Source organism: Pseudoalteromonas sp. S2755 (genome assembly GCF_005886535.1).
Classification (GTDB): domain Bacteria; phylum Pseudomonadota; class Gammaproteobacteria; order Enterobacterales; family Alteromonadaceae; genus Pseudoalteromonas.
Window position 1 is genome coordinate 1 of sequence record NZ_PNDS01000055.1, and the last position, 113,348, is coordinate 113,348.

Consider the following 113,348-nt stretch of genomic DNA (forward strand, 5'->3'; position numbering starts at 1 on the left):
CTTCTACTTTTCAAAGAAGTGACATCTTAAAAATGCCATTTGAATGAGCGATATATTGCCCATGCTTAGAGCCAATTATACTGAAAAACGAAAGTTTCAGTCCGACTGACTAAATATGCTGCGTATTATAAAGACAGTATGCCTAGATAGCAACCTTGATTTAGAACTATCTTCTGACGTTTCAGCTCGTTGCTGAGATGTAATCAGGTATTTTACTTTTCACATACAATACCGTGACGCCCGACTCATCGGTCCAGTTTAGTTCCCTTCTATTTTTTGTAACAAAAAAGAAATATTTGATCCATAATTGGGGACAATAAAATCACCAAATTAAGGAAGACCAAATGAGAACGGTTATAAAATCAAGCAAATTGACAGCGCTGTCTATATTTAGCTTCGAAGCGTTTGCAGCGCAATGTGAATCAGCAGGGCCACAAACACCGAGAGATATTGATAGTTTGCAGGGTCACAACAAACGGGTTTTTGCTATGGCCCCCCCAAAAGAAAAACTCAATCTATGTAACATCCATTTTCATAAAAATGCAGAACATAAAGCCAAAGACTTCTCTGTCGTTTCCAATGATCCGAAATATGGCGGATTCCAATGTAATGCAACTGCAAGCCTCACCCCAGCGGAACTAGCTCCTGTAGAAGAGAAAGTATGTAACAACGTAAAGCCCGGCGATACAATTGAAGTACACTGGGTTCATAGCTCTTGTAATGTAAAACCAGGGCCAACACTTGGCGCTTGTTTAAGTGACAGCTGCGCCAACCCCGATCTACGCGTCGAAACTCAAGTGTTTTTAGTGGTAAATGATAAGAATGCGCAAGACTTCACTGAGCTTGATTATCAAGGCCAAGTTGGCGGCTATCATCAAGCCGGTGCTCTACCAAGCAATACAGGCACACCTGTCGAGTTTTTAGGTTCGACCACAGGACCTAGTTATAACAATCAACAGTGCTCCCCCCTGCAAGTAAGCTGGAGTGTACGCCCAAGCTGTGCCAAAGTTGATATAGATAGTCTCGCGCGTTGGTGTAAAGACAATGCGTTTGAAGAGGACCATGCGCATGGCATTCGTAAACTTGTGACAGATCCACAGTTACTTTCTCCAATTGAGCACTAATATTTTTAAATAAATGTGGGCCGTCGCTCAATATCGGCCTACTATAGCTAGATTCAGCATATTGAAATTCAATTAATTATTGCAATGTAAGAAAAATCCTACAAAAAAATATTAAAAAGTCTCGCATTTAAAAAAAACAGCTATACTCTAACTTAGGCTATTTGTTTTTGAGCAAAGGATCCGCTCTTCATCAGTTTGAAGAGGCGTCTATGAGCATTACTCCCTATCAATATCAACTTTTAACTCAAACGCTTGCGAGTATTCGTCCGAATTTTCATGGCTTTTGTACTTCTTGGTACAACCAAATTCAACATTACGATTTGCGCATGCAAATTCCAACAAATGTGGGACAACTCATAATCTGGGAGCATCAAATATTTGATTTTGTACAAAATTGTGTGATGAGAATTCCACAACAGTCAAACCTGTTACATTACCTGCAAAAGCAACGCGGTACGCTGTTGTTTATGGGGACGTCAGAAAAAGATATCAGTGTCTTGTTATTTACTTTTACGGCAACGCTAAAAAGTCATCTTGGCAGGCATTTTACCACTGCAGCAAAAAATGCTTGGAACAAGGCACTGTTACTCATCGAAAATATGCTGCGCTTTGAGTTATTCAAGAAAACGAATATTGTTGGTCTAGAGGAGTTCAAAAGAGCGCAGCAACAAGCAAACTAACTTGAGCTACTGAACAAAGAAACAGCTCCAGCCACTAAACATCACTCTAAACCAAAGTCACGTTGAGCTTTCAAAATTAAACTCTGCGTGACTTCTGGCGCTTAGCTATTTAGACTTTCACAAAATCTTTATATAGGAAGTGATAAAATGCTAAGAGCGATTGCCTTTGCGTCTACTATGGTCGTTTCACTTACCGCATGCGATATGCTGGAAGACTCTAAAGCCCAAATCGAGGCACAATATTTATCTGAACACCAAGAGCTACAACAAGTGGTTGAGCAGATCCGTGATAAAGGAATTGAGTCAGTGCAGGCATCAGCAGAGGCTGGTAGTGTTGCAGCTTGCGTTGCAAATAATCTAGATGCCGATCCGATGGGCGCGCTTATTGCGGTTGAAGGCGCATTGCAAGACAGTGCAAATCTAAGCGACCTACTCAACTCTATTTCTCGCCTCAGTCAGCAGGAAATTTCCATCGAACAATTTCCTGATTTACTTCAGCAAGGTGCTGATACCGTTAGATACTTAAGAACTTTGCTTGAACAGTACGATTTGGCTGAGCTAAAACAGCAAGCGAGCAACTTACTTGAACAAAGCCAAACCAAAACACAAGACGTTGGTGCTCACTTGCGGACACTTATTGAATCTTGCCAAACTAACTGAGCAATTTAGCTGATTGTTACGTATAGAGTCTTATTCGTTCATGACTGTTAAGAATACACGTGAAAGTAGGACTCTATTTATTTGAAAACGACTGTCGCCTTAGTGATAATCCCGCACTTACAAAGCTGACGTCTTTAGTCGACACACTTATCTGTATTTATCTACCCACTGCGAACCTATGGACGGCTCGCAAAGCGCAGTGCTCAACTTCTTTTGCTGTCGAATGTTATCGCAATCAGACGCTCAACGCCTTGCATCAATCACTAACGTCACAACAACAGAAGCTGTATATGCTACGTGACACAACTCACCTCAAAGCACTGACCGAGATTATTCATACACAGCAGATAACTCATATTGGCCGCGCAGCTCATCCAGGATTCGATGAACAAAAGCTTTGGTTAAAGTTACAAGACAAGTTTCCGCATATTCAATACATTAGCGCCTATTCTAACACCCTTTTTGAGCCAGACTCACTACCAATCAGCGTCAGTGAATTGCCACCTAGCTTTACACCATTTAGAAAAGCTGTAGAGGACATTGAACCTAATTCACCTATTGCAACCGCTAAGCTGCCCCCAAGACCGAAGCGAGTTTCAGATTTAGCTGAATTTAAAGCAAACTCTTTATACAGTATCAAAGTAGCCGTCGGTGAAGCGCAAGCTCAGCAGCAGCTACAACAATATTTTCAAACGGATGCGGCTCTCACATACAAAGAAACCAGAAACGCTTTGCTCGGTGAGCATTTTTCCACTCGCTTTAGCCCAATACTCGCCTCTGGCGCTATCAGCCCTAAACAGATCAAGCAAGCACTTACTCAATTTGAGCAGCAAAGAGGCGCAAATGAATCAACCTACTGGATTTGGTTTGAGCTTCTGTGGCGTGAGTACTTTCATTGGTATGCATTCAAACATCAACAGAAGCTATTTTACTTTTCAGGCGTCAAAGCCAAAACACCAAAAACCAGTTTCTATCCAGAGCGCTTTTTAAAGTGGTGCCAAGGTGAAACGCCCTGCGCGCTAGTCAATGCCATTATGCACGAATTAACTAAAACCGGCTGGATTTCCAACAGAGCGAGACAAATCGCTGCGAGCTACTTTATAAATGAGCTACAATTAGACTGGCGCTATGGTGCTGCTTTTTTTGAGCAACATCTTATCGATTATGACGTCGCGGCAAATTGGGGAAATTGGCAGTATATCGCGGGAGTAGGGGCTGATCCTCGAGGTGGTCGTCATTTTAATATCGCAAAACAACAAGAGCTATTTGATCCTGACGGCGAATATATAAAATTATGGCAAGGGGAAGCATCTTCACAACTCGACAGCCAAGATCATGTTGGTTGGCCTTTGGAGGATAACTAATGGCACAACAAAAATCCCAATATAAAGGCCTCAGATTGATTCTTGGCGACCAACTCAACGCCAAACACAGTTGGTTTTCTGACGAGAAAGCCGAGTATCTTTATTTGATAGCAGAGCTCAAGCAAGAGACCGACTACACCAAACATCACATACAAAAGGTATGCGCATTCTTCAAAGCCATGGAGAATTTTGCTATCGCGCTGGATAAAGCAGGATTCCATGTGCTACACCTCACCCTCGATGAAACTCAGAAGTATTCGGATCTCCCCGCTTTAATTGCGCATTTATGTGATGAATATCAGGTCTCTAGTTTTGACTATCAACGGCCTGATGAATACCGCTTACTCAAGCAAATGACGGAGTTGAGATTAGATCATTTACAAGTTCGCTACTTTGATACTGAGCATTTTCTAGTTCCATATGAAGAGCTGGATGACTATTTAACCCCAGGCAAACACACCACAATGGAGTTTTTCTATCGCAAACTCAGGCGCCGCTTTAATATATTGATAGAAGATGGAGAACCCGTTGGCAAACAATGGAACTTCGACGGCCAAAACCGTAACAAGCTAAAGCCAAAAGATATCGACGCTATTCCACAACCACTTTGTTTTGCCAACGATGTTAGTGATATTTTAAAGCGGATTGAACGCCATAAAGTGAAGACTATTGGTAACACTGAAAATGAACTGCTTTGGCCGACTACACGCGCTCAAGCCGAAGAACTTTTATGCTATTTTTGTGAGCACCTACTGCCTTCATTCGGTCAATTTCAAGATTCAATGACCTGTAAAAGTGACGATAAATGGTCGCTATATCACTCACGGCTCTCTTTTGCGCTCAACACAAAGATGCTTCACCCTAAACATGTTATTGATAGCGCGATCGCAGCTTACGAAGACAACTCACAAATTGATATCGCCCAGGTTGAGGGGTTTGTTCGGCAAATATTGGGCTGGCGAGAATATATTCGAGCCGTTTACTGGCTCAATATGCCTGACTACCGCCATAAAAATTACTTGCTCGCTCAGCGCAACTTGCCAAGTTACTTTTGGCACGGAAAAACGAAGATGCGTTGCCTAAGTGAAGCCATCACTCAAAGCCTAGATTATGCCTACGCCCATCATATTCAAAGGTTAATGGTCACAGGAAACTTTTGCCTGTTGACAGGAATTCACCCTGATCAAGTGGATGAATGGTATTTGGGTATATACATCGACGCCATTGAATGGGTAGAAATGCCGAACACGAGAGGTATGACACAATTTGCTGATCACGGCATAGTAGCAACCAAACCTTATGCTGCAAGTGGTAACTACATGCAAAAGATGAGTGATTATTGTCAGCATTGCCACTACAACGTCAAACAAAAATCGGGGGACGATGCTTGCCCGCTTAACAGCCTTTATTGGCATTTTATGCATCGCCATGAGGATAAGTTTGCCAATAACCACCGTATTGGCATGATCTATCGAAATTGGCAAAAACAAGATGAGAAAACACGGCAGGAAGTGCTCACCAGAGCTCAATGGTGCTTAGATAACATTGAGCAACTTTAGGCTACGCTTGCACGTAGCCTAAACATTAAAAGAGGCGCCAACGCCTTTTTTTGGTTTTTACTTTGTGAACCCAATTCACCTCAATCGTGGTCACTGCTAGTACATCTCGAGACTGCTTTGAAATAAGTTCATAACTTAAACTTTCATCAGAGCTAAAGTCTAACTCATATTTAAATGTATCCGCTTTTGCCCAACACTGGAGGATCTTTTTCGACAAGCTTTCTCGAATGCAATAGTCTCCCTCCGTCGGTGCATTTACCGTTACTTTGACGTCCGCATAGCAAGTCCTCCCCTGGTTCAGGGCAACACACTTGCTCGGTACAGCATGCAGTATTCCCACTGAGTTAGTTTCTTCGGCGCGGAGCTGGTGGCTCAACAAAACCCCAAGAAACAACACTGTCCATGTGATTAATTTAGAATACATATTTCACCCCAGTAAAGAATACTCTGGCGTGGCGAGAGCGAACTAAGGGGCTATCTAAGGTATCTTGAGAACCAACTAACCACGATGCGCCTGCACTAAACACCCAATCTTCTGCAATGGGATAATTTAGCTGCATTTGTACGAACGCCGAGGCCGAAGCACCGGGTTTATAGGGAGTCAAGTAGCCATTGGCTTCATCCTCTGAAACACCATAGAAGTAATTATGAAAATTACTAGAATAATAGTTAGCGCCAAAGTTAAGCCATAAATCCCAGTTCCTTAATTCAAAGTTGCGTGTCGCTTCGAGGTGAAAAACCCAACCGTTTGTGTCACCAAAAACATCGTAGACTATTTCAGCAACGGCAAGAAATTCACCGACATGGCGATAATAGGAAAAGCCTAAAGAATTATCTTGATCGCGTTTACGTATGCCCCTTAGCTCAGGTACCACATCGTCGGTATCGTAGTAACCACGTTCAGAAAAAGGCAACATATAACTGCCATAAATGGCATCAATTCCCCATTCACCATTATTGATAATTTGGTAGCCAACATCCGAGCCACCAAAGAAATCTCCTGAGTGGGTATTCAAGTAAAAACTTTTATATTCTATTTTTGCATCAACTAGAAAAGTACCATGTTTGAATGTCGAATCCGTCCCAATCAAAGCTGGCATTGTCATGTCAACATAAAAGGCACCAACACTCAGCTGCCAAGCAAACTCGTCGTCAAGTTCGTCACTGTGTTCTTCGCAAATTCCATAAAACGGTAACAATAAACTGATTATTATAAGTAGTTTTTTCATAGTTCCATTCGTTTAGCGCAGGTGTGCCTAAATTCTCCCCGAGATCATACCTGACCCATTTGTGACCAACAAGCATCTTCTCCAATTTTTAACCCAAACATAATTTAACTTTATTTTAATAAATATTTCACATAAATTATTTTAAATAGCGCACTTTGCTTTAAGCAGAGAAATTCGCGTTCACATAAATTAAAATCAATAGAGGCAATTCATGCAAAAATATTTACTCCCTTTGGCGCTAGTAGCCGCAGCAGGTCAAAGCCACGCATTTAGTCAAGAAACACATAAGCGTATCGTAATCGACGCGGTGGACTACATGGCGCAAAACCCGACAACAACACAGTATGCGAAACTACAAGCCTATGCTCAAGCTAACGGCATGTCCGTATCCCAGCTCGCCAATGTACTAGGTCAGGCAGCTTATGATGTCGATGACTTTGAAGATACGTTTTTTTGTGGTGCCATTACGGGTGACTGTGTACAGGCACCTCTTTGGGGTGCTGCTGAAAGCATCGTGAAATATACCAGTTACTGGCACTTCCAAAACCATACTCAAGGAGCTGATACTCACGGCAATGACTTCGGTGGTTATAACTATCAAAAGTTAACCGTGTGGGGCTCCGTTGATACGATGGCGGCGACCTGGCTAAAAGGCGATTATTTAGACGATGGTCATGGCGGCGAAACCGGATGGTTTAGTGCTGATGACACTGAATACGATAGTTATGGGATAACAGAAAAGCACTATCGTATTGACAGCCACTCAACGTACAGCATGTATGATGACTTTGAGGAAATGCCTTTTCAACCGATTGACAACTTAGGTCAGTATTGGTACCAAAGTTATGTGCAAAGCGGGAACCCACAAGTACTCGGTTTTGTATTTCACACCACAGATTTACTGCAACCACACCATACTTGGACAACATCAGCTCTGAATCATGCTGGCTGGGAGTCCTGGGTAAAAGACTATTATGATCAAGAATCATTAAATGACTTTACTTTGGTCAAGCAAGCAATGAATAGTTTTAGTGCAGTTGATACTAACTCAACAGACATCCGCCCACTACTAACCCAAGGTGGCGCTTTCTCCTATTCGCAAGGTGGTATCGTATTGAATTCTGAGGATCATTACGACCGCGTAAACACAGGAAAACAAGTGATCCCACATGCGATAGCTATGGTGGTTCACTTACTTAATCACGCGATGGACGTGAGATAATGCGATTTGTTTTACTTCTCTTGGTAAGTAGTTTTTGCTTACCAAGCTTTGCCTCACCGAGTATACCTAAAGCCCTGACGCCTTTGGTTCACCAACTCTATCTTGAGCAAGGTCGAAAGCTATCTAAAAAGCAAACCGCGGCGCAATTGCTTGAAAACCAATTTTTACTATTCCAAGCGAGGCAACTTAACCCAAGTATTTTGGAGCGCCAGTCTAACGTTGGTTTCAGCACCGAATATCACGTCGATAAGTTTCTCGCAAGCTCACTCTTGCATTGGTTCCCAGCACTTTCTCAGCTTGAAAAAAAACACTACCCCTTGGTATTTGATAAGGATAAAATGCTGTCTTTACTGGGCCAGTACCCCACTGACGGGCAATATACTGCTGAGCAATTACTCAAATGGCAACAGCAGCAGCTAACAAAATCAGCGTCACTAACACTTGCTCAAGTATTAGACAGTCAATCGATGCAAAACCGCTTTAAACTTCACCAGGGAGAACTCGCGTTACTGCAAGCTATTGTCAATCAACACCTCAATCAACAGGCGCTATTTACCGCCGCAAAACCTTATGTTGCTAAGCAAGGCCTGACAATAGAACAGTTACGACAAGTGGTAACCGCAGAACTATTGAGGCCGAGCATGTTGGCATTTCTTGGTGTTAAGGAAGAGATGCATGGTGCAACGAGCCAGTATGTTGATACCCTGAGAAGTGAAATTCCAGAAAGTGCTATCGCGAAGTATTATGAGCGTCATAAGAAAAGGTTTAAATATATCAAGCAAGTCAGTGCGAGCGCAGCGAAATTTCCCGAACAAAAAGCCGCACAGCAATTTAACGAATATGCAAATGCACACTCGTGGCAACAAGCCGTCGCTAAATATACCCCGATATTAATATGGCAAGCCCAACTCACTCCGCTGACGCGCCAAAGCACACCGAAATGGGAAACACAGCTGGCGTTTAGTAATCAACAAGGCAAGATAACACCTAGTATTCGCACGCCAAGTGGCGAATGGCTGGTATTGTATAGTCAGTCACCGGTATATGATTACTACGATGTGAAAAGTGAAACAGTACGCTACCAAGCACTGCGAGCACTAACCCAAGAGTTTGCTCAGCACAAGTTCGAGCAAAATTATATGGCTTGGAAAGCGGCAAACAGCGGAGCGGTAATATGAAGTATTGGCAAGCATTGATTGTCATATTCCTTGGGACAGTGATCGCTGTATTCACACTGCGTTTTGCCAGCATAGGTTGGCAAAACCCTACATATAATCCCCCCTCGCAGACAAAGCCCGAGCAGGAGAAAAGAACTGAAATGTTAATCAATACTTATGCTCCGATGAACTCAAATGTCGAGACCTCACGCAAAGCTGTTAAGTCGATCACGGATCCCGAATATGTGCCGCCAATAAGCCGAGTCGAAAAGCAAAAGGATAATTTTCAGGGCGACTTGTCGGATACTGATGCCTACCAAACGTATTTGGATCAAAAAGACGCCAAGTTAAAGCAACAGTATATTGCGGCCGTCGATGTCAAAGTAGCGCAAATAGAAGTACTACTAGCGCGTGGGATTAAAGAGGGATTACCACAGCAGCAGTTACAAGAGGCAAGAGATAAAATCACGGCGCTTAAAGACATGCAAAGTAAATTGCGTTTTGAATTGAGTGAACGTGATAGCAAATAAAGTTAGACTGAACCTTCTCTCGTGTCTCCCCTACGCTCAGTCAACGAACAAAACAATTAACGTACTTGAAGCTGAATGTTGCCACTCGCCACATTAGGGTTTTTCATCACCGCATTGAGAACTACATCTTGTTGTCCTCCATGATAATAGCTAATAATTTCTTCTAGCACTTTTTTGGGGGTACTTGGATTTGTGGCAAGTGCTAAGTGCGTAGCAAAGTCTCGTTTTAGACTCAAATAAGTTAGCGTGTTTGGTGCCGTCGCGGGATTTTGTGCAACCGCAAGATCTATCACATCACCACTTTCAGGAAAATAAGAAACCAACGCTTCAAGTTGCTGAACTGAAGTTTGGCTGTCTTTGGCTTGCTTTAACACTACAACATGTTGATTCATGTGTAATAAGATATAAATCGCAGTGCTGACAACACCTCCCCAAAGCACTAAGTGTGTATATTTGATGCTGAGAACTAGGCCATCGACATGCATATCATGACGGGCAGCATGCATTTTCAAAAAGAAATAGCTAAAAATGGCACTAAATAGAAAAACCAAGAAGCCATAAATCAGCATAGCGTTTAGGCCAGTATCTTGCGAAAAGGGCGAAAATTGCACTTGGTGATAAAATTGTGCAGACATGTGAAACAACAAAGTATAAAACCCACCCGCAATGAGTAAGGATAACCCACCTGATTTCAACAACAATATCAGCTTATCTTTTAGTTCCATTCTTCATCTCAACGCAATATTTTCTTCTACCATACAAGTAACTAGCTAAAAACACTACACAGATAACCTAAACAGTACTAAATTCACTGCCAATAACCCAGCTTAGCCCTCTTAATGTAAGTGGATGAAATACAAAACATGCAGTGTAAAATCAGCGAGTAGGCAAAAAAAAGCCGCCTTGCGGCGGCGAGTTGGAAATCAATAAACTAGATCGATATTACTTACTTTCAAGCAAGTTGCCTGAACCAATTTCTATTTTTCTTGGCTTCAGTGCTTCTGGGATCTCGCGCTCAAGGTCAATAACCAGTAAGCCGTGCGCTAAGTCTGCGCCTAATACTTTGACGTGATCACCAAGCTGAAATTTGCGCTCGAATCCGCGTTCGGCGATCCCTTGATGAATAAATTTACGCTCGCTGGCTTCTTCAGTCGCTTGCTTTTGTCCCTTTACGGTCAAGGTATTGTTTTCTGATTCCAGTGTTAGCTCTTGCTCAGTAAATCCCGCAACAGCCATAGTAATTTGGTACTTGTCTTTACCTAACGCTTCGATGTTGTATGGTGGATAGCTCGGTTGTTTATCTGTTCTTGCGGCAGCATCCATCATGGAAGCTAAATGATCAAAACCGATAAATGAACGGTATAATGGTGACAAATCTACTGTACGCATAATTTTGTATCCTCTTAAAGCTATACATGGGTGCTTACTCTTCAAAAAGAACCAATAAGCACTTTTAAAACAAATAGTTATTCAATTTACGAGGCCCTATCGGCGTCCTCATAAAGCTATTTATGGTCAGCAAATTTATTTTCAAGAAAATTCTTTTAAAAATTTTCAATTTTTTTAAAAAACTTATTTAAAACAGATAAATATATTTTTTCTATCGCATGTAAATCACTGAGGGATAGGTGTTCATTCACTTGATGAATTGAATCATTCTTTACCCCGCATTCGATCACTTGCGTTTTTCCAGTCGCAAAGAAGCGACCATCGGAGGTGCCGCCTGCAGTACTTAAGCTCGGATATTGCCCCGTTGTTTCTTGGATTGCTTGTTCTACTTGCGTTAAGAAACAGTTTTCTTGCTTCGCGCCGGTATAAAACGACTCACAAGGCCGCTCCCAACTGAGCGCTAACATGGCACCGGATTTAGCCAGTGACTCCTGGATGTACTGCACAACTTCTTGGCTCTTATAAGCATGGCTGTAACGAATATTAAAGGTGATTTCACACTCTGCTGGCACCAAATTATCTACGATATTTGGCACTGTGATCCCAGTGACTTGCTGCGTGGTTTGCGATCCCGCTTCATCTTTCCACCAAGGTAAAAGCGCGAGTTGACTAACCAACTGCCCTGCGATGTGAGCTGCATTAACCGTTTGCTCTGGATAAGCCACATGCCCAGCTCTCCCTTTAACCTGAATACGCCCAGAAATCGCTCCGCGACGACCATTTTTGACCGTATCTCCCACCACTTGGTGTGAAGTCGGCTCCCCTACCAAACAAGCATCTAACTCGATGCCATTTTCCGCTAATCTTTCCGCAATCAATTTAGAACCAAACTCCGCTTCCCCTTCCTCGTCGGAAGTGAGCAACCAGTAAAAACTTCCTCGTAATTTTTCACGATACTCTAGTAAGGTTTTGGTTGCTGCAAGCATTGCCGCAATGCCACCTTTCATATCTGCAGCGCCACGTCCATACATCACGCCATCAATGATTTGCGCACTAAATGGTGGCACAATCCAGCCTTTATTATTTGCAGGCACAACATCCACATGACCAGAAAAAGCAAAAATTGGTCCCTGAGAAAAACGATAACTTGCAATTAAGTTTTTTACTCCCCGCATCTCAAACTGCTCAATAGTAAAGCCCAGCGCGGCGAGTTGCTCTGCCATGAAAGCGATAGTGCCAGCATCACACGGCGTAATCGAAGGGGCTTGGATCAAACGCGTTAATATCTCTGTGGCGTATGAAATACTGGGATTTTTATACTGTGTTGCTAGTGACATAACTAAGAATGATTTGTAGGTGAAATCTAGCAATTATTTAAAGATGAAACTTTGACCACAGCATTGCAGTTTTAATGCAAATTAATGACATCGAGAAAACTTAATCTAAATCAAACTTTCAAAAATTTCTGAAATCTTACAATTTAAAAATTGATCTAGAACAGTTTTTCATTTTTTGAACCCTTTTAAGATGGCTTCATTGAAAACACACACTGTTTCACAGTTTAAAAAATGTCCTCACATAGGGTTAGGAGAAGAAAATGAAAACTTTAAGCGCTGCACTTTTATCTACTCTGCTAGTTGCTGCTCCCTTCGCACACGCAAATTTCAGTGTTAATGTTGGTGCTATTAACGTAAACCCTGACAATTCGGCTTCTGCAATTGATCAAGATAACTCTCTTGGTCTAGTTGCTGACTCAAATACTCAGCTAGGTATCACGCTTGACTACCACTACAGCGATAACATCGTATTTGAACTGGTTGCAGCAACACCATTTTCTCACACAGTTGATGGTGCTGGTGGCTTAGCTGGAGCTGAAATCGCAGACATTAAACACTTACCACCAACATTACTTGCACAGTATCACTTCTTTGATGCAAGCGCTAAATTCCGCCCATTTATCGGCGCGGGTCTGAACTACACAGTATTCTTCGATGAAGAGCCAAGTGCAGCACTAAAAGCAACGCTAAAAACTAACGACGTAGAAGTTGATTTGGACAGCTCTTTTGGTATTGCATTACAAGTCGGCTTTAACTACGACTTAAATAAAAAATGGGGTCTGCACGGCATGATCTCTAAAATTGACATCAATACCGATGCAACAGTTTACGCTAACGGAGTAAAGACACTGACATCTGATGTTGAACTAGACCCTGTTGTGGCTATGTTCGGTGTGAAATATAAGTTCTAACACCTAAATGGTTTAGATCACAGATTTACTGTTACTTTCTCAATCCCCAAGGCCACTGATGTGGCCTTTATAGTTTATAGGTTGCTGTTTTTCTTTGCCTCTAACATGGCTTTCCAATGCATAATCTCAGGAGATAAAATAGGTGCTTCACCGTCAAATCCTGTCACTTCCAACATTTCCTCAACTGTCACCACACCGCCTTTACGCTTGAATACTCCACGCACATACGCAATCGCATGCAGCCCACGCTTAGAATGAAAGCGCTGTTCAATGTAAAAGTATTTATGATCCCATCCCACTACCTTAGTGGTTATGGTAAATTTTTGCAGTGGTTTGATATCACGAATGTAAGTAATTGCTGTTGCGTTAACAATTGGAAACCAGCGGCGTTTCATCACAGCTGCAAATAACCCAACTCGCTCTGTCATCCAAGTGCGCGCCAAATCCATAAATGCTAGGTATCGTGAATTGGTCAAGTGCATATTGATATCGCAATCACTTGGCAGGGCGCGGTATTCAATATCAATCGGAGACAAAATGGAGTCTGCTATTTGTTTATTCTGTCTTATTCTCCAAAACAACAGTAGCAAACGGAAATATAAATTCATAAAAATGGTCTTACCAGTTAATAATTTTTCGATTCTAGCATAGCAATTCATATTCTAAAGTGATTATTTTGCTACGCTTACTTCTATAACCGATGCATTGCTTTGACCCTTAGTTGCGGTAATGCTCTTGGTAAACTAGATTAATACCCTGAGCTTCAAAAAATGAACGCCTTTCTAGCATGGCAAAAAAGGTACATAACATGAGCTTAAAAACAATGAGTTCGGTCCTACATACGCGAGCCTCAAATTAAGTAAAATAACTGAAGTGAAGTCGATGAAAAAATTATCCTTTGTTACCTGTTCCACCTTATTTGCCTTTTCCAGTATGTGCTACGCAGACTTTGACTTTAAAGGGGAAGGCACACTAACCTACCCAACCGGTGTCGAGAAAGCGTTTGAGTTTGGTTTTGCTTGGAACAAACAGGCTGAACAGTTTCGTATCGGTGCGAATCTCTATGACATGTCTGAACTACCAGAGTCATACTCTGTTGCCATTACACTGAGTAAAGACGATACCCGAGTGTGGATCCAAGAGTTTAATCAAGGTTTTATTTCTGAGTTTAAGTGGCAAATTGCAGATCATCACATCTCTCTTGCAAAAAAAGAATTTAGTGACTCCGTAAAGGGTAATTACGTCTTAACGGTAAATGGTATAGATTACTTCTTTGCGCGAGATAACGTTAGCATCACACTTTCTTTTGAAGAAGATGGCATTAAGAATATTAAGGTCGATGGCGTGACAAAAGACATGGGAACTAAATCATAAAGGCCACACAAATTGCATGGCCTTTAAATTATACTTTGACTGTTTTTCTGTTTATTCCATATTCACGCAGCTTATTGGCAACGGCTGTGTGACTTAATCCCAAGCGTTTCGCCAGCTGTCTTGAGCTTGGATACGCGGGGTAGAGCTTGCGCAACAAAGTTGCTTCAAACCGCTTCACGGCTTGATCTAACGTCCCTTCAAAATCAGACTCCAAATAACCTAGGTCATGCGTAAAGGTCGGTAGGTTTAGATGCTCAGTACGAAGCTCTTTATCATCAAGCAACGAAACCGCTCGATAAATGGCGTTTTCTAGCTGCCTCACATTACCGGGCCAAGGGTAATTCTCTAAAAATTCAATACATTCTTTGGCCAGTGTTGGCGCTGGATGACCATTTTGCTGAGCATATTTTTGTACAAAATGCTCAGCCAAAGGCCCGATATCTGCTTTTCTATCCCTCAGCGGTGAAATTTCAAGTGTTAACACGTTAATGCGATAGTAAAGGTCTTCTCTAAATACGCCCTCTTGAACCATTGCGGGCAAGTCTTTTTGCGTTGCAGCTATGATGCGAACATTGACCTTAACTTCATTCTCGTCACCGACTTTACGGAATGTGCCATCTTGTAAGAAACGCAATAACTTAGTCTGTAACTGGGTTGACATTTCACCCACTTCGTCGAGGAATACCGTGCCACCATCAGCTTGCTCTAGTACACCACGTTTTGGCGCTGCATTTTCTTCATATCCAGCATAACCAAACAGCTCGGACTCAGCAACGTCATCAGGCAGCGAAGCACAAGAAAGTGCGATAAAAGGCTTTAACGACCGATTGGAAGCATAATGACACGCTCTAGCCAATAGCTCCTTACCCGTACCAGTTTCACCTGTGATAAGAATTGGCGCTTCTAGCTGTGCCATTTTTCTAGCTTCACGCACAACTCTGCGCATGGCTGTGCTGTGATTATGAATAGTCGCAAAACTTTCCTGGCCATAACGACGAAATGCACTGACTTGCTGTCCTAATCGAGACTGCGATTTAATGTTAATCACAGCACCGGCTAATACATCGCCTTCGATCCCTTGGGGCACCGAAATTGGCAAAATATCAGCAATAAAATCTTCCCCGCCCACTTCTACACGGGTTGTCTGGCCTAACACCTCTTTACCTTCTAACCAACGGGTAAAGTTAAACCCTTTCAAAAGGTTGTTAATGTTGGCACCGATCACTTCCTTTTCAACCATGTTAAGGTCGCGACAAGCTGCGTCATTACAGTGGCGTACCCAGCCTTTAGCGTCAATAGAAATTACACCATCAGGCAAAGCGCTAAGCAAGGTATTCAGCTCATTATGCTCGCGTTCTGACGGTAAAAATGCTGTAGTACGGACATCTTCAACGCCATCGATTAAGCGGATCTCAGGCATAATCTTCTGAAACTGTTCAAATTCGATGGGTGGAAAGCTCACGTACATTCGACAATTTACTGAATCGACCTCTATACCTTTCAAGTCGACACGGTAACTCACCAAGATATTGAGAATTTCTTGGGCAATACCAATACGGTCAGCGCAATGTATCTCTAGACGCATTTGTTCCTCAAAGCGGGTTTACACAATTGACGAGATCATACTCTAAGAATAGCTGGCCGACTAGAAAAACGTAAAGAATATTGAACAGAATTTTAGCTATCTTCGTAAATTCTTGTTCTATACTAATTAAGAACTGAAAAAAGTTGTTTTTTAAGACGTTTTTCAGCGCTTGTTAAGCTTTTGATTTGGAAACTTACATTCCTTTTCAAAGGATTGCAACGCATAAAGAGTTACAGATATAATACTAAAGAATTGGATAATGTATCTTTTTTGAAAGCAGGCTGGTCACAATGAAAAAAATCTTAATTTTAGTATTACTATTTGCGCTCACGGCCTGCTCAGTCGAGGATCCAAACGAAACAGGGCCTTCACAAATAGATAAGGATGAAGATAAAAGCCAACAAGATAGGGATAACGAGACGCCCAATTTAAGCGTGTTACTGCAAAACACAGAAGCGATGCCCATCGCCAATGCTAGCCTCACGATAAATGCTTTGTCATTTACCTCAAATAGCGATGGTATCTTTGACCTGTCGGCTCTGGAGTACGGCGCTTATGTTGCAGAAATATCTCACCCGGATTATTTACCCTTGGTTTTTACCTTAACGAATCAAAGTAGTAATGAACAACAGCTCACTCTTGAGTTAAAGGATAAGTCGAGCACGGTAAAAACCTTACTTTTTGCGGGTGATACCATGTTTGGTCGTCGTTATTTCAACCCTGACCTCATTACCATGGGGAACTCATTGCCCAGCACCCCTGACGGACTTATCCAGCCCCAAAGCGCGGGCCCTGATGCTCAAGCTCTAGTGCAGTTTATGCATCCATTATTTAAACATGTCGATTTTGCTTCGGTTAACTTGGAATCTCCAATTCTAAAAAACCCAACAACGGTCCACCCAAGTAAAGAGTTTGCATTTTTTAGTCTGCCAGAGTCATTAGTTGCCCTCAATGATTTGGGTATCGACTATGTCGCACTTGGCAATAACCACGTTTATGACTATCGAGCTCCAGGGCTTAACGATACCTTGAAGTATGTTGAGCAAGCAGGGTTTAAACACAGTGGCGCCGGCATAAATGCGACCGAGGCATTCAAGCCCTATAGTTTAAGCATTGGTGAAGCAACCATAGATTTTGTCTCGGCGACTTCTATCACAGGTGACCAACATACTGTTACATACGTGGCATCAGACGCTAAAGGGGGCGCAGCCGATCTGACTGACACCAGCGGTATTAGAGAAACAGTGGCTCAGGCCAGTAACAACGGTCGCTTTGTTGTAGCTCAACTACATGGTGGTGACGAGTATGCTTACGCGCCAACAGCATACATTTCAAATCGCTTTGATTTACTCTCCAAAAATGGCGCGAACTTAATGATCGCGCATCACCCCCACGTTGCACAAGGGTTTGGACTATACAATGGCGTACCAACCATACTTGGGCTAGGCAACTTTGTGTTTGAGCAAAATCGTCTTGAGACCTTTTTAGGGCTAATTACAGTTGTCGAATTAGAAACCGCAGGTACTCCTAAAATCAATGCATTAAAAGCCTATCCCGTTTATCTAGAAGACTATGTTCCTAAGTTTGTAAGTGGCGATCTTGCCAATACCCTACTAAAACGCATCGCTGAATTTTCTTCACCGGAAATTGGTATTTCATTGCGCTCTGGATTTGCAGAAGTCACCTTTGACAAACCTATTCAAGCAAAAGAAGTCGAGCAGAAAGTCATTACCTTGGAAGCCGGTGAGCACATTGTTGATTTACGCCAATATTCAAACAGTGCTGAGTTTCTTAGCAAACTCACTTCTAGTAATGCGCAAGTAGAGCTTGTGCTTGGTCGCGACTTATTGTTCTTTGGCGATTTTGAAGACTGGGACAGCGATGACGAAAAAGGAGAAGTCTCTCGTTGGTTAATTGAGGCCGACGATATCGCGCCCTGTTTAGTCGGCAAATATCGTGGCGTACGAGGACTTTGTCTACAACGAACACAGTTTAACGAAACACCAACGCGTGTGCCGTTCAAACATACAATTCGTACCATGCCTATTACGCCAGCGCCGAGCACAGCACAGGCCTACCATGAACTCTCGCTCTTTGGTTATGCCAAAGGAGAGAACGCTGGTGAGTTGAAAGCTGATATTCGTATCTTAACATCAGAAGATAGCCTTATCTTTTCTGAGTCAACGCCCCAATTAAAGCCAGCAGGTAGCTATGAGTGGCAAACGTTTAGACAAGACATTACCTTACCTGACGATTCCGTTGTGCTTGGCGATGAGGGACTGCCTGCTCGTGGAGTCCAGTTTGGCCTCTCCATGGCACCACCAAGTAGTGGTGAAAGTGCCTTATTCTTGGATGATATTGCGATGATCTCATGGCAGCGCCCTGTTCAGCTTCAAAGCGGTCAGTGGCAAAGCGCACAAATCCATGGCCTAGAATTTATTAAAATAAAAGTAGCGAAGACGACTGAGCTGACACTCACTTTTAGCCAGCAATAAGAGAATAAATAAAGCATGTCGGTTTTTAGTCAATTAAATTTTATAAAACGCCAGCGTGAGTTTTGGCTATTTATGAGCTTATTCGCTATTTTGTTGATCGCCTCGGCATCCGGCTTATATAAACAGGTAAACCTAATTGGGTTAAAGTGGTTTTCTAAGCTCAACACCACACAAGCAACGCAAGTAGTCGTGATTGAAGCGGAAAACTTACAGCAACAACATCAGCAGTTGGCAAAAATACTCTCTGACTATCAACCAAAAGCCGTTGTATTCTTTGCAAATACCGAGCTTTCGCCACAACAAAACGACGGCCCGATTTACTATCCATTCAATACGCAATCGGTTTGTCTGTTGGAAACGGAAAATTGGTATGGCAGCGCAATCAGTCTCGCACCACCAGCTAATACTTGTAACATACTGTGGGATAAAATATTTCCCCAGCATGGTGAATACCTCAACAAAATTATAGACTACTCGCTGCCTTATTATTCGCTACCAAAATTTAGCGCGCAGAGAGTGCTTGATGGCGACCTATTCACAGCACAACTTAGTGAGAAAGTCATCTTAGTTGCTCAACATTCAAAATTTTCACGCTTGAATAGTAACGCTTATTTTGGCGCGCAAGAACTTCCGCCTGTTTACCTGCAAGCATTTATCGCCAATAGCTTTGCATCCGACAGCTTTATTCAACCTTTAAATAAAGTGACGATAGCCGCACTCATGGTACTAGCATCAATATTTTTCTTAGTGTGGTACCAAAGAAATGCGACAAAGACCAATGTCGTCATTGCGGTATTCACCAGCATATTACTTATTATAAGTGGCCTTGCTGCGCATCATTGGTACTCCGTGTTATTGCCGCTTGGTGAGTTGTTATCTTTGATATGGCTGACGCTACTTTGGGTGTTTATCTCACTGAAATGGTCAGAAGAAGAAAACTTAAAGTCTCTCATAGCCCTGATCCAGCAACGTATGTTAGGTCGATATCTTCCACGTCACTTCCTAGAGCAAAACGAGCCTTGGGATGCGATCATCCAACTGGTTAATCAACAGCTAAACCTGAAAAGAAGCATCTTTCTCACCCGCTTAGAGGGTGACCACAGAGTAACTGAAATACGTGCGATACACTGTCAGCTCAGTGATATCTTAGAAATGCGACGAGATTATGAGCGAGTACCTTATTCAGATGCAATCAAAGCGTTTGGTGCTATCAAAATTACCCGCCCTTTCTTCCAACAACTAGCGGAGGATGAGCAGCAGTATATCGCGCCTTTGATGTACGCAGGAGATGTTCGGGGGTTTTGGGCGCTAACTGTCACTCCTCAAAACAACTTTGATGAGCAAGCGTTTATTAAAAATGTGAATCTCTTTGCACATCAAATTGGTGAATTACTATTTCACTATAAAGTCTTTTCTGCTGAGCAAAAAAACCTCAAAAGCACACTAACTCGGGCGCTGACTTTTTCTCTGAAGGAGCCATTAAGTCATAAAATCAAAAATGCAATTAATGAGATGGATCAAAAACTCACCTCACTGGAGCATGTCTTCAACCAGCTTCACAGTGCCAGTATTTTATATAACTTATTTGGCCAAATTGTGCAGGTAAATGAATCTCTTGAGCGCTTTGCTAGAGAACATAAGCTGTCTATTTTCGACATGTCCGCCCTAGACTTACTTTGCCGCTGTACCGAGATGGATAGTGAACAGGCCAAAGGAAAGCTGCGCTATTTAACTCTAAAACGTGGCAAGATCGTATTACCTGTATATTTAGACAATCGAACTTATTTACTAAGCATTCGCGCCTTACTCAAACAGTCAACCAGTCTTAACGCCAGCACACCATTTGAGACTAGTGGGGTATTGTTTGAGTTTATAGACCTTGGCGAGCAGTTATCTCAGCTAAATGATAAAGAAGCCTTTTTAACACACTTGTCAGAGCAGCTTGCGGTTAACGAGCAGCTTTTACCTGAAGAGTGGGATGACGAATAGATGGACTGGACGCTGATGCTATTTCCAAGTGCGGGCGGACTTGGGCAGTCCGTTATCACGTGTGTTTGGATAGGCATCGCGGTTGTCGCATTTTTCAACCTTAGGTTTGGCTTCCCGTTAACTGGTTTAGTGGTTCCAGGCTATCTAGTCCCTCTATTTATAGTGAGCCCAACATCGGCTTGGGTGATCATTGTTGAGGCCATTGTCGTTTATGGCTTGATGCGGTTTTTTGCCAAAACACTGGTTGAGCGACTGGGCTATGCTGAAATGTTCGGTCGTGACCGGTTTTTTGCCATCGTTTTGTTAAGTATTATTGTTCGAGTTACCATGGATGTGCTGTTTTGGCCTGTGGTCGCTACGCACCTAACACAATGGGACATCACTTTTGATTACGCCGCACAGCTTTATAGTCTCGGACTCATTATCATCGCCTTGACTGCCAATGTAATGTGGAATGGCGGCTTTAAATACGGCATAAAAGTCACTGCTATTCAGTTGGTTGTTACCTATGTCATCATTCGTTTTGGATTGATGACGTTCACCAACTTTAGCATTGCTAATCTTGCCGTTATGTACGAAGCAGTTGCGGCCTCAATTATTGCAGCTCCTAAAGCTTACATTATCTTGGTGATCACCGCTTTTATCGCATCAAGGGCTAATTTAAAGTACGGCTGGGAATTTAATGGCATTATGCTGCCAGCGCTGCTGGCACTGCAACTGATGCAACCCACTAAGCTGCTTACATCATTCGTAGAAACAGCGATTATTTTAGTCTTTGGATATGTAGTTTTAAACTTTACGCGGTTAAAACATGCCAATATCGAAGGCGCGCGTCTCATGTTGCTGTTTTTTAATATTGGCTTTGTCTACAAGCTTATTTTGAACTATGTCGTCGTCGGTTACTTCCCAGCCTTAAAAGTGACTGATACCTTTGCTTTTGGCTACATGCTATCGACCTTACTTGCCCTTAAAATTTACCAAAAAAATGCGCTTGGACTTGTGATCCGTGCAACTTTTCAAACTTCAATTGTTGGTGGCTTCATCGCCATCTGTATCGGTTTTGCAATTATGGTTATTCCAAGCCTATTCGTAAAAAGTAATACCTTAGCGGTAAATGAAACAGTCAGCGATTTAACACTCAGCCAAGTGATCAGTAATTATAAGAGCCAGCTGTATACTCAAAATACGGCTAACGTCAATGTCAGCCAATATGTGACCGAGCAGCAACGTAGTCACTTTAAACAAGCGGTTAGGCTGCTTAAACAGAATAGTAATTCACGCTATGCCGAGGCCGCCGACTTACTTCGTCAAGCTGATTTTTCTTTGCAGCGTACGACACAATTTTTAGTTATAAAAGACAATCAACAAGATCACAAGCGCGGCCTGTTTATCATTAATTTAGCAGCTCAAAAAGCTCATATAATCAGTGTGCCTTATCCCACCGCTGAGCGGCTTGCCAGCGAAGCTGCCGGGATATTGTTTTCCTACTGGCAAAGTAAGGCTATGGCGTTTGGCAATGCGCGACCTAACCAAAGTGGCGATAGGAACGGCAAACAAAGCGAGTTTTATAGTGACTTTTTTATGGCGATGGAGATTCCAGAAGTCGTCCAACTCAGAGAAATTAATCGGCAAGTAAGCCAATTGATGCATCAACACAGCTTGAAAGAAAACGCACAGATGTGGATATTTAACAGTGTACCAAGCTCAGTGCAACAATCTGAACTTGCTACCTTGTTTAACATCAACGATGCACACTTTGGTCTCGCGGCAAATGCGCCTTTACCTTACAGCCAGTTCCATGGCCAAATGATTGAGGCGTATTTAAGCTCGGATAGCTACTCGTCGTTGCTAAGCGCATATGGCCTGCAACGTATAGACAAAGACATGGATAAGATAAGCACAAGCGATGACAGCATACAGGCACTTATTGAAAAATTTTCAACTCACATTAGTGCCAAAGGCAGCGGGGCATATAGTGCTCTGAGCGATACCAGTGCTGCACTATGGGAGTATGAAGTGTTGCGACCGCTATTTGCTATCACCCAAAACCTTGAAATAGTAACAGCGCCAGAAACACTTGAAGTAAGGCTGAGTCAAATAAATCGCGTAGCAAATCTATTACAGTACCAATTAACATTAATTGAAAATAACCAAGGACAATTCGTTGCGATTTCTCCGTTGGATACCAAATCTGCCTATGACTTAGGTCAAGGTGTGTATTTTATTGCGTTGTTGGCTAAACCCTCCCTCACCATTGCTGTGCCTAGACCACTCTTTGAAAGTAACACGTTGGAGTTCTCTGGCCGGCTGTTTACAGCTACTCACGCAAAGTTACTAGCAATCGCTGGTGCTCACCCATATACCAGCATAGATGCCAATGTAATGGCAGCCGACAACGTACGCTCATTGTTTAATGTGGTGTATCAAAGTGCACAGCGCTACTTTTATGACAACCCCTTACTTAACTTACAGATCCGTAGTCATAGCGCACCTGCAAGCATAAGACCTTCAGCGCTTGCGTACCAATTCACTACGCCTAACTCTATTCATAATGACACCATTGCTAAACTACAAAGGGTACTCACTGATCTTGGTGTTAATACTCAAACCGTATTAGGACAAGAAGCAACAAGAGGCTTGGAGCTCGGTACCACACCGCAGTCTGGATATCAGCTGTTCGCACCAAAAAGTGAGTTAGCGGCACTGTGGTTGGCATCAGATTTTAAATCGCACTTTGCCATTACCAGCGATGCATTATTGCAGCGCCTTTTAGCCGTTGCACACACACCTAAGCTCAAGGTGATCGACTTGCTTACCCTCTCTCCAAATGATTGGCATGAGGCCAGTACCCCCTTTATTGATGCACTTCACGTCGCCACAGGTCGCTATGCAACCACCCAACACTTACCGGTGTTCCGAGCACTTTGTCAATTCGAAAGCCAATGTAAAATAAGTGCCTTCATCACGCATAGAAATGGTGAGCTGGGATTAATGTTTACCCGTGACAACACACTGCTCGCGCTATACTTACCAAGAAGAAATCGCATTATTGATTTAGCCACTTATGCAAAAGCGGTTCATGAGGGGCGTTATGTACTGGATTAAGCAGATATTACGATTTGTTATTTTTACGACTTTGCTATTACTTTTTGTTTGGTTCGCCGTCACTTTATTTGTGTGGGTAAAATCGGCAGAGCCCTCAAATACCTCGACTCTATTTAATATCCGTTCCAATGTTCATTGGCTAAAGACCGACAGTGCACTGAAGTTTTCCTTTTCCCCATCCCGGACTATGTCTGTTCGTGTGTTGTCCAATGGGATTTTCGAATCTCAGCCGCTGGATGAGCAGCCTGTCAACTATGCTATTGAATATCAGTTACTTGATGCAAAGGGAACGGTTATTTATAAAGGTACTTATCACCATGCGGCTAAAGCTGCCTCAAACGACTTTCAGCAACAGGTAAAACAGATTATTGAAAACCGTGAAGCATTAGCCGTGGCGTCAGGGCAATCCTTCTATTTAAATCGTGAAGAGTTACAACAGGCTACAACTATCACCTTAAAGTTGATACCAGAAAATGCTCAGCTTAAAGGCGTAGTGGTACGCGTCCATGCCCAAACTAGTAACAGTATTACCGATCCCGCCAAAGCATGGCTTAAAAGACCAACTGAGTGGCGCGAACGCATGACGAATTACCACACTATAGGTGAAAACGCCTTAACCAACGAAGAAAAATACAATTCGGTCATGTTGGATTGGCAAAAGCTAGCGCCACAGGGCGTGCCTAACATAGACTTTCGTGCTGACTTGTTATACGAGTCACTGCCCTACAATGTACTTAATCATGATTTTTCGACCCAGCTAGATTTAGATAGTTTGTTTATTTCTGAGCAGCTGAATGCCAGTTTTCGTGTCTATGAACACACGGAATATTTAGTAAGCCATCCCGAAAAAGCAAACCTCACACTTGTTTGGCATGATTTACGCCAACTCGACGCACCAAGGCGACTAACACCTGAGATGCTATCCAATACCCAATCCAAATTGAGCAACTTACCAGCTGGCCTTGTTACCATTAGTGCAAACGCACCTACCAGCATTCAGGTGTATAGCAATGGCGTCGACCCAATAATCCCGCTGCATAGTTATTATTATATACTCAACGCCCAAACGTCGGTGTACTATCAAGTCTCTCCTAAAAGTGATATCGCTTTGGAGTGGCGCGCGCCTGCTGGCAGCACTGTCTCTGTGAGCCTCTATAGCAATAATCAGCGGATCAAGGACTATGTTTTTACCGCAACGGCTGAGCTAGCTCTGTATGATAGGCTGATAACTGAAACCACAGAGCGTCAAGCCTTACCTGCCGCAGAGAGGCGTTATTTAGCAATACCAGGTAACGTGAATCAAATCAAAATTGCAGCCGAAGACGCGATGGTGAAGCTGCAAGCACGCAGCCCAACATTTAATTACCTGAGCCATCGTTGCGACCCCGTGTGTGACCCTGAAAGTCCAATCTATCAGGGAATTGACGCATGGTTTAGCCAAAAGGCCGACAACCATTACCTCTTTCATACTCAAAAGCAAATAGCCTCAGTGCGCTTATTTGAAGCGCCACCCGAAGTACCTGATTTGCTCCCTCAGTACCGATCCAAAGACTTAGACCAACTTTTAGCTGTATCGGATATCGCGCTGGTACCCATTGAGCAAGCTTACTTTGATACCTCAGTACCGCAAATGGAGTTCGAATATCGTCAGGTAGCTAAATCTGAACTCTTTAAGCTCGGTGAAGCAACAAACTACCCAAGCAGTGTGATTGTGAAGCAAAAGCGTAAACCGACACTATTTGAGGTGCCACTAAACACTTTACAAATAGAGGAATTAACGAATACTCAGGCACTTTTCATCAATCAAGGGATCCCAAGAACCATGCGGAAGATCCGCCTGTACAAAGTAGCGAAATCAACACCTCTCACTGTTGCTGTAAGTGATAATAACTTGCAACCTAACGCGTTGGTCGTCAAAGTGTTTAGTGCCGACCCTCAAGATAAAATCACGGTTGCAACCACTCTGGATAGCACTAAGGTACTCACCCCAAGCGATGAGTACACCATTTTAGCTAAACACTTTGTCCTACATCCAAACACAGCACAAATGAGGATGTTTTTTAACCCTAGTCACACTGAGCTGTACGAGTATCCAAGTATTACTTTGCCACTGTTTCAAGACTTAACATCGCCTAACACCATAACGCTTCGCTTTTCACATGATGTTTGGATAAGTGTACTGGAGGAACATGAACAGCCTGATGCAACATTAAACTGGTGGCAAAATGAGACGCCTTAGTAGCTACGCGCTTTACATAACATTCAGCCTGGCATTAAATGTCAACGCTGCGGTTCCCAACAGCAGCACAATGGCGCGCTGGTTTAACCAACCTGTGACGCTCGACGGCTGGCAATTAACGCATCAAGCAGAGCAATTTACATTGACGCCAAAGCCTCAAAGTGATGCGCATGGCGAAGTCATTTATGCGCCAACGCATCGACCTTGTGTGGTATCTGTTCCACATCGTTTTCACGATAAGCATACACTGACCATCGGTGAGCATATTTTCCAACACAGTTGCCAAGTACTCGTGAGCAACACAAAGCACAGGTACAAGAGCAATGACACAGCAAAAACCTATGATTACGCCAAGCAAATAAACAATATTCACGCTTCAGCGGTTGTAGGTTTTACATCTTTACACCCAAAGGCAAAAGTGTTCCAAATACATGGGTTCAGTCAGAAAAAGCGAAAGTCCGACGCAGGTAAACTAAGTGAGATAATATTAAGCCAAGGCCAAAGTAATAATGACACACTCTGGAAGTTGAAATCTTGTCTTGTTAAACAAGGTTATCGGACGCTGATTTATCCGCAAGAGGTGCGAGAATTAGGCGGGACGAAAAATGTCCTACATCAACTTACGCTCCCAGAATATAGTTTTATCCATATTGAACTAAGCTATCAAATAAGAAAGCAATTAATTAATAACAATCAACAACTAGAGCAGTTTACTCAATGCGTGCAATCACTTTTATAATGACACTATTGCTGTTTGCGACGATATCCCGAGCCAATGAGGTAGGGATACAAACGGCTGCCCAATGGGTTGATTTGCCACGTATGCAACTTACTCAAGCCAGTGCCAACAAGTATTTCGCACCGCAGCAAAAAGCGTGGTTGTTTTTGCCAAGCCGTGCTTGGTTAGTCACAACACCAAATTCCCTTGAGACATTTGAGTTTTTTGCAGGTGAAACGCCAGAGCTACAACGTGCTATTCCAACGTCCGACTGGTTATGTGCTCAATCCCGCTGCCAATTGAGTGCAACGGAACAAAATCGATTAATTCAGGTTGCATACCAAGGTGATAGTGATCAATCTCTCGCACTTTGGCAGGGCAGCATGCACAGCCACAGAGATCCCTATCGAAGAGCCCTTAGACTGCCGGGGCTTGACGACCAAACACTACAATTAGCGCAAGATACAGAGCGCTGGTTCCATCTACAGCCTACTCAAGTGACAAGCGTGTTCTTTGAACACGCCAAAAAGCTCAAACTAGAGGTTAGAAAAGATCTGCATGCGATTGCACAAAATGGTACTGTCACGATTAAAGTCAATGGTGAGGTTATCAGCACCATTGCGATATCAGATATCCAAGCGGACGAGTACCTTGAGCCTAAAGTAGGCTTGTCTAATCAAGATTACATTGCCGTCCCAAAAGGTAGTTACCTCACCATCACAGCTACCGTGCCTACCTATGTCAACTTACTACAAATGCATCGTGGTATATACGATGACAATGCAGGAATAAAGCAGCAAGAGCGGTTGTTTAACCCATACTGGAGCAAACAGCTAAACGAACAGCTCAGCACCCTCTACATAGATGGTGATACTTCATCACTCGCTTTTAACGTTGAAGACACAGCCATAGCTTTTAAGCGTAAGCAAATGCTTAATGATATTGCCTCTACGGTTTATTTTTTAACGCCAAGCTCTTCTCAATCGCTCACTCATCATGTTGCCCTAAGCGGAGTGACACTTGGCAGTCGCACAGTCTCAGGTCATGTACTGCTCACCTCAAGCGCGCAGCGAGTGAATTACATAACGTCATCTCAGCCACTTAATTATAACCTTGAGAACATATCAAGGATTGATAACGAGATTACTCTATATATTCGAGCAAGAACGAAAGAGCGCTTAACCCTCACCAGCGAGCATGATCAACACTCGCTGCTGGTTACACCTAGCAGTCACTTTCAAAGGCTTACCCTAAAGGTAACCCCAGCATCGACAAATATAACGATAAAAGGTGCTAAGCAAGCGCTTGATATCGCTGCAGCAGTGAATCGCTTACAACCATTTCCCGACTTCTTACCTATGACGCAGGAAGCATTATCCAAAGGGTCACTTATCCAAGACCTGCTGGCAAGAAGCAAACAAAATAGAGCAGATACTTACAATTTATCTCTCAGCGGACTGAGCGCACCAGAGCGAAGTGTTAAGACTGACAGCCATAGCCAGTTTACTGCCACCAAAGTACTTGCAGAATTGCAAATCGTAGCAAAGACTAAACCCCTCATTGCACTTGCAAAACTGAAGCCTTATTTGAACGGCCATAGCGAGCAAGTTATGCTAATGGCTTGGCAACTTAATATTGCTATTTTGACGCAACTAGAGCGCAGTGGAAACGCCGAGGTACTACTAAAATCTCTACTTAAAAGCAGCGCTCAATCTTTAAGAGAATACGCTGCCAATGAGCTGCTCACGAGATACTTAGTACTGAGTGAATATGTTCAAGCTAGCCTGTTGTGCGCCGCCTATGGAACGGATATTACACAATATCAATGCGATGACATCCTGTTGACATATCTGCTTGATTCAAGAATTGTGCAAGAGGCGCTTTGGACAAGCGAACAAATGATGTTAACACCTAAACAAGCCGAGCAAGTAGCTGTAATTCAAACAAATGAACTTACTCAGCCTCAGTACAGCCTTAACCACTATGGTTTACAAGCCGTGGAGTCAATGGATACTCAAACTGAGCTACACTCACTAAGCCCTGATAGGCCCATCAAACTTGTCGCAAAAACCCCATTGACGGTAAATTTGAGTGCACGAGCAGCTTACCAAGGACAACAATATAAGAATACTCAATGGCTGCTATATGAACACAACGGCGAAACTAAGCTATTACCTATATTTAGCGATATCGCCGCAAACTTACAATTGCAGCCACAAGCCACTCGGTTATCTATTGCATCACAGCAATATATCCACTTAGCGGCAAATGAAAGTCTCACACTTTTCAGCGAAAACGATTTGTTTGTGGATATCAAGGTGCAACCAGAGGCCTCGAATATTCTCGCAAGTGCAGAGCGGTCTGCACACTTGATTAGTGGCACTGATTTGCTTCTTACAAATGAGCTCAGCGCTAAAGAAATTGCAGTAAATACTTTGTATCAACTGAGCCAGCAAGCACTAACAAATGAAGACTACAATAGAGTCCTTCAACGTCTGCACCCAAGCTTATCGGGTGATGCCATCTTAACCGATTTGTATGCTCGTCTAATGCGCTATGGTCAATGGCAAGCTGCCGAGCAATATACAAGTTATGTGGGTACACAAAAGGTCGAGGTTGATACGCTTAAAGCACGAAGCTTTGGTGATCAAATAACTGCACACCTGACAGAAATCCAGCTGTCTGGTCTGCCGCTTAGAGCAAATGAAATACTAACTATTGATTTTTCTGAGTACCAACACGTCCAAGTAAGAGTAAAGTTTGCTTACTCTTCCGCTAAGCAAGTTGTAGCACCGCCTGCTAATGTAGAGCTAGTAGGGCCAAATCAAGGTGATGTCATCTCTTTGCAACCTACGCAACCGCTCTATTACGGCATTAAACAAATCGAAACGCGCCAAGGGTTACTGCAATTGCGCTGGCTCAATCCCCTATCTGGACAAAGTGTGAGTGTACGCCCGCAATACTTCGATCAAGGCCAATGGCATGATATTCCATTGGATACTAGGCAGATTTTTTATCGCTCTGACAAAATAACCCCTATCACGGCAAAATTAACTCAAGATAGCCTGATTAAAATTGAGACCTTTGCTGACGGTATTAGAAGTGAGGCCACCTATTTCCACCCAGCGGGACAAGTTTCACTCACCGCTCAACAACAGCAAACGTTAGCACGCATGTTTATCTGGACGTTAAGCCCAACATTGCATCGCGTTAACCTAGTACCTGAAGTGCCACTGTTTTTAAAAGCCAAACTACCGTTGGCTCCAACAAGTGCTGAGCCGGTATTTCAGCACGCTCGCATTGAAACTGATGAAAGTCGCACTGGCATCGAAGGCTTTTTGAATATTGATAGCGATGACATTGTACAAACAACAGAGCCTAGCCCGAGCCGAACCACTCTCGATTTAGGCTTGTCATTAAGAATGAAAGATGAAAATAACTGGTATCGTATCGATACTTTCTACACGATGGACAATCATCATCAAGACACCTTCTCCATTAACGGACAATATGATTGGCTTTCACAACAGTCGAGTTGGTTTGCAGAAGCAAGAATACGTAATCGCTGGCAAGATGCAACAGCCATCAGTGAAACCCATTTAAGCTCAAGTGTTTCGGCAAAGCTTGGCCAAATTCACCGCTATAATACTGGTTTTAGAAGCATTTGGTGGTGGCAGCCTTTTTACACTTACACCAGTATCAGCAAGGAAGAGTTTATTGCAGACGAGCAAATTGGTCCTGATATGTACACCTTTTACCGTAATAACCATAAGCATGGCTGGCAAGCGCATGCTGGGCTGCGCTATCAACCTTGGGTTGATAGCTACTTCAGCTCAAGCGTTACTCTGACGTCTAATCAGGATTGGCAAACGCTCGACAATGCACTGTTTTCATTTGATTGGAATCAATTTTATCAAGGCCATATTTTCCGCGCAGGATTAACATCAAGCTATGTATTTGCTGATCAGAACCGCCCCAATCCGACATGGCAATACTTAACTCAATTAGGTTGGCAAACGGGTTTTGACTTTAGTCATAACACCGCTGGTTGGTTGAGCGTAACATGGACTCAAGACTGGTTTAACAATACACACCAAATCGGACTCCAAGTACGCTTAGGTAACTTACAGCAAACTGCTTTTGCCCCCTATGCGCATGACGAAATCATTTTTGAGTCGTTACAGCTAAGTCATTTATTAGAGCAAGATTTACATGAGCGCTAAAGCCTTAAAGAGTCAATTAGAAGCCCTATTTTTTGCCGAAACTGAAAAGTTTTGGCTGAACTTGTACCAACATAAATACAGTGCGTTGATCGACGAATTGTGCGCATGGGAACTCATTTACAATCGCCCTGAAAACGAGGATGAAACCGACTGGCTGGTACTTCAATCTATCGCCTTCTTAAGGCATAAGATTGAAACCCTACATGAACAAATTTTACTACTAGAGGCATCCCACACTGGATTTGTACAACGTATTGCAAAGTCTGAATTTGCCAGCGAAAAAGAGCTACATATTATCGCCTATGCTCAAGAACTTGGCACCACTAAAGCTGCGTTAGAGCAAGATAAAAAAGCATTTTCACGATGGTTTGACGAAGGTGCTGTGGTTGCTCGATATCAACATCAAGTTGCCGCTATTGAGCAACAGGTTAAGTTTTTAATCGCCAAACTTGGTGCTTTAACGAATCGATATTTACGAGCTCACCACGATACGCTCGAAAATGCATGGCAACGCTTGGATTTACAGCCATTTTGCTTAAATTTACTCGCCCATAGCCAAAATCAACATATTCGTCATGGCTTGATCCGTTCACTGGTTAATATGGTCGCAACCTTAAACAACTATGAGGTCGACTCGGAGTTGGACGCGGAGCTTATCGCCAAGCTTATTGAGCTGCTTGAGTCTGACAATATGCCCTATCAGGCAACCGTCGATATTTTAGAGATCTTAATACATCAACGCCCCACTTTTATTCGTGCCTATATGTGGGCCTTGCTAGAGGAAGCGAACAACGACGATAGCCAGCAAGTAGACGCGGAAATACTTTATATTTTAAGTGTTTTCCCAAAAATTATTGTCAGCCAGCCGAGGCTTACAGAAAAAGATCTCAATATGCTTCGTGCGCTGAGTGAGCACACATTGCCAAGAGTGCGACAAGTCACTTTAGAGCTTGTTGAGTTTTACCCCATATCGTTTGCCCAAGAGCTAATAACCAAACGGTTTGAGCAAGAGAGTGAAAATGCCGTGCGTTTCACCTTGATAAAACAGCTATCCGCAGACCGATTTTGTCAACACGACTTCGCATTTTTATTGTGGCAACGCGTATTACAAAGCGATTTTAGTATGCAACTTAAGCGCTTAGCGCTTGAGCAAAGCGCGCGTATCATGCTGAATATGCAACTTGAATCAAATCAAGTCGATCTCTGCTTCAAACGGTTTATTGACACCTTAAATGACTGTTTATCAAACGAAAAAAACATCGCCGTTTGTCGTTATATCACCAGAGCCAGAGAGCAGCTAGGTAGTTTCTATCATCAAGCCATCATCGCGCAGCTCAATGCATCCCTAGAAGCCAACGAACAAAGTGACGCACTGGCAAATTGGCCTCAAGATGAACTGGGCCGCTCACTTTCTTATATTGCGCAGCGTGGTCAAAGCCTCAATGCCTCAAAAATGAAAACAGGCTGGCGCATTCAACAAGGCTACCGTCAAGCAAGAAGGTTATGGCGAGTATTACACGAAATAAGACACCCAAGTACCGATAAACGCCAAAGCTATTCCCATACCAAAGCGAAAAAGCCCAGCGTGTTGATCCATGCCCCCAGCTGCACTACCGCAGAAATTAGCGAAACAACAGTGCCTGGGGAGTTACTCTTTAACCTCGCGGAGCAAACCAGCAGACCACATTTGCCATTACTCGACTTTCTGCTAAGCGTGCTTACCAATGACCATAGTAAAGAAGATGCCAAAACCTATACGCCAGATGGTATTTTAACGGTCATTCCGCCACCAACTTTATGGCGACGCTTAAAAGCCTACTGGACTATAACATGGCAATTTGCTGAGCTTGACCATCTACGAAAAGGCAACGAATTAGAGCAACGTAAGTATTTAGACACACTTAACACACTAGGGTTTTCGTTGCACTTCAGTGCCTATGGTGACATCGCAAAAGCACCATTTCCTGTCGCGACAGACATTCAGCGACTTTATACGCGCTCAGGTGCAACTTCAGCGCTGCTCACCATTTGGAGCAGTTTTAAAGAATACGTCGATGCTATTTATCAAAATAGTATTTCGCAGCTGGTTTTCTTTGTGCTTGCATTTATTAGCTACTTTTGGACTCGACATATTTATGTCAGTAAAAGAATAAAACAAAATCGCAAACACATTCCAGTGTCCATTGGCGGTTGGGGAACACGAGGAAAATCAGGAACCGAGAGGCTTAAGTCGGCTTTATTTAGCAGCTTGGCCCTGAGGGTTGTGAGCAAAACCACAGGCTGTGAAGCGATGCTTATCTATTCAAAAATTTCTGGTGAACAATATGAAATTCCACTATTTCGGCCTTTCGACAAAGCAAGTATTTGGGAGCAAGCTGATGTGCTGCATTTTGCAAAGCAGGTAAAAGCTGACATTTTCCTTTGGGAGTGTATGGGTCTGACCCCTAGATATGTAAAAATTCTAGTGCGCTGGATGAAAGATAACTTCGCCACCATTACTAATGCCTACCCAGATCATGAAGATATTTTGGGCCCAACAGGCTTAGATGTGGCAAAAGAGATGTCTGCTTTTTTAGGCTACAACACCCAAGTGTTCACCGCCGAGCAGAATATGGCCTCCGTGCTCAACTTGGCGGCGGAGCAAAAAAACACCTCACTTATTCAAATTCATTGGGGAGATGGATATCAGATCACACCTGACATCCTCGCAAAATACCCCTATGCCGAGCACCCAGATAACATCGCTTTGGTCTGCAAGATGGCACAATACATTGGCATCAATAAGGACTATGTCTATAAAGAGACGGCATCTAGAGTTATTCCAGATGTTGGGGTGCTACAACAGTTTGCAACCGCAAAGATTGGTGCAATTAGCCAAAGTTTTATCAATAGCATGTCTGCCAATGAGCGCTTGGCAACGATTGAAAACTGGAAACGTCTAAACATTATTGAACAGGGAAAGCAGGGGCAAATTGTTGCACTGATCAACAACCGCAACGACCGTGTAGCGCGATCGCAAGTATTTGCTAACATTTTGGCCAATGATCTGCATTTTGATGCCGTTGTGGTGATCGGCACCAATATTGATGGTTTCTTTAAGTACTTTATGGTTGCACTGGAAAACCTCTTACACAGTATCTTCAGCAATAACGACCACAATGCACTGCGTGATTTACTTGGGCGCTTTAAACTTTTACCATCGAAAGAGACGCTGATCGCATCGTTAAACTCCCCGACAGCCACGCTGCCTGAATCTGCATTTTCAAGTATCAACTCGCTACAATCACACCTTAACAGTGAAGATGAAACACATCAGCTAATTCTAAAACGTTTTGAAGCGTGGACAATTGCCCATGCGATTTTGGAAGTTGAAGATCTGAACACTAAGCTTTCGCAAACAGCAGCGCTTGCAGAGCAACTTGCCACTCTCAAATGTACGTTAGTGCATGATAGCGACATTAAGCCTGATGCCCTAAATCAAGTCATTGCCAAACAAGCACTGCCAAATGAACATCAAATTATCGTCGGAATGCAAAATATCAAAGGCGCGGGATTAGGCTATGTGTACATGTGGCAAAAGTGGCAGTTATTTAATCAGCATTGTGAGCGTCTGAGCCGCCGCAGCGTGACACAGACGGAGTTTAGAAATGGCTTAAGTAGAATTTTACAACAAGAGGAACTCAGCGCGATTGAATGCCAATATTTAGCTGACAAGCTCGACTTGTTTGCAACTTTGCCCAATGCTCAAAGTGAATTTAGTCAAGCCGAATTAACGCAAATTAAGCGCAAACTCGAGCAACAAATACAACGTTTAGAGAGTACAGGTAATACCCGAGCTCGCTCACCCATAACACGCTTTTTGAATAAATTGGTCGAGTCATTTTTAGACGCTGGCGCGGCGGTAAAAAGAAAGAAGATCGCAGTTCAGGTATATAAAGATATCGCCGACTTTAGGATCACAATAGAAAAGGCAACCCTTATTTTAAGTGAATTAAATCGTTCACAAAAACCAGGATGGCTGAAACTACAAAGTGGTAAGCGCCGCAAAAAATAGCTCGGCGCTCGTTACCCAACAACCAAAACGTAGATAAGTTTAATGATCAGCGTGACCATTAATAAAGGCAGTACATATTTGGCATATTTTTGCATTTTATCTAGCCCTAATCGTTGCTGATACTTTTCCAACAGCGGTATCAAAACGACCAAAGCAACGACTAAACTCACTAATAATATAACTACGTTCATCTTAGCTCCTCTTTCTAAGCAGGTATCTTACAACCAGTGTTCACTTCAAGCAAAATTCCAGCTATGCTCATACACACATCTGACCAGTAGAATAACAATGATGAAAACTTCTATCACCGAATTATTTGGCATCGAAAAACCCATTATACTACCCGGTATGAGCTGGATTTCTGTACCTGAGCTTGTTGCAGCAGTAAGTAATGCTGGTGGCTTAGGCATTTTAGCCACGGGCCCTCTCAGTAAGAACGAAACACGTGAAGCAATACGAAAAATTCGTGAACTCACTGACAAACCTTTTGGCATTGGTGTGACGTTAATGATGCCTGGCGCCAAAGAAAATGCCAAAGTCGCATTAGAAGAGCAAGTGCCTGTTATTAATTTTTCTTTAGGAAAAGGCGACTGGCTGATAGAAGCGGCTAAAGCCTACGGCGGGAAAGTTATTGCGACTGTGGTGACGCAAAAGCATGCGTTAGCAGCACAAAAATCTGGTGTTGATGCACTTTTGGTTACTGGACATGAGGCTGCAGCCCATGGTGGAGAGGTAACTTCACTGTGTTTGGTGCCGAGCATTGTTGATATTGTTGATATACCTGTGATTGCCGCAGGGGGATTTGCCGATGGTAGAGGACTTATCGCCGCGCTAGCACTTGGCGCAGAGGGGGTTGCGATGGGTTCTCGCTTTGCAACATCCAAAGAAAGTCCTTTGCATCAACATGTCAAAGATGCCGTAGTAGAAAAAGACGTTGAACAGACGATTTATTCCAAAAACTTCGATGGCCTTTATGCTCGAGTAATGAAAACTCCTATGGCTGAAAAGGCAACGCGCCGCCCTATGAACTTTTTCATGGCCACCATAAAATCATTCAAGGCCGCTAAAATGGTCGACATGCCTTTATGGAAGCTACTACTAGGACTGTTTTCTCAATTCGATAAAATTAAGATGCTGTCGCTCTTTGGTGCCGCCACCGAAAAGCTCGAAGCCGCCACTATCCACGGCGATTTAGACCATGGCGTACAGTTTATTGGTCAATCTCAAGGCTTAATTCAAGAAATCGAGTCAGTACAAACCTTAATGGATAACATGATAGCTCAAGCCACTGAGGTGCATTCACGTATCAGCAACATTACCACCGATTAACGGATGTTTGGTATTGACGCGGTAAAAGCGGTATTATCTTGCTTAATATCGCTCAGGCCCTATTTGCGCCAATCAAGTGCTGGCCATAAATTCTGATTTTATAAGTGACTTTCAATGCCTAAACATTATCTTTTCTACATTGAGCAGCCATATAGCTTTGCCATTCTGAGGCCTCTCCAAAACGCTATCCGTGCTAACGGTGACGTGGTGAAGTGGTTTTTAAAGGGTAAAGATGTGAATTCAAGTTCACTTGCACCTGACGAAGTAGAATTACTGAGTGTAGAGGACGTCAAGGCGTTTAACCCCAGAGCTGTGTTTGTACCTGGAAACGTTGTTCCTGACTTTTTTCCAGGCGCCAAAGTGCAAGTGTTTCACGGATTGGAATATAAAAAGAAAGGTCACTTTGGGATCCGCGGTTTCTTCGATTTGTATTGTACTCACGGCCCAATTACCACAGCGCCATTTAAGCAACTAGCACAAAAGCATGGTTATTTCTCGGTGATTGAAACTGGCTGGCCAAAGCTCGACCCTTACTTTGATTACACCAAGCAAGAGAATGAAAAGCCAGTCATACTGTACGCTCCTACTTTTTCACCGAATCTCACGTCGCTTGAAGCATTACATGCACAAATCAAACTGCTCGCAGAATCAGGAAAATACAAAGTCCAGCTTAAGTTTCATCCTAAGACGAAACAACAGTGGCAACAGATGTACATAGAACTTGAAACCATCAGCGACTTTGAAATTGCCGGAAATGACAATCTCATTCCACTCATTCAGCAAGCCGATGTGGTGATTTCTGATACATCTAGCGCCGTTGATGAGTCACTACTAATTGGTAAACCAGTTATCACTTTTAATAATCACCAACCTCAAGATGCGTTAATCAATATTACCGAAGCAAGCCAATTATCTGAAGCGGTTGAACAAGCACTCAATCTGTCCGACGTACAAAGTGAACGTATTGAACAATATATTCAGCAAGTGCATCCTTACCGAGATGGTAAAAGCGCCGAGCGTATACTTGCAGCAACAGAGGCTGTAATTGCTGCTGGATTAAAACGTAAGCCGCTTAATTTATTGAGACGTTATAAAATACGTAAAGCATTGAAATATATGAAGATAAATTAAAATGATAACTTTTTTGACATAAAAAAGCTCACTTTACTGTGAGCTTATGGACGTTAATTTATCACTAACCTTAACAATCGCACTGCCAGTATTGATTTCCCGTTTCCGTTAAAGGCGGACGACAAGGAATACGGCTATTTGCGCCGCCAGCGATGTTTGGTGTTTGCTCTTGAGGCAAGCTTTGTTGTTTATCTAATTGTTTTAATGCTGTTTTTTTAAATTTCAATTTCATTTTCTTATCCTTGAGTTATTTTAATTAATTTATAAGTAGTATTGTTGAAGGTTGATAGTCCTGAGAATAAGATTCTCCACATCATCAGACTAGCCTAAAACACGGTCAAATTAGCACTGCCAGCTACTTGAGGCGTTTGCTGTAAAGATAGGTTTTGATTTTTTATCTAGTTGCTGAAACGCTGGTTTTTTTAATTTTAGTTTCATTATCATTTCCTTGAAATAGTTGTTTAGCGATCAAAACTTCCTAATAACTAATTCTTAAGCTGCCATGAAAAAATTAAAAATTCAACATTATTAACAATTAAATTAAATTTGAAATTCATTCCGCCTTAGGAATATCCCTTAACCATATGTTAAATAATGCCTTTTAACCAAAACCCAAAAAACACATCGTCAAAAACAAACAAAAAACGACACTAGATTAATAAACATGCAACCTAATGGCACAAACTTACCTCGGCTAGGCATCTTGTTGCTTATCCATAAAATCAGCCATTCGTGCAAGTAATTCGGTTTCTGTGAGATCTTCTTTATGCGTGCCAATCGTCCAGACATGACCAAATGGGTCTCGTAGCGTTCCTGCCCTATCACCATAAAACTGATCACAAACGGGCGTGACTTGTTGCGCACCCATTTCAATTGCCCCTGCAAACACAGTGTCCACATCGTCAACATACAACATCAAGCTAACTGGCGTGCCACCAAGCTCTTTGGGATCTTTAAAGTGTACATCAGGGCACATATCTGAAAGCATCACATAAGAGTTACCAATCAGCAGCTCCGCATGTGCTACTCCTCCATCTGGCATAGGTAACTGAAGCTTTACGCTAGCACCAAAAGCGGCTCGGTAGAACTCGATGGCTTTTGCTGCACCAGCCACAATGAGGTAAGGCGTGAGTGAATGATAACCGGGAGGAATTGAAGAAGTCGCCATGATATGGATCCTATAAAGTCCGTTAAATTCCCTCTAAACCTAGCCGATTATTTGAAATATGCGAATTAAAATTACGATACTCATGTTGTTACGACGATAAGACATACTCACTACTAGCATGTTGATTAACGAATTATTTACCTATATGCTAATTTTGTTTTGTTCATAAAACACACAACAACATGTAAGGGATCAGTATGAAACCAACTTCTATATTACGATTGGCTTGGACGAGCGGTGCTCTCATCCTCGCAAGCCAAGCAAACGCCTACGACTGTAGTAATTTAAGCCCTTGGTCTGAACAACAAGTCTACAGACAAGGGGATGTTACACAGTCCCAAAACCAAGCATATGAAGCTAAGTGGTACAGTCAAAACAACAACCCAGCAGGACACTCCGGCCCTTATGATGTCTGGCGGTCACTGGGAGCTTGCGCAACGGGCTCAGGTCAAGCCCCGAGTGTCGTACTCACCAACCCAAATGATGGCGCTGTGCTGGGCGAAAATGACAGCGCTGTTTTTTCAGCTAATGCCAATGATGTCGATGGTGATCTGGCTTATGTCGAATTCTTAGTGAATGGGCAAGTCATCGCAACGGACAATACCGCGCCATTTCAAACCACTTGGAACGCTGTACTTGGCGAATATAATATCAGTGCAATTGCCACTGATGCCCAAGGGCTAACCGGAAGTTCGCAATCAGCACGGATCACAGTAAAATCGAGCGGGGAAAATTTACCACCGAACGTATCCATTGTAACACCAGCCAACGGCCAGCAGTTCTATCAAGGGGATATGGTAGGGATCAGCATCACAGCCGAAGATAGCGACGGTACCATTGCGGACGTAGAAATTAGCCTGAACAACCAGCTTGTCGCGGATCTAACCACCCCGCCTTTTCAGTTTGAGTTTAAAGCGGGGAAAATTGGCGTAAACCAAATAAATGTAAAAGCGACAGACAACCAAGGCTTAGTGAGCGAGGCAAACCTTGCCATCGACGTGTTAACAAAGGTAGGCGGTGGCTGCCAAGGCCTTAGAGCATACAGCGTTGGACAAAATTATCAGGTCGGTGAACTGGTCGCTCATAATAATCATAAATATCGCTGTGATATTGCTGGTTGGTGTAGCTCAAACGCGCAATGGGCATACGAGCCAGGTGCAGGCCAATATTGGACAGATGCATGGAGCGATTTAGGGATCTGCGCAATCGCGCCAACCGTAACGTTCGAAAGCCCGTCCAACAATGGTACTGTTTTGGTCAATACGCCCACCACTATCTCTGTCAGTGCTCAAGATACAGACGGCAGTATTGCTACACTGTCACTCTATGCCGACAGCACACTGCTTGCCACAGCCAATCAAGGAACGCTTAGTCACAGCTGGACACCGACAACCCTCAAACCTGTGAGCTTAAAAGCCGTTGCGGTCGATAACGAAAGTAATCAAAGCGAGCAAACAATTACAGTGAATGTAACTGATAAACCGATTGCCGTTGATTTACTTGCCCCCACTAGTGGCAGCCAAATTACCCTGGGTAATTCCACTCAATTGATTGCACAGGCATCCTCTTTTGTTGGACAAATCACACAAGTACAGTTTTATGCTGATGGCGTGTTACTCAATACAGACACAACGCCACCCTACGAATATAGTTATGCACCGGCCTCAATCGGTACAAAAACACTTTATGCCACGGCCTTCAACGACAATAATGATCAGGTATCCAGCAACGGCGTGACAGTTCAAGTCATCGACAAACCCATCGGTAAAAAGCACAAACTGATTGGCTATTGGCATAACTTTGTCAATCCAGCAGGTTGCCCTATTCCACTTGATCAGATGTCTACTGCTTGGGACATCATCGATATTGCCTTTGCTGAAAATGATAGAAATTCGAATGGTACAGTGCACTTCACACCATTTGAAAAAGACATTCGCTCTAACTGCCCGCCTATCGACCCAGTAAAATTCAAATCCGACATGCAGGCACTACAAGCGCAAGGTAAAGTTTTTGTGCTAAGCCTTGGTGGTGCAGAAGGCACAATTACCCTCAATACGGATTCCGATGAAGCCGCATTTGTCAGCAGCCTCACCGATATTATTCAACAATGGGGATTTGACGGGCTCGATATTGATTTAGAGAGTGGCTCGAACCTTGTGCATGGCTCTCAGATCCAAGCTCGGCTGCCTAGAGCATTAAAGCAAATTGAACAAAATATTGGTGGCAATATGGTACTTACCATGGCCCCTGAGCATCCCTATGTGCATGGTGGCATGATTGCCTATTCAGGTATTTGGGGCGCTTATATTCCACTTATAAATGAGCTACGTGATACATTAGATTTACTTCACGTACAGCTATACAACAATGGGGGCCTACCTAATCCATATGAACCGGGAAGTGCTCCTGAGGGTTCAGTAAACATGATGGTTGCCCATGCAAAAATGTTGATTGAGGGATTTGATCTTGCTGATGGCACCCGCTTCCAGCCACTTAGGGATGACCAAGTAGCCATCGGTCTACCTTCTGGTCCACAGTCGGCAAATTCAGGCCAAGCGCCTATCGGCAATATCATCAATGCCTTAGATTGTTTAACCAAAGGTACAGGATGTGGCACTATCCAGCCTAGCAAGGCTTATCCGAACTTTGGTGGCGTGATGACATGGTCGATTAACTGGGATAAGTACGATGGCTATAACTTCTCTCAACCCATTGGCGATAAATTAACGCAGATGAATCAAGGAAATTAAAACTACATTGGCCTGAGCTTGGTAAGTATGGCAAACGTTATTCTGAGCTCAGGTTGATTAATCAATAAAATACAAAAAATAAAGGCAGGTACAGCCCAGATCCTGCTTACTTGATTGCTAACAATTTTCAGTCGTGTAGTTGTCACATCTAGCGCTTGTACAAAGTGCCGTGGTAATTAAATCACACTCTCTAGTCGTGGTTTCACAACCAATCGTGCCAGGCCTCGTTGTATAGCCACCTGCCACATTAGGCGTCGCAGCATAATCAAGTGTTTGGCTGTTTTTAGATAAAGACTTTAATTTTTTAACCGTTAATTTCATTGGTAATCCTTTTTTGTTTTATTGATAAACTCAGGAACTAGTGCGTAATAATTTAGTCCTGAATTTAAGTTGTATCAACTGAACAAAAAACACTCAACCCAAATAAAGCAACAATTCAATCATTCGCGTGTTATCACTGTATTTTTGCCAGAACCACACTGAATAACCCTATAACTTAGGCTATGTCGTAATCAGCCAACGACATAAGAAAACACGGTTGATAAACAGCCAACAGCTTTTTGCTTGGAAATAAACTATTTCTCCCCTACTATTAGAGCGTTACACGCAAATTCATAATGAATCCCAAGGTCGATATGAAATCTTTTCCATCGCTTTATTTAACGAATCTATTCTTAGTCGGTGGGACAGGCCTGCTGACCACTTACTTAGCGCTTTATTTAGGCCAGCACGGCGTCAGCACGTTTTGGATCGGCTTGCTTACCTCATTTTATTACTTGGGTTTGTTGCTCGGTGCCAAATTAGGCTACCACCTGATCAAATCCGTTGGCCATATTCGCGCGTTTGCGGCAAGCACAGCAGCAGTGACGGCCTGCGTAGCAATACATGGGGTGAGTGACAATATCTATCTTTGGCTTGGACTACGACTTGTGGTGGGTCTGGGCATGATGTGTAACTTTATGGTGCTCGAAAGCTGGCTGAATGAACAAGCGGCACCTGAGCAGCGCGGACGGGTATTCTCTTTTTACATGCTCACCTCCTACCTTGGTATGGTAACAGGGCAGTTTGCGCTATCTAACTTTCCAGAGCTTGGCTATGCCCCGCTGTTTTTAATTGTTGTTGCCTTATCCTTTGGAATTATCCCCATTTCAACGACGAGGCGGATCCACCCGAAGCCACTTAAGCCCATTCAAGTCAGTTTGTTTACCTACTTCAAAAAAGTGCCTCAGTCTCTCACCGCGGTCTGTTTTGCCGGAGTGATTAATGGTAGTTTTTATGGCCTTGCCCCGACTTTTGCCAGCCAATCAGGATTTAATGCCGAAGAAATTGCCATGTATATGTCGGTAACGATTTTTGCAGGTTTGCTTGCACAGTGGCCGATGGGCATTATCTCTGACCGAGTTCGCAGAAGTATCTTACTGCGCAGTAATGCTGTTTTTATCGGTTTGATTTCTCTTTGTATATTTTTACTGCCACTGAGCCCAAGCTACAGTCTTTGGCTGACTTTTGGCTTTGGGTTATTTGCATTTACCATGTATCCACTTTCTTCGGCACTAGCAAACTCCCGTGTTGATGATGAAGACCGTGTTGGCGTTTCTTCTGCACTGCTGGTGGCGTTTGGGGGAGGTGCCTGTGTTGGCTCGGCCGCTATTGCACAGATCATGTCCCATTTTGGTCATCAAGCCCTATACGCTTCGTTAAGCGCACTAACCGTTGTTATGTTCTTACTCCTTCACTTTATCAACGCTAGACAAAAAGCCGAGCAGCCAGAGCCTAGCGACTATGTGGCTGCGACTTCTGATATTACCAGCTCACCGCTCGCTGCCACCATGGACCCGCGTATCGAGGAAAAAACAGCACATGAGCAGCTACTTGTCATTGACGAAGACGCACCTCGCGATAACGACGATGAACTCGACGACTATGAGCAAAATAGTGAGCCAACCGAGGAGCTGGACGAAACGACTAACAAACCTCAGCCATAGTCCGGCTAATAAATGCTCGTAACCAACGAAGTGCAGGATATTGATGCTGCACTTCGTGCCACACCATAGCGACGTCAAAAGCACAGTCAGGTATCGGATTTTCAACGAGGGTAAAATCTGCTCCGAGCTTTGACGCCTGACGAGCCGGAATAAGTGCAACCAACTCGGTATTTTTCACCAGTTCCGGCACCAATAAGAATGAAGGAACTGACGTCATCACCTGCCTCGATACACCATATTGCTGCAAGATTGAATCAATGAATGTTGAGGTGCTATTTCCTTCAAAAGACACCACAATATGCTCAAGCTTCACATAATCTGCAATTGTCATTTCTGACATTAGCTGTGGATGGTGCTTTCTGCCAATCAAGACATACTTCTCTTGATATAAGGTTTTAAATCTTAACGAATCAGGTCCGCATTCCGGCGACATTAATGCCAAGTCAAGTTCTGAGTGTTGTAGCTGGGCTGCAAGCGTTGCTATTTTTAAGTGGCAAAGCACCACCTTGATATTGGGCGCAGCGATTTTTAAACGCCGTATCACCTCTGTCATCACCACTAACTGTAAATAGTCGGTACATGCCACTTTAAAGGTTAAATTGGCCGTTTCAGGGATAAAGTCTTGATGCTCTACTAACACATTACTCACTAACTTCATCGCAGCGCGAAGTTCCGGCAGCAAAGCAAGCACTATAGCAGTTGGTAGCATGCCTTTATGAATAGGGACTAATAACTGATCATCAAATAGTCCACGCAGCCGACTTAGCTGAGTACTTACCGCTGGCTGAGGTTCAGCCTATCTGCCGCTTTGGTCACATTGCACTCTTCCAGTAACACCACCAAAGTCTGAAGCAGGTTTAAGTCCACCTTTTTGCTATCCATTTAATTTATACCTAGGGTAAAAATATTAAATTTCATTTATAACAAGATTACAGAGATAGTAACAACTCCTTTTCGTTACAGAGCACTTATCATGACCAAATCCGCACTAGTGGTATCGGCACATCCAGAGCCGACTTCCTTAACCCAGACACTCGCCAAAACAAGTGTCGAAGCCTTAACACGTATGGGCTTGCAAGTTCAAACTTCAGATCTATACCAAATGGACTGGAAGGCTGTGGTTGACGCAACCGACTTCCCGCAAGATGACTCACAAGCACCACTTGCGATTATTGCAGCGTCTGGCAAGGCATATCACTCAAACACCCTAACCGAAGATGTTATTCAAGAGCAGCAAAAATTGCTGGCTGCCGATTTGGTTATTTTTCATTTTCCGCTTTGGTGGTACAGCGTGCCTGCCATACTTAAAGGCTGGTTCGATAGAGTCTATGCCTATGGCTTTGCTTACGGCTATCAAAACAAAGGGAACCAATTGCGCTACGGCGAGGGAGTTTTACAGGGAAAACGAGCGTTAATTTGTGTAACCACAGGTGGTGGATACGAGGATTACTCTCCTTTAGGGATAAACGGCACAATGGACGAATTACTATTTCCGATCACGCACGGGACTTTGTTTTTCCCAGGTATGGACGTTCTACAAAACCATGTTATTTTCGACGCAAAAGGCGAGCCTAATCAACGTATAGCTGATGAAATCGCTAATTGGTCAGAGCGCTTAGCACACGTATTTAGTGAACAGCCAATCCCCTATCGAAAGCAAAATAGTGGCGATTACATCAACGGCCAAGTACTAAAAGCCGAAGTCGCCATGGGAAAATCGGGTATTGCTGCACATATTGCTTAATCAAGGTGTTATCAGCTATGTTTATAGGATGTAGCTGATGACTGATGAGTATTGTGATTTGCAAAACACTTGGATTGCCTGTGGTGGCGTTATGCTGCTCACGGCTTGTACCATAGCCAATAGCTGTGAGCTTGCTGTGCTTGATGGTAGTGTCGTGCTCAATTCCTCAAAGATACAGCCTAAATGTCGTTTTAAACAAGATCAAACCGGCCAGTTGTCTGCTGCGGCTAAGTTCACCTCCGTGCTAACTCATCAAGCGCCAAATTCTAAAATAAAGCGGCTATCACAGGAGCACGCTCAGCAATCATGCAACATCGACGCGACCCAAGGCAGTTTGACGTGTACATTTAATGGCAAAAGCGACCGCTTCACGCTGACTAACACCGTTAAACAGGGGAAAATCGCATCAACAAACTGGCAAGATGATGAATATGTTTACCTTGGCTGGGTGACTAATACTGAGGTATTAATGGGCTATATTGCGTTTGGCGCGCTTAACACCCACAGCGCCCCCTTTTTCATTCCCGCCTCCCAGTTTTGCCAATATGGTCTAAGCTCGCATATTATCGACCTTGGTAAGGGCGACTTATTGTGCCAAAACCACGAGGGGCTTTGGTCTCATAGCCGTTTACTGCCCCTACCACAACCCTGCCAACAACCACAACAAATGATCCAAGATAAAGGTGGGATTTGGGCGCTGGAGTTTATCGAAAGTAGCTATCAATGGCGGATCTGCAGATACAACGATAACGCAGGTAGCCTATTAGCCGCATACGAATACAGCATAGATTTAAAGGCAACGCTGGCTCGGTATGACTTACAACCCAGTGATTACACCCAACTTACTTTTTTATCCAATGGCGATACTAACGCTATCGCGAATGCGGTGGAAATAGATAACGTCTTTCCTGTCAGTGATATTACGCCAGAGCTTGACCCACAAACGATAGAGCTGCCTATTCAGCAGCTACAATACAAACTGACTAAGCTAGATTAATCGCCACTCACTCTTGTGCTTCACGTAGCACTTGCGTTTGGCTATTTTGCTTTCTAAATTGGTTTGGCGTGGTTCCCGTAGCGATTTTAAATGCTCTAGTAAATGGTCCAACCGACGCGAAACCACTTTCCAGGCCAACGACAAGTACTGGCCAATGCTGTTTAGCAGGGTCTTGTAACAGCACTTTGGCATGCTCAACCCTCAACTCATTGACCAATTGGCTAAAGTTTCGCGCTTGCAGGTTTTGCCGTATCACTCGGCTTATTTTGTATTCAGGTTCATTAAATTGCTGAGCTAAGTCAGCGACTTTTAACCCTTCTTTGAGAAAGCCTTTTTGCTTAATAAGAAAGTGTTCCACCTGTTGCTGGAGCGCAATATCATCCTCGGTTTGTGTTGGTTCATTTGATTCAACGCACCTAACGGATGTAATTGTACGTTGAGATGAAAATCGCCAATACAGTAACACTTGCGCCGTCAATATAATGAGGATGGCTGCGCTTGTCACTGCCCATTCTTGAACCTCACGATTGTCGGCAAAGCGATTTTCGATTAGTTTAGTGCCTGCGACGCAAATAAAATAAGCGGATAAGAATAGCACCCTTTGTGCTTTTTCTTGCCCTTGAGACTGTGAGAATCCTCGGCACCCTTCCCAAAATGCCAGCATGAGTACACTAGATGACAACAACAAGGTAAGCTCATACGCCGCAATGTTAAGCCACTCAACAAATCCGCGAGCGTTCATGTGTAATTGACTATCGATAAACAAATAGCCTTGTCGCCACACGACTAAGGCAGCAATGGCGATTGCAAACACAACATGCCTTTTTAAAACGGCATGTTTTTCTCTAAATAGTGCCCGAGCAAGCAACCAAAACCCATTACAGGTCACACAAGCACCCATGCCAATTAAATACTGATATCCATTTAAGGAGTCCTGAGTCAACTTTTTGGTCGTGGCCAATGCTATCGAGCCGCACACTAAAGCAAAGAGTAAATGTGCTGCTTTTTTCTCTTTTACAAAAAGCTGAGCAACAACCAAAGTGCAACATAGGCTAAGCAAAAGTAGGTAATAGTTTTCAATAGTCATGATGATTGAAGGAATATTGATAGACACAGAAACTCTAACAGCCACACCAAAAGCATTCAAATTAACTTTGTAAGCAAACTTAACACCATCATTTTTTAAATTCGGCCTACTTTCTTTGCTTTGATTTTCAAAATCAAAGCGACGAGATAGCAAAACCTTGTCATTTTATATATCAAGTTTATTGATTTATAAGGATAAGTATTTTGTCTTCCCTCAACCTAACCAAAACAACTGGGCTTTTCTTTAGTCCCTTTAGCGTATTGAATGGTGCCGTAAAAAGCTGGATATGTGTCGCACTGCTCGGGCAATGGATGTTTGCTGTTTATATCTTAGGCCTATATGCCATGCCGCTTATCGTGGGATTCACAGAGCAAAGTGCAGCGGTTTCACCGGCGAGTGGACACACAAAAGATGCCAAGGTGTTTTTTAGCCATGTTTTACCCGCTGTGATTTTGGCCACCAGCGGCTTATTACAGCTTATTCCTGCGGTGCGAAAACGCTTTCCACGTTTTCACCGCTACAACGGGCGCGTATTTTTTATTCTCGGTATTTCGGGCGCACTCACAGGCTTATATCTCACTTGGGTAACCGATCTTAGGCTAAGCGATGTTGGTGCCATTGGGATCACACTCAACGGTATATTAATTCCCATTGCGATATTTTTTGCTTGGCGCGCTGCCATACAAAAAAATATCGCCGCACATCAACGTTATGCCGCACATAGTTTTTTCTTGGTTAATGGGGTGTGGACGTTTCGTCTTTATTTGTTTGGTTGGTACATGGTCAACCAAGGCTTCAATGGCAATACCGCAACCTTGGATGGCCCTGTCGATATATTTATTTCGTTTGCCTGCTATCTGCTACCAATGGCACTCGCAGAACTCTACTTTTGGGCAAAACGCCAAACCAAAGCCAGCGCACCGGTGTGGGTAATCGCGGTGATGATGAGCCTAGGTTTTGTGATCACCGCGATTGGTGTCTGTGCGGCCACTATCATGATGTGGTGGCCACGCATTTCAGCCGTCTTTTTTAGTTAAATTACGGTTTAATCAGTTACAAATAATTCGTCAGCGCTGCTATATAACCCGTTCCTTGTCGTTTTGACTCGTGTTAAATTAGCGATGATTTTTAAGCAAGGAACGAGCGGTTATGCAAACTAGGTTAGTTACTCACATTGTTATCGTGGCTATTTTTATATTGCTGTCATTTGGTAGCGCTGTTGCTAATAACTCAGCAGATGCGAACTCGACACTGCAGCTTTCGTCCGCTTATTTTTCGCAAAAAAGAACGGTTCATATCGTCCTGCCACCAAGCTATGAGCAAGGCAATACAAGCTATCCAGTGTTATATCTAACTGATGGTCAGAGCAATCTTGAACATACCGCTTCAGCGGCTCGTTTCTTGGCACAACAACATAAAATACCGGAACTAATCATTGTTGCCATCGAAACCAACGAACACCGCACTCGAGATCTGACCCCATCTTATCGCAAAGGCAGCCTTGCGGTACTGGGACATTTTGCAGGTCCAACACGGCAGCAAAATCCGGGCGGTGCAGAAATGCTACTGCAATTTATCGACAAAGAACTCATCCCTTACGTAGACAAACATTATCGAACATCAGGCTATCGCGCGTTAGCAGGACACTCATTCGGTGGGCTGTTTGCAACCTATGCACTACTTGAAAAACCCGATTTATTTAATGGTGTGATGTTGGCAAGTCCAAGCCTTTGGTGGGATAAAGAGCGATTATTAAATGACTTACTGACAAAAGCGTTAATCAACAAGTGTATCTACATCAGCATAGCAGACGAAAGCGCAATCATAACACAGCCATTTCAACGTCTTAATGATGCTTGGCGAAAACCAAATGGCATTGACTTCAAAGCGCAGCACTTTAGCGGCGAAACCCATACGAGCGTCGTCTACCCAAGCTATTATCATGGTCTGCAGCACCTCTTTAACCATTATCAGCCATCCTTGAAGGTAGCGGCCGCGGGTGTCACTCAGCTGGAAAATCATGTCGCCATCGCTAAGTCGCTATATGGACTCAAGACTTACCCCTACGACGCACTGACTTCGCTCGGGTATGGTGCCCTATTCGAACGTAACTTCACTGCGGCCATCAACCTGTTTAGCTTTGTGAGCCAACACAACTCAGAGTCTCTCAATGCACTGCAGCAATTGGCCACGGCTTATCAGCAAAAAGGAGATAAGCCATCGCTGTTAAAGACCTACCAAACCATGCTTAAGCTTGAAGGGCTAAGTGAAAGCGAACAAAAGCATTTGCTCTCTGAAATCAAAGCATTGCAACACTTACATTAACTGATTTTTTCTAAAGTGATGATACTCACTCAAGGCAAGTGGCACGGAAACCACTGGATTTTGTGAGTGCCCCGCGTCCTCGCTAATGCTGTGTCCCCAACGTACATTGGCAGGCGCATGCTGTTCAAGTGCATCTAATAAACCATGAAATGACCCCGTAATGATGTCATTCTCAGCACCACCAATGGAAAGGTAAATATACTTAGGTTTGCCTTGAATATTGGCTAGGCTTTTTGCGAATGTTTTTGGAAAAAACAAACGCTCCCTTCAACCTTGTGCCTTTTTAAACACTGCCAGCAACTGACTTAGCACCGCCGCAATAATGACACCAATCACCGCACCCAATCCAAGCTTGGCGATAATACTCAAAAGCCAGCTCATTGCAGGGAGCTGTTTTTCGATAGCGTGAACAATTTCTTCAAGTAAGTGGAACTGGTGAGCCAAAATATCAACGCCAACTAAAAGCATTGCCAACACACCGGCGACCGACAAAAACTTCATCAGACCATTGGCAAAATAAAGCAGCCCCTTACCCACTCCACGTTTTATCGCCGCAAGTGTAGTCTTACCTGCATCCTTAATCATGGCTAAACCAATATCATCAAGCTTAACAATCAGGGCCACAATTCCGTAAACCCCGATTGTCAGCGCAAGTCCAATTAACGAAAGGACTATTGCTTGTTTTTCAAAAGGCTGATCAGCAATCGCCCCCAGCGCAATAATGATAATTTCCGCCGATAGAACAAAGTCGGTAACGATAGCGCCCTTGATTTTGTCTTTTTCAAACTCGACTAAGTCAACACGCTCATCCTCGAGCGCTTTGACAAACTCATCGGTTTCTTGCTGTTGCTCCTGACGGTGAAAAATAGCGTGGAGAATTTTTTCACCACCCTCAAACAGCAAGTACAGCGCCCCTAAAATTAGCATAATGGGGATCATAAACGGCGCAAAATAACTGAAGGCTAAAGCGACCGGCACTAAAATAAACTTGTTCAGCAAGGAGCCTTTAAACACCTTCCATACCACTGCAAGCTCCCGATCTGGTTTGATCCCACCCGATAGTTGCTCTGCGTTGACGGCAAGATCGTCTCCTAACACTGGAGCGGTTTTGGTTGCGGCTAATTTTGTTAGCGCAGCGACATCATCGAGCAAGGCAAGTAAGTTTGCGGATGGCATAGCACACTCCTTTCGTTTAAGTTATTCATTAGGTGCGGTTGTCAAATAACTGCTTATGTAACGCGCATATAGTGCTTGCAAAAATGCCAACGCTCAATAAAAACAAAGTTGAAAAATCAATCGCCCTAAGTGTGTGGCTGTCTATCATACAGCGAACATGATATTGCAGGCATGACTGCTTCAAGACAACTTAAATGTTGTTTTAATTCTCTCGGCTCGGTAATTCTTTTATACCGGATCCAAGGGATTAGAGGCGTAGTGTCGTCCTGCTCTGTAGTTAGATAAGCCTCATACCCTTTTATCCATTCATTCAACAAACCAAATGCATATGCATAAGGTAACAATGCTTCGTACTCCGCTTTTTCGACTCCTTCAGCGAAGCAGTGCTGACTGTTAAGTTTAATGTATTGATAAAATTGCTGAGACTGCAGTACCCAAGCTTTAAATTGCTTGGACGGCCCGATAAATAAAAAGAAAGCCGCAATAAAACCTAGGTAAAAGAAGTGAAAAACCACACTGGTACCATTCACCAGCTCATCATCACCATCAATACACATCCATAATAAGAATAAATAGGTAGGAATATAAATTAACGCACGTACAAGCCACATTTCTCGGCTCTTTTTATCTTCGCTGCGATGTTCTATGAACATCTCTACAATAAGCACCGCAATTAATAATATAGAAGTGCACAATAAAACTACAATTAAACTACCCGCAAACACTTGCCACCCATTGCCAGCACCAAGTCCAATCACAACAAAAGAAGCACCTAACCAAAGTAAAATAGGCACAATAAAAGCAAGAAAGTTTACATTATGCTGCGCTTTTCCCACTTCGGCATGATTCACATAATGGCATATTATTTTTGTGAAAGACGCCCTCCCCTCGTTTCCTTTGTTAATAACAAAGCGGTTTTTTATCACTCGTTTTCGCTTGCGTTTTCCACTCGAGTTTTGCACGTCTTGCTGTTGATAAAAGTAACGTTGCAGCTTACCACTTAACCCAACCACCTCTGACTGGCTCGGCGCTTCGGGGTTTAACTGAATTTGGTGCAGCTTTTTTGGGTCAATATTACTAAATTCATCATTGTTTTTACCCCGTTCGCTAATCGTTAACTGTTTCGCCACTGCAAGCTTTAACACCTCAGCTAACGCGTCTTTTGCTGTTAGCATGCGTTCGATATTTGCAGCAACCAGTTCTCTTACCAAGCAAATCGGTAAATCTGGTGGTTGAGTGGAACAAGGAAGCGCATCGGCAAGTTTTGGCAATGCATGGAGGCGCTTGCGCGTTTGCCACACAGCCAATGCAAATAATATTAAAAACGGCAAAGCAATAAATAACACTCTAAACGGATACCATACTTTGCGGTAAAGGTAATTATCCTTAAATACACCTTTTTCAAACGCGAGTGCGATTTCTCCCTGTGCTTTATCTGCTATCTCAGATTGACTCTCGAATAGGAGCTGATTACGTCCATTAACTATTCCATCGCGTATCAAAAACGCATCATTGTTTAGATGATCGACAAACAATTGGTGTTCCTTGAGCGTCGCAGTTTGAGGGTAGAAAATGGAGACAGTAAGCTTTTTAATTTTCAGATTAACATTAGGAAAGAGTGCATACGTCAATTCGTCCAATGCCGGATAAAATCGCATCCGGTTTTTTGATTGATATCGCACTTCAAATTGCTGAGCTTGCCCTTGCTTTGGAAGCTGCTCTTTGCTTATTACGAGCGTTACTGCACTTCTATCGTAGTTATACTTCAGTGCATAATGCACTTCTTGCTCATCGATTTTTACTGAGTCAATGCTGATATCGCTCAGATAGTGTGTACCATCTGGATATCTCACATCCAGCTCAATTGTTTGCGCGAGCCCCTGCCAATCGAAGTTTCCCCCTTGCAATATGCCTTGCTGAGTAACTTGAAGTGCACCCGTTTTATTAATATCGAGATTAACTTGTAGCTGAGAGAAGTGAGGATCCGCTACCGACGCATCTTTAAATCTTAAATAAGCCAGGGAAGGCGCACTCACGAGCAATAAAATGATTGCCAGCAATCCACCATAAAGCGTGGTAAACCAAAAGCGTTTAGTCATTGTTCAAATCCTTTGAATACAAAGCGCTAAGTCTATATAACTCAGCGCAATTTGCGCAGCAGACTAAAGCAAATAAGGTCTAATTTCAACACTAAAGTTACCGTTAAAGATGCCGCTTTTGGCGAGTAGACCTAGATAATATTTGCACATCACCGATTGGCTTTTTAGCTATACGCACTCCCTTTTAGTGCAACTAACAACCGCCTTAGCGCATAGTAATTGACACCGAAATAGCGCAGTGATCGCTGAGCATTCTCTCTTCAGACATATCCGCAAAAAAATGTACGCTGGGGTCAAATTTTACCGTGTTTGCAAGCTTGTTACTTAGCAATATATGGTCAATCGGAACAGGATAACGTGGGTGACAACCTGTCAGCGTTTTAGTTGCGTTTACCAAAGGTGCAGAAGCATTATTTTGGTGCTTGGTTAACTGCTGCCAAAATTGATTGTCGCCATGGCTTAAACGATGATTGAAGTCGCCCAACACAATGGTGTTGCTATTTGCGCGTTTCTCCAACCAAGACTTAAGTACTGGTAGCTGCTCTGCCAGCAATCGACAAGCTTTTTTATCCGAAGTCGAGAAGTTATCAACAAAACAACCGCTTTTAAGGTGAACATTAAGCACTGAAAGCTCACCAAACTGAGTATCTAAGGTCACAACTAGGCCATGTCGTAGCCCTTCAACATTCACGCTAAGTTCGCTCACGTTATCCACTTTGCTTGGGACAAGGTTATTTCTAATCGCAAACGCGGTTTTCTGCTGTGTGGACAGGTTGCCACTTTCTCTACAATCATACGTCGCGCTATCTGCTCGACTTGAAATCAGTAATTGCCATTCATTGCTTGGAAAGACCTGCTCGAGCGCTTTAACCGATGCGACCTCCTGCAGCGCAATAACATCAGCATTAAGCCCTTTTGCATAATCGCGCAATGCGCTTATCTCCTGCTTGTCACGAGGCCTACACCCTATGCTCGATGGATATGCTAAATGCTCCATGTTCCAAGTCGCAATTTTAAGCGGTGCGGCGGTTACTTGGCTGCTCACCGCAGCGATACCGATATTTGAAGGCTCTGACTGGCATCCTAACAGCGAGAGGCCAAAAATAGTGCTAAATGCAATTAATTTTGTTGTCATAATGAATCCAATCTAGGCGATAAAATCTAACGTCAGTAGTAACCGCTTTTCCCCTGTAACTACTGCTGGTGAGCGATGCACTAAGCCACGACCTTCATTACCGTCCCAACGCTCACCTTTTAATAATGCCACATCCCCACAGGCAAGCGATATTGCGTCTGCTTCAGGAGAAATAGTCAGTTTGTTGCCATCCCTTGATACATGCTGGTTTCTAAGCCACTCGCTGCCAGCGCCTGCGAGTGTAGTCACCAGTCGTACTGGCACTTTATCAACATGAAATTTCGGGCACATTGCAGTCTCGAGCGTTTTTAACCGTAAGCCAACGACGCGAAGCTCAAATAAGCAGCTAAACATATCCACAATTTCAATAATATGCGCCACCATCGTATCGCTAAAATTCAAACGCTTTAATGGCTCACTGACTTCGCAAGTGATCTTGCTAGTCGCAATTTGTAGGGCTAATTCTAGCTCTTTTGCTGTTTCTAAGTAGCGCCCAAACTCTGCTTTCAAAGCAGATGATAATGCATGTTGCCAAATCACAATATTGGTGTTGGGCTCATAAATCTTGGTTAACACGGTGGCATGCTCTGACTGCTGATGATGCAAAGAGTCCACGTCAAACAACGGCTCCATAGGCATAAGGCTATTCATAGTAACTCCAAATAGGGTTTTATTTAGTGAAAATTGCGACGCAGCGCATAGTTTCGAAGATGAGCGTAGGAGATGAGCATAGAGCCAAGCACTGTGAACAAGGTTTCTCCACCTTGTTCACCCAAAAAAGTTGCTAACACCAAGAGTGTGCAGCCCACGAGCCCTAAACTCACGACAAGACACGACTTATGCCGCACATAGCCAAACCCGAGAGCGAATATACTAATGGGTATAACGGCTATTAGTAACCACTGATGAAATACCTCATCAGATAGCGCTAATAGGCCCGCAAAGGGAGGAAGTACAATTAATAAAAAAGGTAATATTAAACAATGGACTATACACAACATAGATAACCCAATTGCTGCCTTGTCTCCAAACGACTGCACTTTTGCGCTCACGCTTTCTCCTTCGTCATGCCTACACCAACTTGATACAATATAACATACCAAACAAAGAAGAGTGAAACATTAAAAGCTGTAAAAATAAAAGGCCGCCGCGCCGTCTCTAAAAAGCGCATAACTGCGAGTGTTTGAAAGAGGGTAGTGACGTTAAGTTTTATCTTCAGAGACAGAAAAGTACAGGAAGTGCCAGATACAAAACTTAACTATTGCCGCGCTAGTCGCTTTTTAGGCTAAGCGAGTGCTTACACATAGCCAAAAAAGCGAGGCAAGTAGATGGTTTCTTTATGCATTAATTTCGACTACCGCAGTATTGGCAGTAACCCAAAAGCCAAGAAGGTACAGGCAATTAGTGATAATAATGACCCAGAACGCACCATAATCTTAACGGTTAATTCTGCAGTGACAGTTGATGAAAATCCAGCTCCAGCGATTGGAAGTGCTATACTTGCACCTGTTACAGATGCCAAAGTTATTCCCAGCCAAATAAGGATAAACCCCAAGGCCGAGCCATAAGCCACAAAGAGTTCTAAAGATAAAGGCAGCTCGACCAACGACCAGATAACACCAAAGATCGCTAGGGCCATTCCACATTGAACAGCAGTTAAGTGAGCGGAAAGCGCCATTCGGGAATTTTTAACCACTGGTATCAACGCACCTTGTATTAAACCGGCAAGAAACAAAGCCATTCCAATAAAGATGAGTCGAGCGCCTATCTGTGTAAGTTCTATCATGATGTGCTCCATGCATGTATAACACTTAGTTTGGCGACGCCACTTACACTCCTGAAGTTATCAATGTAAAGCGATGAGTTTTGTTCCTGATGGCTTCTAAATTTATGAGCGATATTCATTATTAATCTCCGTTGAAAAAAGCATGGTAAACAACGAAGTACTAAAGTTCATTCACCTAGATTCATTTTTTAATTTACTCAATGTTTGGGGAGCGACACCCAGATAAGAGGCCACATGATAAGACTTAACTTGCTTAAATATATAAGGGTATTCATCGAGTAAACGAGCATATCTCTGTGCAGCAGTCTCAGACATGAGAGAAAGGACACGTTTGTATGTTGCAGAATAATAGGTGTTATGTATCCATGTCCGTGCTAATACCTCCCACTTTTTATCGTGCGATAAAAGCTTATCAAGTGCTTCCAGAGGCGCTACATAAAAAACCGAATCTTCAAGAATTTCAAAGTTAAGCATTGACCCTGTTTTTTCATAAAAGCTTACGCTATCGTCCATAAAGTGATTTAAACCATGCTTACTTTTTCCACGAAAATAGAGCTGCCAAGTATGATCTTTGCCATTTATATCACTTAAATATGATCTGGCTAAACCACTTTTAATAAACCATATCTCATTAAACACCTCACCTGCATGATGTACCGTTGTTCCTTTTTTTACGTGTTTAATGTCAAATATTCCGCAAGCATAATCCCATTCATCATCATTGACAGGAATATAATGCTCAATCATTTTTCTAAAATATTTCATAGAACTACAGTTATTTTTTGTTAATTAGGCTGAAAATTAACGGCAAAAATAGTTAGTCATAATTTGTGAGTAACGCACAAAGCCCAATTGAAGTATTTTTATACTTCGCTTCCTCCGCTTTGATGTTAATAGTGAGGGTGTCACTTGTTTTGTGCTTGATCCTTTCTGGCTGAAATGGGCATGTACAATTTGTTAAATCTCATTTTTCGCCGAAGCATGCGCTAGGATGATTCGCCACTTGCCGTTTATTTTTTGCCACACTTCGGAAATGTAGCTCGAGCGAATTATCCTATCTTTACCTATAATTTGGCAAAAACCAGTCACAGTTGTAACTGGACCCAACTGTTGATACTCCATTTGGGAGTTCTGAAAACTGGTAAAGGGTCCAAACCATTTCCCATTTAATTTGCGAGCCGCGATATTTTTGAGCCTAGCCGGGTTAGATTCAACACCTTGCCCAGATACAATAGAAAAATTCTCAGACTCAATTTGCTCAAGTGTAACTGTGTTACCATCCAAATAGGCTTGTAGCCACGCTTCTCTAATCTTTCTTATTTCTTCCATGTTCAAATACTTCTCTCGAAATCTAAAGTCATGCCAAAAGGTTCACAACGCTGGCTAATATTTAGGAGCTAATCAATGTAGGCCAAGCAAGCTCTCACCATCCACCCTTTATTGAAGCATTTTTAAAGTGGGTTGATCACCATTATTCGTTTTATAAACCTACAGTACCTAATAACTATATAGACGGCAAGGTTGGGCCGCTTCTTTGCTAACTAGCCTCTAGATTAAACCCCAATTAACATGATTTTAAAGTCGCATTTAGCGAGAAAAAGTGTGCTAAGAAATCAAGCTTTATTGACTTGGCTATTTATCACAAGGTGTCAAACTTGTGAGCTGCGTTCGATAGGGACTTCACTCCTTGCGTTATTTCGTCTTCGAGGTTGTTGGACAGCCGTGCACTCAATGCCGAAGGTTTTGCAAAATAGTAGCCTTGTAAAAAATCAGCCCCTATTTCCCGAAGGACTTTGGCTTCATGTTGGCTTTCGACCCCTTCAGCAATGACTTCGATACCGTTTTCATGAGCAAGCTGAATTAGGTGAGACACAATGCTCCTTTTGTGTTGATTGATATCAATGTGCCTGACAAGATCCATGTCTATCTTAATATAATCTGGCCTTAGCTGTGCCAACATATTCAAACTCGACCACCCAGAACCAATATCATCTAGTGCAACACCAAAACCACAACTGCGATAGAATGCTAGGATCCCTCTTAAATGATTTACATCGCGAGCTTGGTGCGTCTCAGTTACCTCAAATACAATGTCTTGAGGTTGAAATCCCAGTTCACTAATTGCTGAGGCTGTCGAACGTAAGCAATATGACGGGTCATAAATGCTTGAGGGGTTGAAATTTATAAATATTTTCGAGTTCAGATTCGCTTTAGCGGCATGCTCTACAGCAGACTTTCGTGCAATCAAATCAACAGAAAAGAGCAATCCGCTCTGCTCGGCTAAATTAAAAACGAGGTTTGGCGGCACCATGTTATTTTCATCATCGAACAATCTAAATAGCGCTTCATTAGCAAACACATCTAGGTTTCCCGGTTCTGAATATGCTCTCACTATGGGTTGAAACCAGCTTTGATATGTCTCATTTTCTATCGCAGTTTTTATCCACCGCGCTTGATAACGGCGGACGAAAGTTTCAACACTGGCCACTCGACTAATTGCATTGATATCTGGTTGGCCTTCTTGTGCCATGGTTGTCATTTTAGATTGGCCAAATTCTGGACCAGCTAAACAGCCACCAATGTTATGTAAAAACGTAGAAAGTCCATCTTTATGCACTTGAACCATAATGCATCGATTTGCAACCAACTCTGGGTCTAGTGCCATCTCGGTGCACATTTGCAGCAAATTTTGTTCTGCATTACCTGTCGGTAGGAAAAACCAAAAGTAAGTTGTCTCAAAAAAATATGATTCAATTGCTTCACAATCTGCGCACCACATATCACCCTCCGCACTTAACGTATTTTGCTTTTTACGAAATGCCCCAACAGTTCGCTCACAAAGAGTGAACTTAATTATAGAAGATGTCGTATTGTTCGCATGTTAAATAAAATGTAACGCCAAGGGTTTCGGTTTGAAAAACAGTTCACGAAAAGTCCCATCATCAAGGCTGAGTCGCCTTGCTCATTTGGGTGGATTGGCAGGTCAAGTTGCATCAAATATGTTATTTGAAGGCGCAAAGCAGGCGCTTCAAGGGCAACCGGTGAAACGAAACGACCTATTGCTACAGAGCAAAAATATTGACGCAGTTGCAAAGAAACTGAGCCACTTGCGCGGTGCCGCTATGAAGTTAGGACAGTTACTTTCAATGGATGCTGGGGATCTGCTACCGCCGGAGCTTGCAATGCTGCTTACTCACCTGCGTGCAGACGCCATGCCAATGCCACATAAGCAACTTGTTAGTGTGCTAGAACATGAGTTGGGGCATAACTGGCTCGATGAGTTTAGTCATATTGAACTAAAAAGCTTTGCACAGGCGTCGATTGGGCAAGTGCACAAAGCCATCACCGAGAATGGGCAATCTCTTGCTATCAAAATACAATATCCAGGGGTGGCTAAGAGTATTCACAGTGATGTAGATAATGTCGCGAGCCTAATCAAAATGACGGGGTTACTTCCTAAAGGGATTAATATTGCACCTTTAATCGAGGAAGCAAAATCGCAGCTTCTCGCGGAGACCAACTACCAACTAGAAGCAAACTATTTACAGCAGTTTGCCAGCGGACTTTCTAAAGACACGCGCTTTAAAGTTCCCGCTGTGCTTCAAGCGCTAAGTAGCCAGCACCTACTGAGTATGGAGTATGTCTGCGGCGAGCCGCTTGCTGAAGCCGTTGCTTTACCACAATCTGTCCGCAATGACATCATGACCGCATTAATTGAGCTTTTCTTTATCGAAATGTTTGAGCTTAAATTGATACAAACAGACCCTAACTTTGGTAACTATTTATATAACAAAGACACCCACCAAATCGTGTTATTAGATTTTGGCGCAACACGTATCGTTAGCGATGCGATTAGTGTTGGGTATAAGAACCTGTTACAAGCAGCGACAGAGCAAAATCGTGAAGCTGTTAAACAGGCTGCATGTGACATTGGATATTTTGATACTGATATTGCACCCGAGTACTGTAACGCGGTTATTGAGCTGTTTTTACTTGCAACAACTCCACTTCGGTGTGACGGCCCATTTGATTTTGCTAACAGCCAGCTAAGCAAACAGATAAGTGAAAAAGGACTGGCTTTAAATAGCCACTCCAACGAGTGGCACACACCACCTGTAGACGCATTATTTATACATCGAAAGCTGGCGGGGTTATATTTAATCGCGGCAAAATTGCAAGCTAAAGTAGACTTAAGCCCATTACAAAAATACCTCACCTAAGCTGTGGGTAACCAAAACAGCTGCTAGCGTAGAAGCTGACTCTATTGGCATTACATGATGTCTATCACGCCTTTTTTGTACCAAGTAATGACAAAGCATCACTTCACTATGGACTGCAAGTCCTAAAATCAAAAAACATAGCCGAAAATCTTATTAGAACGAACACAGCCAATCATACAAAATTGTATTCTGAACACTTTGGAAACTGCGTTATGCTATAGCTAAACGACCAAACAAACCGCACAATGAAGATATTGCTTGTAGAAGATGACCACGAGACTGCAGAGTTTATTTGTAATGGCTTAAAGCAAGCTGGAGAATCAGTGGACCATACTCAGTGTCCAAAAGATGCAATAATAAAAGCCTCTACCACCTCATTCGATGCCATTATTTTTGATAGGCTACTGCCGGCGATGGATGGCCTAGACGCAGTAAAAATCCTTCGAGCGAGCAACATCTTAACTCCTATCATTATGCTAACGGCATTGAGTGACACCGCAGCACGGGTTGAAGGCTTGGAAGCTGGTGCAGATGACTACTTAGTTAAGCCCTTTGCGTTTGTCGAGTTGCATGCAAGACTAAAAGCACTGTATCGACGCAAACCAGCTGCGCAAACCGTTAATGAGTTGCAAGTTGGTTGTGTAAAACTACTCAGAACATCAAGGCAAGTATTTAGAGGTGAAAACGAGATTGAGCTAATGCCAAAAGAGTATCAGATTTTGGAATTTTTAATGCTTCATCCTAATCAACTGGTTACCAAAACTATGCTGCTAGAACACGTGTGGGGGTTTAGCTTTGACCCCAAAACCAGTTTAGTTCAAACACATGTCAGCCGCTTACGTAACAAGTTAGACAAGCCTTTTAACAGTGAAGTTATCAAAACCATTCGTGGCAGTGGCTACTTACTTTCTGAACAATAATATGAAAACAAACACTCAAAAATACCATTTCGTGCTGGCGCTTAAATTTTCTTTTCTATGTTGGATACTAACATGTGGTTTAGCACTTTTAGTATCGCACTTTGTGTCTCAAAGTGAACAGTCCAGACAACAAGCCGAAATGCTTGAACGTGTTGAGGAAGCGGTCGAGCTGTATCACACCGAGGGGTTAGCGTCTTTAGTAGAAGTATTTGAGTTAGAAGAAAATGAAATTTGGACAAAAGAAGAAACGCAGGAGCATTGGCAGGAGGAAGGCTGGCTTATGGCGTTATACCAAAAAGACGTGACAATCGCTGGTGGCGATTTGGGTTTTGAGCGAGCAAATACCTCAAAGTCGCAGCCACAAACTGAAATAGACGAAGAAACACAACCCATTTTTTATCAGGCACAGCAAATCAACGATGGTCTTTATTTACATCTATGGCAGCGTGTTGACCACGATGTTGTTATTGCCCAGAACGCCAGAACCCAGTTTATTGTGTGGCTAGCGATATTTTGCTGGCTGCCACCTTTGCTCATCTTTGTCTATTTTAGACAAATGCAAGGCAATACCATTGCCAAACTGAGTCAACAGCTCTCTTTAGTGGCTAAAGCACCTGAGCTACATCGCACCATAGCAAAAAGCGATGACCCACAGCTGCTACAATTATGCAGTGTGATCAACACGATGCTCGACGAAATTACCAAACTCCATCACAATATCAAAACAATGTCTGTGGGAGTTGCCCATGACCTTAAAACGCCCCTAACCCGAGTTGCAAACCGATTGCAATCGATGGAGCAAGACATAGATGATCCCGTGCAATTAGCCGTTCACCTTGAAAAGGCCTGTGAAGAATTAGAAAAAATCATCTCGACTTTTAATAATTTAATCCGCTTGAATAGTATTGAATCTGGAAAGTATCAACAGGGCTTTAAACAGGTTGACTTATCAACACTGCTTTTAGATCTAACTGATAGCTTCACTCCGGTATTTGAAGACGCAGAAAAAACCTTATCCGTCTCGATATTGCCAAATATAACCTGCTATGGAGATGCTGATTTGCTCGCGCAATTGGTCTGTAACCTGTTAGAAAATGCACTTGAATATACTAATCCAAAGGCGTCTGTGTGGATCAGGCTGCAAAGCCACTCATCTGGCGTGTTACTGCAAATCGGTGATAATGGCCCCGGCATCGCAACATCAGACCAAGCACATATTTTCGAGCGCTTTTATCGTGCCGATACGAGCCGCTCCTCTTCAGGCAATGGGCTGGGGCTTAGCATTGTCAAAGCAATCTGTGACATCCATGAAGCGCAGATTTATTTGCTTGAGGGTCAACCGGGTGCTGTATTTAATATTGAAGTGCCAACTCATTAATCGACTGAGCTAAGCTTTGACTTGGTTAGTTTACAATTTTGTATGATTACGCACGCAAACTTGTAAAACACCAAAGTCAAAAATCATCCTACACTCATCACTTATCGTTCACTATTTGAGTTAAGTTATGAGAACAATCATTAAATACTTTTCAGTTTGGTGTGTGTTAACCCTAACAGCGACAGGCTGTGGCGGTGGCAGTGCGCAAGAAACTGAAGTCGCACCAACTAATCAGCATGCCACTGATAACACAGAAATTACCGAACCATCGCAACCTATTGCAGTGGATAATGTGTTTGCAACACCACAAAGTACGGCCTCGTTTTTACACCAAACGACTTTTGGCGCTACACCACAACAGCTCAACACACTTGTCGGCACATCTGCCTCTAAATGGTTCATAGACCAAATAGCACTAAAACCAAGCTTGAAAATGAGCTCAGTTGCAAAATATACCCCCGAAGATGGCGGTTTTAATACGCTCTTCGTAGAGTCAACAAGTATTGGGTTTTGGCAAGATGCCATCACTGGCGAAGATCAGTTGCGTCAGCGAGTAGCTTTCGCTTTATCTGAGATTTTGGTGGTTTCTAATGCCGGTGGTGACGAACTCACTGACATCCCAGCAGCAGTAGCACGATTTCAAGATATACTCATCGAACACGCCTTTGGCAATTATCGAGAACTGATTGAGGCAGTGACTTATTCACCCGCGATGGGAACTTACTTAACATATTTAGGAAATCAAAAGGGAGACGAGCAAACAGGCAGGATGCCTGATGAGAATTATGCTCGGGAGATCTTACAGCTCTTCACTTTGGGTCTTGTTGAGTTAAACCCAGACGGTAGCGAGAAACGCGATCGCAATGACCAAGCCATTGAGTTGTATACCAATAAAGATATTACTGGCCTTGCCCGTGTTTTTACTGGGTTAGTGCTTGATGAGTCAGGCGCCGAACAAGCCGCTCAAGAGGAGTACGCGCTACCTATGGTCGGAGATCCTGAACTACACTCGACTAAAGCCAAATCCTTTTTAGGCTACACCATAGCCGCTGGCACCGATGTCAACCAATCAATCACGCTCGCATTAGATCATATCTTTTCGCATTCTAATGTTGGCCCATTTGTGGTTAAACAGTTAATCCAACGTTTAGTAACATCAAACCCTTCACCTAGCTATGTTGCTAGGGCAGTAGAAAGCTTTGATTCTGGTAGCTACGTATTGCCCGATGGTACCAAAGTGGGTGCTAACCAACGGGGCGACTTAACCGCAACGATTGCTGCAATTATCTTTGATAAAGAAGCAAGAAGCGAGAAAACAGCGCGCAGTGGCAAGTTAAGAGAGCCAATATTACGATTTACGCAGTGGGCACGAGCCTTTGAGGTAAAAAATATTACACCTGAGTATCAAGAGCCACTATGGGATACTCGTTCAGCAAACGCGTTAAATCAACACCCCTATCGTTCAAGTAGCGTATTTAACTTTTTTCGCCCGGGTTACAGTGCACCAGGAACGCTAATATCGCAAAATCAACTGGTTGCACCTGAATTCCAAATTACCAACGCCTCGTCAATTCCGGGTTATATTAACTTTATGACCTATTATATTTTTGGCTATCAACAAGATGTTGATGTAGCTGATTTACAAGCAGATTATAACGCCGAAAATATACCGCTTGATGCTCGTCAAGCTGTATATAGCTTTCTTGCAGACTATGAATACGAACTTACTTTGGCAGATGACCCAAAAGCGCTATTGGCTCATTTAAACCTACTCCTAAGCGCAGATCAGCTCACTGAGCATACAGTGAATAAGATCACCCAAATTCTTGAGACACTACCGATGGAGGAACCACAAGATAGCCTTATTCGAGTGCAATGGGCGATTTTACTCGTGATGACCTCAGCAGATTATTTGATTCAAAAATAGGACTAGACAAAATGAAAAGACGTGATTTTTTGAAACTAAGCGGTGCGACCATGATGTCAACGTCCTTGCTTTCGTTGAGTCAAGCCGTTGCGGCAGCAGAACAAGGTGAAGATTACAAAGCTCTTGTTTGCGTATTTTTATACGGCGGAATGGACTGCCATGACACGATTATTCCTCTGGATGACAGTAACTATCAACAGTGGGCAAAACACAGATCCTCACTACTCAGTGCTTACCCTACGCCAAGAACACCACAAAATTTGCACGCCCTCAGTACTCCCTCTCGATTTAATCAACGCAAATTTGCCTTACCTCCAGAAATGGCAGGCCTTGCGAAACTCTACGGTCAAGGGCAACTGTCTGTTATTGGCAATGTTGGACCATTACTTGAGCCTGTTAATGCCTCGCGCCTGGAACAAGTCACGGCAAGCGTGCCTCCCCGACTGTTTTCTCATAATGATCAGCAGTCTACTTGGATGTCTGGTAAAACAGAGGGAGCACAATTTGGTTGGGGAGGGTTAATTAATGATGCGCTTATCAATACAGGAAAAACGCAGCAGACGCCTTTTAATGCCATTACCACAGCCGAGGCTGATCTGTGGTTAACCGGCAGTAATACCTTTCCATACCATGTGAGTGATGGCAAAGCTGGCATAATAGAAATCTTAGAAGAGTTCGACAACAACCAAGCACTCGCTGACTACTTTGCGGGCAAAGAAAGCAGTAGTAGCAATAACATACTTCAGCAAGACCTAGATACGCTTACTCGCAGCGCCATGGCGGCAAATTCGCAATACAATGACGCCATTGCAAATACAAGTTTTACTTTACCACAGTTTCCTACCACACCATTGGCACAACAGCTGAAGAATGTTTGCCAAAGTATTGCAACAAGGCAGCAACTCAACACCAAACGACAAGTGTATATTGTGGGTATGGGTGGATTTGATACTCACTCAGGTCAAGCTCAGAGCTTACCTAAACTGCAATCAGCGCTTGATGGCGCACTTGTGGCGTTTAATACGGCAATTGCCAGCTTAGGGTTAGAGAAGCAAGTAACTTTATTTACTGCATCTGATTTTGGTCGCACCCTTGCTGTCAATGGTGATGGTACCGATCATGGCTGGGGCGCCCATCACTTTATTATGGGTGGTGCAGTCCATGGTGGCACTATTTTTGGTGATATCCCTCCTCCAGAATTAAACCATGCCTTTGATGCTGGAAGCGGAAGGCTCATTCCCACCACAGCTGTTGACCAACTGGCTGCGAGCCTTGGTAGCTGGATGGGGGTAGACGACAATGCACTGCTGCAGATTTTCCCAAACCTTAAAAACTTCTCTGGTAAACTCAGTTTATTCAAAGCATAGATTTCTATTCGAAATTAAGCACACAAGGATGTGCTGCTATACTCGAGAACGCTATCACTGATATGGGCGCAAAGATCAGCGTATTTTTAAACCCCATTAATCTATTACACATAGCAGAGGACGACTTAAAAGTAATTTAGGCGGTGGCAAAATTGCGTAACTGGTGTAAATACTGTACTCTTGCCCGCCGCCTACTACAGAGTAACAAATCATGAGCTTTAGCCACCTAGGTTTAGCCCCAGAAATAAATCAAGCCGTTGTCGAACAAGGTTACGACAAACCGACTCCCATTCAAGAGCAAGCCATTCCTGCTATTTTAAAAGGCAGAGACGTGATGGCTGCGGCGCAAACGGGAACGGGCAAAACTGCGGGCTTTACATTACCTTTGTTGCAAAAGCTGATTGCCGGCACTAAGCCTCGTGCGAATAACGTGCGCGCGTTGATTCTAACGCCAACCAGAGAGCTTGCTGATCAAGTATGGCAAAGTGTTGAACTCTACAGCAAACACCTTCCTATCAGCTCTGAAGTCGTTTACGGCGGCGTGAAGATCAATCCGCAAATGATGAAGCTGCGTAAAGGCATTGATGTTTTAGTGGCAACACCGGGGCGATTACTCGACCTTTACCAGCAGAATGCTGTCAAATTTGATGATCTTGAAGTACTGGTATTGGATGAAGCCGATCGTATGCTAGACATGGGCTTTATTCACGATATCAAACGCATCATCAAAGTATTACCAAGCCGCAGACAAAATTTGATGTTCTCGGCAACTTTCTCTGAAGAAATTAGAGCTTTGGCGAAAGGATTAATTCATGATCCAGTAGAGATTTCTGTAGCACCGGCAAATAGCACCGCCAAAAGTGTCACTCAGTGGGTGTATCCAGTAGATAAAAGTAAGCGCACCAACTTACTCAAGCATCTAGTTCAAACGCATGACTGGCAACAAGTGTTGGTATTTACCCGCACCAAACACGGTGCCAACCGCTTGGTTAAGGATCTAGAAAAAGCCAAGATCAATGCCGCAGCAATCCATGGTAATAAAAGCCAAAGCGCTCGCATGAAAGCCCTTGCTGGTTTTAAAAATGGTGAAGTACGTGTGCTTGTTGCCACCGATATTGTGGCAAGGGGCTTGGATATTCAAGAGCTCCCCCATGTCGTGAACTTTGACCTGCCAAATGTTTACGAAGATTATGTTCACCGTATCGGCAGAACTGGCCGCGCTGGTGCAACGGGTGAAGCTATCTCATTTGTTACCCAAGAGACCGCAAGCGATTTATTTGGTATTGAGCGATTAATTCAACAGTTGGTGCCGCGTAAAGTGGAACCTGGGTTTGAACCGCAACTTGCCGTACCTGAGTCAAAACTAGATACGCGCCCAATCAAGCCGAAAAAGCCAAAGAAACCGAAAAAGCCAAAGGCAACAGACGCTGAACAAGCAACTTCCGCTCAGCCGAAAAACAAACCTAAGCAAAATTCAGGTCCTCGCAACAATAAGCCGAGTGGCAACGGTAAACCTGCTGGTAATAACAATGGCAACCGCAGACGTCGCCCATCACAGTCTACCAATAAGCCAAAGAACCAACACGCTGGAGACAAGCGTGCACCACGCCAAAAACCAACTTCTGGCAATTAAAGGTGTAAGCAGATGTAATAGCATTTGCGACACCTTCTCCTAAGCTAAAAAAGGCCGTTAATCGTAACAGCCTTTTTCGTCAAAGGAGCTAGGCTATGAATAAGTTCAAATTACTATTGTTAAGTGCATGCAGCAGTACGTTTCTAGCGCATGCTGGTACCCAATATTTAACCCAACCTGCAAGCAATATCACCCAAACATCTGCGCAATTAAATGGTTATTCCTCTTCAACTATCGGCCTAAGTGGCGAGATTTTTGATTATGGCACCACCACTAGCTACGGCAGTAGTATCTTTGCGACACCACCTGGAGTAAATGGCCCCGTAAGTGCTCAGATTTCGAACCTAAGCTGTGGGACTGAATACCATTTCCGCTTCCGTGGAGATCCAAAACCACCACGCACCACAATCCAAGGGGAAGATCTCACTTTTACTACGTTGCCTTGTGGCCCCACCAACTATACGAATGTGTCGTTCGAAACTGGCGGACAATATTACTTTGTGGCTGAAGGTAACGGCGGCAGCACGGTCAATGCAAACCGATTAGCCATAGGCCCGTGGGAGCAATTTACTCTTATAGATATTAATGGTGGAGACCTTAATAGCGGCGATGAAGTTCATATTCAGACTACATCTGGCTACTACTTTGTTGCCGAACAAGGTGGTGGAGGTGAACTAAATGCCAATAGAACAGCGGCCTCTATCTGGGAGACGTTCACGATTGAACTGCCAAATAATCCCGGTGCGCTCATCCAAAACGGTGATAAAATAGCGCTCAAATCTGTCAACGGCTACTATGTACAAGCTGTTGGTAATGGTGGCTCGAGCGCAAATGCTGAGCCGACGGTGATTGGCTGTAATGCGACCTACCCTTGCTCATGGGAAATGTTCAAAATCATTTTTTAACGCACTTGACCGTGGTAAAAATTTTATCTCGGCCTTACACACGCTATCCGTTAGAGCCATGTTATAATTGCTGTTTTAGAACTATAGAGACAGCGACTTTGACTCAGCCACTTTTTTCAAGTACCCCACTTTCCAGCGCTTTACTCGATAACCTCGCGTCATTGGGGTATCACACCATGACGGACATTCAAGCACAAACCCTACCGCTTATCTTGGCGGGTAAAGATGTCATTGGCCAAGGTAAAACAGGTTCAGGTAAAACCGCCGCTTTCTCTTTAGGACTACTACATAACTTAAAGGTGAAACGCTTTCGTGTGCAGGCGCTTGTGGTCTGCCCTACTCGAGAGCTTGCCGATCAGGTTGCGGTTGAAATTCGCAAGCTAGCCCGTGCAATCCATAACATCAAAGTATTGGCGCTGTGCGGCGGTGCTCCTATGGGGCCGCAAATTGGCTCTCTTGAACACGGCGCGCACATCATTGTGGGTACGCCAGGGCGTATTGAAGAGCATCTGCGCAAAGGCCGTTTGTCGCTAGATGAAGTCAATACCTTTGTACTAGACGAAGCAGATAGAATGCTGGAGATGGGTTTTGAAGAGTCATTACAATGTATCATTGACCACTGCCCTAAAACACGACAAAACCTGCTTTTTAGCGCAACTTACCCGCCAAAAATAGAGCAGCTTGCGCAGCACATCATGAAAGATGCAGCCAAAGTCACGGTTGAAGCAACGCATGATGATAGCTCAATTGAACAGTACTTTTATGAAGTCGACAACAACGACGCGAGACTGCCAGCAGTACAAAAGCTGTTAATGCAATTTCAACCAAATTCTGCGGTTATCTTCTGCAATACCAAGGCAGAATGCCAGAACGTATGCGACAGCCTATATAGCCTAGGTTTTGATGCAGCAGCACTTCACGGTGATTTAGAGCAAAAAGATCGTGACCGCACATTGGTTCGCTTTGCGAATAAGAGCGTCACCATTTTATTGGCAACGGATGTAGCCGCTCGGGGTATCGACGTCGATCACGTCGATATGGTGATCAACTACCATATCGCCCATGACCCAGAAGTGCATGTTCACCGCGTTGGCAGAACTGGACGTGCAGGCAATAAAGGGGTGGCGTGCTCTTTGATGAGCTATAAGGAATCACATAAAGTAAACGCCCTCGAAGACTATTTAGGCAAAACCATTGAACCCAATACCTTGCCAAGCGATCAAGTATTAAATAACAAAATTAACCGAGCACCGATGGTAACCATTCAAATCGACGGCGGTAAGAAGGCAAAATTAAGACCGGGCGATATCTTAGGTGCACTGACCTCAAATCAAGCGTTAAAAGGTGATCAAATCGGTAAAATCAAAGTCACTGCGATGTCATCGTACGTTGCGGTTGAGCGCAGTGTTGCCAACGTAGCGCTTAAAACAATTTCAGAAGGGAAAATGAAAGGCCGTAACTTTAGAGCTCGCAAAGTAACAAAATAACAGATAGCTTTGCTTTTCCTACGGTGGTCAACTTTTCCCTGACCACCGCAATTTTTAGATTAACTCAGCAATTTCTCACCTATTTATAACTTATTTCACACTACAGGGGTTTAAATCTGCGCCATGATCCCAAGGTCTTAGTTAAGCAAACACTTTAAAGGAGTTTAACTATGAAGACCTTAATCATTGGTGCCAGTGGTCAAATTGGAAAAATGACGACAAAGAAAATGCTGGAACAAGGCCACGACGTTGTGGCGTTAGTGCGTAATAAAGACAAGTTGGCAGATATTGAATCTGAGCAACTCACTATCACTGAGCAAGATCTTGAGAACGATTTTAGCTCTGCTTTTGACAACGTCGAGCAGGTAATATTTAGTGCAGGCTCTGGTGGGGAAACCGGTGCGGACAAAACCCTACTGATTGATTTGTGGGCCGCCACTAAAGCTGTTGATTATGCTGTGAAAGCAAACGTTAAACATTTTATTATGGTCAGCTCTATCGGTGCCGACGATCCTGATAACATTGAAAGTGAAATCAAACCGTACTTGGTAGCCAAACACATGGCCGACCAACATCTACAAAGAAGTGTCGTAAACTACACCATCGTTCGGCCAGGTGCGTTACAAAATGAGCCTGCAAATGGGGGCTTCTCCACTTCACGCCCTGAAAATAGAAAAGATGCAGTGATAAGTCGAGAGAATGTCGCAGACGCGCTAGCTTATCTTGCCACTCGGCATCCTCAGAATCTAACGTTTGAACTATTTAACGGCGTTCAGTCAGTTGAACAATCGCTGTCCTAGTAAAGTAACAATGTCTCGGGGTTTAACGCCTCGAGGCAAACTTTTATGCTTTAAGTTGGATAAGTGTTAAAAATATTTACTGCTACACCCACATAAAAAGCTTGCTTTAAAAAATGCAACTCTATATTATCTCTCTCTTGCTTTAACTTCCTCTCAAAATAAAGCAAACCTCAAGTAATGCCTCCTTGCCTTGATCCAGTAAGTCCGCATAAAAAATACAAGTAGAGCTTAATATAGTCAGGCGAAATCAAGCCAATCAATAAAATTGGTATCCGCTGTCAAACCCATATCGGGTTGTTGCGAGGACAGCGTCTTCTGTTCGCTAAACTGTAATGAAGCTCATCTACTATCAAAAGCATCAGCTAATTTGCTGTGCATTATAAAAGTGAGTTTTATTATGTCATATACATATAACGGAACAGAGATCCGTGTTGAGCAGCCAATTCGCTCAATTTCGGTGAACAAATCTAAAGTGATCTTTGCTGACGGCACAGGCCGTAAGATCACACAATTCGCCAATGGCGGCGAAGCACGTCAATTTCTGAGCTGGTTAACATCAGCTCAGTGATCGCTAAAACGTCGAGCTTGCTCGACGTTTGCCATCTTACTAAAGAAAATTAATAGAATGATCAAAGCCGCAGCTGTTTAATTACTGTGATCAGGTCGATATCACTAATTTGTGTTGATTTTAATTCCCCGATTAACTGTTTAGCCCGTGGAATATCTCCTTGGAGCAAATAAAGCTGACTTAAGCGCAATCGAGCCCAGTTTTCATCTGGGTCATCATTGTTAATATCGAGCGTTAAATATGCTTGTAATGCTGCGATCCCCTCATCGATATTCACCTCAGCAAAAACCGCAGTCCGACCAATTTGGTAGAGCCCCGCAGCGTAATGCTTTGCTTCGCGCTTTGCTATTAAAGCCCTAAAAAACGTCAATGCGCCATCGTAATAATCGATACTTTGCAGCGCCAGTCCGGCTTTAAACCATACAACTTCATCCATAGCTTTACTTTCGAGCAAGGTGTTGGTGTAGGTAATCAAGGCTTTATCATCACCTGTTTTTATATAAAAATCGAGCCATAGCTTCATTGCAACATGGGAAGATAAGGCTTCTATCGCCCGTATCTGTTGTATCGCTTTGGTCTCAGAGCCACCAGCTATACTTGGTGCAGACAGGTAAAAATAGAACAACCCTTGCCGTGCTTTGAGATGCGCAGGGTCTTTATCTATTGCTGCTAAAAAGGCATCTTCTGTGTTGTTGGCATAACTCAATTTTGAAAAAATAGAGGCGTGCTTTATCTGCTCTGCATTGACCTTAGCATACCAATAATACTCATCCGCACTATTAGGCTCGAGCGTCAGTGATTTTTTAAGGTAGTCCTCGGCATCGTCGAGCTCGTCCGACAGCAGCTTAATCCTACCAAGGTAATAAAATGACTCATTGGGATGCGTTTCTTGCAGTACCAGAAACGCTTGCTCTGCTGCCACTATTGCTTGTTGTTCAAATAGTTTTTTGGCATGCTCCAACGTCCCAACCTGAATCTGCATCGCAATCACTTTAGAGGTTGCAACTAGCATCATCAATAAGCTTAATACTTTGTTCAACCAAAACATTATTTACTCCTCGTTTGACGACTAACTAGCTGCTTTTTGTAAAACAGTATGCCCAAGGTGCCGACCACAGCAGGTAACAACCATGGCACTAGCTGCCAAGCCCCAGGCAATAACGGCGCTAACCAATGGCGTCCACCCACTGCAAAAAATGCCGTATATACCGCAATCCCAGCGCCTAAAATGGTACTCATATGCTCCAGCACCCACTCTCGTGGTTTGAGTGTTGGTTTAAATATGTAGAACAACATAGTAGCGACGGTAGAGGACACAATAAGTGCAAATATTAGATATAGCGTGCTGCCAAATGTAAGCGCTGTGTACAACACTCGTCCACCCGTTGCCGCTAAGAGCCCAATCAGCAATAAATGAGACCCGCTTCTTAGTCGCTCTCGGTGCTGTTTAGCCGCTAAAACCAAGCTCGAATGACGAATATTTGCCAACACCAATACTGACAGCATCAGTAAAAATTCACTTAATTGGCGTTGCTTCAATACCAGTTGTTGCCCTAGCGCCTGCTCAATGTGTTGAGAGGGGTAACGGATCGCCAATGGGTCGTAGATCACAATCAGACACATAACAATGCCACTGATGGAAACTAACCACATACACCAAGTAAATATTTTTCCCCATAGCCTGTGCTGTGGGCTGCCTTTTACGGTCACGACTGGAACCCAAAATACAATTAGCGCAATCGCACCAATAATAATGTGTAAATACAAAGCAAACTGATGAACAATAAGCATAATAATTTCTCTTTTACGATTTTGGTTTTTAGCTTAACGTCACTACATTTGGAGTGCCTGTCCCAGACGTCATGATGTAAAACCATGACTTTTGGCCTATAGGCACAACCTTGTTACTTTGTCATACTTGGTGAAGAAAATGGCAAGAGGACATAAGCGTTGGCATTCAGCACACTAATCGCAAATCGAGATATGAGAGATTTACTAGCGCTGATCACATGGGCTGCCCTTTTCACTATCTCGGTATACATAACGAGTCAACAACCTGAAGCGCCCCAAGTATCTCTCTTTAGCAGCTTCTTCTGTTTCTATGCGCTTGGCTACCTCATTGGCACCTACGAGCAATGTCAATACAAATTACGATGGCTTGCGCTAATCCTTATGCTATTTTCAGCTTTTGCCTGTGGCTGGATCCTGCAATTTGGATACCTATCCATTCTTACCATTATCTGGGTTGCCGTTGTCGCTTATCTGCTCCCCATTCGCGTATCAGCTTGCTTCACCCTCATCATCGTATTGGCCTGGTTTACAATGCAGAGTGTAAAACAACAGCATCTACTTTGGATTGAGGGATTACTATATGGCTTGTTTCACTTATTCGCCTTGCTATTAGCCACCACCCATCAACGAGAACAGCAAGCTAGGGCCGAGATCCAAAATCAACATGCTCAGTTGCAATCCACGCAACATTTGCTTTCTGAGCTGTCGAAGCACTCTGAGCGCACCCGCATCGCTCGGGACTTACACGACCTGCTAGGCCATCACCTCACTGCACTCAGTATTAAATTGCAAATAGCGCAAAGAATGACTGCCGAGGCACCAGCCCAACAGCAAATCCAAGAATGTCAAAGCGTAGCTAAGTTACTTCTGAATGATGTGCGAGATGCCGTGGATATGCTCAGACAGCACAGAGATATTGATTTTCATCAGTCGCTTACCTTACTACTCCAACATACTCCTGAGCTAAAAGTGCATGCAACCATTCCACAACATATTGCTGATGACGATAGCCATATAGCACAAGTGCTGCTGCGCTGTGTTCAAGAAGCAATAACCAACAGCCTAAGACACAGTCATGCGAAGCAATTTTGGATTGTAATGACACAAGATAAAGAAAAGCTTTTCGTTAATATGCATGATGATGGCTATATCAGTGAACAATGGCAAAAAGGGAATGGTTTAACGGGGATGTCTGAACGCGTATCTGAGTGTGGTGGCCACTTGCATCTCTATGAGCACAATCGTGCCCTACACTATAAAATTGAACTCCCGTTAACTCCACAGTAAGGACGGTATTGATGAAAGTAGTCGTGGTTGACGACCAGAAACTCGTAAGAGAAGGCATTGTCACTTTATTACAATTTAACGAAGAAGTTGAAGTGATTGCCCAGTACGACAATGGTCAGACGTTGCTTGATGGGCTATCAGTGGTTACACCTGATATTATTCTACTGGATCTATCTATGCCAGTTATGAACGGTATCACTACCTTAAAGCAGCTAAATAGTCGAGGTATAACGATCCCAGTATTAGTGCTAACAACCTTTGATGACCCAAAACTCGTTCTGAACAGCTTAAGTAATGGAGCCAAAGGCTTTGTACTCAAAGATATCGCTCTGGACTCCTTAGTGAATGCGATGACGACCATCATCAATGGTGAAACCTACTTTCAACCGGCGATTACAGAAACCCTATTAAAGTATGCACCAAAACTTGACAATGATTTTTCTGAGTTCGAAGTTACAGAGACGCTTAGCGTACGAGAAATAGAGGTATTGAGACTGGTTGCAAATGGTTATTCCAACAAGGAAATAGCCGAAGCCTTACACAAGTCAGAAGGCACAATCAAAAATCATGTCTCCAATTTACTTTCCAAACTGGGTGTGAGGGATAGAACCCGTGCGGTGCTATTAGCAATCGAGATGGGAATATTACAGTAGCTTAAACAAAGTGCACCAATTTACCCTTGAGCAGATTGGTGCATCATCACGGTACTTAGCAATAGTAAGCTTCAACAGTCCCTTTTGACTTCAGTAGCAAAGGCTGACCACGACGGTCTAATGCCTTTGGTGATGCTACTTTAATCCAGCCTTCGCTGATGCAGTATTCTTCAACATCAGTGCGCTCTTTTCCGTTGAAACGAATGCCAATGTGGTGTTCTAGCACTTCTTTTGCGTAATGCGGACTACGAGGGTTGATAGAAAGTCTATCTGGTAATGCCGGTTTTTCAGTTGAATCTGTCATTTTGTTTCTTCAATTATTTAAGCATGCTGTATTGTAGGTAATCGCATCGACCTGCTCAATAGCGGTCGACCTAAATTTTGACAAAACCCTGCTTAACCAAACATCAAGCGTTAACATCAACAATAACGCGCCCTCTTACTTTGCCATCAAGCAAGTCCGCTGCAGTGGCAATCACCTCATTCAACGTAATTTCATGGGCAATCATATTGAGTTTATTTAATTCAAGTTCGCTCGCTAATCGCTGCCATGCTTCAATTCTTAACGCTTTAGGGCACATCACACTGTCAATACCTGCCAACGTCACCCCTCGTAAAATAAAAGGCGCCACTGTGGCAGGTAAATCCATACCACCAGCTAACCCACAAGCAGCGACCACGCCACCATATTGTGTGCTAGCACAGGCGTTTGCTAAAACGTGTGAACCAACTACATCTACCACTCCTGCCCAACGCTCTTTTGCAAGCGGCTTACCAGTTCCTTCTAACTCACTGCGATGGATCACATTTTGCGCACCAAGCTGGCTAAGAAATTGAGCTTCTTGCTCTACCCGCCCGCTTAGCGCCGTAACACTGTAGCCAAGCTTTGATAAAATAGCGACGGCAACACTTCCTACGCCCCCAGCTGCACCAGTCACAAGTATCTCGCCTCGTTCAGGTGTCACACCATGGCGTTCAAGCGCCATCACACATAACATTGCGGTATACCCTGCGGTGCCGATAGCCATCGCATCTTTTGCCTCAAATTGAGTCGGCAAAGGAACCAACCAGTCACCGTTCACTCGCGCTTTTTGTGCCAGACCTCCCCAGTGCTTTTCACCTACTCCCCAACCATTAAGGATCACTAGTTGCCCAGGCTGATAATCGGGATGCGACGAAGTAGACACTTTCCCCACAAAATCGATACCTGGAACCATAGGAAAGTGCCTAACTACAGGAGACTTGCCAGTAATAGCTAACGCATCTTTGTAGTTTAGCGTTGAGTACAACACGTCTATATCAACATCTCCAGGCATGAGTTCTGACCCAATTACCTCATTTAGTGTTGCGACGTAATTACCATCTTGTTTATCAATGACTATTGCTTTGTACATATCGTCTCCATTAATTAGACCAATCGTCTATTAAATTACAAAGAAGCACGGCTTACCCTGCTCAACTGTAACTTGGTTAATCCGGGACTTGAATCGAGCGAATAAAAAACGTTGAAAAACGCTGAAGTGGTACACCACTTTGTTCAAGCTTGGCTCTCATGACTGCGCCTTCCCAACCATTCCAAAACGTGTAGGCCAGTTCATCACAATGGTGCTCAGTTGAAATATGACCAAGCAGCTTGGCGTGCTCGAAGCATTGGGCGACCAAGATTTGCCACTCATTCAGAACGTCACCTAGTTTGTCTCTAAAAGATTCTGGTAGCTGAGCAATTTCTTGACTTAAATTGCCAACTAAACAACCTCGCGTGTAATTATACTTCGCCATCGACCGTTCAGCTTGCTCCATAAATAGCGCAAGTCTCGCTAACGGCTCAAGACCTTCTGCGGATAATGCTTTAGTGAGCTTTGCGCTCAGAAACGATGAGTAATGTTCAATCAGTACTAAACCATATGCCTCTTTGCTCGCAAAGTAATGATAAAAAGACCCTTTTGGTACATTTACCGTTCGCAAAATGGCATCAATCCCAGTAGCAGCAAAACCTTTTTCAGTAAGAATTTCCATACCTGTTCGGATCAATGCCGCCTTGGTTTCACTAAAACCAGCTTGCTCTTTTTTTGGCCGGCCGCGACGCCGTTTTATACTACTTTCATTCATAAACTAAATATTAGACCAGTCGTCTAATTATGTAAATAGTCACTGGCATATAGATTTTAACACCACCGCTAGGATTAACTTTTCACTATTTCCCCCGAAGCTTGGATAAAGAATGAGCTAACTCATTATTTTTAAAACCACATTAAATTATATCCCTTGTCTAGCCAGACAATTTTGGGGATAATTCCTCTCCCGCCCTGCTACCGTCTTATTCGGCGAATATGACAATGCGCCAGCATACGCGTTTGATATTAGCGCTGTTGAGCCTATGTTTCTATCAGCCTTCCCAAGCTCAATGCGTCGCATACAAATCCCACTTACACAAGCTAAATATCGGTTAAGCCTAATAGCTCAGTAGCCTACTTTGATATTTCTGAAAATCCCATGGTGGTTTTCACCTACTTTCTTTCTCCTTTCCTCACCAAACAAAAATTTTCATTTCCACATTCTCTGCACTTTTGCCTGCCAATTTTAAAACTCGAATCACAATAAGGTTTGGAATAACGATGAACAACGCGAACTTTCTACGTGCAATGGCACTTGTTACCGCGGTGGCAAGTTTACCAATAGCAGCGCAACTTAGATCTCTACCACCTCCCGGCCAGCCACAACCTAGCTCGGCGCTGGATGATGAGCTCTCGCAAATTATTGCAGCTCGCGGTATTACAGGCAGAGTCGAGGGTGCACAACAACTACCGAAGATCTCAGATCCCATCGCTCAGCTCGGCATGCAGCTATTCTTTAGCAAGGCCCTTGGAGGAGAAAAGTCAGTCGCCTGTGCCAGCTGTCACGATCCCAGACTCGGTGGCGCCGATGGCCTTTCGTTGCCAATAGGTACAAATGCAGTCGAAAGTGATGTGATAGGTCCAGGCCGCCAGGCAGTCAACGATGACATCAATATCCCGCGTAACTCTCCCACCATTTTTAATACTGGGTTTGAGAATAGCGCTTTATTTTGGGATGGTCGTGTTCAACGTGTGACTATCACTGACGACCAGGGCAATGAAAGCAACTTTATCAGCACACCTGACTCAGGCTTCAATCAACCAGATCCAAACGCGGCAGATTCACTCGTTGCAACTCTGTCTCGTTTTCCTGTCACCTCTCGTGAAGAAATGCGTGGTGAGGCTTTTGAACGTGCAGAAACCAATGAACAAGTTCGCTCGCATCTCGCACAACGTATTGGCGGTTACGGTGATGAAGCCGGAAGTTTGACCACCAATGATTGGCTCCAAGCCTTTAGAGAAACATTCGACTCACAAGCAGACGCGCAAACCTTAATTACCTTCGATAGTATTGCCTTCGCACTTGGCCAGTATCAAGCGTCATTTGTGATGGTGGATACCGACTGGCATCGTTATGCCCGAGGTGAGCGTGGCGCACTCAGCGACAAACAAAAACGTGGTGCTAAACTCTTTTTTACTCCAGTAGCTGAAGGCGGTGCAGGGTGTGCAGGATGTCACAGCGGTGAACGCTTCACTAATAATGGTTTCTTTAACCTCGCCTTTCCACAGTATGGTATTGGTACACAGGATAATAAGGCCGACATCGGGCGCGCTGCAATTGACCCTTCGCCTCAAAACCAATTTGCGTTTAGAGTCCCGAGCTTAATAAATGTTGCCCTGACTGCGCCATATGGTCACGCAGGAGCCTATGAGTCGTTAGAACAAGTGATCGATCATTACTCAAATCCGGAGCAAACCGTCGAGCAATTTTTTCAACGTGGTGGTGCTTGTGGATTAAAGCAGTTTTCCTTAACCGCTCAGTGTGACACACTAAACCTACAAGCGAGAGAAAATAGTGAAGCGGCATTAACGTTACTGCGCCAGTCACCCTTTGTTGCCGCCAATTTAGCGCCACAACAAAAGCAGGATCTGGTTGCGTTTTTACATGCCTTGACAGACAAATGTGCAAAAGACCAACAGTGCGTAAGAAGATGGGTGCCAAACCGTCGCACACCAGACCCTGATAATTTACGCTTGCATGCACAACGTTAACCGGTGGAATAACAACAACAATGAAAATGACCATTCGCGTCAAACTATTGCTGATAATTTTGATAGCCAACACCACATTGGTGCTGGCTATCTATATCGCCAATAAATTAGCGTTTGAAAAGAGCTTTACTGCCTATCTTGAAAATACCTCTCGGGCACAGCTCAAAGAGGTGGTAACGCAAGTTGCCGAGACTTACGCACGCCATGGTTCTTTGGACTGGGTGTATCGAGGCTCAGAGGATTGGGACAGCATAGTACGTAGCTTTTATGGTCTTTCTGAGGACGAGCGCCCGCGAGACAAGCTACATTCTCGTCCACCACCAAGACATCGTGAAAGAGGCGAAGGAGGGCCAAGGAGGCGTGATGGCCCCCCACCGCGTTTTGACAATAAAAAACGCCTGCTTATCAAAGACGCACAAGGCAATATTATTATGGGCACACCGAAAAGTAAGCAGACTTCGCTGTGGTTCCCAGTCTATCAAAGCGACCACTTGGCGCAGCCTAAACGCGAACAGATTATCGCCTACTTAGGTGTCGAGCAAAGTGGCTTGGTACGCAATGACTTCGACCAACTGTTTGCAGAGCAACAACGTAAACAGTTCATCATCATTGCGCTCGTCGCCCTGTTGGTTACTTTAGTGATTGCCGTGCCTTTTAGTAAATATATGGTCAACCCAATCGTGTTGTTGCGCCGCAATGCAAAAACACTGACACAAGGAAATTACGATGCTCGCGTCGATATCGCGAGTAAAGACGAACTCGGTTTGCTTGCCAGAGATATGAACCGTTTGGCAGACACGTTAGCGCAGAACCAAATAGCTAGGCAGCAATGGATAGCGGATATTTCGCACGAGCTACGCACGCCGATTGCCGTGATCCGCGCGGAACTTGAGGGAATGATTGATGGCATTATCGCAAGCGATCCTGAACAACTGATGTCGCTTAACGAAGAGATCCAACGATTGACTCGGCTGGTGGACGATTTACATCAACTATCGCTGTCAGACCGCGGTGCACTTACTTACAACATGGATAAAGAAAACCTTTACGACCTGCTCTCACGCACCTTTGCGAAAAGTAGTCACCAAATTGAAAAGCACTATCTTGCTTATTCCCTGCAATGCGATGAGCGTATTACCTTAGAATGTGACGAGCAGCGCCTTGGGCAGCTATTCGACAATTTACTGCAAAACACCTTGCGCTACACTGACTCCTCAGCTGAGCAACCCGGTAATCTTGATGTAAAAGTCATACAGCAACAAGATAAAACAATAATTTACTGGCAGGACAGCGCCCCTTCAGTACCACAAGAACAGCTAAACAAACTATTTGACAGGCTCTATCGAGTAGAGGAAGCGCGGAGTAGAAAAACAGGTGGTTCAGGCCTTGGTTTAGCCATCTGCCAAAGTATTGTTGCTGCCCACAACGGAAAAATCACTGCGGACTTGAGCGAACTGGGTGGTCTCGCTATTATTATTGAACTGAAAAAATAATGAGTTTCCCCTGTGCCAAACAAACATATTTTAATCGTCGAAGATGAACCAAAACTTGCCGATATTTTAAGTAAGTATTTGGCTCAAGCCGAGTATACCAGCCATTGTGTTCATGATGGTGCTTTGGCTGAAGAGGCTTTTAAACAACAGCAACCCGCCCTTATCTTACTCGACCTGATGCTGCCTAATCTTGACGGTATCGAAATTTGCAAGCGGATCAGAGCGTATTCAAACGTGCCAATTGTTATGATCACCGCCAAAGTAGAAGAAATCGATCGTCTTCTTGGTCTTGAAGTGGGTGCTGATGATTACGTGTGCAAACCCTATAGCCCAAAAGAAGTCGTCGCAAGAGTGAAGGCGATTTTAAGACGCGTGACGCTAAATGAGCGCGGCACAGTGACAGAAACTGAGAGCAAACTTAAACTGGACGAAGAAAGCTTGTTTGTCTCCTTCCTCGACGCTAAAGCAACGCTCACTTATGTCGAGTTCATGCTCTTAAAGGCAATGTACGGACACCCATGCAGAATTTATAGCCGCGACTTATTGATGGATCACATTTACGATGATAGTCACATTGTTAGCGATAGAACCATAGATAGCCATATCAAAAATATTCGGAAAAAGTTGCAAAGCATCGCACCTAAATACGATTTTATCCACTCCATTTACGGAGCGGGGTATAAGTTTGAGGCGCAGGAACGTAATTCTTAATCTCTAACCCTCAATGAGAGTTGGGCTATGCACTAATCCAACTCTCACCTAAGGCTTAATTCACCGCTACACCCCATTCCCTTTTATTGGTAAACTCCAAAAAATAACTAATAATTATAAAAAGGAATAGGCATGAAAAGACTTACTTTGGCAGTTATAATCACATTAACAGGCTGCAGTAATAGTAATGTTGTAGAGCGAATAAAATCAGAGTCTTCCGTGGTAAAACATAGCTCTGTAGAAGGGTATGAAGATAGATATTCCAACATCTACAATAAGTTTAAAGATTATCCCGTGACCTGCGAAGAAAACTGCTATCCAGTCACCCAACAAATTCAATGTCAGTCCGAAATGCAAGATTGTACTTACGTTGGCAACAACCCCACTCTCTCGCTCAATACCGGTTTTGCTATCCAATGGCTCGGACATGCGAGTTTTAAAGTCAACACCAAAGATGGACAACAGTTTTTGTTTGACCCTGTCACGGCTCAATTTGACTGGCCTGTAAACTGGGCATTTCGCCTCTCAGAAGGGTTTAATCGCAATCAACCTGCACAGCTCAGTCAAACAGAGTTACAGCAAACCAATGCGGTAATGTACTCCCACATTCATTACGATCATTTTAACAAGAGTGATATCGAAGCGATTGGTACTGGACCAAATTACCTCACCCCTCTTGGATTTGCAGAGCACTTTCCTGAAGATGGATACAAGGTTTCTGAAATGGAGTGGTATTCAAGCAAACAACTTGGTGAAGTAACCGCACACTTTGTGCCTGCAAATCACTTCAGCAGCCGTATTTGGGTGCCGTTTTTATACGAAGATCATGGCGCTGCACTATGGGGTGGCTGGATATTAGAACACCAAGGCAAGACTCTATTTTTTGCTGGAGATACTGGATATTCACCGCACTTTAAAGACATTCAAGAAAAATACGGTGATATTGATGTGTGCCTACTTCCAATTGCTTCATACTACAGCGAAGAACATCCTGATTGGTATCGTAAAGTACACACCACACCAGAAGATGCACTGACTGCCGCAAAAGATCTGGGCTGCAAGGTTATGATGCCTTGGGGCTATGGCAATGCTAGTTGGAAAATGGGAGATAAAACCTCACATTCAGCGCTGTTCCGCTTACTGCATATGCAACAAGTACTAAAAGCCCAAACGCCACTGTATATTTTAAATGAAGGCGAAAAAGTCCATCTCTAATCCAAAAAGGCACCATAGTCAGATTACATAAAAATAACATTAAACTATAATTCTAAGTTGTCGATAAAAGATCGTTACCTATACGTAGATAAGGAAATATATGAAGATTATAAATCAACCAAGAGAAACGTTGGTAAACAGTCTATCAACTGTAAGCTCAGATACAGTTGCTAAGACTAAAGTCGAGAGATCCGGAGACGCACTGAAAAATGATACATTTTCTCAAACAGCTAAGCATGTGACCCCACCAGTTTATGAGCGACCAATAACGATAGGTGTATCAAAAGAGGTCGAGCAAACGATAAAAAGTGCAAGCGTTATGACTGGTGAAGCAATCGCCGAGCTTTATCTGGGTGGCAGCATGTTTAAATCGGCGGACAGCATGTCTAAAGAATATGACAAAACACTCTCGGATATTGCCACTGAACGACCTGAACTGACTGAAAATGAGTGGGGGTTTTCAGTCAACGAACAGGGCGAATTGAAGGTGACAGGTAATATCTCGGCTGAAGATATTACTTATTTAGAAGGAAAGCTCAATAGCAATAAGGCACTAGTCAACCTTGCAAATGAAGTAAAAGCCAACTTCTTACAATATACTCAGATGGAACGAGACGATAATGGCGGCACCAGTAAACTCTGGGGAAAGTATGATGTTACTAGCGAAAATTTCGCAGATATAATCGACTTCAAAGCACTGATGGACGGTCCTAGAGAAACACAACAAACGACTCTAGCACTAGGAAGACAATTGACTGGGCATGGATTTATTCAAAATATTGCCGATCAGCTAGGGCAAAGCGCAACCGTTAAATATTATTAGTATTTAACGGTCAATTTTATCGCAACTATTGTTAGCGGCGAGCCTTAATAAACAGCGAGAACAATAACCTATAAACCCGTTTCAGCTTTCATACACTTATCTATGTTATAATTACAAAGTGTTAATTCAAGGAGGCACCATACCCGAGTGAGCAGAGCCAAACTAAGTCAAGACGAAAGCTTATCTTTTAAAATCAACTATCAACTCCTTCCCAAAGAGACAAATCAACTCGACCTGTATTTTTCAATCCCAACCGATATGGGGATTAATACCAACACGTTGAACGAAGTAGACTATTTTAATGCCAATATAAAAAGCCACAGTGCATATTACTCGGAGCAGCTCCACCTTCCCTTGGTACGTAGCCGTTTTATCAGCCAAAGCAAAGGTCAAAAAACGGATTACCGCGTTAATCTAAACCTATTTTGCTACCAGATCCGCATTGCGCTAGATGCCGATGTAAAACAGACATTGAAGCTAAAAGAGGCCGATGAGTTTTATCCAGCCGCACAGTTATTGGTGGAAGAAACCGAACGCCTATTGAAGAAGCTCAGGCGTTACACGCCACCAGATAATAAGCTCAAACCTTACTACCAAAACGCAGATAACTACCTCAGCTGGCATACCGAGCAAGCGTTTTTGAAACTCATCGCTAGCGGGCCTAAGTCAAGCGACTTTAGTCATGAGCGAAGCTGTATTGTTAGTTTCTGTCAACGAGAAAGCCAATACCGCGAGGAGCAGAGCTACAACTCGCAAGTCACGTTGGACGACCCAAACCGCATTACCAATAAAATGAAATTGCTTGAAAGACTCATCGAATATGGTGTTGTTTTTAACAAACAAACCATTGACTTAAGTACCAATCTAAAACGTTTAGTTCGCGGTGTGGTTACTGGCATTATCATGGCCTTCGTGATGTTTATTGTGCTCAACGCCCGCTCTAACTTTCAAGAAGTCACCGTCGCCCTTATCGCTTTGCTTGGGGTAATTTATGGCCTTAGAGAAACATTCAAAGAAGACTTAACCCAGTGGGCATGGCGTTATATTCAACGCGGCCGACCAAAGTGGCGCAACAAGTTTAAAAACTCAGTGACGGACGCCATCGTTTGTACACAAACAATATGGCTGGAACATATTCGTAAAAAAGACCTACCAGAGGATGTTGATAAGCTGCTAAAGAAGCGCCGACAGCAAAATAAACAAGCGGCGCATCTACTGCATTTTTGCTGTAAAAACCAAGTGCATATTGATGAGTTTTTACCCGGTTACGAAGAAGTACAGCAACGTATCACCTTTAACATGAGTTCGTTTGTACGCTATCTAAAAAAAGGGGCAGGAAAGCTTTATAGCCTTGAAGGGAAAAAGGTCTCGAAAAAATCAGTTGAGCGTCGCTATCAAATAAATTTAGTAATGCGGTTTAAATCTTCTCAGGGAATCCAGTTAGAAAGATATAAGCTCACCATGAACCGCTCTGAAATCGTCGCCATAGAGCTTATGGCAAGCGATTCCGTGTATATTGAAAACGACGTTTAAGCACAGACGCAGTTTCATATAACCACCGACAAAACGGATTGGAAGCAGGTTTATTCTGCACTCCAATCCTAGAAAGTTAATGCGCTTTCTTTGGCCCGTAACGAACCATGTCTTTGCCGTTTTCATACACGTCTTGAGATACCCAACGACCCAACAACAATTGATGTTTATCATCCAAAATCGCAATAAATGGTCTGCCATCACTGTTGTTCGTTGCCAACGCCACACCGGCCACGTTTTGCAACCCTAAGCCACCGTTATCAACTAACAACAAAAAAGCTTCCAGCTCGTCCAAGGTTTCAATGATATCTTTATCGTTGATCATCTCTTTACTCTCACTTACTCAGTATGCCGCGTAGAATACCAGTTATGTAGAAATGATTGAACCCAACACCAAATGCCGTTTAACCAGAGTGACCCATACAGAAATCCAAAACAAAGCAAGAATAAGCGAGCAATAAATAGTCGGGTTAAACGTAGGGTCAACAGCAATGCGTGGCGCACGCATTGCTGCTGAGGGTGGCTAATGGTTGTCAAAACGCAATATTCGGTCCGCCGTTGGTTTTTCCTCTCTGGGCTGATCCTGCATTTTTTGAAATAGCCAACCAATTCCCACCAGACATAAGCCTAAACCGATAAAAGACAAAGCACGCAGCAAGCCTTCGAGGTTTGCCATATCGACCACAAAGGCTTTTAAAATAACAATGGCTAGACCTGCAAAACCGGCGTTAATTAGCACCTTATGCTCTATTTGCTTGGCAACAAAAATCAATACGGTTGAAATCAATAGCCACACTATCGAATAGGCATATAACTCGGATTGTTCCATCGGCATCGACAGCACAAGGAACCCCTCATGAAATAATGCCCGAATTTCACCGTTGATAAACAAGATCCCTAGCACGGCTATCAGTCCGTATACCAAACGCTTAAATTGTGATGGTACTAACTTAAACTGGAGCATGATAGCGAGTATGCATGCTGGTACCAACCACTGCAAAAGTAGCCAATTAAACACACCGTCTCCAATGTATCGCCTGTCAAAAAACGGATTATTGGCCAACGAAATATCGGCGTGGAGCAACGCACTTCCAAGTAATAACAAGCTCGCTGCAAGCGGATAAAGTCTGTTGCCCTTGTCGCTGAGCTGCCCTCGCCACAGATATACAGCGCCAAGCACCAGCCAATTCAAAGCAAGCAACACGGATTCTTGGAAACCGAGATTAGTAAAATCAGGGTAGTCACCAATCAAGAGATAACTTGTTTCGGTCGTGACCAGAAGCGCCACAATATGCATTGCAACGCCCATAAACCAAGTGTTCAGGGTCTTTGAAGGGTTGTATTTGGTAGCAAACCAAATGATGCCCAGCACCAGCGGATAGACCACAAGTGTCCAATGTATGGTTAAAATCGTTTCGTGCTTGTAATCTGCAAGCCAAGGCGCAAAAGTAAGACGGGTAACAACGGCAATAAGCGCAGCCTTATACAGCCAATCAGGTAAACGCACCTTGTACTTCCAGCTCAAATAACTCATAGACGCTACTTGTGCCGCAATCGCTAAAGTCAACGAGCTTGCCGAGAGTAACATCGTAAAACACAAACTCAGCATGGCGTTCGCCAAAATAAGGTAAGTGACCTGCTGAATATTAGTATCCGTTTTCATCGCACAATACGAAGCGAAGAGCCCGATGGCCAACATTTCAATCGCCCACACAGGATATAAAATTGCCTCTGCGACTCTCGGAGAAATAGCGTAGCTTACACCGTAAAGCGCAAGTGGTGCCACGTTTAACAACATCAAATAAGCGAGTCTTGATGGATATCGCTTAATCATCATCATGCTAAATAACATCGTGATGACCACTGCCACTTGGATAAACAAATACTTAAAGGTAAAAGGAAAAAGGACGTCGTCGTAAGTGCCCACTTTGGGCATCAAGTAGAACGAGAGAAGTACAAACAATAGTAAATAAAATGGCCAACTATCCAATGCACTATTTCTATAAGCCGCGCACAAAACAACGCTAGCAAATAACACATTAGCCCAAATAAGCGTATCGATTTGGGTTTTTAATATTAGCGCACATGCGATAAGTAACAATGGGAGTAAAATTCCCAATTGCTCTTTTCTTGGCATTAATAGATCTTTGACAGGCAACGGACTTATCATTGAATTCGTCAGTCGCCAACCCAGTACGTCTACCAACACATATAAATACATAGAGATAAGCGCAAAAATCAGCAGCACCCAAAAGTCGCCGCTTCCACCAGCCGCAACCGCGGTGCAAAACCATAAGAAATGACCAACAAAGCTTTGCCACCACAACCATTTTTGCTTCACATAATCCGCAACCCATATCGCAGAGAGTGAAACAAAGCTGATATACAGCAGTAACGCACCGATATTATTAGAGCCTGTCGATACCAAAGCAGGCACGACATAAGCACCAACGATGCCAATACCGGCGAGTACTGGGCCAAATCTCAGTGCCAAAGAGGTCGCAACCAAGGAAATAATGGCGAGTAAAACAAAGGCCATATTAGCCGGTATAAACTGATAGAAATCAAAAGCAACCAATGTCATGGCAAAGCAAGTGATCACGCCACCACTGGCAAGCGCTGCAGAAACGTACGGAGTATTAATCTTTAGCTTTTCTTTGTAGCGATTTACGACTTCAGCGGCAGTAACCAAGCTGACTCCAAAAAGAGCGCCCAGTATCACTCGCACACTTGGGGGAAGAAGTCCGGCTTCAATAGAGTACTTAGCGAGAAAAACGCCGCCCAAGGCTAGCACTACGGCACCTATCCAAAAAAGTCCATTTCCTTTTAATAAAGAATCTAAAGTAAAGTCAAAGGCAGGTTTACTCTTATTAAGCTTGGCTCTTGCGATAGTGGCCGTGCTTTCAGGCTGCTGAGGTTGTGTATGATTGGCTGTTGCCGTGGATTCGCCCAATGCAGTCCGTGCTGTTAATGATGTACTATCAGCTGTTTCGCCATTCTTTTGTCCACACTCAGAAAGCTTATTCTCTGAATGTGTTTGCTCTGAGCATGCTTGATCTGAGGATTCACGACCTTCAAGTGTCGAGATCCGGCGACTTTGCTGCTCTACCGTATTTTGTAACTGATGTACTTTTTTAACGAGTTGCTTAAGCCTTTGTCTATCTTGTAGGGCAAAAACAGCGCCAATAAATACAAAAAGATAAAATATAAAAGAGATAAACTCCGTTTCCATACGACTCCTTATTTGTTTGCTAGGCCCCAGCTAACCTGTATTAGAAACAGTATGAGATCAACCACACCAATAAATCAATCTCTCATGATAGGTGCCATAACTTTAGCAAACCACATAGAAGTATGATGACTTGAAATTTTCTAACATTGGCCAAAAATGCACATGCGCCCCGTTGTCATATTACCTCCTTGTAAATAAACTAAAAAATTATATTTTAGGGACGTTGTTCTAAGGATTTTTCTGTGCGTTTTTTATCACTTTTACTTTTTGTAGCGGTTTCTGGCTGTAGCTATACTCAGCCAAACTTAAAGCCAAAACAGTGGCGTTTTGCGACCGATCCGCATGGCAGCAAAGCAATTCTGAACGGCCCGCTTGTTGATGAAGAGCAAGTTGCTATTCAGTTTAAACGCGTGCCGCGAGTCGATAAACAAAACAATTCTTGGGTAGAACTCATTTACGACTTACCCACTAAACAGCTCCCCTATCAATTCAATATCGCACTGACGTATAAAAGTGATAACGCTTTAATCGTTAAGTTATCACAACGTGAGTATGGCGGCTCAGGTGATAAAAGCTATGCTCATTATCAAACTAAATTACCAGCTTCAAGCACTTGGCAAACAATCAACGTATCTCTGAGCGATTTTGCCAGACCCAATTGGACACCTGCTTGGTCAAAAGACAAAGGGGTTATACTCAAGCATGTTTCCGCACTTTACTTCGTACCAGATTTAACGGATGTGGAAGGTGGTGAAGCAAGCCTTGCAATAAAAAGTCTTCGAATTGAGTAATTCACTGGTTAGAAATGATGTACACGAAATGTGAGATATTACGGCTTTTCGCAAAGGCATTATATAGCCAGCACAGATAACGGTTAAATTAATCGCGCTGGCTAATCAGAGGCATTTAAGCGTTAGATTACTATATTACGCACCTAACGCCGTTAGCTTTTCGTTCAATTCTTCTTTATTGATTAGACCCATTTCGTGCTGCTTTTTGGTTTTACGAATTTCATCGAAATTGTCTAGTTTCAAACGCGCTTTAGCCAGCTTAGTATCAAACTCGTCTTGTGAGATAACATCAAGCTTTAGCGCTTTTTCTAGCTTCTCTTTTTCACCGTCAAACTCTTTTTGAAAAACCGCTTTTTCCTGGATAACAATCTGATCTTTTAGTTGCTTCTCAATAGCGATAACTTCAGCTTCCAGCTCGTCTTTACGCTTAATTAACGGGTCGATACGCTCGATAGTGTCTTGCAATACCGCTTCAAGATTTGCACCATCGTTTTTGATTAGGTTTTCAATGTATTTACGGCCAATATCTTGGTATGCAATATTAAGTTGACCATCGATTGAGGCGATATCTGACTTCAAACCAGCAAGCTTCGCATTGTCTTTCGTTGAAGACACAATATCACCGCTTAATTTACTGGTAGATTCACCAATACTACTACCAATTGATTGTGCTTGAGTTTTGAATTTATTTAATAGACTCATGGTTATTTTTCCTTAAATAGATTGAGATTTTCAATTTATGTAATATCTAATACGGCAGACAAACCGATAAAATATATTTCAGATTAATTAAGTAATAGGTATTAGGTCCAGAGTATCTTGACTTAGCTTTAAGATACTCGTTTCTTGCGCTTCGACATAATGCGCTTAGTGCCACTCCACGCCATCCAACAGCCGAATAACACGGCTCCTACGACCAAAGAGTAAATAGCAAAAGAAGCGACTTTAATAATAAAAATGACGAGCAAGGTGATAAATAGAACAACAAACAACAAAAGCTTTGGTGATTTAGCGAGTTGCTTGGCAATAAAAGAAGGTAAAAACGCACTTAATATGCGCTCCAATCTTTGAGCATTCATAACACTATAATCCTTGTGTTTAAGTGAGATTATTTTAAGACGGGCGATAGGTTATCAGCTTTATTTCTACCTGCCAAATTAATTATAGGTTAATTATCAAGCTAAACAATCCCAAACTCCGAACCAGTTATTAACTGTAATCTACAGCAGAAATAAAAATTAAAATCATTATTTACAAAAGGTTATCACTTTAAAAGACGTCACATTTTGAAATTTTAATACCTTTTTTCTCAACAATTGAAACTAACCAATTATTAGTACCCAAAACAATACTGCTTTATTTGGTAAATTTCGATAGTGCCTTCCAGATTTAGGTCAACACTTATCCAAGATTTTACATGGCTTCATCCAAATGCAGGATCGAAACCAACTTCTCCACTAGGGATACTTTCACACCAGCTGTTAATCATAAAATATTCTTTTGGTATCCCTGAAACCGTAAGCTCTGGTGAGTGGTTAAACCCAAAGCGTGAGTAATACTCAGGCTCACCAATCAGCACAACGCCGTCTACATCTCGCTGTTTTAGTATCTCTACCGCTCGGTTAATTAGCAGACTTCCTATACCTTTTCTCTGCACTTTTGGGGCAACGGATAGCGGTGCTAGTGCTAACCACTTACTGGCTTTTCCATTGATTGTTATTGGAGAAAAGGCAATATGGCCAACAACGCTTTCTCCATCTTCAGCAACCAAAGATAGCGCTAAACGCTCTGTATTTCTTAACTTTTCAACTATCAGGTGCTCCGTCGGCTTTGCTCCTGGTTCATGGTGTGGATGATTTTCAAAAGCTAAGTACGTAAGTGAGCGAATGGCTTCATAATCTTGTGTGTTTTCTGGTCTAATGTTCATCATTACCTCTTTAATTTGGTTATAAAAAACGGATAGCCATTTAGACCTAATTAATTGTCATAGATATCAATTGCATCTTTTAAATCTGAAAGAACAGTAGTGTCAAGTGTGCCAACTTGGCTCAGACAGCGTATTTGGGCAACAGGTTATTTACTCTACCCTGAGCTAATTTGCTCATCAAGTTGACTGTTTTTGTCCTAGCTATTGAATTTTCTTCATTCCTATACTGGAGAACATAATAATGACGACGAAAAGGTTACTCAGCATGATTGCAGCAACTCAATCGCACAGAGTCAGTTCAACCAAAGGTATACCACGGCATACCTTGTCACTTCTGATAGCGGCTGTACTATCAGGCCATAGCTATGCCGAAGCGGAGCCCACGCTTAGCGCTGAGCAAAGCAAAAAAATTGAGCGGATCAGCGTTACCGCAACGCGGCAAACCGAAAATCTACAAGATGTCGCGCTTGCGGTGACCGCCCTCTCCGCCTCAGAGCTTGAGAAGATGAACGTACAAGACCTCGGTGACTTGGCATCTCACGTTCCGAACCTTAATCTGCACTCAGGTGATGCTTCCAACGCCGTCATTTATATTCGCGGAATTGGCCAAATTGACTCTATCTCCTTTAATGACCCCGGCGTTGGTGTGTATCTCGATGACGTATATCTTGGGCGCGTTCAAGGTGCCTTTTTAGATGTGGTCGACCCTGAGCAAATCGAGGTATTACGTGGTCCACAAGGCACCCTTTACGGTCGCAATACCATAGGTGGCGCGGTGCGTTTCAGTAGTGCCAAACCTTCGCAAGACAACGAAGGGTACGTCAGCGTGGCGCTTGGAAATTATAATGCTCGAACGATAAAAGCTAGCGTCAACGGCGCATTGATTGAAGACACGCTCTCTGGACGTTTTGCAATTGCCAAAAGTAGTCGAGATGGTTTTAGTGAGAATCGCTATAACAACCGTGACGACCACGACAAAGACACCTTAGCGTGGCGTGGCAGTTTACTTTATCAACCAAGTGAGAATTTTTCGGCCTATTTAGTCGTCGACGGCTCGAACGCATCCCCCTCAAGCTCACGCACTCCACATCGAGAAACGCCTATCTATTCGGTGATAAAAGAAGGCTATTATGCACCTGAGGAAGACCCATTTGTCGTCGACGTTAACTACAACGATTTAGAAGAACTGGATACCTCGGGAGCGAGCTTAACGCTTGAATATCTCACGGGACACTCGGTATTTAAATCCATCACTGCTCGACGCGAAATGGAATACCGCACACACTTAGACTTAGATGCCACCCCCGATGCATCATTTGGTATTTTTAATTTCGAAGATCAACAGCAGATAAGCCAAGAGTTTCAATGGTTATACGAAGACGACAAATTCTCTTTGGTATCTGGGCTCTATTACTTTAATGAGGACGATCTGAGTTTTGGCGGCTCCGTAGCACCGGACTTTTTCGTTATGGTGTCACCAGACGTTTACCTGCCTTGGCCTGTGATTAACGCAGGAGAACGCGACCAAGAAAATACCAGCTCAGCCCTCTACGCTAACCTCTCTTGGTCTTTGACTGAAAAGCTCGACGTCACGCTTGGCGCACGCTACACCATTGAGAAAAAAGAAGTCACATCCAAAGGCGAGGAGTTTTTTGGCACCGGTGTAACAACAGCAGAGGAAATGGAGGCGGTATTCGGCACAGGCATTGGCTATAGCCCTACAGGCTACAGTGCATCCAAGGAGTGGAAAGAGTTTACCCCAAAAGTGGTGTTCGATTACACCATTTCTGACGACAGCATGGTTTACCTGAGCACCGGAAAAGGGTTTAAAAGTGGCGGTTTTAACGGCCGGATCACCTCATTTGCGCAACCTTTTGATCCAGAAACCTTGTGGAGCTATGAAATTGGCTCTAAGTCTTTATTGAATAAGCAGAATATTCGTTTAAATACCGCTGCTTTTTTCAATGACTACAAAAACTTTCAACTCAGCCGCTTTTCTATCGACCCTGACACCGGCGCGTTTTTATCACTCTTTGAAAATGCAGGTAAAGCCACTATTTATGGCGCAGAAATGGAGCTCGAAGCCGTGGCTTCCGATAACCTCACTCTGAACCTCAATCTGGGCTATTTAGGTGGCGGTTATGATGAGCTCATCGGCGACTTTGATAAAGAAGTCAGCGATGAAAGGGAGCTGGTTAATTCACCTAAATGGAATGGTCGTGTGGGCTTTGAATACTTCTTTAGTGCCTTTACACCAGGCGAATTTTCACTACGTGCTAGTGCCGCCTATCGCAGTAAAACTTATCTCACCGTGAGCAGCTCAGAGGTACTTGCACAGTCTGGCTACACCCTCTTTGATATGTCACTACACTATCGCTCCGCGGACGACACTTGGGAAGCAAGTTTATACGGCAAAAACTTAGGCGATAAACGCTATCGTCAACACGGCTTCGATCTTAGCGCAGCACCTGGGGTTCAACTTGGTTATTACGGCGCGCCTAGAACGTACGGTATCAACCTTAAATATAAGTTTTAATTATGAAATTAGACAAACAAACACAAGCATTGTTAGACGATCTCGCGGCTCAAGCTGGCGACATTCATGACATCGAAATCTCCATTGAGACCTCACGACAAGGCGCAAGAGCGATGTTTTTGGGGCTCGCGGGAGAGGTTGACGCACAAGTAAGTAGCCAAGACCTACACATTGAACACAATGGTATTCACGTGGGCGTTCGCTGTTACCGCCCAGCGCAGTCTTTGGCAAGCCCCAGTCCTGCGGTGGTGTTTGTCCACGGCGGCGGCTGGTCTTTAGGAGATGTCGACTGCTATGACGGACTGGTAAAAGACTTATGCCAGCAATCCGGAGTCGTTTTTTTCAGCGTCGAATACAGCCTTGCGCCTGAGCATAAATTCCCATGCGCCCTGCAACAAGTAATCGCTGTAGTGGATTGGCTGCAAGAAAACCACCAGCGGTTGGAGCTAGACCCTACTAAAATTTCACTGATGGGTGACAGTGCGGGTGGCAACTTAGCGCTTGTTGCAGCGCATAACATACATCAACAACAGCCAAACACCCTAAGTAACTTATACCTAGTTTACCCGGTAGTTGACTCTTTTTCTCCCCATGAAACCTATCCGTCACGCATGCAATATGGCGATGGAAACTTGTTGCTAACCAGAGACGCAATTAAAGACACCTGCGACTGGTATTTAGCACCCGAGCAAAGTGCGGCGCACGTCAATGTCTCGCCATTATTTATTGAAGACATGGCGCACCTTCCTACCACCAGTGTGTTGCTTGCCGGCTGCGACCCACTTTACGATGAGGGAATACTGCTCGCTAAAAAACTAAAGCAAGCAGGTGTGCTTAATACTTTAACCTGCTTTGAAAATACCATACATGCGTTTTTCTCCTTTGCCGTGCTCGACGTCTGCAAGCTCGCGCGCAGTAATATCGCCAATCAGTTAAAACATGACTTGACCTAGGATAAAAATATGAAAAACACAAATACGGCGTTGCGCACTCACACTTATGGTTTGCTCGTTTTTATCTCACTTGCAGCAAGTGGTTTAGCGCACGCATCAGCGATACTTGAAGCCACCTATACCTCAGGTATTAATAATGGCTGGCAAAAAGTTGAAAGATGGCGAGATAACTCAGGGCATATTGGCAATGAAAGCTTTCCTGCCGACGGCCGTGGCGATCAATCAGGTCAGCGCGCTACTTTCTTTGCATCTAGCCAACCCAGCTCTGCGCAGTTTCTGCTTTATCATGCGCCGGGTTGGGATAGTAACAGCCGCCAAACACCGGTGTTGCTGATCCACGGTGCCAATCAAAATGCCGATTTGGCTTGGGCAAATCCAAACGAGGCCGGTAGTTACGGCTGTGGTCGACAAAACTGCCCTTCGCAAGGCTTAATGCAAGCGCTTGCCAATGATAATTATAAAGTTTTTGCCTTAAATCTGGCGCATAAAAATGGCGATGGCTTTATCTGGGCGGAGCAGATAGCTAATGCCATCGCTCAGGTTAAAAATAAGACGGGTGCAACGCAAGTCGATTTAGTCACTTGGTCAAAAAGCGCGTTTAATGCCCGTATGTATATTTCTTCTTTGACTAATGCTTGGAGCACTAGATTCAAAAGTGACGTACGCAAACTGGTGATGCTCGGTGCCCCCAACAACGGCATTGATTGGTCATTTCGTCACGGTGTTAATCATACCTATGGTGCTTATTCGCAATGTGGCGGCAGCATAAATGGGCCTACTGCGCATGATCAGATATTATGTTTTGGCCTATGGTATTCAAGTTCTGAGTGGGTTTACGACTCGCCTTACTTTCCCGGCTCTGCGCAGATGCTAAAAGCACTAGATGATAAATATGCACTACCCACCACAGAGCAAGATTGGTATACCACTTACTACGGTGGCTTAGGGTTTGTGAGCAAAGGCCGAGGTATCGCAGCGTTTACGATCAACTCACTAGTAGACCAAGTTCGTAGCGCTGGCACCGACAGCAGCGTTCAAGTTTATAATCTTTGCGGCGATCAGGCCGATATGGCATTTATTCACAATGAGCATACCGGCCCTTCCGATGGCGTTGTATTTATCAGTAGCTGCATCGACAGCACGGGAATAAGTAACTTGGCGGGCTCAGCGGTTGTGACCACCAATCACCTAGAGCTTGGCTGGGAACCCAGTGCAATCAACCAAATCAAAAATTGGTTAAGTGCACCCTAGCAGCCCCCTCTGCGGGAGGTGACAAAATACTGCACTAAAGTTGCAACGCAAAACTATTGCTATCTTGAGTTGATGTTGATTAACTGAATTGTTGAGAGTGACAGGATGAGCTTACGTATTTATGTCAAACACCGCCATTGCACCTTGCTACGTGCAATTGATGCAGCACACACTCACCGCAGCAAAACTGGAATTTGCTGCGGTCGCGCAGTATTTGGCTATCAATAAAGCCATTGACGCCCTAGATGCCATTGAGTTTATGCGCGTGATGGAACACTGTGCTGTCGAGCTCAATGACGAAAGCCTAAACCTTAACCGTAAAAAGCTTCTGCCTGGCACCAACGAATTTGTATTCAATAGTCTGCGCCATTGCCGTACCATTACTCAGCTATTACAAGAGCTTGCCCGTGGCTATAACTTTATCCATGCGGGAACTTACAATTTTTGTGAGGTATCTCACACTCAAGTGAGTTACATAATTGATGATGCAGCCTTTGACTACGCCACGGCCGCTGACGCACAATTTTCTCGCTGTATGTTAGATAGCATGCTGGTATTGATCCACGGCTTGGTAAAATACGTGTGCGCCGAAACCACCCAAGTTCAACTCACACAAGTACAGACCAAAAGTGACTCAAGCTCGCTGCTAAATTCGGTTATCACCCACATTCCCATCAAACCCTTAAGTAATCGCTACTTACTCACCTACCAATACCAAGAAACGGATCAATCATTAGATTTAGCAAAGCTAGAGCATCTTACGCTCAGCACCATTTACCATTCACTAGCAAACACGCTCCATCACCAGCAGTCGATTAACGACCATGCTAACTTGCTTGATAGAGTCTATAGTGAACTTAACGCGGGAATATTGTGCCAAGAACAAATAGCCGACAAGCTCAATATCAGTCCAGCAACATTAAGACGAAGGCTCGCTGAGTATCAAACCAATTTTAGGCAACTAAAAAACAACGTACAGAACAAGCAAGCCAAACTGCGACTCACTCAAGGTAGTAGTTTGTATGAGGTGGCGCACACGCTGCAGTTTTCAGATGAGCGTAGCTTTATTCGTGCGTTTAAGTCATGGAACGGCGTAACGCCTATGCAATTTCTGAAAGATCTGAGCTCAAAATCCTAGCGACTTAATTTTGTTCAGAGCTGCTAATTACAACTTATGTAAAAGTTGACGTTAAACAAAGCAAAGCACAACAAAAGTGATATTGTGCAACAAGCAAACAGAGTAAAAATGTAATACGTGGAAGGGATATGGAAACACTTCAACTTGCAGGAACGCTACTCGGCGGTTTGGGGATATTTTTAGTTGCGATAAGCATGATGACAGACGGCCTAAAATTAGCAGCCGGTTCGTCGCTGCGTCGAGTACTTGGAGTGTGGACCAAAACCCCTCAGCGCGGTATTGCTTCTGGCTTTTGCATGACAGCCTTAGTGCAATCATCCAGCGCGGTTACTGTGGCCTCTTTGGGCTTTGTGAATGCGGGTCTTATCAGCATGCATCAGGCGCTTGGTATCGTCTATGGCGCCAATGTTGGCACCACCATCACTGGCTGGTTAGTGGCCGCGGTTGGATTTAAATTTAATATCCAAGCTATCGCACTCCCCTTGATTGGTATTGGCGCCTTGATGAAGTTGCTACTACCTCGCTCACGACTAGCGTCAGCAGGCATGGCTTTGGTTGGTTTTGGGCTATTTTTTATCGGCATTGATATTCTCAAAGGCGCGTTTGAGCATATTGTCGCTGCTTTTGATTTAAGCCAATTTACCGCAGAGGGAATAAGCGGCATGTTGACCTTTTTGCTGGTGGGCATGGTGATGACAACCCTCACTCAATCTTCCAGTGCTTCCATCGCCTTGACCATTACCGCCGCTGCTAGTGGTATGATTGGATTATATGCCGCAGGCGCAATGGTTATCGGCGCAAACGTCGGTACCACATCAACATCTATTTTGGCATCCATTGGCGCAACAGCTAATGCCAAACGCGTTGCGGCGGCTCAGGTGATATTTAATGTGTTCACCGCGGTCGTCGCTTTCGCGGTATTACCTGTGCTGTTTTATCTCATCAACTATTTTACCGCGCTTTTCGGCGTCACTGCTGATCCCGCCTTGTCATTGGCACTTTTTCATACTTTGTTTAATATTTTGGGTGTGCTACTCATCTTTCCACTTAATGACAGGCTCGCTGACTTTTTAATGAAACGCTTTTGCAGTGCCGAGGAAACGGCTTCGAGGCCACGCTTTTTGGATAATACCATCGCTCAAACGCCTGAACTTGCAATCAATGCGTTATTGCTTGAGTCCAAACTCGTTGCAGATAAGGTGTTAGCCCAGTTTGATAAATGCCTACTCCCGACCGATAAACTCGGGATTGAACAGGCACTCCATGCAATCCAATCACTGTGTCAGCAGATTAGCCTTTTTATTGTGTCGGTAGAGCAATCCGCATTATCATCACAGACCACCTCACTACTCGCTAAACTCATGCGTATTGAGCAGTATTTGTTTACTTGTAGTCACTGTGTAGAACAATTAACGGAACACGCTCCATATAAGCAACTCGCAGAGCATCATGACTTACATGCACAATTGAATGAATACCAAGCCCAGCTTAGCCACTTTATGAAAACCAGTTTACATGAGCAAAGCATAACACCTGCCGAACTATCGTCGGCGCAAGAAGAATTGCAACGTTTACATGACGATGTGAAAGATGACTTAATTCTAGCAGGTACTCACGCGTCACTAGCGATAGATAAGATGGTAAGCAATATCAATACACTAGCGGAAATGTGGCAACTTTCACAGCAGTGGCATAAAGCGATGTTGCTGATCCACGCCATTGAAGCGCAGCTCTCTCCATCACAAGCAGATTAAGTGTGAATCAATGTAAGCAAATTGCGCTTTTTTAATCAGCGCACATTCCTATTTTGACGACTTGGTGATAAAACGTAATAAACAACTACAAAATAGGGACTAAGTTTTGAGAAAAAAAATTACTAATATTGCGACACTATGTATGCTAACAGCCATTGCTGGTAAATCTATAGCATTAGAAAAGGATCCATACCTATGGCTTGAAGAGATTGAAGGCAAACAAGCGCTAGAGTGGGTAACGGCACAGAACGATAGCTCACTAAAACAACTCAAAAGCCACAGCCAATATAATCATATCTTTCAAAATACATTAGATATTATCAATGATCGGTCTCGTATTCCTTACGCAACTGAACGTGCAGGTTATTACTATAATTTCTGGAGAGATGCGGATCATGTAAGAGGCATATACCGCAGAACAACGCTTGAAGAGTATAAAAAAGCGGACCCTAAGTGGGAAACCATTCTCGACTTAGATGCGCTAGCAAAAGCTGAAGACGAAAACTGGGTTTATGGCGGAATGAACTGTCACTATCCAAAGTATGAACGCTGTTTGGTATATCTATCGCGTGGTGGTGCTGATGCAAAAGTCGTGAGAGAGTTCGACATTCCAAGCAAATCTTTTGTAAAAAATGGATTTTATTTACCTGAAGCAAAAACCTCAGTATCTTGGTTCAACGAGAATTCAATATTTGTTGCAACAGATTTTGGAGAAGGATCATTAACTGACTCAGGTTATGCTGGAACGGTTAAAGTGTGGAAGCGCGGTACGCTACTGGACGACGCTAAAACAGTCTATCAGGCAAATAAAAGCTCTATCAGTGCCGGAGGCTTTACGGTATATGATCAAGGCAACACAAATCACTTTCTATACGATTCTACAAGCTTTTATACTCGCAATGTCTATAAACTCGAAGGTGATAAGCAGATAAAAATTCCAATGCCTAGCGACGCGAGCCTCCTCGGGTTAAACAATGGCATGCTCTTTATCCAGCTAAAATCTGCTTGGAAGGATTTTTCACAAGCAGAAGTAATATATGCCAACATTAACGATTTGGATTCTAAAAATATCCAGTTTACAAGCTTAATTAAGCCAACAGCAAATCGTTCAATAGAGGATTTGAGTTTTACCAAATCAGCGATACTAGTTACGGTATTAGATGATGTAAAGAATAAGGTTTTCCGCTATATGCCTAAAGCTAATGGGCAGTGGAAAATAGACCAAGTAAACTTTCCTGATACCGGTTCATTATCCGTTTTTGATACTGATCCCAACAGAGATGACTTTTTTGTCACCTACACGGACTTTTTATCACCGACCAGCCTTTACTTAGTAGATGGTAAATCACTTGGAATAACAAAGCTTAAAGGGAATAAATCACATTTCGATGATGATAAGTTCGTTACCCAGCAAAAATTTGCGACATCAAAAGACGGTACAAAAGTGCCTTACTTTATTGTTCATCAGAAAGATATCAAGTTAGATGGTAGCAACCCTACTTTATTATATGCCTATGGCGGCTTTGAAGTTTCTATGCAGCCATACTACTCGGCTTCCACTGGTAAAAATTGGTTAGAACAAGGCGGTGTTTATGTGCTTGCGAATATTCGTGGCGGCGGTGAATATGGACCAAGCTGGCACCAAGCAGCACTAAAAGAAAATCGCCACAAGGCGTATGAAGACTTTGAAGCCGTAGCAGAACAGCTGATAGCTGACAAAGTAACCAAACCTCAACATTTAGGTATTAAAGGCGGTAGTAACGGCGGCTTGCTAGTGGGCGCCGCTTTCACTCGCAGACCTGAACTTTACAACGCCGTTATTTGCCAAGTGCCATTACTCGATATGAAGCGTTTTAATAAGCTACTTGCTGGCGCAAGTTGGATGGGCGAATATGGTAATCCAGATATTCCTGAAGAGTGGGAATACATTAAAGCGTACTCGCCTTACCATAACCTAAGTAAAGACAAACAATATCCAAAAGTATTTTTCACAACCTCAACCCGAGATGACCGCGTTCACCCAGGCCATGCACGTAAAATGGTTGCTAAAATGAAAGATATGGGATTTGAAGTTCTGTATTTTGAGAATACCGAAGGTGGCCATGCAGGCGCTGCAAACAATGAACAGCGAGCGATGGTAAATAGCCTTGAGTTTGTTTACCTCATGGACAGACTCAAGTAGCTTTAAATTTATTGTCTAGTTTGTTAAAAGCGCTCAATTTCATATTGAGCGCTTTTCTTATTTCACCTCTCGGAAAAGCTAAGGTACTGAGATCCAAGCAACGCCGGCATCCAGTGAAATCTCAATATAAACTACATGTTTCTTTTAAAAGTGGGCGCACCTCTATTCAAGGCCAATAAACGCCACATCAAACACTTTGTTTAAACTTGAACCTGCTTGTTTGAGGTAATGTTTATATCGTTGATATTTTCAGCCTTAGAAGGTAATACAGGAAAGCACATGCATAAGCGGTGCAATCAGTGAGAGCTGAAACTTGACCTGCTTACTCGTGCGACAGATTGTGTGTCCGCTTTAAGCTGTATAACTAGCTTCTGATAAATTATAGGAGCGGCGCCATCGTGTGGTGAGTTGACAAACTCATCCACACTACCATTTTCTATTTTAAATTCACCTAAACTTGAAACCGAAATATCAAACAAGGATTTGGCGATCACCGCCATATAGACCAATACTGTCGCTATTACCCCACTAACCCTACTGCTGATACTGCGCATTTTGATTCTTTTTCCAGCAGTATAAGTTTCTATTTTGAGTCCAAATCAGGCTAAAAGTAAAATCGCTCTTCCACTTTATGTGTTATCTAAGTGTTCTCATACCAACGACTCAGCCTGAAGAGTCGCTTTTCTTCAATATTTTATTGGGCAAGAAAATATAGTATAACCAACTGACAAGTATCTAGTACAGGGACAATGGGATGCACAGTAACGCGCGCTTTCATTATATTGATAATATGCGAGGCTTAGCACTATTGCTTGGCGTTGTTTTTCATGCGGCCTTGGCGCACGGCCCTTATTTTCATAACCTTTGGATCAGTGTCGATCCAAACAAAAATGTCTTTTTTAACTACCTCGCCATGTGGACGCACCTATTCAGGATGCCACTATTTTTTATCATCGCCGGCTTTTGTGCCGCCCTGCTTATTCAAAAACGAGGTGGTAACGCTTATATTCAAAACAGGTTAAAACGGCTACTCATTCCCTTTATTATTTTTCTACCGCTCACCTTGTTGGTGTTATTACATGCGATGCATTGGGGCAGCAGCGTTGCCAGCACCCCACCACCGTTATTTAATGTTATGCAACAGATAAAAGAGCCTCAGGTGACAAGCATGCATCTATGGTTTTTATGGTATTTAAGCCAGTTCTGTGTGTTATTTTGGCTGCTACACAAGTTTCCACAGTTTTATCAACACATCCTTGATACCGTTGTTAAACCAATCTTTTTATGTGCCGTGTTACCGCTTATTGTCATCGTATCTATGGTCAATTTGATGGTGCCATTTCCAGCTCCTGATAAACTGCAACCTCATTGGTGGGCTTACGGGTTTTATGGCTCTTTGTTTTTGTTGGGTGCAGGACTATTTCATCATCATGGAGTGGTAACTCGCTACTCAAAGCGATTCAACTGGTTATTAATTATTGCCTGCACTTCATTGGTTGTATACTTTTACTTTTTGCCGCCACCACCGTCGCTTGAAAAAGTTATAATCGCGGTTAAAACAGGCGACGCAACGCCTGAAAAAATCAATTTGATCAGCGTTGTAGTTCAAACCATCGCCATCCTCAGCTGGACAGCTGTCGCTTACTTAGCGGGGTTCAAATGGTTGAGTCGATTTAACAAACAAAATCGCTATATCTCAGATACCTCCTATTGGATTTATCTCATCCATATTCCTGTACTTATGTATATTCAATTTCCTCTTACGAACATGAAGGTATCTGCCTTCATCAAGTTTATTATTGCTCTATCTCTGACGGTGACGATAGGCATTATTAGCTACCATTATTTGGTTAGAAATACGGTGATTGGTATTTTATTAAACGGCAGAAAAGCCAAGCCAAAAAATGAAAAATCAGACATATTGACGGAGTGATCTGTAGTAGAGGGAATCGCATGCAAAAGCCAGAGCAAAGCTCTGGCTATGAAAGCAACTAGCCGTAGCTTCGTGCAGCTTGATATGCACCGCGAGCTTGCACTTTTTCAAGGTAAGCTTTTATATTGCCACGCGTTGTGAGCAAACCGACTTTATCTGCAATTTCTAGCATCACCGTCATCATAATATCGGCGGCGGTAAAGTCGTTGCCAGCAAAATAGCTTTGCTTAGCAAGTGTGGCATCTATGTAAGAAAAGTCGACATTTACTTCTTTAGCAATATAGCCATCCATTGGTTTATCGCCTGTACGCTGCTCCATCTTCATCATCAAAGACGCGATCACCGGCAGCGCCAATGACCCCTCAGCAAAGTGCAACCATTCTTGATATTGATAGTACTCAGGTGTCCCCACATCTGGTCGCAAACTACTCTTTTCCGCTTTATCTAGCAGATATTCCATGATGGCTCCAGACTCACATAAGACTAGGCTGTCATCGACCAACACGGGGGCTTTTCCAAGTGGATGCACCTTTTTAAGACTTTCAGGCGCAAGGCGCGTTTCAGAGTTTCGCTCGTGCTCCACAAGCTCATAAGGCATGTTGAGTTCATATAAAAGCCAAAGCACTCTTGTCGAGCGTGACTCGTTTAAGTGGTGAACAGTTAACATCGATTTATCCTTCCTAAAATTTAGTTATGCCAGCTCGTCTGGACCCAAGCGCACAACAAGCTTGCCAAAGTTTTTACCTTCTAGTAAGCCAATGAACGCCTCAACAGCATTATCCATACCCTCAACTAGGTGCTCTTTGTATTTAATCTTGCCCGCGTTTAACCATGGTTGCATCGCTTCGCTAAACTCGTTGTATCTATGCCCATAATCATCGAATACAATAAAGCCTTGCATTTTCACTCGCTTAGTAAGCAGTGTCGCCATCAACATAGACATACGATCAGGTCCTGGTGGCAATTCAGTGGCATTATACTGAGAGATCAACCCACAAAGTGGGATCCGAGCACTTGAGTTAAGCAATGGCATAACCGCATCGAACACCTTACCACCCACATTTTCAAAATAGACGTCGATACCAGATGGGCAAGCCTGAGCTAACTGCTCTGCGAGATCATCCTTACGATGATCAAGGCAGACATCAAAACCAAGTGTCTCGGTAGCGTAACTGCATTTTTCGGCGCCGCCAGCGATGCCTATTACTTTACAGCCTTGCAGTTTTGCTATTTGTCCAACAAGGCTACCTACAGCACCTGTTGCTGCGGCAACCACTACTGTTTCTCCAGCTTTTGGCTGACCGATATCCATCAATCCCATGTAGGCAGTAAGGCCTGGCATCCCTAACACGCCCAAGCTATATGATGGGTTGGGTAAATTGCTATCTAGCTTAAGTAAGCCAGTGCCATCCGAAACGCTATAGTCTTGCCAGCCACTCATCGCGAGTACCCAGTCACCTTGGGTAAATTTAGGGTTATTCGATTCTTCGACTCGGCATACCGTACCACCCACCATCACTTCGCCGATAGCAACCGGATCTGCATAGGATTTTGCGTCGCTCATACGGCCACGCATGTAAGGATCTAACGACAAAAAGACGGTGCGAAGGAGCACCTCACCCTCTTTTGGCGTTGGGATCTGTGCTTCTTCATAATTGAAATTTTCTTGCGTTGGTGCACCATGTGGGCGCGACGCCAAGGTAATGCGACGATTCGTTTGTGCGTTTTGAGCTTGGTTTATTGCGTTACTCATGATTTATTCCTTTTAATAAGCAGGTTACAGCTGGTTTAGGTACGTCAGCATTTTCTCAGCGACAAGTTCAGAGCTTGCTGGATTTTGTCCTGTAAACAGTAAGCCATCTCTAACAGCAAACACATTCCAATCATCCACTTTTTGGAAATCTGCACCTCGTTTAACCAGCTCATCTTCTAATAAAAATGGCACAACATCAGTCAGCCCAACGGCCTCCTCTTCACTATTCGTAAAACCAGACACCACTTTACCTTTTACCAGATATTCGCCCGATGTAGCTTTTACATCCATCAGCACAGCGGTTGCATGGCATACCGCACCAACTGGTTTATCTGCAGCTAAAAAGGAACTGATCAATTGGATTGAATTGGTATCTGTTGCTAAATCCCATAGAGGTCCGTGACCGCCTGGGTAAAATACGGCGTCAAAATCTGCCGCGTTCACCTCTGCTAGCGGCAGCGTATTTGCCACCAGTTCCTGCGTTTTTTGATCATCAAAATAGCGTTTCGTACTGTCGGTTTGGAAATCAGGCTGTTCGCTTTTTGGGTCAATTGGCGGCTGACCACCTTTTGGTGAAGCAAGCGTTACTTCTACCCCTGCATCCACAAAGGCATAGTAAGGTGCAGCAAACTCTTCAATCCAAAACCCTGTCTTCTCACCTGTGTTGCCAAGTTCTGCATGTGACGTTAGCACCATTAAAATTTTCTTTGCTGTCATCAAAATTACCTCTCATTCTTTGTTCAAACTTCAGACTATTTAGCCTGCGGATAAATATAAAAGTATGAGCTTAAGACTAGTTAAACAATGCAGACAAAAGCTAACTCTTTGTTCAAACAATTGATACAATGAATTTATCAAAGTCGATGGAGTAGTGCGTGGATATTTCGTTTGAGCAACTCAAAAGCATGGTTGTCTTTGCCCAAGTTATCGAGCAAGGCACTTTAAGTGGCGCCGCTAGGCATTTAAATTTGTCTCGCGCAGTGGTGAGCTACCATGTTAAAAAACTGGAGTCACAGTTAGGCATAAAATTGCTCAATCGCTCGACTCGCACCATTTCACTTACAGAAGCAGGTCGCGAATACTACCAGCGCTGCCGTGTGATTGCAGAGCAAGCCTTTGCCGCAAACCAGCAAATTGAGAATTTAAAGAAAGAGCCTATCGGTCTAATAAAGCTTACCTGCCCTGTTAATGTTGGCTTGCAAACCATAGTGCCTGCACTCAATGAATTTAGAGCTATGTATCCTAAGATCCAGCTCGATATCATGCTCACAGATGAAGTCGTCAATATCATCAAAGAAGGCATTGATCTGGCCATTCGAGGTGCCCCACTTCCCGATTCAGGCTTGCAAGCCAGTAAACTTTCAGTGCTAAAAACCTGCCTGTGCGCATCGCCAGATTATTTGCAAAAGTATGGCGTCCCCAAACACCCCACCGATCTCTACCAGCATCAATGGGTGATTTACAAGCTGACATCGGGGGCGCTCACATTGAGTAAAGGGGCTAGGGCCTATAGCATCACGATGAAAGGCGATATAAGCACCAACAATGCAGCGGCACGCACCGCTTTTGTGGAGGGGGGTCATGGTCTTGGACGAATTCCAACTTACGACGCATTACCAAAAATACAAGCCGGAACTTTGGTGCCTGTATTAGAAGATTACACACTGCCAGACATACATGTTTATGGCGTTTTCCCTGAAGGCAATGCCAACTCTAAAAAAGTTCGGTTACTGCTCGATTTTCTAAAAGGGTATTTTCAGCGTCAATTGGTTGAAGCGTAAGCCTCAACCCATTGCATGTTTAGCCTAGTAACTTTCAGCGGGTTTAAGTCCGTAGCGCTTTCCCAATTTCGTGAGCCTGGGCTCTGCTACGCTTGGTTTTACCGTCAATACTTGGATAGGTAAATCATCTCCAACCTGCAACTTGTCATAAAAATCTTTGTTATCCAGAATAAACTCACCTTCACGGCTGCCCTGAAATTGATAGCTGTACTCAACGAAATAGAAAGTCTCCTGATGCTCCACTTCCCGGTCATACTCGTCTCGGTGAACATAAGTGTTAGATTCAATTCTTTTGTTAGTGATGGTGCCGAAAAGGTGTTTACCAAACTCTTTCGTCAATTCTTTTTCGTAGTAGTAGCGAATACTTGATGGCAGGGAAAAAGCGTACATTCCAAGAGGTATCAAGATAAATATAGCGCCAAAAATAACAGCCCCAATACCTGCACCGTATTGCTCAGTTACCCCAATGTAAATGGCGAATCCACCAACAATACAAAACGGAATGCCAATGGAGATAAGGCCCAAATGCTTGCCAATTGCAGCAAACAAAAACTTCAGCTTTGTAGAAAGTGATAACGATTTTTCCTTGGTCATAACAGACTATGCTCCTTGCATAAGATTTATACAGCCATGATAATAAAATATTTAGCCCTTTTGGTCGAGCAGATACCTCAGCTCCTGAGTGAGATATTAATGTAAAGTGACCACACAATGATGAATAGGGATATGCAAGAAGGCTTTCATGAAATATTTCGCACTTATAGCAACGATCAGCATAAGTAATTTAGCGGCTGCACAAGGCGAAGTAGCAGCAAAGTGGCAACTGGGACAATACGCTGTATCCATTGGTGAAAAATGTGTCATTACCGTTTCAACCCCAGCTTCCAAAGAAATAATAGCAAACGGTTTCAATAACGATAAAGCCTGTAAAGTTGCCTATCTAGCCCAAACCAACATTCCCAACGCTTACGTGATAGGCGGTGGACATATTCTTATCGTCGAACAGCAAACTATCCAATCAAAAAGCTGCAGACGTGTATCAACAGCGCTTTATTTACCAACCGATGGTCAAGCCGCATTGAGCAGCGCTCAAATAGAAAGCGGCAACTGCGATGGCCATATAGAACCAAACGGAGCGATGTATTTAATTTCAGCTCTGCAAAACCCAGTTTAAAAGATCAGCAGCGCTTATGGCTTATTAGACGCTTTAAGCGTTGCCCTAACCGATGGGGCAAGTCGACGACTGACGGGAACACTTGCTCCATTCGTTAATTTCAAGTTGCTCTGATTATTATCACTTTCTAATGACACCACTTCGTTTAGATTAGTTAAATAAGAACGATGTGTTTTTATAAAAATAGAGGGCAAAGTAAGTTCGAGTTGTTTTAGTGAACCTGTAAACAGCTTCTGGGTGGTGTCTTTCATGTGCAGCTCAACGTAGTCCCCTGCGGCTTTACAAAACGCAATATCCGTGAGCACAACATAGTCAGTTTTACCTGCAATACTGACTTCCAGCTTAGAAGGGGACTGAAGTTGTTTGTTCTGCGCAAGTTTAAACTTAAGCTTGGCAATATGAGCTTGATCACTACTCAGCTGCACTTGCTGATCACGATACTCTTTCGCCTGGCAAATGAAAAGGTAGGCTAGCAAGACTGCAATGATCACAAAGTGAATAATTTCGTGGAAGCTTGATGCAACAAATAGCACGGTTGCAGCCACCAACAACTGCACCACAAACCAAGCCGACAAATTATTGTTTTTGGCGCGTCGCCAACAATAACCTAGCTGGACTAGGCTAACGAGTAATGGCACAAAGACTCCGGCCGTGGTTTTAGAGTCAAAGCCTGGCGCAAAAATAACAACAATAAGCGTGACGAGTGTACCGATATAAATCCAGTGAAGCGCGTGCTTTTCTGCGACTTTTAAGGAGCTATAAACAAGCAACAAGGTGCCAAATAAAAACGATAAGCCCGTCACGGTCAACTGTCGAATATCATGCCATACATAGCTATAGTCAACTAATCCTCGCGATATTTCAGCACTGAGCTGCATTGCCGCAAGCAGGCACAGTGCGGCAAATATCCGAACGCTTGTATTGCCATAACGACCAAAGCTCAGACTTATAAAGTACAACGCGCCCAACAAAAAGGCACCAACCAAAATCAGGCCCAAGCCACTAAATGATTGAATATACTGCTTAGGATCGCCAAATTGCCCTAGCCCAATAAAATGAATTGGGTATCCTAATGAAATAAGACTATGCTGTGCGGACAGACCAAACACCAGTTGATTGCTTTTCTCTATCAGTGAGTCTGGCAAATAAAATACGCTGTCCATTTTGCCTATTTGCTCAGCTTTATCTACGGCAGGAAAACCGCTGTTCCCTACCTTACTACCATTTAAAAAGACTTCGCTTGATGTTTTAGCAAATAAATACAACCCAACGGGCTTTGGTATTGAGGCTAATTTCGCTCGCTCAAATTCGATTAACACCCAAACAGCCTGATTTTGCGGGTCAACCTCAGATAACTTCGCTCGGTGACATTGCGGCTCAGTAAACGGTGGAATTTCTTTTGGCGAGACTGACCACGGGCAAACTGTCACGGCTTGATCATAAGAAAATGGCAACAAAGGTTGACTGGCATAAGCCTTACCTACAGCGCCCGAGCAACACACAGCCATCACTAAATAAAGTACAAGATTAATATTCACACTCTACCGCTTTTCCTTTTACCGTTCGTCGGCCTTTTACTACCGCTGAGCCTACAAGCCAATAAATATCGGCCACTCATAGAAGTTCACTTCCCCATAAAGTTGCCATGGTCTTCAATAAAAACAAACTATTAAGGAGTAATACTATGCGATCAACACACACATTAATAGCCGCGTTAAGCTTATTCACTTGCTTATGCGTAAGCGCTGAGAAAGGTAGCGATAAGCAAGTGCTGTACAGCAATGAGCAACAAATCGAATTTCAAGCCAACAGCGGAGAAACAACGGATGCCATAGCTGGGCACCTCTGGGTGCCTGAAAACAGGAATAACCCCAACAGCAACAAGATTAGAATTAACTATGTGCGCTTTCCTGCAACCGGCAGCAATAAAGGTTCCCCTATCGTATATTTATCTGGTGGCCCCGGCGGTTCAGGGATCGCGACTGCCAAGTGGCGAAGATTTCCGTTATTTCAAGCGCTAAGAGAGTTTGGTGATGTTATTGCGCTAGACCAAAGAGGTACGGGGCAGTCAGAGCAAGCTACTCCTTGCGTGTCTAGTGAACACATTGCGCTTAATTCTGTTACCACTGAAGCGCAAATTGCAGACCGTTACCGCAAAGCCGCATTACAATGCTTTACTCAATGGAAGTCTCAAGACATTGATATATATGGTTATAATACCGAGCAGAATGCACTAGATATAAACGACTTACGAAAGCACCTAAAAGCTGACAAAGTATCACTTTGGGGGATCTCTTACGGCAGCCATCTGGCACTCAGTGCTATAAAAGCGATGCCAGCGCATCTCGACAAAGTAATTATCGCCAGTGCTGAAGGGCTCAATCAGACCGTTAAACTACCTCACCGAACCGATCAATACTTTGAAAGAGTTCAAGAAATTATCAATCAGCAAGCGCTTAAACAACAAGTTTCGGACCTACCCGCTTTGATGCGCCGAGTGCACACTAAACTTGAGCAACAGCCTATTACACTTCAAATTACACAAAAAGACGGCTCAAAGACCCTCATGTTATTTCAAAAGCATCATATTCAGTCGTTAGCTAGCATGATGATTGCCGATCCTAACCAATATCTTGCCATGCTAATTCATGTTTATTTAGGTTTAGATAACGGCAATACCGAGCTGTTAAAGCATGTTTTACAGCGCGGAATGTTTACCGATGAGCCCATTACATTCAAACTGATGCCGCTGGCGATGGATGTGGCTTCAGGGATCACCGCTAAACGCCTTGCAAAAGTGACAAACCAATCGCCAACAGCCTTGCTTGGCGACAAACTTAACTTTCCAATGCCAACACTGCACTTGATAGATAAAAAACTAGATTTAAGTGATGATTTTAGAGCCGCCCCCCTATCCAGCATCCCAACTTTATTGTTTACAGGTAGTCTAGACGGTAGAACGTATCCAGAAGAACAACTTGAAGCTGTGAGAGGACTTACAAATTTGACCCAGATTATGGTCAACAATGCGGGCCACAACCTTTATACAAGCTCACCCTTGGTGCTCGCCAGAATGCAAACATTCTTAAGCGGAAAACCCGTCAACACAGAAGTAATCCAACTACCGCTGCCAAAACTTACGCTGTCAGCGCCTTATACTAATTGAATTAATTCTCCAATCAATTTGAAAGGTGAAATAGATCATTTACTTAATACAACTGGTATTAACCCCAAAAGCGGCTCAAAGTGAATTGAAAAAGCAATTCACTTTAAGCGGACTACCACCAACAAAGTTGTTGATAGCCCAAAAGCTTGGGTATAATTAGGCTTTTGGCCTCTTACATCCATAGCATTATGAAAAAGCTCTCAAAAGTACAAGAAAAACAGCAAGCTTTGGTACTCACCATTGCAGACAAACTCGAAGAACAAGCTCGTGCAGAAATTCCCGGCATGGTGCAATGTTGGTTTGATGTGGAATATCACTTGTTCCCCGGCTCATTAATACTCTTTTTCCAATTTGAGAATGAACAGGCATTGGAAGTCGCAAAGCCGGATCTTCTAAAATGGCAAAAGCGTTTAAGCGCCGCCATGCTGAAAAAAGGAGTGATTTTAAAAGATATGCGTAAACATCTTACCTATACCCTACTCGGGCCTGAGGATTAGTTTATAAAGCAAAGATTTCAATAACTCACCAAAGCAGCTAACTTAATCTACTGCTGCGGTTTTTAGAACAATTGTATCGTGTTTTGGTTATTTTAATCTTGAAAAACCATGATTTGCCCTACATTATGGCGTACTTATTTTAGCTATTCGTTTTAGATACATGACACCACCAAACAACGTAATGTCAAAACTAACTGCGCTCGTAGAGGCTAAACTGTTTCAGAACTTTCTGATTGCAGTAATTTTGTTTAATGCTGTGACACTGGGCCTAGAAACGACTCAGTTTGGCAAAAACAATGCCGCTCTACTGCACAAGATTGACTTTGTCATATTGATGATTTTTACCCTTGAACTCTTGTTGAAGCTGATTGTTTATCGTCTGAAATTTTTCAAGTCCGGTTGGAACATCTTTGACTTCGTTATTGTCGCTATCTCATGGGCGCCTTCAACTGGAGCCTTGTCGGTGCTACGGGCGTTTAGAATTTTAAGGGTCTTAAGACTATTTTCTGTTGTTCCTCAGATGCGTCGGGTTATTGGTGCCCTTGGACACTCACTTCCGGGTATGGCCTCAGTTATTGGCGTACTTGGCATTGTGTTTTATGTGTCTGCAGTACTCACAACAAAATTATTTGGCCAACACCCAGATCCCAACATGCAAGAGTGGTTTGGCTCCATTGGCGCCTCAGCTTACACACTGTTTCAGGTAATGACGCTAGAGAGCTGGTCAATGGGAATTGTCCGTCCGACTATGGAACTATTTCCGCAGTCTTGGTTGTTCTTTGTACCCTTTATTATTATCACCAGCTTTGCGGTACTTAATCTTTTTATCGGTATTATCGTCGATGCGATGCAAGTAATGCATGAAGAAGAGCAAGGCAAACCTGATCAAGTTTTAGCGACCAAAGAAGATATTTTGCGGGTTGAAGAAAAGCTCAATGAGCTTTTAAAAAGCAAAAACCGCTAGCGTCTAGAATAGCGCAGAAAACGCAGTTGATTTACGTTTTCTGCGCGCCTATTACATCAGAGCAGCCGTTTTGCTACAGCATCATTCATGCATATATCCAATCCCACCTACAATGATCAACACACCATTAAGCCATTTGATAATATCGCTATGTATACTTCTAATAGTTGGAGAATTTACTCAATTGGTATAAGCTGCCAGAGTTCCAGATAAACCCGAAAAAGAGGAATATACCTTGGATAAAAGAATTGAGCCTGAGCTACCAAGTATTACACCCGATTTAGATCAGGTTGAAGCGTTTAAAGACTCTCTCAATCAAGCGAATAATAAGGTATCTACGTCGAACACCTCGCCCAAATCAAAAGCAATAAAAACCCAAAAAACAGGTGTCATAAACTGGATAAGCATTGCAGCCATTATTGCTCTGGCCGCATCAGTGTTTGGGCTTTATGGGCAGCTTTCAGCAACACAAACGCAATTACTCGAATCAACAAAACGCATTGCCGAGCTTGAGCATACCCTCACTGCCACAGATGAAGAGATGGATTTGTCTGCAGGTGCAATGCAAGCAAAGTTGAACACACTTACCGAGCGCACAGACGAGCTTTGGTCACAGATGGATAAACTGTGGGCGTCAGCGTGGCGACGAAACCAATCAGAAATCAAAAAGCTTGAGGAACAAGCAAGTAATAATGCTAAAAGCCAAACCAGTACAACTACTAGGGTGGAAGCACTATCTCAGAGCCAAACGGAGCTTGCTTTAAAACTCTCGCTACTAGAAGAGCAACAGCAAGCAGCTAACGTACTCAAAAACCAAATTGCCGCAATTAATGATGACGTTGATCAGTTAAAATCTCAAACGCAAAGCCGAGACTCGAAACAAATTGAGATCGGAGGAAGCCTTGCCCAAATAGAAATGACGCAAACTGCACTGGCAGAAAAGCTAGAGCGCTTGGAGCGTAGATTGGCGGCCACGACCGTAACGCAACCTAGCACGAATTAGCCCGTCATAATCAACAGCTACTTTAGTAATATGAGTTGGCTGCGAACTCACGCAACCAACTCAGCTTTTATTCTCTTCGGCATTCACAAAGTCCCTCGCCAGCTCATAAAATATAACGTAAAATACTCTACTACATTTCTGTATTTATTCGAGTGTAAGCTTTACGCTTAAATCAATACACATTACCTACTCAGGCATACTGTTTTGCCGATTGAGTATTTTTTGCTTGAAGGCAACTATGAAAAAGACATTTGAACTAATTCACCCGAAAATCAAACTTGAAAGACGCGTTGACGCGGTTAAGCATGAGCTTAAAAAATACCTAAAACGCGAGCGCAACAAAACTCTGCCTGCAAGCGCTGATTATTGGGATTTTGATTGTAAGTTTGGTAATACAGAAGCAGAAGCCGAGCCGGTGCACCTATCACAACTAAACAAATTGATTGATAAAACGCAAACTGAAAACCTCACTTCCTTTTATGTTGAGATTTTAGCAAAGCCAGGCTATAGAAAATCAAACGATTTATCTGACGATGAGTTAGAAGGCTACTAAGCCACTTCTGTATTGTCGAGCTTTAGCTCGACAATATCTGCTCTATCCCGAAAACGCAGATTGCTCGACCCCAGCAAAAACGTAGGTCGAGCTTTAGCCCGACAACACCAGCCCTACTCCAACAATACCAACTGGCACAAAATCAAGCGCATGATATAATCGCTCGTCGAATTTTTGCTGGCGCTACTGCCGGTATAGTGAGAATTAATACCAATTGAATTAATTCTCTAATCAATTTGAAGGGTGAAATAGCATATTAGCTTCGTTAAAAATTTCTCATTTACATC

The 113,348-nt window shown here is 43.4% G+C and carries 96 protein-coding genes; 58 read left to right on the forward strand and 38 right to left on the reverse strand.

Annotated features, from left to right (window positions below; translation table 11 throughout):
- The first annotated feature begins 344 nt into the window (after positions 1–344).
- The 5 genes from CWC03_RS10845 to CWC03_RS10865 all read left to right on the forward strand — a co-directional run bounded on the left by CWC03_RS10845 (position 345) and on the right by CWC03_RS10865 (position 5,387).
- Complete coding sequence (locus tag CWC03_RS10845; RefSeq protein WP_138581940.1) at positions 345–1,124, forward strand: delta-class carbonic anhydrase; 780 nt, start codon at positions 345–347, stop codon at positions 1,122–1,124.
- Positions 1,125–1,333: 209 nt separating this feature from the next.
- Entirely contained in the window at positions 1,334–1,804 is a 471-nt protein-coding gene (locus CWC03_RS10850; protein ID WP_138581941.1) for a globin family protein, read from the forward strand.
- 147 nt (positions 1,805–1,951) lie between these two features.
- A complete protein-coding gene (locus tag CWC03_RS10855; RefSeq protein ID WP_138581942.1) occupies positions 1,952–2,464 on the forward strand; it encodes a hypothetical protein in 513 nt (170 codons plus the stop codon).
- A gap of 59 nt (positions 2,465–2,523) precedes the next feature.
- A complete protein-coding gene (locus tag CWC03_RS10860) occupies positions 2,524–3,828 on the forward strand; it encodes a DASH family cryptochrome (protein ID WP_138581943.1) in 1,305 nt (434 codons plus the stop codon).
- Positions 3,828–5,387 carry a cryptochrome/photolyase family protein gene (locus tag CWC03_RS10865; RefSeq protein WP_138581944.1) on the forward strand — a complete coding sequence of 520 codons (1,560 nt, stop codon included), beginning with the start codon at positions 3,828–3,830 and terminating at the stop codon, positions 5,385–5,387. Before CWC03_RS10860 ends, CWC03_RS10865 begins: the two co-directional genes overlap by 1 nt.
- A gap of 25 nt (positions 5,388–5,412) precedes the next feature.
- Here CWC03_RS10865 and CWC03_RS10870 read toward each other — a convergent pair whose 3' ends face one another.
- Together CWC03_RS10870 and CWC03_RS10875 are read right to left on the reverse strand one after the other, a co-directional pair.
- Positions 5,413–5,811 carry a DUF3019 domain-containing protein gene (locus tag CWC03_RS10870; protein ID WP_138581945.1) on the reverse strand — a complete coding sequence of 133 codons (399 nt, stop codon included), beginning with the start codon at positions 5,809–5,811 and terminating at the stop codon, positions 5,413–5,415.
- Complete coding sequence (locus CWC03_RS10875; protein ID WP_138581946.1) at positions 5,801–6,616, reverse strand: MipA/OmpV family protein; 816 nt, start codon at positions 6,614–6,616, stop codon at positions 5,801–5,803. Before CWC03_RS10875 ends, CWC03_RS10870 begins: the two co-directional genes overlap by 11 nt.
- Before the next feature lie 211 nt (positions 6,617–6,827).
- On the opposite strand from CWC03_RS10875, the gene CWC03_RS10880 reads away from it, so the two are divergent.
- The 3 genes from CWC03_RS10880 to CWC03_RS10890 are packed head-to-tail and all read left to right on the forward strand — an operon-like array spanning position 6,828 to position 9,525.
- Positions 6,828–7,838: a phospholipase C/P1 nuclease family protein gene (locus tag CWC03_RS10880; RefSeq protein WP_138581947.1), complete on the forward strand. Its 1,011-nt coding sequence runs from the start codon at positions 6,828–6,830 to the stop codon at positions 7,836–7,838.
- Complete coding sequence (locus CWC03_RS10885) at positions 7,838–9,016, forward strand: peptidylprolyl isomerase (protein WP_138581948.1); 1,179 nt, start codon at positions 7,838–7,840, stop codon at positions 9,014–9,016. Before CWC03_RS10880 ends, CWC03_RS10885 begins: the two co-directional genes overlap by 1 nt.
- Positions 9,013–9,525 carry a hypothetical protein gene (locus CWC03_RS10890; protein WP_138581949.1) on the forward strand — a complete coding sequence of 171 codons (513 nt, stop codon included), beginning with the start codon at positions 9,013–9,015 and terminating at the stop codon, positions 9,523–9,525. Before CWC03_RS10885 ends, CWC03_RS10890 begins: the two co-directional genes overlap by 4 nt.
- Positions 9,526–9,581: 56 nt before the next feature.
- Here CWC03_RS10890 and CWC03_RS10895 read toward each other — a convergent pair whose 3' ends face one another.
- The 3 genes from CWC03_RS10895 to dapE form a co-directional block, all read right to left on the reverse strand.
- Entirely contained in the window at positions 9,582–10,250 is a 669-nt protein-coding gene (locus CWC03_RS10895; RefSeq protein WP_138581950.1) for a hypothetical protein, read from the reverse strand.
- A gap of 217 nt (positions 10,251–10,467) precedes the next feature.
- On the reverse strand, positions 10,468–10,914 hold the full coding sequence (locus CWC03_RS10900) for an Hsp20 family protein (RefSeq protein ID WP_138581951.1): 447 nt from the start codon (positions 10,912–10,914) through the stop codon (positions 10,468–10,470).
- Positions 10,915–11,069: 155 nt separating this feature from the next.
- Positions 11,070–12,251: a succinyl-diaminopimelate desuccinylase gene (gene dapE / locus CWC03_RS10905; protein ID WP_138581952.1), complete on the reverse strand. Its 1,182-nt coding sequence runs from the start codon at positions 12,249–12,251 to the stop codon at positions 11,070–11,072.
- A 260-nt stretch (positions 12,252–12,511) separates the two neighbouring features.
- Between dapE and CWC03_RS10910 the strand changes: the two genes are divergently transcribed.
- Positions 12,512–13,162: an OmpW/AlkL family protein gene (locus CWC03_RS10910; RefSeq protein ID WP_138581953.1), complete on the forward strand. Its 651-nt coding sequence runs from the start codon at positions 12,512–12,514 to the stop codon at positions 13,160–13,162.
- Positions 13,163–13,236: 74 nt separating this feature from the next.
- On the opposite strand, the gene CWC03_RS10915 is transcribed toward CWC03_RS10910, so the two are convergent.
- Positions 13,237–13,770 carry an acyl-CoA thioesterase gene (locus tag CWC03_RS10915; protein WP_138581954.1) on the reverse strand — a complete coding sequence of 178 codons (534 nt, stop codon included), beginning with the start codon at positions 13,768–13,770 and terminating at the stop codon, positions 13,237–13,239.
- 274 nt (positions 13,771–14,044) lie between these two features.
- Here CWC03_RS10915 and CWC03_RS10920 point away from each other — a divergent pair, with 274 nt between their 5' ends.
- Positions 14,045–14,536, forward strand: a complete 492-nt coding sequence (locus CWC03_RS10920; protein WP_171040235.1) for a hypothetical protein — start codon at positions 14,045–14,047, stop codon at positions 14,534–14,536.
- Between the two features lie 28 nt (positions 14,537–14,564).
- Here CWC03_RS10920 and tyrR read toward each other — a convergent pair whose 3' ends face one another.
- Positions 14,565–16,121 carry a transcriptional regulator TyrR gene (gene tyrR / locus CWC03_RS10925; protein WP_138581955.1) on the reverse strand — a complete coding sequence of 519 codons (1,557 nt, stop codon included), beginning with the start codon at positions 16,119–16,121 and terminating at the stop codon, positions 14,565–14,567.
- Between the two features lie 290 nt (positions 16,122–16,411).
- Between tyrR and CWC03_RS10930 the strand changes: the two genes are divergently transcribed.
- The 7 genes from CWC03_RS10930 to CWC03_RS10960 are packed head-to-tail and all read left to right on the forward strand — an operon-like array spanning position 16,412 to position 34,944.
- Positions 16,412–18,616 (forward strand): CapA family protein, encoded by a 2,205-nt coding sequence (locus tag CWC03_RS10930; RefSeq protein ID WP_249314006.1) that lies wholly within the window; start codon positions 16,412–16,414, stop codon positions 18,614–18,616.
- Positions 18,617–18,631: 15 nt separating this feature from the next.
- On the forward strand, positions 18,632–20,605 hold the full coding sequence (locus CWC03_RS10935) for a hypothetical protein (protein ID WP_138581956.1): 1,974 nt from the start codon (positions 18,632–18,634) through the stop codon (positions 20,603–20,605).
- On the forward strand, positions 20,606–23,710 hold the full coding sequence (locus CWC03_RS10940; RefSeq protein WP_138581957.1) for a poly-gamma-glutamate biosynthesis protein PgsC/CapC: 3,105 nt from the start codon (positions 20,606–20,608) through the stop codon (positions 23,708–23,710).
- Positions 23,697–25,949, forward strand: a complete 2,253-nt coding sequence (locus CWC03_RS10945; protein WP_138581958.1) for a hypothetical protein — start codon at positions 23,697–23,699, stop codon at positions 25,947–25,949. Before CWC03_RS10940 ends, CWC03_RS10945 begins: the two co-directional genes overlap by 14 nt.
- Positions 25,936–26,688 carry a hypothetical protein gene (locus CWC03_RS10950; RefSeq protein ID WP_138581959.1) on the forward strand — a complete coding sequence of 251 codons (753 nt, stop codon included), beginning with the start codon at positions 25,936–25,938 and terminating at the stop codon, positions 26,686–26,688. Before CWC03_RS10945 ends, CWC03_RS10950 begins: the two co-directional genes overlap by 14 nt.
- Positions 26,667–30,890: a hypothetical protein gene (locus CWC03_RS10955; protein WP_138581960.1), complete on the forward strand. Its 4,224-nt coding sequence runs from the start codon at positions 26,667–26,669 to the stop codon at positions 30,888–30,890. The genes CWC03_RS10950 and CWC03_RS10955 overlap by 22 nt, the downstream gene beginning before the upstream one ends.
- Positions 30,880–34,944: a poly-gamma-glutamate synthase PgsB gene (locus CWC03_RS10960; RefSeq protein WP_138581961.1), complete on the forward strand. Its 4,065-nt coding sequence runs from the start codon at positions 30,880–30,882 to the stop codon at positions 34,942–34,944. Before CWC03_RS10955 ends, CWC03_RS10960 begins: the two co-directional genes overlap by 11 nt.
- A gap of 11 nt (positions 34,945–34,955) precedes the next feature.
- Here CWC03_RS10960 and CWC03_RS10965 read toward each other — a convergent pair whose 3' ends face one another.
- The gene (locus CWC03_RS10965) at positions 34,956–35,135 is read right to left on the reverse strand and encodes a hypothetical protein (RefSeq protein ID WP_138581962.1); all 180 of its coding nucleotides are present in this window, start codon (positions 35,133–35,135) and stop codon (positions 34,956–34,958) included.
- Positions 35,136–35,235: 100 nt separating this feature from the next.
- Here CWC03_RS10965 and CWC03_RS10970 point away from each other — a divergent pair, with 100 nt between their 5' ends.
- Both CWC03_RS10970 and CWC03_RS10975 read left to right on the forward strand, forming a co-directional pair.
- Positions 35,236–36,273, forward strand: a complete 1,038-nt coding sequence (locus tag CWC03_RS10970) for a nitronate monooxygenase (RefSeq protein ID WP_249314013.1) — start codon at positions 35,236–35,238, stop codon at positions 36,271–36,273.
- Positions 36,274–36,387: 114 nt separating this feature from the next.
- Complete coding sequence (locus CWC03_RS10975; protein WP_138581964.1) at positions 36,388–37,404, forward strand: CDP-glycerol glycerophosphotransferase family protein; 1,017 nt, start codon at positions 36,388–36,390, stop codon at positions 37,402–37,404.
- Positions 37,405–37,474: 70 nt separating this feature from the next.
- On the opposite strand, the gene CWC03_RS23470 is transcribed toward CWC03_RS10975, so the two are convergent.
- A complete protein-coding gene (locus CWC03_RS23470) occupies positions 37,475–37,636 on the reverse strand; it encodes a hypothetical protein (RefSeq protein WP_162836400.1) in 162 nt (53 codons plus the stop codon).
- 462 nt (positions 37,637–38,098) lie between these two features.
- Positions 38,099–38,572 (reverse strand): VOC family protein, encoded by a 474-nt coding sequence (locus CWC03_RS10980; RefSeq protein ID WP_138581965.1) that lies wholly within the window; start codon positions 38,570–38,572, stop codon positions 38,099–38,101.
- Between the two features lie 197 nt (positions 38,573–38,769).
- Between CWC03_RS10980 and CWC03_RS10985 the strand changes: the two genes are divergently transcribed.
- Positions 38,770–41,322: an Ig-like domain-containing protein gene (locus CWC03_RS10985; RefSeq protein WP_138581966.1), complete on the forward strand. Its 2,553-nt coding sequence runs from the start codon at positions 38,770–38,772 to the stop codon at positions 41,320–41,322.
- Between the two features lie 117 nt (positions 41,323–41,439).
- On the opposite strand, the gene CWC03_RS10990 is transcribed toward CWC03_RS10985, so the two are convergent.
- Entirely contained in the window at positions 41,440–41,643 is a 204-nt protein-coding gene (locus CWC03_RS10990; RefSeq protein WP_039492149.1) for a hypothetical protein, read from the reverse strand.
- Positions 41,644–41,957: 314 nt separating this feature from the next.
- On the opposite strand from CWC03_RS10990, the gene CWC03_RS10995 reads away from it, so the two are divergent.
- Complete coding sequence (locus tag CWC03_RS10995; RefSeq protein ID WP_138581967.1) at positions 41,958–43,307, forward strand: MFS transporter; 1,350 nt, start codon at positions 41,958–41,960, stop codon at positions 43,305–43,307.
- On the opposite strand, the gene CWC03_RS11000 is transcribed toward CWC03_RS10995, so the two are convergent.
- A complete protein-coding gene (locus tag CWC03_RS11000) occupies positions 43,288–44,016 on the reverse strand; it encodes a LysR substrate-binding domain-containing protein (RefSeq protein ID WP_249314007.1) in 729 nt (242 codons plus the stop codon). The two genes, CWC03_RS10995 and CWC03_RS11000, sit on opposite strands and share 20 nt — an antisense overlap.
- A gap of 264 nt (positions 44,017–44,280) precedes the next feature.
- Here CWC03_RS11000 and CWC03_RS11005 point away from each other — a divergent pair, with 264 nt between their 5' ends.
- Together CWC03_RS11005 and CWC03_RS11010 are read left to right on the forward strand one after the other, a co-directional pair.
- A complete protein-coding gene (locus CWC03_RS11005; protein ID WP_138581968.1) occupies positions 44,281–45,051 on the forward strand; it encodes an NAD(P)H-dependent oxidoreductase in 771 nt (256 codons plus the stop codon).
- Positions 45,052–45,088: 37 nt separating this feature from the next.
- Positions 45,089–46,048, forward strand: coding sequence for a hypothetical protein (locus CWC03_RS11010; protein WP_138581969.1), 960 nt, complete (start codon positions 45,089–45,091; stop codon positions 46,046–46,048).
- Between the two features lie 7 nt (positions 46,049–46,055).
- Here CWC03_RS11010 and CWC03_RS11015 read toward each other — a convergent pair whose 3' ends face one another.
- Complete coding sequence (locus CWC03_RS11015) at positions 46,056–47,162, reverse strand: helix-turn-helix domain-containing protein (protein ID WP_249314008.1); 1,107 nt, start codon at positions 47,160–47,162, stop codon at positions 46,056–46,058.
- Positions 47,163–47,338: 176 nt separating this feature from the next.
- Here CWC03_RS11015 and CWC03_RS11020 point away from each other — a divergent pair, with 176 nt between their 5' ends.
- Together CWC03_RS11020 and CWC03_RS11025 are read left to right on the forward strand one after the other, a co-directional pair.
- Positions 47,339–48,172 carry a DUF2306 domain-containing protein gene (locus CWC03_RS11020; RefSeq protein WP_138581970.1) on the forward strand — a complete coding sequence of 278 codons (834 nt, stop codon included), beginning with the start codon at positions 47,339–47,341 and terminating at the stop codon, positions 48,170–48,172.
- Positions 48,173–48,284: 112 nt separating this feature from the next.
- On the forward strand, positions 48,285–49,460 hold the full coding sequence (locus tag CWC03_RS11025; protein WP_138581971.1) for an alpha/beta hydrolase: 1,176 nt from the start codon (positions 48,285–48,287) through the stop codon (positions 49,458–49,460).
- On the opposite strand, the gene CWC03_RS11030 is transcribed toward CWC03_RS11025, so the two are convergent.
- From CWC03_RS11030 to CWC03_RS11075, 10 genes are all read right to left on the reverse strand, one after another.
- Positions 49,452–49,718, reverse strand: coding sequence for a hypothetical protein (locus CWC03_RS11030; protein WP_249314009.1), 267 nt, complete (start codon positions 49,716–49,718; stop codon positions 49,452–49,454). The two genes, CWC03_RS11025 and CWC03_RS11030, sit on opposite strands and share 9 nt — an antisense overlap.
- A 9-nt stretch (positions 49,719–49,727) precedes the next feature.
- On the reverse strand, positions 49,728–50,636 hold the full coding sequence (locus CWC03_RS11035; protein ID WP_138581972.1) for a DUF808 domain-containing protein: 909 nt from the start codon (positions 50,634–50,636) through the stop codon (positions 49,728–49,730).
- A 125-nt stretch (positions 50,637–50,761) separates the two neighbouring features.
- The gene (locus CWC03_RS11040) at positions 50,762–52,735 is read right to left on the reverse strand and encodes a DUF2207 domain-containing protein (protein ID WP_138581973.1); all 1,974 of its coding nucleotides are present in this window, start codon (positions 52,733–52,735) and stop codon (positions 50,762–50,764) included.
- A 205-nt stretch (positions 52,736–52,940) separates the two neighbouring features.
- Positions 52,941–53,870, reverse strand: a complete 930-nt coding sequence (locus CWC03_RS11045; RefSeq protein ID WP_138581974.1) for an endonuclease/exonuclease/phosphatase family protein — start codon at positions 53,868–53,870, stop codon at positions 52,941–52,943.
- 12 nt (positions 53,871–53,882) lie between these two features.
- Positions 53,883–54,521: a DUF1826 domain-containing protein gene (locus CWC03_RS11050; protein WP_138522384.1), complete on the reverse strand. Its 639-nt coding sequence runs from the start codon at positions 54,519–54,521 to the stop codon at positions 53,883–53,885.
- 23 nt (positions 54,522–54,544) lie between these two features.
- Positions 54,545–54,922 carry a MerC domain-containing protein gene (locus CWC03_RS11055; RefSeq protein WP_128725488.1) on the reverse strand — a complete coding sequence of 126 codons (378 nt, stop codon included), beginning with the start codon at positions 54,920–54,922 and terminating at the stop codon, positions 54,545–54,547.
- 302 nt (positions 54,923–55,224) lie between these two features.
- Complete coding sequence (locus CWC03_RS11060; RefSeq protein ID WP_138522382.1) at positions 55,225–55,656, reverse strand: styrene oxide isomerase; 432 nt, start codon at positions 55,654–55,656, stop codon at positions 55,225–55,227.
- A gap of 171 nt (positions 55,657–55,827) precedes the next feature.
- On the reverse strand, positions 55,828–56,421 hold the full coding sequence (locus CWC03_RS11065; protein WP_138581975.1) for a Crp/Fnr family transcriptional regulator: 594 nt from the start codon (positions 56,419–56,421) through the stop codon (positions 55,828–55,830).
- A 192-nt stretch (positions 56,422–56,613) separates the two neighbouring features.
- The gene (locus CWC03_RS11070) at positions 56,614–56,985 is read right to left on the reverse strand and encodes a nuclear transport factor 2 family protein (RefSeq protein WP_128725485.1); all 372 of its coding nucleotides are present in this window, start codon (positions 56,983–56,985) and stop codon (positions 56,614–56,616) included.
- A gap of 310 nt (positions 56,986–57,295) precedes the next feature.
- On the reverse strand, positions 57,296–58,435 hold the full coding sequence (locus CWC03_RS11075) for an EAL domain-containing protein (RefSeq protein ID WP_138581976.1): 1,140 nt from the start codon (positions 58,433–58,435) through the stop codon (positions 57,296–57,298).
- 133 nt (positions 58,436–58,568) lie between these two features.
- Here CWC03_RS11075 and CWC03_RS11080 point away from each other — a divergent pair, with 133 nt between their 5' ends.
- From CWC03_RS11080 to CWC03_RS23475, 10 genes are all read left to right on the forward strand, one after another.
- Entirely contained in the window at positions 58,569–59,876 is a 1,308-nt protein-coding gene (locus tag CWC03_RS11080; RefSeq protein ID WP_249314010.1) for an ABC1 kinase family protein, read from the forward strand.
- A gap of 245 nt (positions 59,877–60,121) precedes the next feature.
- Positions 60,122–60,796, forward strand: a complete 675-nt coding sequence (locus CWC03_RS11085; protein ID WP_138581977.1) for a response regulator transcription factor — start codon at positions 60,122–60,124, stop codon at positions 60,794–60,796.
- A 103-nt stretch (positions 60,797–60,899) separates the two neighbouring features.
- A complete protein-coding gene (locus CWC03_RS11090; protein ID WP_171040237.1) occupies positions 60,900–62,174 on the forward strand; it encodes a sensor histidine kinase in 1,275 nt (424 codons plus the stop codon).
- Between the two features lie 127 nt (positions 62,175–62,301).
- Positions 62,302–64,101, forward strand: coding sequence for a DUF1800 domain-containing protein (locus tag CWC03_RS11095; protein WP_138581979.1), 1,800 nt, complete (start codon positions 62,302–62,304; stop codon positions 64,099–64,101).
- Positions 64,102–64,112: 11 nt separating this feature from the next.
- The gene (locus CWC03_RS11100) at positions 64,113–65,468 is read left to right on the forward strand and encodes a DUF1501 domain-containing protein (protein ID WP_138581980.1); all 1,356 of its coding nucleotides are present in this window, start codon (positions 64,113–64,115) and stop codon (positions 65,466–65,468) included.
- 211 nt (positions 65,469–65,679) lie between these two features.
- Positions 65,680–67,101, forward strand: coding sequence for a DEAD/DEAH box helicase (locus CWC03_RS11105; RefSeq protein ID WP_138581981.1), 1,422 nt, complete (start codon positions 65,680–65,682; stop codon positions 67,099–67,101).
- Between the two features lie 95 nt (positions 67,102–67,196).
- Positions 67,197–68,006 (forward strand): fascin domain-containing protein, encoded by an 810-nt coding sequence (locus CWC03_RS11110; protein ID WP_138581982.1) that lies wholly within the window; start codon positions 67,197–67,199, stop codon positions 68,004–68,006.
- Between the two features lie 98 nt (positions 68,007–68,104).
- The gene (gene dbpA, locus CWC03_RS11115; RefSeq protein WP_138581983.1) at positions 68,105–69,493 is read left to right on the forward strand and encodes an ATP-dependent RNA helicase DbpA; all 1,389 of its coding nucleotides are present in this window, start codon (positions 68,105–68,107) and stop codon (positions 69,491–69,493) included.
- Positions 69,494–69,663: 170 nt separating this feature from the next.
- On the forward strand, positions 69,664–70,293 hold the full coding sequence (locus CWC03_RS11120) for an SDR family oxidoreductase (protein ID WP_138581984.1): 630 nt from the start codon (positions 69,664–69,666) through the stop codon (positions 70,291–70,293).
- Between the two features lie 397 nt (positions 70,294–70,690).
- Positions 70,691–70,861, forward strand: coding sequence for a hypothetical protein (locus tag CWC03_RS23475; RefSeq protein ID WP_099642116.1), 171 nt, complete (start codon positions 70,691–70,693; stop codon positions 70,859–70,861).
- Between the two features lie 61 nt (positions 70,862–70,922).
- On the opposite strand, the gene CWC03_RS11125 is transcribed toward CWC03_RS23475, so the two are convergent.
- Positions 70,923–71,909: a tetratricopeptide repeat protein gene (locus CWC03_RS11125; protein WP_138581985.1), complete on the reverse strand. Its 987-nt coding sequence runs from the start codon at positions 71,907–71,909 to the stop codon at positions 70,923–70,925.
- Positions 71,909–72,652 (reverse strand): hypothetical protein, encoded by a 744-nt coding sequence (locus CWC03_RS11130; RefSeq protein ID WP_138581986.1) that lies wholly within the window; start codon positions 72,650–72,652, stop codon positions 71,909–71,911. The genes CWC03_RS11125 and CWC03_RS11130 overlap by 1 nt, the downstream gene beginning before the upstream one ends.
- 192 nt (positions 72,653–72,844) lie before the next feature.
- On the opposite strand from CWC03_RS11130, the gene CWC03_RS11135 reads away from it, so the two are divergent.
- Together CWC03_RS11135 and CWC03_RS11140 are read left to right on the forward strand one after the other, a co-directional pair.
- Positions 72,845–73,939 (forward strand): ATP-binding protein, encoded by a 1,095-nt coding sequence (locus tag CWC03_RS11135; RefSeq protein WP_249314011.1) that lies wholly within the window; start codon positions 72,845–72,847, stop codon positions 73,937–73,939.
- Positions 73,940–73,950: 11 nt separating this feature from the next.
- Positions 73,951–74,592 carry a response regulator gene (locus CWC03_RS11140; RefSeq protein ID WP_138581988.1) on the forward strand — a complete coding sequence of 214 codons (642 nt, stop codon included), beginning with the start codon at positions 73,951–73,953 and terminating at the stop codon, positions 74,590–74,592.
- 55 nt (positions 74,593–74,647) lie between these two features.
- Here the strand turns inward: CWC03_RS11140 and CWC03_RS11145 are convergent, their stop codons facing one another.
- From CWC03_RS11145 to acuR, 3 genes are all read right to left on the reverse strand, one after another.
- Positions 74,648–74,896 carry a DUF3297 family protein gene (locus CWC03_RS11145; protein ID WP_010370670.1) on the reverse strand — a complete coding sequence of 83 codons (249 nt, stop codon included), beginning with the start codon at positions 74,894–74,896 and terminating at the stop codon, positions 74,648–74,650.
- Positions 74,897–74,999: 103 nt separating this feature from the next.
- Complete coding sequence (gene acuI / locus CWC03_RS11150) at positions 75,000–75,986, reverse strand: acrylyl-CoA reductase (NADPH) (protein ID WP_138581989.1); 987 nt, start codon at positions 75,984–75,986, stop codon at positions 75,000–75,002.
- A gap of 76 nt (positions 75,987–76,062) precedes the next feature.
- On the reverse strand, positions 76,063–76,701 hold the full coding sequence (gene acuR / locus CWC03_RS11155) for an acrylate utilization transcriptional regulator AcuR (protein ID WP_138581990.1): 639 nt from the start codon (positions 76,699–76,701) through the stop codon (positions 76,063–76,065).
- 506 nt (positions 76,702–77,207) lie between these two features.
- On the opposite strand from acuR, the gene CWC03_RS11160 reads away from it, so the two are divergent.
- The 6 genes from CWC03_RS11160 (at position 77,208) to CWC03_RS11185 (ending at position 84,473) form a co-directional block, all read left to right on the forward strand.
- Positions 77,208–78,698, forward strand: a complete 1,491-nt coding sequence (locus CWC03_RS11160; RefSeq protein ID WP_138581991.1) for a cytochrome-c peroxidase — start codon at positions 77,208–77,210, stop codon at positions 78,696–78,698.
- Positions 78,699–78,718: 20 nt separating this feature from the next.
- Positions 78,719–80,191 (forward strand): ATP-binding protein, encoded by a 1,473-nt coding sequence (locus CWC03_RS11165; RefSeq protein ID WP_138581992.1) that lies wholly within the window; start codon positions 78,719–78,721, stop codon positions 80,189–80,191.
- Between the two features lie 12 nt (positions 80,192–80,203).
- The gene (locus CWC03_RS11170) at positions 80,204–80,902 is read left to right on the forward strand and encodes a response regulator (protein WP_138581993.1); all 699 of its coding nucleotides are present in this window, start codon (positions 80,204–80,206) and stop codon (positions 80,900–80,902) included.
- 132 nt (positions 80,903–81,034) lie between these two features.
- Positions 81,035–82,117, forward strand: coding sequence for an MBL fold metallo-hydrolase (locus CWC03_RS11175; RefSeq protein ID WP_138581994.1), 1,083 nt, complete (start codon positions 81,035–81,037; stop codon positions 82,115–82,117).
- Between the two features lie 100 nt (positions 82,118–82,217).
- Positions 82,218–82,940 carry a hypothetical protein gene (locus CWC03_RS11180; protein WP_138581995.1) on the forward strand — a complete coding sequence of 241 codons (723 nt, stop codon included), beginning with the start codon at positions 82,218–82,220 and terminating at the stop codon, positions 82,938–82,940.
- Between the two features lie 147 nt (positions 82,941–83,087).
- Entirely contained in the window at positions 83,088–84,473 is a 1,386-nt protein-coding gene (locus CWC03_RS11185) for a hypothetical protein (protein WP_138581996.1), read from the forward strand.
- 76 nt (positions 84,474–84,549) lie between these two features.
- Here CWC03_RS11185 and CWC03_RS11190 read toward each other — a convergent pair whose 3' ends face one another.
- The gene (locus tag CWC03_RS11190; protein WP_138581997.1) at positions 84,550–84,798 is read right to left on the reverse strand and encodes a hypothetical protein; all 249 of its coding nucleotides are present in this window, start codon (positions 84,796–84,798) and stop codon (positions 84,550–84,552) included.
- A 198-nt stretch (positions 84,799–84,996) separates the two neighbouring features.
- Positions 84,997–87,705 carry a DUF2339 domain-containing protein gene (locus tag CWC03_RS11195; protein WP_138581998.1) on the reverse strand — a complete coding sequence of 903 codons (2,709 nt, stop codon included), beginning with the start codon at positions 87,703–87,705 and terminating at the stop codon, positions 84,997–84,999.
- Between the two features lie 242 nt (positions 87,706–87,947).
- Between CWC03_RS11195 and CWC03_RS11200 the strand changes: the two genes are divergently transcribed.
- Positions 87,948–88,496, forward strand: a complete 549-nt coding sequence (locus CWC03_RS11200; RefSeq protein WP_138581999.1) for a CIA30 family protein — start codon at positions 87,948–87,950, stop codon at positions 88,494–88,496.
- A gap of 135 nt (positions 88,497–88,631) precedes the next feature.
- Here the strand turns inward: CWC03_RS11200 and CWC03_RS11205 are convergent, their stop codons facing one another.
- The 3 genes from CWC03_RS11205 to CWC03_RS11215 form a co-directional block, all read right to left on the reverse strand.
- The gene (locus CWC03_RS11205) at positions 88,632–89,198 is read right to left on the reverse strand and encodes a hypothetical protein (protein ID WP_138582000.1); all 567 of its coding nucleotides are present in this window, start codon (positions 89,196–89,198) and stop codon (positions 88,632–88,634) included.
- Between the two features lie 128 nt (positions 89,199–89,326).
- Positions 89,327–89,575, reverse strand: a complete 249-nt coding sequence (locus CWC03_RS11210) for a hypothetical protein (protein ID WP_010370628.1) — start codon at positions 89,573–89,575, stop codon at positions 89,327–89,329.
- 344 nt (positions 89,576–89,919) lie between these two features.
- Positions 89,920–90,426 carry a GNAT family N-acetyltransferase gene (locus CWC03_RS11215; protein WP_212748150.1) on the reverse strand — a complete coding sequence of 169 codons (507 nt, stop codon included), beginning with the start codon at positions 90,424–90,426 and terminating at the stop codon, positions 89,920–89,922.
- A 262-nt stretch (positions 90,427–90,688) separates the two neighbouring features.
- Between CWC03_RS11215 and CWC03_RS11220 the strand changes: the two genes are divergently transcribed.
- From CWC03_RS11220 to CWC03_RS11250, 7 genes are all read left to right on the forward strand, one after another.
- On the forward strand, positions 90,689–92,959 hold the full coding sequence (locus tag CWC03_RS11220; RefSeq protein ID WP_138582020.1) for a TonB-dependent receptor: 2,271 nt from the start codon (positions 90,689–90,691) through the stop codon (positions 92,957–92,959).
- 2 nt (positions 92,960–92,961) lie between these two features.
- On the forward strand, positions 92,962–93,912 hold the full coding sequence (locus CWC03_RS11225; protein ID WP_138582001.1) for an alpha/beta hydrolase: 951 nt from the start codon (positions 92,962–92,964) through the stop codon (positions 93,910–93,912).
- A gap of 9 nt (positions 93,913–93,921) precedes the next feature.
- Complete coding sequence (locus CWC03_RS11230; RefSeq protein WP_138582002.1) at positions 93,922–95,163, forward strand: esterase/lipase family protein; 1,242 nt, start codon at positions 93,922–93,924, stop codon at positions 95,161–95,163.
- Between the two features lie 121 nt (positions 95,164–95,284).
- A complete protein-coding gene (locus tag CWC03_RS11235) occupies positions 95,285–96,301 on the forward strand; it encodes a helix-turn-helix domain-containing protein (RefSeq protein WP_138582003.1) in 1,017 nt (338 codons plus the stop codon).
- A 128-nt stretch (positions 96,302–96,429) separates the two neighbouring features.
- The gene (locus CWC03_RS11240) at positions 96,430–98,055 is read left to right on the forward strand and encodes a Na/Pi cotransporter family protein (RefSeq protein WP_138582004.1); all 1,626 of its coding nucleotides are present in this window, start codon (positions 96,430–96,432) and stop codon (positions 98,053–98,055) included.
- A gap of 142 nt (positions 98,056–98,197) precedes the next feature.
- Complete coding sequence (locus tag CWC03_RS11245; RefSeq protein ID WP_249314014.1) at positions 98,198–100,237, forward strand: prolyl oligopeptidase family serine peptidase; 2,040 nt, start codon at positions 98,198–98,200, stop codon at positions 100,235–100,237.
- Positions 100,238–100,991: 754 nt separating this feature from the next.
- Positions 100,992–102,170, forward strand: coding sequence for an acyltransferase family protein (locus CWC03_RS11250; RefSeq protein ID WP_138582006.1), 1,179 nt, complete (start codon positions 100,992–100,994; stop codon positions 102,168–102,170).
- Positions 102,171–102,228: 58 nt separating this feature from the next.
- On the opposite strand, the gene CWC03_RS11255 is transcribed toward CWC03_RS11250, so the two are convergent.
- From CWC03_RS11255 to CWC03_RS11265, 3 genes are read right to left on the reverse strand one after another with little or no spacing between them, the layout of a single operon-like run.
- Complete coding sequence (locus CWC03_RS11255; RefSeq protein WP_138582007.1) at positions 102,229–102,837, reverse strand: glutathione S-transferase family protein; 609 nt, start codon at positions 102,835–102,837, stop codon at positions 102,229–102,231.
- A 24-nt stretch (positions 102,838–102,861) separates the two neighbouring features.
- A complete protein-coding gene (gene curA / locus CWC03_RS11260) occupies positions 102,862–103,923 on the reverse strand; it encodes an NADPH-dependent curcumin/dihydrocurcumin reductase (RefSeq protein WP_138582008.1) in 1,062 nt (353 codons plus the stop codon).
- Between the two features lie 24 nt (positions 103,924–103,947).
- Positions 103,948–104,640: a type 1 glutamine amidotransferase domain-containing protein gene (locus CWC03_RS11265; protein WP_138582009.1), complete on the reverse strand. Its 693-nt coding sequence runs from the start codon at positions 104,638–104,640 to the stop codon at positions 103,948–103,950.
- A 158-nt stretch (positions 104,641–104,798) separates the two neighbouring features.
- On the opposite strand from CWC03_RS11265, the gene CWC03_RS11270 reads away from it, so the two are divergent.
- On the forward strand, positions 104,799–105,704 hold the full coding sequence (locus tag CWC03_RS11270) for a LysR family transcriptional regulator (protein WP_010607291.1): 906 nt from the start codon (positions 104,799–104,801) through the stop codon (positions 105,702–105,704).
- 24 nt (positions 105,705–105,728) lie between these two features.
- Here the strand turns inward: CWC03_RS11270 and CWC03_RS11275 are convergent, their stop codons facing one another.
- Positions 105,729–106,298, reverse strand: a complete 570-nt coding sequence (locus CWC03_RS11275; RefSeq protein WP_138582010.1) for a hypothetical protein — start codon at positions 106,296–106,298, stop codon at positions 105,729–105,731.
- Between the two features lie 148 nt (positions 106,299–106,446).
- Here CWC03_RS11275 and CWC03_RS11280 point away from each other — a divergent pair, with 148 nt between their 5' ends.
- Positions 106,447–106,878, forward strand: coding sequence for a hypothetical protein (locus CWC03_RS11280; protein WP_138582011.1), 432 nt, complete (start codon positions 106,447–106,449; stop codon positions 106,876–106,878).
- 14 nt (positions 106,879–106,892) lie between these two features.
- Here CWC03_RS11280 and CWC03_RS11285 read toward each other — a convergent pair whose 3' ends face one another.
- Positions 106,893–108,416, reverse strand: a complete 1,524-nt coding sequence (locus CWC03_RS11285) for a LytR/AlgR family response regulator transcription factor (protein WP_138582012.1) — start codon at positions 108,414–108,416, stop codon at positions 106,893–106,895.
- A gap of 146 nt (positions 108,417–108,562) precedes the next feature.
- Here CWC03_RS11285 and CWC03_RS11290 point away from each other — a divergent pair, with 146 nt between their 5' ends.
- The 5 genes from CWC03_RS11290 to CWC03_RS11310 all read left to right on the forward strand — a co-directional run bounded on the left by CWC03_RS11290 (position 108,563) and on the right by CWC03_RS11310 (position 113,061).
- Positions 108,563–110,044 carry an alpha/beta hydrolase gene (locus CWC03_RS11290; protein WP_138582013.1) on the forward strand — a complete coding sequence of 494 codons (1,482 nt, stop codon included), beginning with the start codon at positions 108,563–108,565 and terminating at the stop codon, positions 110,042–110,044.
- A gap of 188 nt (positions 110,045–110,232) precedes the next feature.
- The gene (locus tag CWC03_RS11295) at positions 110,233–110,541 is read left to right on the forward strand and encodes a hypothetical protein (RefSeq protein ID WP_128725938.1); all 309 of its coding nucleotides are present in this window, start codon (positions 110,233–110,235) and stop codon (positions 110,539–110,541) included.
- Between the two features lie 181 nt (positions 110,542–110,722).
- Positions 110,723–111,505, forward strand: coding sequence for an ion transporter (locus CWC03_RS11300; RefSeq protein WP_128725939.1), 783 nt, complete (start codon positions 110,723–110,725; stop codon positions 111,503–111,505).
- A gap of 235 nt (positions 111,506–111,740) precedes the next feature.
- Positions 111,741–112,508, forward strand: a complete 768-nt coding sequence (locus CWC03_RS11305; RefSeq protein ID WP_138582014.1) for a hypothetical protein — start codon at positions 111,741–111,743, stop codon at positions 112,506–112,508.
- Positions 112,509–112,746: 238 nt separating this feature from the next.
- Complete coding sequence (locus tag CWC03_RS11310; RefSeq protein ID WP_138582015.1) at positions 112,747–113,061, forward strand: DUF6172 family protein; 315 nt, start codon at positions 112,747–112,749, stop codon at positions 113,059–113,061.
- Positions 113,062–113,348 lie beyond the last annotated feature (287 nt).

Excerpts from the sequence above, each read along its gene's own strand:
- CWC03_RS11240 (WP_138582004.1), top strand. The coding sequence starts at position 96,430 with ATGGAAACACTTCAACTTGCAGGAACGCTACTCGGCGGTTTGGGGATA.
- CWC03_RS10880 (WP_138581947.1), top strand. The coding sequence starts at position 6,828 with ATGCAAAAATATTTACTCCCTTTGGCGCTAGTAGCCGCAGCAGGTCAA.
- CWC03_RS23470 (WP_162836400.1), bottom strand. The coding sequence starts at position 37,636 with ATGAAATTGAAATTTAAAAAAACAGCATTAAAACAATTAGATAAACAA.
- CWC03_RS11085 (WP_138581977.1), top strand. The coding sequence starts at position 60,122 with ATGAAGATATTGCTTGTAGAAGATGACCACGAGACTGCAGAGTTTATT.
- CWC03_RS11310 (WP_138582015.1), top strand. The coding sequence starts at position 112,747 with ATGAAAAAGACATTTGAACTAATTCACCCGAAAATCAAACTTGAAAGA.
- CWC03_RS11130 (WP_138581986.1), bottom strand. The coding sequence starts at position 72,652 with ATGCTTATTGTTCATCAGTTTGCTTTGTATTTACACATTATTATTGGT.
- CWC03_RS23475 (WP_099642116.1), top strand. The coding sequence starts at position 70,691 with ATGTCATATACATATAACGGAACAGAGATCCGTGTTGAGCAGCCAATT.
- CWC03_RS11245 (WP_249314014.1), top strand. The coding sequence starts at position 98,198 with ATGCTAACAGCCATTGCTGGTAAATCTATAGCATTAGAAAAGGATCCA.
- CWC03_RS10970 (WP_249314013.1), top strand. The coding sequence starts at position 35,236 with ATGAAAACTTCTATCACCGAATTATTTGGCATCGAAAAACCCATTATA.
- CWC03_RS11145 (WP_010370670.1), bottom strand. The coding sequence starts at position 74,896 with ATGACAGATTCAACTGAAAAACCGGCATTACCAGATAGACTTTCTATC.
- CWC03_RS11295 (WP_128725938.1), top strand. The coding sequence starts at position 110,233 with ATGAAAAAGCTCTCAAAAGTACAAGAAAAACAGCAAGCTTTGGTACTC.
- CWC03_RS11075 (WP_138581976.1), bottom strand. The coding sequence starts at position 58,435 with ATGTGGTGCGCAGATTGTGAAGCAATTGAATCATATTTTTTTGAGACA.
- CWC03_RS11195 (WP_138581998.1), bottom strand. The coding sequence starts at position 87,705 with ATGGAAACGGAGTTTATCTCTTTTATATTTTATCTTTTTGTATTTATT.
- CWC03_RS11105 (WP_138581981.1), top strand. The coding sequence starts at position 65,680 with ATGAGCTTTAGCCACCTAGGTTTAGCCCCAGAAATAAATCAAGCCGTT.
- CWC03_RS10950 (WP_138581959.1), top strand. The coding sequence starts at position 25,936 with ATGAGACGCCTTAGTAGCTACGCGCTTTACATAACATTCAGCCTGGCA.
- CWC03_RS11215 (WP_212748150.1), bottom strand. The coding sequence starts at position 90,426 with ATGATGAACATTAGACCAGAAAACACACAAGATTATGAAGCCATTCGC.
- curA (WP_138582008.1), bottom strand. The coding sequence starts at position 103,923 with ATGAGTAACGCAATAAACCAAGCTCAAAACGCACAAACGAATCGTCGC.
- CWC03_RS10960 (WP_138581961.1), top strand. The coding sequence starts at position 30,880 with ATGAGCGCTAAAGCCTTAAAGAGTCAATTAGAAGCCCTATTTTTTGCC.
- CWC03_RS10975 (WP_138581964.1), top strand. The coding sequence starts at position 36,388 with ATGCCTAAACATTATCTTTTCTACATTGAGCAGCCATATAGCTTTGCC.
- CWC03_RS10855 (WP_138581942.1), top strand. The coding sequence starts at position 1,952 with ATGCTAAGAGCGATTGCCTTTGCGTCTACTATGGTCGTTTCACTTACC.
- CWC03_RS10955 (WP_138581960.1), top strand. The coding sequence starts at position 26,667 with ATGCGTGCAATCACTTTTATAATGACACTATTGCTGTTTGCGACGATA.
- CWC03_RS11110 (WP_138581982.1), top strand. The coding sequence starts at position 67,197 with ATGAATAAGTTCAAATTACTATTGTTAAGTGCATGCAGCAGTACGTTT.
- CWC03_RS11135 (WP_249314011.1), top strand. The coding sequence starts at position 72,845 with ATGAGAGATTTACTAGCGCTGATCACATGGGCTGCCCTTTTCACTATC.
- CWC03_RS11095 (WP_138581979.1), top strand. The coding sequence starts at position 62,302 with ATGAGAACAATCATTAAATACTTTTCAGTTTGGTGTGTGTTAACCCTA.
- acuI (WP_138581989.1), bottom strand. The coding sequence starts at position 75,986 with ATGTACAAAGCAATAGTCATTGATAAACAAGATGGTAATTACGTCGCA.
- CWC03_RS10940 (WP_138581957.1), top strand. The coding sequence starts at position 20,606 with ATGGACTGGACGCTGATGCTATTTCCAAGTGCGGGCGGACTTGGGCAG.
- CWC03_RS11035 (WP_138581972.1), bottom strand. The coding sequence starts at position 50,636 with ATGCCATCCGCAAACTTACTTGCCTTGCTCGATGATGTCGCTGCGCTA.
- CWC03_RS11210 (WP_010370628.1), bottom strand. The coding sequence starts at position 89,575 with ATGAATGCTCAAAGATTGGAGCGCATATTAAGTGCGTTTTTACCTTCT.
- CWC03_RS11050 (WP_138522384.1), bottom strand. The coding sequence starts at position 54,521 with ATGAATAGCCTTATGCCTATGGAGCCGTTGTTTGACGTGGACTCTTTG.
- CWC03_RS10895 (WP_138581950.1), bottom strand. The coding sequence starts at position 10,250 with ATGGAACTAAAAGATAAGCTGATATTGTTGTTGAAATCAGGTGGGTTA.
- CWC03_RS10915 (WP_138581954.1), bottom strand. The coding sequence starts at position 13,770 with ATGAATTTATATTTCCGTTTGCTACTGTTGTTTTGGAGAATAAGACAG.
- CWC03_RS11065 (WP_138581975.1), bottom strand. The coding sequence starts at position 56,421 with ATGAAATATTTTAGAAAAATGATTGAGCATTATATTCCTGTCAATGAT.
- CWC03_RS10930 (WP_249314006.1), top strand. The coding sequence starts at position 16,412 with ATGAAAAAAATCTTAATTTTAGTATTACTATTTGCGCTCACGGCCTGC.
- acuR (WP_138581990.1), bottom strand. The coding sequence starts at position 76,701 with ATGAATGAAAGTAGTATAAAACGGCGTCGCGGCCGGCCAAAAAAAGAG.
- CWC03_RS11100 (WP_138581980.1), top strand. The coding sequence starts at position 64,113 with ATGAAAAGACGTGATTTTTTGAAACTAAGCGGTGCGACCATGATGTCA.
- CWC03_RS10945 (WP_138581958.1), top strand. The coding sequence starts at position 23,697 with ATGTACTGGATTAAGCAGATATTACGATTTGTTATTTTTACGACTTTG.
- CWC03_RS11220 (WP_138582020.1), top strand. The coding sequence starts at position 90,689 with ATGATTGCAGCAACTCAATCGCACAGAGTCAGTTCAACCAAAGGTATA.
- CWC03_RS10865 (WP_138581944.1), top strand. The coding sequence starts at position 3,828 with ATGGCACAACAAAAATCCCAATATAAAGGCCTCAGATTGATTCTTGGC.
- dapE (WP_138581952.1), bottom strand. The coding sequence starts at position 12,251 with ATGTCACTAGCAACACAGTATAAAAATCCCAGTATTTCATACGCCACA.
- CWC03_RS11160 (WP_138581991.1), top strand. The coding sequence starts at position 77,208 with ATGAACAACGCGAACTTTCTACGTGCAATGGCACTTGTTACCGCGGTG.
- CWC03_RS10870 (WP_138581945.1), bottom strand. The coding sequence starts at position 5,811 with ATGTATTCTAAATTAATCACATGGACAGTGTTGTTTCTTGGGGTTTTG.
- CWC03_RS11010 (WP_138581969.1), top strand. The coding sequence starts at position 45,089 with ATGACTGATGAGTATTGTGATTTGCAAAACACTTGGATTGCCTGTGGT.
- CWC03_RS11025 (WP_138581971.1), top strand. The coding sequence starts at position 48,285 with ATGCAAACTAGGTTAGTTACTCACATTGTTATCGTGGCTATTTTTATA.
- CWC03_RS10845 (WP_138581940.1), top strand. The coding sequence starts at position 345 with ATGAGAACGGTTATAAAATCAAGCAAATTGACAGCGCTGTCTATATTT.
- CWC03_RS10875 (WP_138581946.1), bottom strand. The coding sequence starts at position 6,616 with ATGAAAAAACTACTTATAATAATCAGTTTATTGTTACCGTTTTATGGA.
- CWC03_RS11265 (WP_138582009.1), bottom strand. The coding sequence starts at position 104,640 with ATGACAGCAAAGAAAATTTTAATGGTGCTAACGTCACATGCAGAACTT.
- CWC03_RS10985 (WP_138581966.1), top strand. The coding sequence starts at position 38,770 with ATGAAACCAACTTCTATATTACGATTGGCTTGGACGAGCGGTGCTCTC.
- CWC03_RS11060 (WP_138522382.1), bottom strand. The coding sequence starts at position 55,656 with ATGATAGAACTTACACAGATAGGCGCTCGACTCATCTTTATTGGAATG.
- CWC03_RS10995 (WP_138581967.1), top strand. The coding sequence starts at position 41,958 with ATGAAATCTTTTCCATCGCTTTATTTAACGAATCTATTCTTAGTCGGT.
- CWC03_RS11175 (WP_138581994.1), top strand. The coding sequence starts at position 81,035 with ATGAAAAGACTTACTTTGGCAGTTATAATCACATTAACAGGCTGCAGT.
- CWC03_RS11290 (WP_138582013.1), top strand. The coding sequence starts at position 108,563 with ATGCGATCAACACACACATTAATAGCCGCGTTAAGCTTATTCACTTGC.
- CWC03_RS10980 (WP_138581965.1), bottom strand. The coding sequence starts at position 38,572 with ATGGCGACTTCTTCAATTCCTCCCGGTTATCATTCACTCACGCCTTAC.
- CWC03_RS11190 (WP_138581997.1), bottom strand. The coding sequence starts at position 84,798 with ATGATCAACGATAAAGATATCATTGAAACCTTGGACGAGCTGGAAGCT.
- CWC03_RS11120 (WP_138581984.1), top strand. The coding sequence starts at position 69,664 with ATGAAGACCTTAATCATTGGTGCCAGTGGTCAAATTGGAAAAATGACG.
- CWC03_RS11000 (WP_249314007.1), bottom strand. The coding sequence starts at position 44,016 with ATGCTACCAACTGCTATAGTGCTTGCTTTGCTGCCGGAACTTCGCGCT.
- CWC03_RS11070 (WP_128725485.1), bottom strand. The coding sequence starts at position 56,985 with ATGGAAGAAATAAGAAAGATTAGAGAAGCGTGGCTACAAGCCTATTTG.
- CWC03_RS11045 (WP_138581974.1), bottom strand. The coding sequence starts at position 53,870 with ATGACAACAAAATTAATTGCATTTAGCACTATTTTTGGCCTCTCGCTG.
- CWC03_RS11180 (WP_138581995.1), top strand. The coding sequence starts at position 82,218 with ATGAAGATTATAAATCAACCAAGAGAAACGTTGGTAAACAGTCTATCA.
- CWC03_RS10900 (WP_138581951.1), bottom strand. The coding sequence starts at position 10,914 with ATGCGTACAGTAGATTTGTCACCATTATACCGTTCATTTATCGGTTTT.
- CWC03_RS10965 (WP_138581962.1), bottom strand. The coding sequence starts at position 35,135 with ATGAACGTAGTTATATTATTAGTGAGTTTAGTCGTTGCTTTGGTCGTT.
- CWC03_RS11250 (WP_138582006.1), top strand. The coding sequence starts at position 100,992 with ATGCACAGTAACGCGCGCTTTCATTATATTGATAATATGCGAGGCTTA.
- CWC03_RS11230 (WP_138582002.1), top strand. The coding sequence starts at position 93,922 with ATGAAAAACACAAATACGGCGTTGCGCACTCACACTTATGGTTTGCTC.
- CWC03_RS10920 (WP_171040235.1), top strand. The coding sequence starts at position 14,045 with ATGAAAAAATTATCCTTTGTTACCTGTTCCACCTTATTTGCCTTTTCC.
- CWC03_RS11275 (WP_138582010.1), bottom strand. The coding sequence starts at position 106,298 with ATGACCAAGGAAAAATCGTTATCACTTTCTACAAAGCTGAAGTTTTTG.
- CWC03_RS11205 (WP_138582000.1), bottom strand. The coding sequence starts at position 89,198 with ATGAGTCTATTAAATAAATTCAAAACTCAAGCACAATCAATTGGTAGT.
- CWC03_RS11300 (WP_128725939.1), top strand. The coding sequence starts at position 110,723 with ATGTCAAAACTAACTGCGCTCGTAGAGGCTAAACTGTTTCAGAACTTT.
- CWC03_RS11255 (WP_138582007.1), bottom strand. The coding sequence starts at position 102,837 with ATGTTAACTGTTCACCACTTAAACGAGTCACGCTCGACAAGAGTGCTT.
- CWC03_RS11225 (WP_138582001.1), top strand. The coding sequence starts at position 92,962 with ATGAAATTAGACAAACAAACACAAGCATTGTTAGACGATCTCGCGGCT.
- CWC03_RS11125 (WP_138581985.1), bottom strand. The coding sequence starts at position 71,909 with ATGTTTTGGTTGAACAAAGTATTAAGCTTATTGATGATGCTAGTTGCA.
- CWC03_RS11005 (WP_138581968.1), top strand. The coding sequence starts at position 44,281 with ATGACCAAATCCGCACTAGTGGTATCGGCACATCCAGAGCCGACTTCC.
- tyrR (WP_138581955.1), bottom strand. The coding sequence starts at position 16,121 with ATGCGTCTAGAGATACATTGCGCTGACCGTATTGGTATTGCCCAAGAA.
- CWC03_RS11280 (WP_138582011.1), top strand. The coding sequence starts at position 106,447 with ATGAAATATTTCGCACTTATAGCAACGATCAGCATAAGTAATTTAGCG.
- CWC03_RS10890 (WP_138581949.1), top strand. The coding sequence starts at position 9,013 with ATGAAGTATTGGCAAGCATTGATTGTCATATTCCTTGGGACAGTGATC.
- CWC03_RS10885 (WP_138581948.1), top strand. The coding sequence starts at position 7,838 with ATGCGATTTGTTTTACTTCTCTTGGTAAGTAGTTTTTGCTTACCAAGC.
- CWC03_RS10910 (WP_138581953.1), top strand. The coding sequence starts at position 12,512 with ATGAAAACTTTAAGCGCTGCACTTTTATCTACTCTGCTAGTTGCTGCT.
- CWC03_RS10935 (WP_138581956.1), top strand. The coding sequence starts at position 18,632 with ATGTCGGTTTTTAGTCAATTAAATTTTATAAAACGCCAGCGTGAGTTT.
- CWC03_RS11040 (WP_138581973.1), bottom strand. The coding sequence starts at position 52,735 with ATGACTAAACGCTTTTGGTTTACCACGCTTTATGGTGGATTGCTGGCA.
- CWC03_RS11235 (WP_138582003.1), top strand. The coding sequence starts at position 95,285 with ATGTCAAACACCGCCATTGCACCTTGCTACGTGCAATTGATGCAGCAC.
- CWC03_RS10850 (WP_138581941.1), top strand. The coding sequence starts at position 1,334 with ATGAGCATTACTCCCTATCAATATCAACTTTTAACTCAAACGCTTGCG.
- CWC03_RS11140 (WP_138581988.1), top strand. The coding sequence starts at position 73,951 with ATGAAAGTAGTCGTGGTTGACGACCAGAAACTCGTAAGAGAAGGCATT.
- CWC03_RS11165 (WP_138581992.1), top strand. The coding sequence starts at position 78,719 with ATGAAAATGACCATTCGCGTCAAACTATTGCTGATAATTTTGATAGCC.
- CWC03_RS10990 (WP_039492149.1), bottom strand. The coding sequence starts at position 41,643 with ATGAAATTAACGGTTAAAAAATTAAAGTCTTTATCTAAAAACAGCCAA.